This window comes from Devosia sp. 63-57, assembly GCF_001899045.1.
Taxonomy (GTDB): domain Bacteria; phylum Pseudomonadota; class Alphaproteobacteria; order Rhizobiales; family Devosiaceae; genus Devosia; species Devosia equisanguinis.
On sequence record NZ_MKUY01000003.1, the window covers coordinates 561574 to 676916 of the forward strand.

Annotated in this window: 103 protein-coding genes, 1 tRNA gene and 1 other RNA gene (2 of these 105 only partly in view); 28 read left to right on the top strand and 77 right to left on the bottom strand. The window is 62.8% G+C overall.

The window, feature by feature from the left end; translation table 11 throughout:
• Positions 1–207, top strand: partial view of a flagellar biosynthesis repressor FlbT gene (gene flbT, locus BGO80_RS02910; RefSeq protein ID WP_286718948.1) — the 3' portion only. It extends 219 nt beyond the left edge of the window; 207 of the gene's 426 nt are visible here — the last part of the coding sequence; the start codon falls outside the window, past its left edge; its stop codon occupies positions 205–207.
• Positions 158–529: a flagellar biosynthesis regulator FlaF gene (gene flaF / locus BGO80_RS02915; protein ID WP_126152062.1), complete on the top strand. Its 372-nt coding sequence runs from the start codon at positions 158–160 to the stop codon at positions 527–529. Before flbT ends, flaF begins: the two co-directional genes overlap by 50 nt.
• Before the next feature lie 154 nt (positions 530–683).
• On the opposite strand, the gene BGO80_RS02920 is transcribed toward flaF, so the two are convergent.
• The 3 genes from BGO80_RS02920 to BGO80_RS02930 form a co-directional block, all read right to left on the bottom strand.
• On the bottom strand, positions 684–2894 hold the full coding sequence (locus tag BGO80_RS02920; protein WP_286718949.1) for a hypothetical protein: 2211 nt from the start codon (positions 2892–2894) through the stop codon (positions 684–686).
• Positions 2895–2905: 11 nt separating this feature from the next.
• Positions 2906–4771: a flagellar hook-associated protein FlgK gene (gene flgK / locus BGO80_RS02925; RefSeq protein ID WP_286718951.1), complete on the bottom strand. Its 1866-nt coding sequence runs from the start codon at positions 4769–4771 to the stop codon at positions 2906–2908.
• 141 nt (positions 4772–4912) lie between these two features.
• Positions 4913–7636, bottom strand: a complete 2724-nt coding sequence (locus BGO80_RS02930) for a flagellar hook-basal body complex protein (protein WP_286718952.1) — start codon at positions 7634–7636, stop codon at positions 4913–4915.
• A gap of 238 nt (positions 7637–7874) precedes the next feature.
• Here BGO80_RS02930 and BGO80_RS02935 point away from each other — a divergent pair, with 238 nt between their 5' ends.
• The 4 genes from BGO80_RS02935 (at position 7875) to BGO80_RS02950 (ending at position 12402) form a co-directional block, all read left to right on the top strand.
• Positions 7875–8741, top strand: coding sequence for an ATPase (locus BGO80_RS02935; protein ID WP_286718953.1), 867 nt, complete (start codon positions 7875–7877; stop codon positions 8739–8741).
• 74 nt (positions 8742–8815) lie between these two features.
• The gene (locus BGO80_RS02940; RefSeq protein WP_286718955.1) at positions 8816–9727 is read left to right on the top strand and encodes a homoserine O-succinyltransferase; all 912 of its coding nucleotides are present in this window, start codon (positions 8816–8818) and stop codon (positions 9725–9727) included.
• A gap of 207 nt (positions 9728–9934) precedes the next feature.
• Positions 9935–11386 carry a YcjX family GTP-binding protein gene (locus BGO80_RS02945; protein ID WP_286718956.1) on the top strand — a complete coding sequence of 484 codons (1452 nt, stop codon included), beginning with the start codon at positions 9935–9937 and terminating at the stop codon, positions 11384–11386.
• Positions 11383–12402 (top strand): YcjF family protein, encoded by a 1020-nt coding sequence (locus BGO80_RS02950; protein WP_286718958.1) that lies wholly within the window; start codon positions 11383–11385, stop codon positions 12400–12402. Before BGO80_RS02945 ends, BGO80_RS02950 begins: the two co-directional genes overlap by 4 nt.
• 128 nt (positions 12403–12530) lie before the next feature.
• Here the strand turns inward: BGO80_RS02950 and BGO80_RS02955 are convergent, their stop codons facing one another.
• From BGO80_RS02955 to cysG, 6 genes are all read right to left on the bottom strand, one after another.
• Positions 12531–12851, bottom strand: coding sequence for a 2Fe-2S iron-sulfur cluster-binding protein (locus tag BGO80_RS02955; RefSeq protein ID WP_286718961.1), 321 nt, complete (start codon positions 12849–12851; stop codon positions 12531–12533).
• Positions 12852–13032: 181 nt separating this feature from the next.
• Positions 13033–14058: an NAD(P)/FAD-dependent oxidoreductase gene (locus BGO80_RS02960; RefSeq protein WP_126152053.1), complete on the bottom strand. Its 1026-nt coding sequence runs from the start codon at positions 14056–14058 to the stop codon at positions 13033–13035.
• A gap of 149 nt (positions 14059–14207) precedes the next feature.
• Positions 14208–15482, bottom strand: a complete 1275-nt coding sequence (locus BGO80_RS02965) for a phosphoadenylyl-sulfate reductase (protein WP_286718965.1) — start codon at positions 15480–15482, stop codon at positions 14208–14210.
• Positions 15483–15658: 176 nt separating this feature from the next.
• Positions 15659–17317 carry a nitrite/sulfite reductase gene (locus BGO80_RS02970; protein WP_286718980.1) on the bottom strand — a complete coding sequence of 553 codons (1659 nt, stop codon included), beginning with the start codon at positions 17315–17317 and terminating at the stop codon, positions 15659–15661.
• The gene (locus BGO80_RS02975; protein ID WP_286718981.1) at positions 17304–17627 is read right to left on the bottom strand and encodes a DUF2849 domain-containing protein; all 324 of its coding nucleotides are present in this window, start codon (positions 17625–17627) and stop codon (positions 17304–17306) included. Before BGO80_RS02975 ends, BGO80_RS02970 begins: the two co-directional genes overlap by 14 nt.
• Before the next feature lie 3 nt (positions 17628–17630).
• Entirely contained in the window at positions 17631–18992 is a 1362-nt protein-coding gene (gene cysG / locus BGO80_RS02980) for a siroheme synthase CysG (protein WP_286718982.1), read from the bottom strand.
• Between the two features lie 258 nt (positions 18993–19250).
• On the opposite strand from cysG, the gene BGO80_RS02985 reads away from it, so the two are divergent.
• Positions 19251–19688, top strand: a complete 438-nt coding sequence (locus BGO80_RS02985) for a hypothetical protein (protein WP_126152048.1) — start codon at positions 19251–19253, stop codon at positions 19686–19688.
• Here the strand turns inward: BGO80_RS02985 and BGO80_RS02990 are convergent.
• The 3 genes from BGO80_RS02990 to BGO80_RS03000 are packed head-to-tail and all read right to left on the bottom strand — an operon-like array spanning position 19685 to position 22794.
• On the bottom strand, positions 19685–20005 hold the full coding sequence (locus BGO80_RS02990) for a 2Fe-2S iron-sulfur cluster-binding protein (RefSeq protein ID WP_126152047.1): 321 nt from the start codon (positions 20003–20005) through the stop codon (positions 19685–19687). The genes BGO80_RS02985 and BGO80_RS02990 overlap by 4 nt on opposite strands.
• 9 nt (positions 20006–20014) lie before the next feature.
• The gene (locus BGO80_RS02995) at positions 20015–21196 is read right to left on the bottom strand and encodes a class I SAM-dependent methyltransferase (RefSeq protein ID WP_286718985.1); all 1182 of its coding nucleotides are present in this window, start codon (positions 21194–21196) and stop codon (positions 20015–20017) included.
• Positions 21193–22794 (bottom strand): peptide chain release factor 3, encoded by a 1602-nt coding sequence (locus BGO80_RS03000; RefSeq protein WP_286718987.1) that lies wholly within the window; start codon positions 22792–22794, stop codon positions 21193–21195. Before BGO80_RS03000 ends, BGO80_RS02995 begins: the two co-directional genes overlap by 4 nt.
• Positions 22795–22970: 176 nt before the next feature.
• Here BGO80_RS03000 and BGO80_RS03005 point away from each other — a divergent pair, with 176 nt between their 5' ends.
• Complete coding sequence (locus BGO80_RS03005; RefSeq protein WP_286718989.1) at positions 22971–23906, top strand: ABC transporter substrate-binding protein; 936 nt, start codon at positions 22971–22973, stop codon at positions 23904–23906.
• Between the two features lie 21 nt (positions 23907–23927).
• Here the strand turns inward: BGO80_RS03005 and BGO80_RS03010 are convergent, their stop codons facing one another.
• Positions 23928–24317 carry an Hpt domain-containing protein gene (locus tag BGO80_RS03010; protein WP_286718991.1) on the bottom strand — a complete coding sequence of 130 codons (390 nt, stop codon included), beginning with the start codon at positions 24315–24317 and terminating at the stop codon, positions 23928–23930.
• 362 nt (positions 24318–24679) lie between these two features.
• On the opposite strand from BGO80_RS03010, the gene BGO80_RS03015 reads away from it, so the two are divergent.
• Together BGO80_RS03015 and BGO80_RS03020 are read left to right on the top strand one after the other, a co-directional pair.
• On the top strand, positions 24680–30394 hold the full coding sequence (locus BGO80_RS03015; RefSeq protein ID WP_286718993.1) for an apolipoprotein A-IV repeat region-like domain-containing protein: 5715 nt from the start codon (positions 24680–24682) through the stop codon (positions 30392–30394).
• A 606-nt stretch (positions 30395–31000) separates the two neighbouring features.
• Entirely contained in the window at positions 31001–31261 is a 261-nt protein-coding gene (locus BGO80_RS03020; RefSeq protein ID WP_126151374.1) for a hypothetical protein, read from the top strand.
• Between the two features lie 91 nt (positions 31262–31352).
• Here the strand turns inward: BGO80_RS03020 and BGO80_RS03025 are convergent, their stop codons facing one another.
• The 4 genes from BGO80_RS03025 to acs form a co-directional block, all read right to left on the bottom strand.
• The gene (locus BGO80_RS03025; protein ID WP_286718996.1) at positions 31353–32552 is read right to left on the bottom strand and encodes an MFS transporter; all 1200 of its coding nucleotides are present in this window, start codon (positions 32550–32552) and stop codon (positions 31353–31355) included.
• Positions 32553–32646: 94 nt separating this feature from the next.
• Positions 32647–33447 carry a UDP-2,3-diacylglucosamine diphosphatase gene (locus BGO80_RS03030; protein WP_286718998.1) on the bottom strand — a complete coding sequence of 267 codons (801 nt, stop codon included), beginning with the start codon at positions 33445–33447 and terminating at the stop codon, positions 32647–32649.
• 114 nt (positions 33448–33561) lie between these two features.
• Entirely contained in the window at positions 33562–34701 is a 1140-nt protein-coding gene (locus BGO80_RS03035; protein WP_286719000.1) for a glycoside hydrolase family 3 N-terminal domain-containing protein, read from the bottom strand.
• Positions 34702–34862: 161 nt separating this feature from the next.
• Complete coding sequence (acs, locus tag BGO80_RS03040; protein WP_126151370.1) at positions 34863–36815, bottom strand: acetate--CoA ligase; 1953 nt, start codon at positions 36813–36815, stop codon at positions 34863–34865.
• 155 nt (positions 36816–36970) lie between these two features.
• On the opposite strand from acs, the gene BGO80_RS03045 reads away from it, so the two are divergent.
• Positions 36971–37573 carry a GNAT family N-acetyltransferase gene (locus tag BGO80_RS03045; protein WP_286719002.1) on the top strand — a complete coding sequence of 201 codons (603 nt, stop codon included), beginning with the start codon at positions 36971–36973 and terminating at the stop codon, positions 37571–37573.
• A gap of 166 nt (positions 37574–37739) precedes the next feature.
• Here BGO80_RS03045 and BGO80_RS03050 read toward each other — a convergent pair whose 3' ends face one another.
• From BGO80_RS03050 to BGO80_RS03075, 6 genes are all read right to left on the bottom strand, one after another.
• Positions 37740–39071 (bottom strand): lipopolysaccharide biosynthesis protein, encoded by a 1332-nt coding sequence (locus tag BGO80_RS03050; protein ID WP_286719004.1) that lies wholly within the window; start codon positions 39069–39071, stop codon positions 37740–37742.
• On the bottom strand, positions 39068–40237 hold the full coding sequence (locus BGO80_RS03055) for a lipid II:glycine glycyltransferase FemX (RefSeq protein WP_286719005.1): 1170 nt from the start codon (positions 40235–40237) through the stop codon (positions 39068–39070). Before BGO80_RS03055 ends, BGO80_RS03050 begins: the two co-directional genes overlap by 4 nt.
• 111 nt (positions 40238–40348) lie before the next feature.
• On the bottom strand, positions 40349–41044 hold the full coding sequence (locus BGO80_RS03060) for a YjbE family putative metal transport protein (RefSeq protein WP_286719006.1): 696 nt from the start codon (positions 41042–41044) through the stop codon (positions 40349–40351).
• A gap of 179 nt (positions 41045–41223) precedes the next feature.
• Positions 41224–42378 (bottom strand): dioxygenase family protein, encoded by a 1155-nt coding sequence (locus tag BGO80_RS03065; RefSeq protein WP_286719007.1) that lies wholly within the window; start codon positions 42376–42378, stop codon positions 41224–41226.
• Positions 42379–42427: 49 nt separating this feature from the next.
• Positions 42428–42503: transfer RNA gene (locus BGO80_RS03070), tRNA-Lys, on the bottom strand.
• Between the two features lie 157 nt (positions 42504–42660).
• Positions 42661–42861 (bottom strand): hypothetical protein, encoded by a 201-nt coding sequence (locus tag BGO80_RS03075; protein ID WP_126151365.1) that lies wholly within the window; start codon positions 42859–42861, stop codon positions 42661–42663.
• A 280-nt stretch (positions 42862–43141) separates the two neighbouring features.
• Between BGO80_RS03075 and BGO80_RS03080 the strand changes: the two genes are divergently transcribed.
• Positions 43142–44254 carry a pyridoxal phosphate-dependent aminotransferase gene (locus tag BGO80_RS03080; RefSeq protein WP_286719010.1) on the top strand — a complete coding sequence of 371 codons (1113 nt, stop codon included), beginning with the start codon at positions 43142–43144 and terminating at the stop codon, positions 44252–44254.
• Here BGO80_RS03080 and BGO80_RS03085 read toward each other — a convergent pair.
• From BGO80_RS03085 to BGO80_RS03130, 10 genes are all read right to left on the bottom strand, one after another.
• Positions 44239–45186: an endonuclease/exonuclease/phosphatase family protein gene (locus BGO80_RS03085; protein WP_286719012.1), complete on the bottom strand. Its 948-nt coding sequence runs from the start codon at positions 45184–45186 to the stop codon at positions 44239–44241. The genes BGO80_RS03080 and BGO80_RS03085 overlap by 16 nt on opposite strands.
• A 31-nt stretch (positions 45187–45217) precedes the next feature.
• Positions 45218–45667: a GNAT family N-acetyltransferase gene (locus BGO80_RS03090; RefSeq protein ID WP_286719015.1), complete on the bottom strand. Its 450-nt coding sequence runs from the start codon at positions 45665–45667 to the stop codon at positions 45218–45220.
• 54 nt (positions 45668–45721) lie between these two features.
• On the bottom strand, positions 45722–47284 hold the full coding sequence (locus tag BGO80_RS03095) for a 2-isopropylmalate synthase (protein WP_126151361.1): 1563 nt from the start codon (positions 47282–47284) through the stop codon (positions 45722–45724).
• 115 nt (positions 47285–47399) lie between these two features.
• Positions 47400–47522, bottom strand: a complete 123-nt coding sequence (locus tag BGO80_RS03100; RefSeq protein ID WP_286719017.1) for a hypothetical protein — start codon at positions 47520–47522, stop codon at positions 47400–47402.
• Positions 47523–47625: 103 nt separating this feature from the next.
• Complete coding sequence (locus BGO80_RS03105; RefSeq protein ID WP_126151360.1) at positions 47626–48048, bottom strand: hypothetical protein; 423 nt, start codon at positions 48046–48048, stop codon at positions 47626–47628.
• Between the two features lie 8 nt (positions 48049–48056).
• The gene (locus tag BGO80_RS03110) at positions 48057–48941 is read right to left on the bottom strand and encodes a PhzF family phenazine biosynthesis protein (RefSeq protein WP_286719019.1); all 885 of its coding nucleotides are present in this window, start codon (positions 48939–48941) and stop codon (positions 48057–48059) included.
• Positions 48938–49435, bottom strand: a complete 498-nt coding sequence (locus BGO80_RS03115) for a heme-degrading domain-containing protein (protein WP_286719021.1) — start codon at positions 49433–49435, stop codon at positions 48938–48940. Before BGO80_RS03115 ends, BGO80_RS03110 begins: the two co-directional genes overlap by 4 nt.
• The gene (locus BGO80_RS03120; protein ID WP_286719023.1) at positions 49435–49902 is read right to left on the bottom strand and encodes a GFA family protein; all 468 of its coding nucleotides are present in this window, start codon (positions 49900–49902) and stop codon (positions 49435–49437) included. Before BGO80_RS03120 ends, BGO80_RS03115 begins: the two co-directional genes overlap by 1 nt.
• A 116-nt stretch (positions 49903–50018) precedes the next feature.
• On the bottom strand, positions 50019–51041 hold the full coding sequence (ilvC, locus tag BGO80_RS03125; RefSeq protein WP_126151356.1) for a ketol-acid reductoisomerase: 1023 nt from the start codon (positions 51039–51041) through the stop codon (positions 50019–50021).
• 27 nt (positions 51042–51068) lie between these two features.
• Positions 51069–51716, bottom strand: coding sequence for a TetR/AcrR family transcriptional regulator (locus tag BGO80_RS03130; RefSeq protein WP_286719026.1), 648 nt, complete (start codon positions 51714–51716; stop codon positions 51069–51071).
• Between the two features lie 210 nt (positions 51717–51926).
• On the opposite strand from BGO80_RS03130, the gene BGO80_RS03135 reads away from it, so the two are divergent.
• From BGO80_RS03135 to pepT, 3 genes are all read left to right on the top strand, one after another.
• A complete protein-coding gene (locus BGO80_RS03135; protein WP_286719027.1) occupies positions 51927–52853 on the top strand; it encodes a diacylglycerol/lipid kinase family protein in 927 nt (308 codons plus the stop codon).
• The gene (locus BGO80_RS03140; protein WP_286719029.1) at positions 52850–53674 is read left to right on the top strand and encodes a metallophosphoesterase family protein; all 825 of its coding nucleotides are present in this window, start codon (positions 52850–52852) and stop codon (positions 53672–53674) included. The genes BGO80_RS03135 and BGO80_RS03140 overlap by 4 nt, the downstream gene beginning before the upstream one ends.
• A gap of 127 nt (positions 53675–53801) precedes the next feature.
• Positions 53802–55034, top strand: a complete 1233-nt coding sequence (gene pepT, locus BGO80_RS03145; RefSeq protein WP_286719031.1) for a peptidase T — start codon at positions 53802–53804, stop codon at positions 55032–55034.
• 5 nt (positions 55035–55039) lie between these two features.
• On the opposite strand, the gene BGO80_RS03150 is transcribed toward pepT, so the two are convergent.
• Positions 55040–56011 carry an HD-GYP domain-containing protein gene (locus tag BGO80_RS03150; protein ID WP_286719032.1) on the bottom strand — a complete coding sequence of 324 codons (972 nt, stop codon included), beginning with the start codon at positions 56009–56011 and terminating at the stop codon, positions 55040–55042.
• 246 nt (positions 56012–56257) lie between these two features.
• Here BGO80_RS03150 and BGO80_RS03155 point away from each other — a divergent pair, with 246 nt between their 5' ends.
• A complete protein-coding gene (locus BGO80_RS03155; RefSeq protein ID WP_286719033.1) occupies positions 56258–56461 on the top strand; it encodes a hypothetical protein in 204 nt (67 codons plus the stop codon).
• On the opposite strand, the gene BGO80_RS03160 is transcribed toward BGO80_RS03155, so the two are convergent.
• Positions 56458–57342, bottom strand: coding sequence for an alpha/beta hydrolase family protein (locus BGO80_RS03160; RefSeq protein ID WP_286719035.1), 885 nt, complete (start codon positions 57340–57342; stop codon positions 56458–56460). The two genes, BGO80_RS03155 and BGO80_RS03160, sit on opposite strands and share 4 nt — an antisense overlap.
• 144 nt (positions 57343–57486) lie before the next feature.
• Here BGO80_RS03160 and BGO80_RS03165 point away from each other — a divergent pair, with 144 nt between their 5' ends.
• Positions 57487–58611 carry an NADH:flavin oxidoreductase/NADH oxidase gene (locus BGO80_RS03165; RefSeq protein ID WP_286719037.1) on the top strand — a complete coding sequence of 375 codons (1125 nt, stop codon included), beginning with the start codon at positions 57487–57489 and terminating at the stop codon, positions 58609–58611.
• 49 nt (positions 58612–58660) lie between these two features.
• On the opposite strand, the gene BGO80_RS03170 is transcribed toward BGO80_RS03165, so the two are convergent.
• From BGO80_RS03170 to BGO80_RS03180, 3 genes are all read right to left on the bottom strand, one after another.
• On the bottom strand, positions 58661–60583 hold the full coding sequence (locus BGO80_RS03170; RefSeq protein ID WP_286719039.1) for a potassium transporter Kup: 1923 nt from the start codon (positions 60581–60583) through the stop codon (positions 58661–58663).
• 158 nt (positions 60584–60741) lie between these two features.
• Positions 60742–61332 carry an NADPH-dependent FMN reductase gene (locus BGO80_RS03175; RefSeq protein ID WP_126151347.1) on the bottom strand — a complete coding sequence of 197 codons (591 nt, stop codon included), beginning with the start codon at positions 61330–61332 and terminating at the stop codon, positions 60742–60744.
• A 178-nt stretch (positions 61333–61510) separates the two neighbouring features.
• The gene (locus BGO80_RS03180) at positions 61511–61960 is read right to left on the bottom strand and encodes a hypothetical protein (RefSeq protein WP_206437858.1); all 450 of its coding nucleotides are present in this window, start codon (positions 61958–61960) and stop codon (positions 61511–61513) included.
• A gap of 71 nt (positions 61961–62031) precedes the next feature.
• Between BGO80_RS03180 and BGO80_RS03185 the strand changes: the two genes are divergently transcribed.
• Entirely contained in the window at positions 62032–62388 is a 357-nt protein-coding gene (locus BGO80_RS03185; protein ID WP_286719042.1) for a MerR family transcriptional regulator, read from the top strand.
• Here the strand turns inward: BGO80_RS03185 and BGO80_RS03190 are convergent.
• From BGO80_RS03190 to BGO80_RS03200, 3 genes are all read right to left on the bottom strand, one after another.
• A complete protein-coding gene (locus tag BGO80_RS03190; RefSeq protein WP_286719044.1) occupies positions 62385–63125 on the bottom strand; it encodes a pyridoxine 5'-phosphate synthase in 741 nt (246 codons plus the stop codon). The genes BGO80_RS03185 and BGO80_RS03190 overlap by 4 nt on opposite strands.
• Before the next feature lie 92 nt (positions 63126–63217).
• Positions 63218–63772: an acetolactate synthase small subunit gene (gene ilvN / locus BGO80_RS03195; RefSeq protein ID WP_286719046.1), complete on the bottom strand. Its 555-nt coding sequence runs from the start codon at positions 63770–63772 to the stop codon at positions 63218–63220.
• A 23-nt stretch (positions 63773–63795) separates the two neighbouring features.
• The gene (locus tag BGO80_RS03200) at positions 63796–65565 is read right to left on the bottom strand and encodes an acetolactate synthase 3 large subunit (protein WP_286719048.1); all 1770 of its coding nucleotides are present in this window, start codon (positions 65563–65565) and stop codon (positions 63796–63798) included.
• 412 nt (positions 65566–65977) lie between these two features.
• On the opposite strand from BGO80_RS03200, the gene BGO80_RS03205 reads away from it, so the two are divergent.
• The gene (locus BGO80_RS03205) at positions 65978–67477 is read left to right on the top strand and encodes an inorganic phosphate transporter (protein WP_286719049.1); all 1500 of its coding nucleotides are present in this window, start codon (positions 65978–65980) and stop codon (positions 67475–67477) included.
• On the opposite strand, the gene BGO80_RS03210 is transcribed toward BGO80_RS03205, so the two are convergent.
• The 4 genes from BGO80_RS03210 to BGO80_RS03225 form a co-directional block, all read right to left on the bottom strand.
• On the bottom strand, positions 67474–67935 hold the full coding sequence (locus BGO80_RS03210) for an NUDIX hydrolase (RefSeq protein WP_126151341.1): 462 nt from the start codon (positions 67933–67935) through the stop codon (positions 67474–67476). The two genes, BGO80_RS03205 and BGO80_RS03210, sit on opposite strands and share 4 nt — an antisense overlap.
• A 113-nt stretch (positions 67936–68048) precedes the next feature.
• Positions 68049–68264, bottom strand: coding sequence for a cold-shock protein (locus BGO80_RS03215; protein WP_126151340.1), 216 nt, complete (start codon positions 68262–68264; stop codon positions 68049–68051).
• 294 nt (positions 68265–68558) lie between these two features.
• Positions 68559–68834, bottom strand: a complete 276-nt coding sequence (locus BGO80_RS03220) for a YMGG-like glycine zipper-containing protein (RefSeq protein WP_126151339.1) — start codon at positions 68832–68834, stop codon at positions 68559–68561.
• A 70-nt stretch (positions 68835–68904) separates the two neighbouring features.
• Positions 68905–69285 (bottom strand): DUF423 domain-containing protein, encoded by a 381-nt coding sequence (locus BGO80_RS03225; protein WP_126151338.1) that lies wholly within the window; start codon positions 69283–69285, stop codon positions 68905–68907.
• A 68-nt stretch (positions 69286–69353) separates the two neighbouring features.
• On the opposite strand from BGO80_RS03225, the gene BGO80_RS03230 reads away from it, so the two are divergent.
• Entirely contained in the window at positions 69354–70778 is a 1425-nt protein-coding gene (locus BGO80_RS03230; RefSeq protein ID WP_286719054.1) for an MATE family efflux transporter, read from the top strand.
• Here the strand turns inward: BGO80_RS03230 and miaA are convergent.
• Positions 70775–71656, bottom strand: a complete 882-nt coding sequence (gene miaA, locus BGO80_RS03235; RefSeq protein ID WP_286719056.1) for a tRNA (adenosine(37)-N6)-dimethylallyltransferase MiaA — start codon at positions 71654–71656, stop codon at positions 70775–70777. The genes BGO80_RS03230 and miaA overlap by 4 nt on opposite strands.
• A 27-nt stretch (positions 71657–71683) precedes the next feature.
• Between miaA and serB the strand changes: the two genes are divergently transcribed.
• Positions 71684–72556: a phosphoserine phosphatase SerB gene (serB, locus tag BGO80_RS03240; RefSeq protein ID WP_286719058.1), complete on the top strand. Its 873-nt coding sequence runs from the start codon at positions 71684–71686 to the stop codon at positions 72554–72556.
• A gap of 77 nt (positions 72557–72633) precedes the next feature.
• Here serB and hflC read toward each other — a convergent pair whose 3' ends face one another.
• The 8 genes from hflC to BGO80_RS03280 form a co-directional block, all read right to left on the bottom strand.
• Positions 72634–73746, bottom strand: a complete 1113-nt coding sequence (gene hflC / locus BGO80_RS03245) for a protease modulator HflC (RefSeq protein WP_126151334.1) — start codon at positions 73744–73746, stop codon at positions 72634–72636.
• A 2-nt stretch (positions 73747–73748) separates the two neighbouring features.
• The gene (gene hflK, locus BGO80_RS03250; RefSeq protein WP_286719060.1) at positions 73749–74849 is read right to left on the bottom strand and encodes an FtsH protease activity modulator HflK; all 1101 of its coding nucleotides are present in this window, start codon (positions 74847–74849) and stop codon (positions 73749–73751) included.
• Between the two features lie 63 nt (positions 74850–74912).
• On the bottom strand, positions 74913–75437 hold the full coding sequence (locus tag BGO80_RS03255; protein WP_286719062.1) for a dihydrofolate reductase: 525 nt from the start codon (positions 75435–75437) through the stop codon (positions 74913–74915).
• On the bottom strand, positions 75434–75913 hold the full coding sequence (locus tag BGO80_RS03260) for a GNAT family N-acetyltransferase (protein WP_286719065.1): 480 nt from the start codon (positions 75911–75913) through the stop codon (positions 75434–75436). The genes BGO80_RS03255 and BGO80_RS03260 overlap by 4 nt, the downstream gene beginning before the upstream one ends.
• A gap of 35 nt (positions 75914–75948) precedes the next feature.
• Positions 75949–77004: a DUF4424 domain-containing protein gene (locus tag BGO80_RS03265; RefSeq protein ID WP_126151330.1), complete on the bottom strand. Its 1056-nt coding sequence runs from the start codon at positions 77002–77004 to the stop codon at positions 75949–75951.
• A 78-nt stretch (positions 77005–77082) separates the two neighbouring features.
• Positions 77083–77412, bottom strand: a complete 330-nt coding sequence (locus tag BGO80_RS03270; protein WP_126151329.1) for a nucleoside triphosphate pyrophosphohydrolase family protein — start codon at positions 77410–77412, stop codon at positions 77083–77085.
• Positions 77409–78203 (bottom strand): thymidylate synthase, encoded by a 795-nt coding sequence (locus BGO80_RS03275; RefSeq protein WP_126151376.1) that lies wholly within the window; start codon positions 78201–78203, stop codon positions 77409–77411. The genes BGO80_RS03270 and BGO80_RS03275 overlap by 4 nt, the downstream gene beginning before the upstream one ends.
• A gap of 11 nt (positions 78204–78214) precedes the next feature.
• Positions 78215–78799 (bottom strand): DUF1003 domain-containing protein, encoded by a 585-nt coding sequence (locus BGO80_RS03280; protein WP_286719068.1) that lies wholly within the window; start codon positions 78797–78799, stop codon positions 78215–78217.
• Positions 78800–78953: 154 nt separating this feature from the next.
• Here BGO80_RS03280 and BGO80_RS03285 point away from each other — a divergent pair, with 154 nt between their 5' ends.
• Positions 78954–79193 carry a YdeI/OmpD-associated family protein gene (locus BGO80_RS03285; protein ID WP_126151327.1) on the top strand — a complete coding sequence of 80 codons (240 nt, stop codon included), beginning with the start codon at positions 78954–78956 and terminating at the stop codon, positions 79191–79193.
• 2 nt (positions 79194–79195) lie between these two features.
• Here the strand turns inward: BGO80_RS03285 and BGO80_RS03290 are convergent, their stop codons facing one another.
• Together BGO80_RS03290 and BGO80_RS03295 are read right to left on the bottom strand one after the other, a co-directional pair.
• Entirely contained in the window at positions 79196–79747 is a 552-nt protein-coding gene (locus BGO80_RS03290) for a YkgJ family cysteine cluster protein (RefSeq protein WP_286719071.1), read from the bottom strand.
• Between the two features lie 48 nt (positions 79748–79795).
• On the bottom strand, positions 79796–80254 hold the full coding sequence (locus BGO80_RS03295; RefSeq protein ID WP_286719073.1) for a thermonuclease family protein: 459 nt from the start codon (positions 80252–80254) through the stop codon (positions 79796–79798).
• A gap of 148 nt (positions 80255–80402) precedes the next feature.
• Between BGO80_RS03295 and ssrA the strand changes: the two genes are divergently transcribed.
• From ssrA to BGO80_RS03310, 3 genes are all read left to right on the top strand, one after another.
• Positions 80403–80759: a transfer-messenger RNA gene (gene ssrA / locus BGO80_RS03300) on the top strand.
• Between the two features lie 125 nt (positions 80760–80884).
• Complete coding sequence (locus BGO80_RS03305) at positions 80885–81373, top strand: SspB family protein (RefSeq protein ID WP_286719075.1); 489 nt, start codon at positions 80885–80887, stop codon at positions 81371–81373.
• 17 nt (positions 81374–81390) lie between these two features.
• Positions 81391–81609 (top strand): ribbon-helix-helix domain-containing protein, encoded by a 219-nt coding sequence (locus tag BGO80_RS03310; protein ID WP_126151324.1) that lies wholly within the window; start codon positions 81391–81393, stop codon positions 81607–81609.
• On the opposite strand, the gene BGO80_RS03315 is transcribed toward BGO80_RS03310, so the two are convergent.
• Positions 81606–85235, bottom strand: a complete 3630-nt coding sequence (locus BGO80_RS03315; RefSeq protein WP_286719077.1) for an AsmA family protein — start codon at positions 85233–85235, stop codon at positions 81606–81608. The two genes, BGO80_RS03310 and BGO80_RS03315, sit on opposite strands and share 4 nt — an antisense overlap.
• A 141-nt stretch (positions 85236–85376) precedes the next feature.
• Positions 85377–87536, bottom strand: coding sequence for an esterase-like activity of phytase family protein (locus BGO80_RS03320; RefSeq protein WP_286719079.1), 2160 nt, complete (start codon positions 87534–87536; stop codon positions 85377–85379).
• A 201-nt stretch (positions 87537–87737) separates the two neighbouring features.
• On the opposite strand from BGO80_RS03320, the gene BGO80_RS03325 reads away from it, so the two are divergent.
• Both BGO80_RS03325 and BGO80_RS03330 read left to right on the top strand, forming a co-directional pair.
• Positions 87738–90071, top strand: a complete 2334-nt coding sequence (locus BGO80_RS03325) for an ATP-dependent helicase (protein ID WP_286719081.1) — start codon at positions 87738–87740, stop codon at positions 90069–90071.
• Positions 90072–90203: 132 nt separating this feature from the next.
• Complete coding sequence (locus BGO80_RS03330; RefSeq protein ID WP_286719083.1) at positions 90204–91073, top strand: 50S ribosomal protein L11 methyltransferase; 870 nt, start codon at positions 90204–90206, stop codon at positions 91071–91073.
• A 171-nt stretch (positions 91074–91244) separates the two neighbouring features.
• Here the strand turns inward: BGO80_RS03330 and BGO80_RS03335 are convergent, their stop codons facing one another.
• Together BGO80_RS03335 and BGO80_RS03340 are read right to left on the bottom strand one after the other, a co-directional pair.
• A complete protein-coding gene (locus tag BGO80_RS03335; protein ID WP_268907407.1) occupies positions 91245–91376 on the bottom strand; it encodes a hypothetical protein in 132 nt (43 codons plus the stop codon).
• Between the two features lie 118 nt (positions 91377–91494).
• Positions 91495–91629, bottom strand: coding sequence for a hypothetical protein (locus BGO80_RS03340; RefSeq protein WP_286719085.1), 135 nt, complete (start codon positions 91627–91629; stop codon positions 91495–91497).
• A gap of 110 nt (positions 91630–91739) precedes the next feature.
• Between BGO80_RS03340 and BGO80_RS03345 the strand changes: the two genes are divergently transcribed.
• Positions 91740–93557 carry an aminopeptidase P family protein gene (locus tag BGO80_RS03345; protein WP_286719087.1) on the top strand — a complete coding sequence of 606 codons (1818 nt, stop codon included), beginning with the start codon at positions 91740–91742 and terminating at the stop codon, positions 93555–93557.
• Positions 93558–94158: 601 nt separating this feature from the next.
• On the opposite strand, the gene BGO80_RS03350 is transcribed toward BGO80_RS03345, so the two are convergent.
• The 17 genes from BGO80_RS03350 to BGO80_RS03430 form a co-directional block, all read right to left on the bottom strand.
• On the bottom strand, positions 94159–94623 hold the full coding sequence (locus BGO80_RS03350; protein ID WP_126149460.1) for a DUF3828 domain-containing protein: 465 nt from the start codon (positions 94621–94623) through the stop codon (positions 94159–94161).
• Positions 94624–94639: 16 nt separating this feature from the next.
• Positions 94640–95137: a DUF3828 domain-containing protein gene (locus BGO80_RS03355; protein ID WP_286719091.1), complete on the bottom strand. Its 498-nt coding sequence runs from the start codon at positions 95135–95137 to the stop codon at positions 94640–94642.
• Positions 95137–96396 (bottom strand): hypothetical protein, encoded by a 1260-nt coding sequence (locus tag BGO80_RS03360; protein WP_286719093.1) that lies wholly within the window; start codon positions 96394–96396, stop codon positions 95137–95139. Before BGO80_RS03360 ends, BGO80_RS03355 begins: the two co-directional genes overlap by 1 nt.
• Positions 96397–96412: 16 nt before the next feature.
• The gene (gene ligA, locus BGO80_RS03365; RefSeq protein ID WP_286719095.1) at positions 96413–98623 is read right to left on the bottom strand and encodes an NAD-dependent DNA ligase LigA; all 2211 of its coding nucleotides are present in this window, start codon (positions 98621–98623) and stop codon (positions 96413–96415) included.
• A gap of 159 nt (positions 98624–98782) precedes the next feature.
• Positions 98783–100453, bottom strand: coding sequence for a DNA repair protein RecN (gene recN / locus BGO80_RS03370; RefSeq protein ID WP_286719096.1), 1671 nt, complete (start codon positions 100451–100453; stop codon positions 98783–98785).
• A gap of 740 nt (positions 100454–101193) precedes the next feature.
• On the bottom strand, positions 101194–102039 hold the full coding sequence (locus BGO80_RS03375; RefSeq protein ID WP_126150952.1) for an outer membrane protein assembly factor BamD: 846 nt from the start codon (positions 102037–102039) through the stop codon (positions 101194–101196).
• A 92-nt stretch (positions 102040–102131) separates the two neighbouring features.
• A complete protein-coding gene (gene lpxC, locus BGO80_RS03380; protein ID WP_126150951.1) occupies positions 102132–103088 on the bottom strand; it encodes a UDP-3-O-acyl-N-acetylglucosamine deacetylase in 957 nt (318 codons plus the stop codon).
• Positions 103089–103196: 108 nt separating this feature from the next.
• The gene (gene ftsZ / locus BGO80_RS03385) at positions 103197–104861 is read right to left on the bottom strand and encodes a cell division protein FtsZ (protein ID WP_126150950.1); all 1665 of its coding nucleotides are present in this window, start codon (positions 104859–104861) and stop codon (positions 103197–103199) included.
• A gap of 201 nt (positions 104862–105062) precedes the next feature.
• Positions 105063–106376 carry a cell division protein FtsA gene (gene ftsA, locus BGO80_RS03390; RefSeq protein WP_126150949.1) on the bottom strand — a complete coding sequence of 438 codons (1314 nt, stop codon included), beginning with the start codon at positions 106374–106376 and terminating at the stop codon, positions 105063–105065.
• Positions 106373–107209, bottom strand: a complete 837-nt coding sequence (locus BGO80_RS03395; RefSeq protein ID WP_126150948.1) for a cell division protein FtsQ/DivIB — start codon at positions 107207–107209, stop codon at positions 106373–106375. Before BGO80_RS03395 ends, ftsA begins: the two co-directional genes overlap by 4 nt.
• Positions 107210–107238: 29 nt before the next feature.
• Positions 107239–108159, bottom strand: a complete 921-nt coding sequence (locus tag BGO80_RS03400; RefSeq protein WP_126150947.1) for a D-alanine--D-alanine ligase — start codon at positions 108157–108159, stop codon at positions 107239–107241.
• Complete coding sequence (gene murC, locus BGO80_RS03405) at positions 108156–109577, bottom strand: UDP-N-acetylmuramate--L-alanine ligase (RefSeq protein WP_286719100.1); 1422 nt, start codon at positions 109575–109577, stop codon at positions 108156–108158. Before murC ends, BGO80_RS03400 begins: the two co-directional genes overlap by 4 nt.
• Complete coding sequence (gene murG, locus BGO80_RS03410; protein ID WP_286719101.1) at positions 109574–110692, bottom strand: undecaprenyldiphospho-muramoylpentapeptide beta-N-acetylglucosaminyltransferase; 1119 nt, start codon at positions 110690–110692, stop codon at positions 109574–109576. The genes murC and murG overlap by 4 nt, the downstream gene beginning before the upstream one ends.
• On the bottom strand, positions 110689–111852 hold the full coding sequence (locus BGO80_RS03415) for an FtsW/RodA/SpoVE family cell cycle protein (RefSeq protein WP_126150980.1): 1164 nt from the start codon (positions 111850–111852) through the stop codon (positions 110689–110691). The genes murG and BGO80_RS03415 overlap by 4 nt, the downstream gene beginning before the upstream one ends.
• Positions 111853–112063: 211 nt before the next feature.
• Complete coding sequence (locus BGO80_RS03420) at positions 112064–112852, bottom strand: DUF4394 domain-containing protein (RefSeq protein WP_126150944.1); 789 nt, start codon at positions 112850–112852, stop codon at positions 112064–112066.
• A gap of 200 nt (positions 112853–113052) precedes the next feature.
• The gene (gene mraY / locus BGO80_RS03425) at positions 113053–114138 is read right to left on the bottom strand and encodes a phospho-N-acetylmuramoyl-pentapeptide-transferase (protein ID WP_126150943.1); all 1086 of its coding nucleotides are present in this window, start codon (positions 114136–114138) and stop codon (positions 113053–113055) included.
• A 27-nt stretch (positions 114139–114165) separates the two neighbouring features.
• Positions 114166–115343 carry the 3' portion of a UDP-N-acetylmuramoyl-tripeptide--D-alanyl-D-alanine ligase gene (locus BGO80_RS03430; protein WP_286719104.1) on the bottom strand. Its footprint extends 220 nt past the window's final position, so 1178 of the gene's 1398 nt are visible here — the last part of the coding sequence; its start codon lies off the right edge, out of view; its stop codon occupies positions 114166–114168.

Consider the following 115343-nt stretch of genomic DNA (forward strand, 5'->3'; position numbering starts at 1 on the left):
GACGAATATTTCAGGCTTATCAATGAGATAATTACGGCCGCGCCGTCCATGATCTCGTTGGTAAACGCAATCAATAACGAGATATTAACCGGTTCACTTTATAAAGCATTGAAGGCAGCCCGCAAACTTATCCAGTACGAACAGGACCTTCTTGCAAATGTACCACCAGGGAGCGCAGGCCTATCAACAAACGGCCCGCAAGACTGAATCCCCGCGTGATCGCGAAGCCAATCTGCTGTCGCGGGCCGCTGCCAACTTCCAGCTGATCGTCGACGCCTGGGAGACCAAGCAGGATAGCCTCAACGAGGCGCTGCTGTTCAACCGCCGCATCTGGAACATCTTCCTCACCTCGGTGACCCGCGAAGACAATCCGCTCCCCGCTCCGGTCCGCCAGAACATCGCCAATCTCGGCCTGTTCGTGATGAATGAGACCCGCGAGCTGCACATGGAGCCGGCCAAGGCCAAACTGACAACGCTGATCAACATCAATCGCCAGCTGGCTGCAGGACTGCGCGGCACCGGCGACTGAGCCGGGCTTTCAAGACCAGAAATTGCCAAACCCCCGGGGATCGCTCTCCGGGGGTTTTGCTTGTGGGGGGCAATTGGCGGCCGGGCGCAAAGAGAAGCGGGCGGAGCATGCCCTGCCCCGCCCGTTTCGTCGTCCCATGCGGCTCTTCAGGAGCCTATTTGAGGTAGTTGACCAGGCTGAGGCCGGCGACTGTGGCGGTGGTCTGGAAACTGGCCTCCAGCCGCGTCTTGATGGCGAGCAACTGCATCACCGTCTCTTCCATGCGCACCTGCTCGACCTCGCCCAGCAGGGTTTCGAGCTGGCCCGTGAACTGCACATTGCGCGCCTGCGCCGTGCCCACAGTGGCGCGTACCACGCCGAGCTGCAGGGTGATCTGCTCGACCGAACTGTCATTGGTCGCCGTGTCGGTGGAGAAATTGGTGATCTGCCGCTCGACCATGGCGCTGAACCGGCCCTGCGAGGTGGTATCGCTGAGGTCGTATTCCTGGATGCTCATCGCCGCCAGGGTCATGACCATCTGGCGCAGGCCGTTCTCATTGGCGCGGACGCCATAGCCGACCTTGGTGGAGTCATCGACCTGCGCGGTGGCGGAGAGGCGGGGATTGTCGCCAGCGGTGCCGATCTCGCCATTGTACCACTTGATGGTAGGGCGGGAGTCGAAACCGGTGGTGGGGGCCCAGCCCTTGGCATTTTCGATGCCGTTGGACAGGTCGATGCGGCGCGGTACGCCATCGGCGCTGAAGAAATCATCGGCGGCCGCATAGGTCGATGCGGCGACCAGGGTGGTCTTGCTGACATCGTCGAGCTTGAGCTTGAGCGCGGCCTCGAAAGATGCGGCCGTTTCTTCGGCATTGGCGCCGATGCGGAACTGGCCGGTCTGCGGCTCGCGATCAACCGCCTGCAGCGACATGGGCGTGGTCGTGCCATCGGGCAGGGTCAGGTTGACGGTGATGGATTCGCCGGAGCGGGGAATGCCGTTGAAAGTGATCGAGACACTGGCCGAAGGGCCTGACACGGCCGAAACGGTGACCTTGCTGCTGGTGGTCGAGGCCGAGGACAGGCGATAGCCGAACTCGGTGGCCGGGATCTCTTCCTGCAGGCGGATGGTCGTCGGCGGAGTCCCCAGGGCTTCGGCGTTGAGGCGTCCGGTCTTTACTGGCGCCTCGAGCTTGCCCATGGCCGTCTCGATGGCCGATTGCAGATTGCCCAGCGCCTGCTTGCGGTTGGCGCCGATCTCATACTGGACGGGATCGGCAGCCGGATCGGCCGGGCCGGTGACGGCTTCGAACACCAGGTCGCGCGTGACGCCATCTGGCCCCTTGACGCCGATGGTCAGCCGTTCGCCGGCTGCCGGCAGCGCCTGCATCTTGATGCCGACCTTTTCCATGCCGTCCTGATGGCCGATGATCTTCACGTCGCTATTGGAGGTGACGAACTTGGTGAAGTTCTCGAGCGTGCCAAGCTTCTGCCCCATCAGGTTCTGCAGATTGCCGGCGGTCTCCTCGAGATTGCCGCCAATGCTGTATTGCGGCGGGGTGGCATTGGGGTCGGAAGGACCGTTGACGGCAACGGCGGTGAACGCCTGGGTGGAGCCATCGCGGCGCGTCAGAGTCATGCTGATCTGGTCGCCAACGCTAGGCTGCACGCTCACCTGCACGGTCGGCGCCAGCGGCTCGGAGGTCGGGCCAAAGGTCTGCATGGAATTGGTATTGCCCGAGATCGAGGTGATCTTGTAGCCGAAGCGCTCGAACTCGGACGAATTGACCACGAGGTCATTGCCCCAATAGCCGTAGATCTCACTGCGTGGCAGGCCGAGCGAACCCAGCGTGTCGGTGCTGTCCGGCCCCTGGTCCGCCAGCTTGCGTTCACCGGCAACGGTGAGGAAGCCGTCGGATTTGCCGTCACCATTCATGATGCGGTCATAAGTTGCCACGGGGGCAGCGTCGGTCTTGTTGCCGCCCATGAGGTAGCGACCAGCAACATTGAGGTTCAGCGTTTCGAGCAGCAGCGACAGGCGATTGATAGAGTTCTGCTGCAGGCTGACCATGGTCAGGTTGTTTTCGCCAAAGCTGGTGGGCGAGGCCGCCGTGCGGGCCTCGGACTTCAACCCATTGATGGCGGTGAAGGCCTGGTCGAGGAAATTCAGCCGCAGGTTCACCGTATTGATATTGGCATTGAAGGATTCGAGCTTGGAGACGCGCGTGCGGGTGGCCAGCGACACCGCGCGGTCATTGCCCATTTCGGCCAGGGTCTGCGCCTTTTGCCCGCTACCGAGCTGCGTCTGCAGCTTGCCCAGCGAATCCTGCATCTTGGAGATGACGCTGTAGCCTGCCTGCACCGGGTACATGGACTTATTGACGAGCATGATCGGCGTCCTCAGCTAAAGGTTTGCATCAGCGTGTTGAGCAGTTCCTGCACGACAGAGGCGACGCGGGCATTGGCGGCATAGGCATTCTGCAGTTCCATCAAGCGAGCGACTTCCTCGTTGATGTCGACACCGTACTTTTCGTCCATGCGCGAGGTGATGGCGTCAAGCGTCTGGCTATTGGCCTCGGCGGTGGAGAGAGCCGTCGAGATGGTGCTGCCCTGATATTCCATGGTCTGGAACACCATGTCGGACAGCGTACCCGAAAGGCGGAAGCCGCCCGAGGTCACGGCCACGGCCGAATTGGAGCCAAAGCGCAGCGTATTGAACTGCTCGACCAGATAGTCGACGCGCTTGCTGTCGCCCGCGCTGGTGCCGGCGGCATAGTTGACCAGCAGCTTGTTGTCGGTGATCACGTCTGGATTGACGGTGATCCGCGAGGCAAAGCCAAGGCGTTGCCCTTTGCCGGACAGGCTGTTGGTGAATGGGGTACCGTCCGAGTCCACGAAGAGATTGAAGCCGAGGTCGCCGGCCTGATCCTGGCTGGGGGTCCAGCGGGACGTGGCCGATAGCGGCAGCGCATTGCTGTTGGCGCGGATATCGAGCGTAGTGCCCGCATTGACGTTGAAGGTCGGGCCCAGATTGAGCGAGGAATTGAGCACGGTGGCGACGTAGTTCATGTCGATCGTGCCGATCGGCCCGCCATTGGCGAAATTGATGCCGACGACCTGGGTACCGAGGCTATCCGGGGTGGTGAGCGGCAGCTTGGACGGATCGTCGACGCGCACAATGCGGGCATTGTGCTCGATGCCGTTGGCGTCGCGATAGCGCATGACGACATCATTGCCGTCCTGCAGCTTGGCCAGATCGACCGAATAGCCCTGGGGCGAGCCGGTGGCCTCGGCGGCAGGGGTCTGCACGGTCGAGAACACCTGCGCCAGGGCGCCGGCGATATCGTCGAGCTGCTTCTGCGCGTCCTGCAGCACGGTGTCGCGCATATTGATCAGGGCGCCGAGTGTCCCCGAGCGGATGGCGCCGTCCTTGACCAGATCGACGCGGGTGCCGTTGGGGGTCTCGATAACCAGCTTGCCGACATTGCTCTGCGCGTCGTCGACATTGAACTGGGAAGCCGCATTGAGCGAGCCAGCCTGTTCGAACACCAGCTTGGACGGCTTGACGTCGAGCATGGAGGCGCCCGAAAGCGTCGAAACGCGGACGGTGCCATCGGTATTGTAGTCGACCCGCAGATCCATCATCTCGGAAAGCCCCGAGACGATACGGTCGCGCTGATCGAGCAGGCTGTTGCGAGTGTTCTGATCGACGCCGTAATCGGCCAGGATCATATTGACGTCGCGCAGCGAGCCCAGCATCGAATTGACCTGGTCGACGGCAGTCGCCATGCGGGTCTCGGTTTCCCGACGCATGCTCTGCACTTCCAGAGACAGGCGATTGAGCGTGTTGGCCATGTTGGTGGCCTGCGCCACCACTTCGGCACGGGTCGCATAGTTGTCCGGGCTGGTGGCCAGGGAGTCGAGAGACCCCGAAAGCTTGCCGAGGACGGAGTCGAGCGAACCGGCACTGCCAGGCTTGCCCAGGGCAGTCTGCAGGCGATCCATGAACGATCCCCGCGTGGCGGAGAAGGCGGTCTCGGGAACCTGCTTGGTGTAGTAGTTCTGCAAAATGGAGTCGAAGGAGCGTTCGACCTTGCCGGCGCGGACATAGGAATTGTCGCCGCGCCCGACTTCGATGACGTTGATGGTCTGCTTGTGATAGCCCGGCGTCCCCGCATTGGAAATATTGCGAGAGATGACCTCAAGTGCCGACTGGCTGACCTTGAGACCGGACAGGGCATTGCCGATGGCAACCGTCAGACCCATTGCAAGACCCTCTTGGCGTTAGACAGAAGCGGGACGAAAAAGGAAACGCTGCACCAATCCCCGCCCAGGCAAGGCGAAATCCGGCCAGACAGCCCGTAAGGCCGATTGAAACTGATGCAGCGTCCCAAAATCATCGTGGCCTCAACGGATCATGTTGAGGGCTTCCTTCAGCATGTCGTCGGCGGCGCTGACGATGCGCGTATTCGCCGAATAGGCCTGCTGAGTGACGATCAGTTTGGTGAATTCCTCCGAGATGTCAGTGTTGGATGCTTCGGTTGACGAGCCCACAATGCCCTCCCCGCTCTGGCCGATAATGGCTTCGCCGGATTCTGAGGTTGCGGTATAGGCACCGCCATCGCCGCGCTTGAGCGCATTGGCGTTGGAGAAGCTGGCGGTGATGATCTGGGCGACTTCGCGGGTTTCGCCGTTGGAGTAGGAGGCGACGACGCGACCGCCATCGGAGATACCGACAGAGATGAACTCACCCGCGCCATAGCCATTCTGTTTCAGCGTCGTGGTGGTCGCCGCGCCGCTATTGTCGGCAAACTGGGTCATGCCCTTCATGCCGTGGTCGATATCGATCGAGCCATACATGGTGCCGTTGACCGACAGATTGTTGATGGTCAGCTTCTCGGTGCCCGAGCTGCTGGCCACTGCCGGATAGGGGGTGATGCCCGCAAGGATACCGCCCTCATAGGCGTAGTCTGCAAGCTTGGTCCAGGCGGTGGTGGCGCCGGCGCGGCTATCCGAGGCGTAGAACAGGCCCCAGCTTTCCTTGCCGGTTTCATTGCTGAGCTTGGCCCAGCGCATCTGCAGGTTGATCGGCTCGCCGGTCTGCGAATAGACGGTGATGCCGCCGCCGGAGATGGATTCAGAGACGAAGCGGTCGCTGTCGCTGGCGAGCACCGTATTCAGCGTGCCGGGCTCGGCATCGTAATTGCCGTTGATATTGAACTTGTTGGCGGCAGTGCCGGTGACGCGAACGTCGGCCGTGTAATTGCCGTTGAAGTTCATCTCGATGGTGCCGCCATTGGCATTGAGCGTCATCAGCGAGGCGGTGGCACCGCCATTGGCGCGCAGATCGGCCTGGATCGCGGCGAGCATGTCGGCCACGGTGCCACCGGCGTTGATCTTGACCTCGCCCGGCGCCATGCCGGTGAGCGAACCGGTGATGTCCATGCGATAGGTGCGGGTGATGCCGCCAATGGTGAAGCTGATGGAGTCGCCCTGCTCGACCATCATGCTGGCAGGCGCCACGGCAGCGGTGACATTGCTGCCGGTGGCCGTGTCGGTCACCGAGTCGAGACCGAGCACAGCGCCGGACATGGTGCCGGCGCGGGCGCTGGAAAAGGCCAGCGTGCTGGTGCTGTTGGGGGCCAGCGACACGGCGATCTGGCCATTCTTCAGGCCAACGGTCAGCTCGCTGTCGCCGCTGAGGTCGCGCAGCTTCTGCTGCATGTCGGCGAGCATGGTGTTGATCGTGCCATTGGCGACGATTTCCTCGCCCGAACCAGTGGTGGCGGCATCGGCGGCCTCAATGGCGGCTGGCACCGGATGGGCAATGGTCATCTGGCCAGTGGCAGCGTTATAGCCCACGGTGGCACCGGGGAAGGATGCCTGGAAGGCGGCCAGAAGCCCCGCGGCATCGGCCGACTGGGCGCCGAAATCGACGGCGACGGGCGGATTGCCGACCGAGATATCGTTCTTCTGGTGCAGGACTTCGAGTTCCTGCGGGGAAATGTTCAGAACAGTGGTCTTGCCGATACCGGCGACGGTACCCGGCGTGGAAGAACCGAAGGTGATAAGCCCATTGCCACCGGCCACGGCAGTGGTCGGAGCGGCGGCGCGGTCGCCGGCATTGTAGGTAACGGTCAGCGTACCGGCGGCGGCGTCATAAGTGGCTGATGCCACATCGGGGTGAGCAGCGACTGCAGCTTCGAGATCAGCCGCCGTCGCGCCTGCCGGCGAAATTGCCTGGCCTCCGAAGGTGAAGCCCGCCGCAGCCAGAGCCGCCAGATTGGCGCTCGGCACATTGAGCACAGTTGTCGCCGCAGTATTGGCGGGATAGCCGGTATTGGAGCTGGCGATGGTCACAGAGGGCGTCGAGGCATTGTCGGTGTTGAACCGAATGCCGTAGGTGGTGCCGTTGATCGTGACGTTGAGACGATCATTGTCCTGCACCAGCGAGCTGGCGAGCGCCGTGCCATTGACCAGCGAGCCAATCGCATAGGCCGGGGTACTGGCAGGCAGGCCGGCGCCGCTGGCCTTGGGATAGTTCGGCGTGCCCAGCACGCTGCCGAAATTCCAGGGCTTGAGCAGCTCGCTGCCCGGCGCCGTGGCCTGGTAGGAGGCGGTCTTGGGCAGGAGCGGCAGGTTGAGCTGATAATTGACCGAGGTGGTGCGCTTGGCCGGCAGGAAGGAATTGTCGATCTGGATCGGCTGGGCCACCGAACCGGTAACGACGCCATTGTTCATGGCAAGGCCGGTGAGGCGATAGCCGGCGCCATTGACCAGATAGCCATTGCGATCGCTGTCGAAGTCGCCACGACGAGTGTAATAGGTACCGCCGCTGCCATCGCCGGGCTCGACCACGAAGAAGCCGGAGCCGTTGAGCGCCATATAGGTCTCGGTCTCGGCGTTCTGGATATCGCCGCGCAGGGTATTGGTGGCCACCGAGTAGGCCGACACCGCACCGGCGACCTGGCTTTTCACCGGCGCGTCAGGGATCAGGTCCAGGAAGCTGGTATCGATGCGCTTGTAGCCAATTGTCTGCGAGTTGGCGATGTTGCCCGAGATATTCTCCATCGCATGCGACTGCGCCTTGAGACCGGACACCGCACTTTGCAGAGCACCAAAAATACCCATCTAAAACTCCAATTCCCCAATCGGCGGGACAAGCGCCTACTCTGCCCATGCAAATGCAAGTGCGATGCCAACAAGCCAATGCGTTGATTTTACGATTGTTTTACCATGATAGAGCCGTGCAGAATTCGCCGGAGCGGCAATTCTGGCAGGGTGGAGTGGCAAATTCTGCCGGGTGTGAAACGCTTGTCGGCGTGCGGCCTTTGCTCTAAACGCGAGGGCCGAAGACCGAAGGCGCGCCATGCTGTTCAACACCCCAGACGAGTTCATCAATGCCCCGCGCCGGGCCATCACCGTTTTCGGCATGGCCGGGGTCGGCAAGACGCGTCTCAGCAACATGCTGCGCGACCAGCACTGGTTCCATTATTCGGCCGATTACCGCATCGGCACGCGCTATATGGGCGAGTTCATCGTCGACAATTTCAAGCGCGAGGCCATGAAGGTGCCGTTCCTGGCGCAGCTTTTGCGCACGGACTCGATCTACATCTCGTCCAACATAACCTTCGACAATCTCGACCCGCTGTCGACCTATCTCGGGACGCCCGGCGATCCCAATCGCGGCGGCCTGCCGCTGGCCGAGTATCAGCGCCGGCAGGAACAGCACAGCGTGGCGGAAATCGCCGCCCTCTGCGACCTGCCCTATTTCATTGATCGTGCCGCAGAGCTCTACGGCTATGACAATTTCATCGCCGATACCGGCGGGTCGCTGATCGAAGTCATCGACCACGACAATCCGGAAGACCCGGTGGTCAAGACGCTGACCGAGAACACCGCCCTGCTCTATATCCGCGGCACCGACAAGGACGCCGCCGAGCTGGTCAAGCGCTTTAAGAAATCGCCCAAACCGATGTATTATCGGCCGCATTTCCTGGTGGAGAAATGGGCCGAGTACAAGCTGATCCAGGGCATTCACGACGACAATGACATCGACCCCGCTGGGTTCGGCACCTGGGGCTTCGAGGCACTGCTGCATGACCGCCTGCCCCGCTACCAGGCGCTGGCCGACAATTTCGGCTATGTGATCGAGGCATCGGACCTGGCGACGGTGCGCGACGGCGACGAATTCATCGACCTGGTGGCAGCGGCGATCAGCAAGCGAATGCGTTAGCGCGTGCCCCCGCTTGAGGGTGAGCACGCGCCGGCTTGAACCGCTTGTCTGTCGCACCCAATTAAGAGGCTGCCATGCCCATTCGCATTCCCGATAATCTGCCTGCCCGCAAGACGCTCGAACAAGAGGGCGTCTATGTCATGGATTCCACGCGCGCCGCGCGCCAGGATATCCGTCCGCTCGAATTCGGCCTTCTCAACCTGATGCCGAACAAGGAGCGCACCGAGACCCAGTTCACACGGCTGATCGGCGCCACGCCGCTTCAGATCAATCTCAGTCTCGTGCGCATCACCGAGCACCAGTCCAAGCACACCTCGGAAGAATATCTCAACAGCTTCTACCAGACCTGGGAAGAGGTGAAGGAGCGCAAGTTCGACGGCTTCATCGTCACCGGCGCGCCCATTGCCAATATCCCGTTCGAAGAGGTGCGGTACTGGAAGGAAATGCTCGAGATCATGGCGTGGACCCGCACTAATGTGCACCACACCATGTTCATCTGCTGGGGCGCACAGGCCGCATTGCACCATTTCCACCAGGCGCGCCGCTATCGCATGGACAAGAAGGCGTTTGGCGTATTCCGGCACCAGATCCTGAAACCCGGTTCACCCTGGCTGCGCGGCATGTCCGACAGCCCCATGATCCCGGTCTCGCGCTATAACGATATCGAGCGGGCCAGCATCGGTGACGACCTTGAGGTGTTGATCGACAATCCTGAACTCGGGCTCTGCATGCTGGAGCGCAAGGATGGGCGGGCGGTCTATTTCCTCAACCATCTGGAATATGACAATCGCTCGCTCGCCGACGAATATGAGCGCGACATCGCCGCCGGACTGGACACGCCGCCACCCGCCAATCTCTACCCCAATGGCGACACATCGGCGGTTCCGGAAAACCGCTGGCGCAGTCATGCGCATCTGCTGTTCCAGAACTGGATCAACGAGATCTACCAGACGACACCCTACAAGCTGGACGAGATCGGACAGTAAGGCGACACCCCCACCCCGCCTCCCCCCTGAAAAAGGGGGAGGAGCCCGTCTGTGGCTTACGAAGGTGGAGACAAGCGCGATCTGTTCCTCCCCCTTTTTCAGGGGGAGGTTAGGCGGGGGCCAGCATTGGCGTACCGCCCCAACACCCCCAGCCCTTCCCAAACCCGTCCCCGCTCCCTACCTTGCAGGGGTAACAGGGGACACGCCTTGCCGCAGCCGCCGACCACGATCACCGACGAACTGGGCATTGCCCTCTCCAATCTTGCCGATAGCGCCAGCGGGGTCCTGACCCCGACCCTGCGGCTGGGCGTGACCGGGTTGTCGCGCGCCGGAAAAACCATTTTCATCACCGCGCTGGTGCATAATCTGCTGACCCAGGGACGCCTGCCCGGCTTCGCGCCGCTGGCCGATGGGCGCTTCATCGGCGCCAAGCTCGCCGAATATCCAGACGCCACCATTCCGCGTTTCGCTTATGAGCAGCATATGGCGGCGCTGACGGCAAATCCGCCGACCTGGCCGGAAAGCACGCGCAGGATTTCGCAGCTGCGCATCGTGCTCAAATACCAGTCGGCCAAATGGTGGGCGGGAATGACCGGCCCCGCGACGCTCAATCTCGATATTGTCGACTATCCCGGCGAATGGCTGCTCGACCTGCCACTGCTCGGGCTGAGCTTTGCCGAATGGAGCGCCGATGCGCTGGCCCGGGCGCGAAAACCCGGCCATGCCGAGGAGGCCGAGGCCTTTCTGCGCGAACTCGACAGCACCGACGTGCTCAAGGACGCCAACGACCCCGATGCCGAGCGGTTGGCTGCGGCGTTCACCAGCTATCTCAGGCGCAGCCGCGAGCATGGGGCGCTCTCCACGCTGCCACCCGGCCGGTTCCTGCTTCCCGGCGATCTCGAAGGCTCGCCGGCGCTCACCTTTGCTCCGCTGCCCAAGCCAGATGGAGCAGCACGGCGAAATAGCCTTTATGCCATGCTGGAGCACCGCTACGAGGCCTATAAGGCGCAGGTGGTGCGGCCATTCTTCCGCGACCATTTCGCCCGGCTGGACCGGCAGGTGGTGCTGGTGGACACTTTGCGGGCGCTGAATACCGGGCCTGCCGCCGTTGCCGATCTGGAAACGGCGCTGACAGCCGTGCTGGCCTGCTTCCGCCAGGGCGAAACCAACCCGCTGCTGCGCCCCTTTACCCGCCAGATCGACCGTATCCTCTTCGCCGCCACCAAGGCCGACCACGTGCACCACACCAGCCACGACCGGCTGGAAGCGATCCTCAACCGGCTGGTTGCCAATGCCGCCGGCCGCGCCCGCTTTGCCGGGGCGCAGACGCGGTCCATCGCCCTGGCCGGCATTCGCGCCACCGCCGAAGGCACCATTCGCGAGAATGGCGAGACGTTGCCGACGCTGATCGGCACCCCGCTCAAGGGCGAGGCGCTGGACGGCACGACCTATGACGGCAAGACCGAAATCGCCTTGTTTCCCGGTGACTTGCCGGAGCGCCCGGATTCATTGTTCGAGAATGGCAATCCGGTGGCGCTCAACTTCCTGCGCTTTGCGCCGCCTGCCCGGCTGGAGCGCAATGCCGCCGGAGAGGTGGTGCTGCCCCATATCAGGCTCGACCGCGCCCTCGACTACCTCATCGGAGACTGGATGGCATGAAGCGCTCCATAGCCCATACCATCAGCAGCGGCACCGATACGCCCGAGCCGACACGTGCGCCCCGCGCCTTCGTGCCCGACCGGGCCGAGATTGTCGAAACCAGGTTTGAGCCGGAGGCTGATCCGGAACTGGTGACGCCACCGCCGCGGCGCATGAGCTGGTGGGGCCGACTGGCCTGGACCACCGGGGGCATTCTGGTCTCGGCCGGGCTGGGCCTCGCCGCCGACCGGCTGATCCGCGACCTCTTCGCCAGCAACCAATATCTGGGCTATGTCGGCCTTGGCGTGCTCGGCGCTTTCCTCGTGGCGGTTCTGGCGCTGGTGCTGCGCGAAATGCTGGCGCTGCGGCGCCTGCGGGTGCTCGATACACTCAAAGCTGAGGCGAAGGAAGCCAGCATCGGCAATGACCGCAAGCTGGCTGGCAAGGTCGCCGAGGAGCTGGAAGCCATCTATGCCCATCGCCCGGAATTGGCGCGACCACGCGCGCAGCTCTCGGACAATCTCGAGCATCTGTTCGACGGCACCGAGGTGATCACCCTGGCCGAGCGCAGCCTGATGGCGCCGCTCGACGCAAGGGCGAAGGCGCTGACGGCAGCCTCGGCGCGGCGCGTGGCGCTGGTCACGGCGGTATCGCCGCGGGCGCTGATCGACGTGGCTTTCGTCATCTATGAAAGCATTCGCCTCGCCGGGGCTATTGCCGCGCTCTACGGTGCCCGCCCCGGCTTTTTCGGCTTTTGGCGGCTGGCTGGCGCCGTACTGGCCCATCTGGCCGTCACCGGCGGTCTGGTGCTGACCGACGGCGTGGTCGAGCAGCTGGTCGGCCAGGGGCTGGCCGCAAAGCTGTCGGCGCGGCTGGGTGAAGGCGTGGTCAATGGGCTGATGACGGTGCGCGTCGGAATCGCGGCGATGCGGGTGGTTCGTCCATTGCCTTTCGAGACTCTGCCCCAGCCTATGGTTCGGGATTTCATTCCCGAGCTGGTGAAGGTGACGCAGGATGCGGGGAAGAGCGCAAGTTAAGCGGGATAACACCCCCACCCAACCTCCCCCTGAAGGAGGGGGAGGAGCCGACAGGGGCTTCCCGGCAGCTCAGCACGCACGATAGGTCCCTCCCCCTTCTTCAGGGGAAGGATAGGTGGGGGTCTGTCTCAATCCTTGGCCGCACTCGGCGCCAGGGTGAGTTTCAGGCCATCGAGGGCGTCGGAGCAGAGAATCTGGCAGGAGAGGCGGGAATTGGTCTTCACGTCGCCGACCGAGTCCAGCATGTCCTCTTCCTCGTCGCTGGGGGCGCCGACGGCATCGAGCCAATCATTGTCCACATAGCAGTGGCAAGTGGCGCAGCTCAGCGCGCCGCCGCATTCGGCCTTGATGTTGAGGCCCCAGTCGCGGATGACCTCCATGACGCGCCAGCCGTCGAGCCCTTCGAGCTCGTGCACGTCGCCAGACTGGTCGGTAACGATGATCTTCATGGGGCGCTCCTCAACAGCGCGATGGGGATAGCGTCAAGTTGCCAGAACAACAAGACTATCATTGATCGTCACCACCCGGCCATCCTCGGACTTGATCCGAGGACCGGGTGGTGCATGCCTCCGCAAGATGGATTGCCCGGTCAAGCCGGGCAATGACGATGGGGGGTTATTGCAGCAGGCTCTAAGCCACACCAAGCTTCTTCTGCAGTTTGGTGCTCGACGTCGTGTACTGGAACACCACGCGCTCGCCGGGCGAGACGATCGCCTTGGCGGCCTGGGCCATCAGTGCGGCTTCGTGGAAGCCGGAAAGGATGAGCTTGAGCTTGCCGGGGTAATAATTGATGTCGCCGATGGCGAAGATGCCGGGCACCGAGGTCTCGAACTTTTCGGTGTCGACCACGATGGTATTGTCGTTGAGCTCGAGGCCCCAATCGGCGACCGGACCGAGCTTCATGGTGAGACCGAAGAAGGGCAGCAGGCGGGTGGCGGGGATCGAGAGGTCACCGGCTTCGGTGGTCAGATGCACATGGTTGATCTGGCCGTTTTCGCCATCGAGCTTGGCGATCTGGCCGAGCTGGAAGTTGACCTTACCTTCTGCCACCAGCTCCTTCATCTTGTTGACCGAGGCCGGGGCGGCCTTGAAGGCGTCGCGGCGATGCACCAGCGTCAGGGTGCGGACGATGGGCTGCAGGTTCAGCGTCCAGTCGAGCGCCGAGTCACCGCCGCCGACGATCACCACGTCCTGGCCGCGGAAATCTTCCATTTTGCGGACGGCGTAGAAAACGGACTTGTTTTCGAACTGCTCGATCTCCGGCACCGGCGGGCGCTTGGGCTGGAACGAGCCACCGCCGGCCGCGATCACCACGACCTTGGTATAGAAGGTCTCGTCGGCATCGGTCTGCAGCTTGAACGAGCCGTCCTCGAGCTTCTCGATGGAATTGACCATGCGCGAGAAATGGAACTCGGGGGAGAAGGGCGCGATCTGCGCCATCAGGTTGTCGGTCAACTGCTGGCCGGTGACCACGGGAAAGCCCGGAATGTCGTAGATCGGCTTTTCCGGATAGAGCTCGGCGCACTGGCCGCCCGGACGGTCGAGAATGTCGATGAAGTGGCATTTGATGTCGAGCAGCCCGAGTTCGAAGGCCGCGAACAGCCCGCAGGGGCCCGCGCCAATGACAACGACATCGGTGGTGATCTCAGTGCTCATCTTTCAAAGTCCATTCGAAACCGGAACCGCCAGCGGCTCCGGAATTGGTCCCATCGGGGCACCCTGCCCCGCGCTGTTTGATGGGAACCGCCGCTGTCACCAGCGGCCCCGGCGGATCGCCTAAAGGCGACGACTACGCTCCACTTATCCTAGGAGACGCGACGAAGGAAGGGGCGCGTGCCCAGCGGAATCTCGGTGACGCCGACCGGCTGGTAGAACACCGAAACCTCAGGCAGGCGGTTTTCGATCAGCGCTTGGCGGGTCGGTTCGTGGGTGACCACCAGCGCATTGATGCCGCAGCGCAGCATATGCGGAATCTGATCCTGCAAAACGTCGCCCAAGGCTCTGATTTCACCGGCATATTTGTATCGCTCGACCAGGAGCCGCGCGGTGGAATAGCCGCGACCATCAGTGAACGAGGGGAAGAGGATCGCGATCGAGGCGAAGCGGGAGAGATCGTCGGCGACGTCCTCGATTTTGTCGCCCGGGGAAACCAGCAGCCCCAGTGGATGCGGATTGGCCAGGAACTCGGCGCGATGGGCGAGGAAAACCGGCAGCGGCACATGCACATAGCGCGCTTCAGCGGGATTGGTGCTCTCTTCCCAGGCCTTGAACGGGTCGGCGATGAAGGCACCGTCTTTCCAGAGCGTGTGGCGGTTGGCAGCTTTCATCGGATTGGCGATCGCTCCACTGAAATCGTAATGGATGCCGCATTCCTTCTTGTTGAGGCCGCGCCACCGTCCGGCGCGCGGGTCCTCGCCCTCGGCAACCACCGAAGTACAGGGCGCGCAGCCAATGGACTTGTAGCCTTTGGCATAGAGCGGATGCTCGGGCAAGTTATGCTTCTGGCGGTATTCCACGACATCGGCATCGGTGAAATAGGCCAGCGGATTGACCTTAATGCGGTCGTCCGAGGTGAGCTCGAAATGCGGGAGAACGCCGCGTTCCTTGGTCTGGTAGCGCTTCCTGCCGGTGACCCAACCACCATATTGCTCGGTAATCGGCTCCAGCGGTTCGGTCTTGCGGATATGGCAGCAGGAATCGGGGTCCGTCTCCCACAGGTCGCCATTAGGATCGAAACGCTTGATATCAGCCGGGTCCGGATGGATGCCGTGGATATTGAGGAGGCCGAACTGCCTTTTCAGCGTCTCGACATAGGCCAGCGTCTCGGGAAAATGCTTGCCGGTTTCAAGGAAATAGACCGGCATGGACGGGTCCACCTGCGCCACCATATGCAGCAGCACGGCGGAGTCAGCACCGAAGGACGAGACGATGGCAAGGTCGCCGGGAATGACGTCGCTGACCGCATAGCGCAGCACGCCGACAGCATCCATCTCATCGAACATGCCGTTGAGCGCAAGAATACCGAGGGCCCGCAGCTTGTCATTGGCGACGGGAACGGGAGCGAGTTTAGGCATGGCCATGGAATGTCTCCTTGCGCACGGCGCCCCTATTCCTCTCCCCCTCGGGGAGAGGTGGCCCGGCAAAGCCGGGTCGGTGAGGGGGTACCATCCACCCTTGTTGGGGCATCCCCCTCATCCGGCGCTGCGCGCCACCTTCTCCCCGAGAGGGAGAAGAAAAGGAGCCTCCGCGATCAAAACTAAGCATCCCCATACAACGCCTCCTTGAACGGCGCCTCGCCCAGTCGGCGATAGGCGGCGAGGAAGGGTTCTTCGGCGCTGGTGCGGTTGGCGATGTAGAAATCGACCAGCTTTTCGATGGCGCCGGGAACGGCGTCGGCCTCGAAGCCCGGGCCGATGATCTTGCCCACGGCAGCCTGCTCGGTCGCGTCGCCGCCCAGGGTGATCTGATAGAGCTCGCCACCCTTCTTCTCGACGCCCAGAATGCCGATATGGCCCACATGGTGGTGCCCGCAGGCGTTGATGCAGCCGGAAATCTTGATCTTGAGATCGCCGATATCCTTCTGGCGCTCGGGAGCGGCGAATTTCTTGGAGATTTCCTGAGCAATCGGAATGGAACGGGCATTGGCCAGGGCACAGAAGTCGAGACCGGGGCAGCAGATCATGTCGGTGATCTGGTTGTTGTTACCCTCGGCGAGGCCGTTGGCGACCAGCAGGTGGTAGACGGCGCGCAGATCAGCGACAGCCACATGCGGCAGGACCAGGTTCTGCTCATGCGTTACGCGCAACTCGTCATAGGAATAGCGCTCGGCAAGATCGGCGACGACATCGATCTGCGTATCCGTCGCGTCGCCCGGCGCACCGCCGACCGGCTTCAGCGAAATGGTAATCGCTGCGTAACCGGTCTGCTTGTGCGGGAAGAGGTTGTTGTCGAGCCAGCGGCCATAGGCCGGGTCGATGATTGACTGATAGGCGATATCGATCTTGTCGCCGGAACGGTCGGCAAAATCGGGCGGCGCGAAATAGGCGGTGATGCGGTCGAGTTCTTCCTGCGGTAGGGTGAGCACACCGCCGCGCACTTCTGCGAACTCGGCTTCCACCTGGCCCTTGATGCTCTCAAGCCCCTCTTCGTGGACGAGAATCTTGATGCGCGCCTTGTACTTGTTGTCGCGGCGGCCATAGCGGTTGTAAACGCGCATAATGGATTCGAGATAAGCCAAGAGGTGCTCGTTGGGCACGAAGCTGTTGATCAGCTTGGCAATCATCGGCGTACGGCCAAGACCACCGCCGACCCAGACTTCCCAGCCAACCTCACCCGCACCATTCACTGCGGCCTGCAAGCCGATGTCGTGGAAACGAATGGCAGCGCGGTCATTGGGCGACCCGGTGATGGCGATCTTGAACTTGCGCGGCAGGTAGGAAAATTCGGGGTGGAGGCTCGACCATTGCCGCAGGATTTCGGCAATGGGGCGCGGATCGATGATCTCGTCAGCGGCAGCGCCCGCAAACTGGTCGGTCGTGACATTGCGGATGCAATTGCCCGAGGTCTGGATGGCGTGCATTTCGACGGAGGCCAACTCCTCGAGGATCACCGGAATGTCCTTGAGCTTTGGCCAGTTGAACTGGATGTTCTGCCGGGTGGTGAAGTGGCCATAGCCGCGATCATAGGTGCGGGCGATATGGGCGAGCTTGCGCATCTGCCGGCTGTTCATCGTGCCATAGGGCACGGCGATGCGCAGCATATAGGCGTGCAATTGCAAATAGAGCCCGTTCATCAGCCGCAGCGGCCGGAACTGGTCCTCAGTCAATTCGCCCGAAAGGCGGCGCTTCACCTGGTCGGCAAACTGCGCCGTGCGACCCGCTACGAAAGCGGCGTCGAATTCGTCATATCGATACATGCCCGTCGTCACCTAAGTGCTGGCGATCATACGCCTGCCCATGAAGAGTTAGGGGAGCGGTGGGGCCCGCCGCCCGGATGCGTTCGCGCAGGCGCTTGGGCACGATTTGCCCGCCCTCCTGACTTACTTCTTCGATTTCAAGACTGATCACCCTGCCGCCGGCCTTGGTGGCGGCCAGTGCAGCGTCGCGCTCGGCCGTCTCGTCCTTGGAGAACAATCGAGCTGCCTGGAGATCCTCGACCCAGGTGCCGGTGCCGTCGAGATAGACGGTGGCGCCCGAGATCAGTTCATTGCCGGTGAGGATTTCCATGGATCAGGCTACCTTGAAAGAAATGGCGGCCGCCGAAGCGGCATGGGCCCAGTCGCCATGGGCGACAGCACGGCCAACGAGAATGACGGCAGGGCCATCGATGAAATCGACGGCACCGGCGGCGAGACCGCCCAACGTGCCTGCATAGGAGGTGCTGCTCGGACGGCCCGCATTGACGACAATGCCGATCGGCAGGTCGGCGGGAGCGCCCTGGGCGAGGAGACGCCCGGCGGTGTCTGCGGCAATGGCCTTGCCCATATAGAGCGCCAGCGTCAGCCCCGACTGGGCCAGAGCGGCCCAATGGGCGAGGTCACTGTCGTCGGCGCCATGGGCGGTGGCCATGACGAAGCCGCTCGACACTTTTCGCAAGGTCACCGGCGTGGCGGTGTCGGCGGCAGCGGCCAGTGCGGCGCTGACACCAGGGACGATCTCATAGGCGAACCCAGCCTTGCGCAGCGCTTCGATCTCCTCGCCGGCGCGCCCGAAGACCATGGGATCGCCGGATTTGAGCCGAGCGACCTTCTTGCCCTCGCCCGCCAGCCGCACGATCAGCGTATTGATCTGCGCCTGGCTGAAGGAGTGATGGCCGCGCGCCTTGCCGACGCAGATCTGCTCGGCATCGCGACGGCCCATTTCGACGACGGCGGCGGGCACCAGCTGGTCATGCACGATAACATCGGCCTGTTGCAGCAGCCGCTGGGCGCGCAATGTCAGCAGGTCTTCGGCACCGGGACCGGCGCCGATCAGCCAGACCACGCCCTGCCCCGCGCCAGTTTCGGCGTGTTGGGCCAGCAGTGCCTCAGCATCCACACCCGGCCTTGTGACGAGGTCCTCATAGAAGCGCCGCCGTGCAGCGCCATCGTGAATCAAGCTCTCAACCTTGTGGCGTAACCCACCGGCGAGAGCGGCAATTTTGCCGATCCCGGGCGCCAGCAGCGCCTCGATCTGCGCCCGCACCAGCCGCGCCAGCACCGGCGCATCGCCCTCGGTTGAGATCGCGACGGTCAGAGGCGCGCGGTCGACAATGGAGGGGGTGTAGAAGTCGCATTCGGCCGGCACGTCGACCACATTGAGCGGAATGCCGAGCCGTCGCGCCTCGAGCTTGGCGATCTCCGCGGCAGGGCTTTCCTCGGCTACGAAGACCAGCGCCGCACCGGCAATGTCCCCTGCCGTAACGGCGCGGTTGTGAACGGTAGCCGGGAAGGAAGAAAAGTCGGCTTCGATATGGCTTGCGTAAATCTCTATCGAACCAGTAGTCTTAGAAACCAACCGGACCTTGTTGAGGGCCTCATCGTCTCCACCGACGATGATGATGCGCTTGCCCTTTACCTTGAAACTCAACGGGAATGTGTTGAGGAGTGCCATCTTCTTCCTGTACGCGAGATGGCGGAAAGTAATCCGAACTGGCGAATGCCAGCAAGGCCTTGAAATTCAATAGCTTTTATATTTCCTGCAAATGCTGCCCAGTAGAATGGGCAATCGGACTGCCGGGCGCTGCCGCCAAAAGAATCCATTTCACCTGCGCCGACGGAAAATTTACCCCCGCCAGTCTGGTTGTTGCGCATGTCGGCAGCGCCCCGGTTCGGGGGGTGCATGAAACGCACTGGCCCCTAGACTGGGCCCATGTCCAGATTGCACGCCGCGCTTTGCGCAACCATCCTCGCCCTCATTTCGCCGATCGCATTCGCCGGAGATTTTCCGCGCGAGGGCAATCCGGCGGTGCCGAATGGCGTGGCGGCACCCTTTATCGGCCAATGGTCCGTCGGCTTTCCCGATGACGAGACTACGATAGCGACCAGCACGCTGGTTGGCTGCGATGACCCGCTGGACATTGCGCTGGACGGTCCGGAAGGGATTGCACTCAGCCGCAAGACCGATATCGAGCCACCGGTGCGCCTGACGCTAAAAGCCTTCGCCGGACGAACCAACTGGCTGCCGGTGACGACGGGGCTGAGCTCCGTCATCGTCTGGCTCGATGCCGACAGCTTTTATCGCTACGAGGTCAGTGCGACGGGCAAGGCCGACTGGGACTGGCCGTTCCTGCACAGGCGCTGCGACTAACCCTGGCGGGTCGGCACGTGTACCACGAGGCCGTCGAGCTCCTGGCGCACCTTGATCTGGCAGGAGAGGCGGCTGTTGTCGCGTACGTCGAAGGCGAAATCGAGCATGTCTTCTTCCATCATCGACGGGCCGCCGACGGTCTCGCGCCAGGCATCGTCGACATAGACGTGGCAGGTGGCGCAGGTGCAGGCACCACCACATTCGGCCACGATCCCGGGCACGGCGTTCATGATCGCCGTCTCCATCACGGTCGAGCCGTTCTCGCCTTCGGTTTCGATGCGCTCACCCTGCGAGGTGACATAGGTAATCTTGGTCATTGGGAGGGCCTAGTCCTGCGGTCCGCTATCCAGCAGACCTTCCAGATAATGCTTTTCGATACCGAACAGTGTCTTCACTGCGGCGATCCGGTCAAGCGCTCCCTGCCGCGACCCTCCGCCGCCCTTTTGCGCGACGATCAGATTGTTCTTGGGTGTGTGGGCGTCGGACACGAACTCGAACACCTTGGTGCGATAGCCATTGGCCTCGAGGATCAGGGCTCGCAAGCCATCGGTCACCATCTCGGCCTGCTTTTCCATGAAGGTGCCGTGGCGCAGCAGGAAGTCGAGCTTCTCATCCGGCGAGCCCGCTTCCATTTGCCGGCGGATCTGCTTGTGGCAGCAGGGGGCGACGGCGATCAGCCGCGCACCGGCCTTGATGCCCTGATAGATGGCGTCGTCGGTGGCAGTATCGCAGGCATGGAGCGCGATCACCGCATCGGCGCCGCTGGCGTCGTAATCGAGGATGGAGCCATTCTCGAAACGAAGGCCGGAAAAGCCCGAGGCGGCAGCATTGGCATTGCCGTCCGCCACCAGCTTGTCCCGCAACTCGACGCCGATGATTTCGGTGCTCTGGCCGAGGCTTGAGAGATAGTCGTAAAGCGCAAAATCGAGATAGCCCTTACCAGCGCCCATATCGAGAATGCGCGGATTCTCTGCGTGAAGGGCCTGAATCAGGGGCGCAAAGATTTCGACCATCTTGTTGATCTGGCGGAACTTATCCTGCGCGTCATTGCGGACGGCGCCGTCCTTGCCGGTCAGGCCCAGCGCATGCAGCCAGGGCTTGTTGGTGGCAGCAAGCGGGCGGTTCTTGGCGCGGTCGTGATCGACCGGAGGCGCGTCTCGGCCGGCCACCTCGGTGCGCTTGAGGCGCAGCTTGTCGCCCTGCCGCTCGAACTGCAGATCGAACACCGCCGTCTCCAGCCGCGCGCTGCGCCAGTTGGTGGCGAGGCCCTCGACGAGAAAAGCCGCCGCCTCATCAAGTGTGAGATTTTTGGTGATATCGCGCGTCTTGTAGCGGAAGACGAAGCTCAGCCGCTCGCCGGCCTTGATCGCGACCTTGCGCGCTTCGACCGATTTGAGCTCAGGCTCAGGGCCGTGGTAGCCACCGCATTTGAGCTTGAGCAGCGTCCCATCAGCGAAAGCCGCCGCCACCGCGTCGACAAATTCAGCGATGCGATCAGTCGGGCTCAATGGCGTTCCTTGGTGGTGAGGAAGCGGATTTTCGGCCAATCCTGCTTGGCACGGTCCGCCCACCACGCATTCTGCGCCAGAAAGACCGGCGCTTCGGTGCGGTCCTCGGCCATGTTCATCTTTTGGGCGGTGATGAAGCGCTTGAGTTCATCGGCGTCGTCGCTCTCGACCCAGCGCGCAACCTCAAAGCCGATGCTCTCGAAGCTGATCGGCACGCCATATTCCTTGGCGACGCGGGCCAACAACACTTCAAGCTGAAGCTGCCCCACCACGCCCACAATCCAGTCAGCGCCCACCATGCGGCGGAAAACCTGGGTAACGCCCTCTTCCGAAAGATCGGTCAGCGCCTTGGCCATCTGCTTGGATTTCATGTGGTCGGTCAGCCGCACACGGCGGATGATTTCCGGCGCGAAATTCGGAATGCCGGTCACATTGATATTAGCGCCTTCGGTCAGCGTATCCCCCACCGAGAGCGTGCCATGATTGGGAATGCCGACAATGTCGCCCGCCACAGCCTCTTCGGCCAGTTCACGATTATTGCCGAAGAAGAACATGGGGTTGGACACAGCCATATCCTTGCCCGAGCGCACATTCTTCAGCCGCATGCCGCGCTCGAACTTGCCCGAGCACAGGCGCACGAAGGCGATGCGGTCGCGGTGATTGGCGTCCATATTCGCCTGCACCTTGAACACGAAGCCGGTCACCTTCTTGTCGGCCGGCTCGATCGGGGCCGGCAGCGCCGGCTGCGGCCGTGGCTCGGGCCCCCAGTCGCCCAGTGTGCGCAGGAGTTCAGCCACCGATACGCCCTTGAGCGCCGAGCCGAACAGCACCGGGCTCAAATGACCCTGGTGAAAAGTGTCGAGATCGAATTTGGGCAGCATGGCCTGGGCCATTTCCAGCGTCTCGAGCGCGGTCATGAACACCGGATTGTCGGCGAGAGCCGGCACGTCGAGCAAATCTTCGAGCTGCTCGAATTCGGCGATTTCCTTGCCCTGCGGACTGACGACCCGGCCTTCCTGCAGATCGATATAGCCGCCGAAATCGACGCCCATACCGATGGGCCAGAGCACCGGGGTGAGATCGAGCGCCAGCTTGTCCTGGATTTCGTCGATCAACTCGAGCGGCGCGATGCCCTCGCGGTCCACCTTGTTGATGAAGGTAATGATCGGAATGTCGCGCAGGCGGCAGACCTCGAACAGCTTCAGCGTCTGCGCCTCGATGCCCTTGGCGGCGTCGATGACCATGATGGCGGCGTCGACGGCGGTCAGCGTGCGATAGGTGTCCTCGGAAAAGTCCGAGTGACCAGGCGTGTCGAGCAGGTTCAGCGTCAGCCCGTCATAATCGAAGGTCATCACCGATGAGGTGATGGAAATGCCGCGCTGCTGCTCCATCTCCATCCAGTCCGAGCGGGTGGAGCGCTGCCCGGCCTTGCCACGCACTGCACCCGCCGACTGGATGGCGCCGGCAGCCGCCAGCAACCGCTCGGTCAACGTGGTCTTGCCGGCGTCCGGATGCGAGATGATCGCAAAGGTACGACGGAGGCGGAACGGTTCGGAAACAGGCCGGGGCGAAACCTCGGCAGCGGCGGAATGGGACATGGAACTGCTGGATGCTGAGACGCCGATGCATGCAGGCACGGCGGAAACCGACATTATGTTGGCCGCTCTATAGGGGAAAGAGCGGGGCGCGGTCAAATTCGGAGACGGGGCCGCTTGACCTGATTGGGCACACACTTAAAGATGAGAATCATAATCATCTATTTCAAGAGTAGCGTATGTCGATCAGATTCGCGTTTGCCGTGCTGGCCTGCAGCTTTGCAATGGTCGCATCCAGCTACAGCCAGGACGGGGCATTTCCCGTCACCGTCGAACATGCGCTGGGAACGATCACGATCGAGGCGGCGCCAGAGCGCGTCATCGCCCTCATCGATCGGGATGCCGATACCCTTCTGGCGCTCGGCGTGCAGCCGGTCGCCATTCGCAGCAATTTCGGCTTCGAAGCTGGCGTCGGGCCATGGTCGGAGAAACTGTTGACCAGCGAGCCTATCGTCTGGACGGGGCGAGAGCTGGATTACGAAGCCATCGCCGCAGCTAGGCCCGATCTGATCGTCTTTACCCATTCGGGTGGCGACGAGGACGAATACGCATTCCTGAGCCAGATCGCGCCAACGGTCTATCTGCCCCATGGAGCGGCGCCATGGTCGGCCACGACCGAACAGACGACGTTGACCATCGCTGCAGCGCTCGGACGGCGCGATGATGGTCTGGCGCTGCTGAACACGCTCGAAAAGCACCTGGCAGAGCAGAAAGCAGCTCACCCGGAATTTTCGGGAAAGACCGCAAACTATCTCGACATCTTCCCCGGCGGCATCTGGAGCTACGGCGAGTACCACATAGTCAACCAGACGATTTACGCCCTCGGCTTCTCACCGATCGCCGCCACGGCGCAGGTACCGGAGGGCGAGGCCAATATAACCATATCCGCCGAACTGCTGCCGGACTACGACGCCGATATCGTGGTGGCTTTCCCCTATGGCCGCAGCTTTGACGCGCTGCTCGCAGAGACACCTACGCTGGATACGCTGACCTCGGTGAAGCAAGGTCGCTTCATTCTTCTCGGTGACCTGGCCTTTTCGGCAGCGTCAGTGGTGTCGATCCCCTATGCCGTCGACCAGTTGGTACCGCAATTCGCGGCCGCATTGGCACCATAAACCTACCGGAAGCGATCGCTGTCAGGCAGGCGTTCCAGCCAGCATGCGGGCGATGAAGTCGTGGACTTCCTCGACAGCGACACCGAGGTCGTCGATGCGTTCAGGGGAAATGGGACGGGTGGCTCGCAATTCGTCTTCCATCGCCTTGGCCAGTTCGGCGACGCCGGTCGCCCCGACCCCGGCCGAGGCGCCCTTGATGGCGTGAAGATTGGTGCTGAGCTCGTCAAAACTGGTCGCGAGCTTGAGGCGACCGAAATAGGTGGCGAGCGTCTTGTCGAACAGACGCAGGATCTCGAGCTCCAGATTTTCGTCACCCAGGCACTGCTTGGCGAGATGGACGAGATCGATGGGACGCTGCGACCGGCGCGGCAGGTCTGCGACGACGGTTTCGACGATTGCTGGCTGGGCCATTCCGGCTACTCCACTCAACTCAACCGGAGGACACATGCCAAAGGGCAATCTCCGCTGTGGATAGCCTAGAAGAGCGGCGTGAACAGGTGATTAAGCCACATCTTCGCCTTTGTTTGTCCCTCAATTCGTTAACGTTTCCCACCCAAAAATTAACCTTTGGGTAAGAAAGCATTCGGTTTGCATAAAATTGAATGTATGAATGGGCTTTGAACCAGCGCGCGGCGGCGACGGTTGGGGATGATGTGGGGCAATTGCATCGAATTGTTCCGGTTTGACCACCGGCCCGGAAAGGGCTGGCGTGTCATCACAACTTCCGAAGTCCGCCGTGTAGCTGCAGTGCCGACGCGAAAGTTGTAAAGAGTATGGCGAAGAATCCGACACCCCAGAACGATCCTGCCGCGCTGGCATTTTCGGCCGTCGAGGACGCACTCAAGGAATCGGTTTTCAACCTCGACTCCAGTACGCCCCCCGAAAAGCCGAAAAAGCCCGCCGACACGGCCCGCTCGGAGCGCCTCAAGGCAGCCGACAAGATTGCCCAGCAGGCTGGCGCCGTCGCCAATGATGACCGCATCGCCACCTCCAAGGTACTTTACGCGCTGCAGAGCAGGTCTTCGTCCGCTCCGACCTGGCTGGCATTGGGCCTCTCCATCATCTGGCTCGCCGCCTCGGGTACCGTCGCCTGGCTGCGCTTTGGCCCACAGATGGGCAATTTCGGCCAGTTCGTCGGCACGATCGAATTCATCACCCTGCTCGCCATTATGGTGCTGCCGGTGCTCGGCTTCTTCGCCGTCGCCACGCTGATCCGCCGCGCCCAGGACCTGCGCAACGCCGCCTCCTCCATCACCCAGGCCGCCATGCGCCTGGCCGAGCCCGAAGTCACCGCCGCCGATAAGGTTGCCTCGGTGGGCCAGGCCGTGCGCCGCGAAGTCAACGCCTTGGGCGATGGCCTCGAACGCGCCCTGTCGCGTGCCGGCGAACTGGAAGTGATGATCCACAACGAGGTCACCGCGCTCGAACGCACCTATTCGGACAATGAATCTCGCATGCGCGCGCTGATCGCCGAACTGGCCAGCCAGCGCGAAAGCGTGCTCACCAATACCGAGCGCGTGCGCGAAGCCATTACCGAGAGCCATACCGGGCTGGTCTTCGACCTCGACATGATCAGCCAGCGCATTGCCGGCACCATCGTGGAGAGCGGCGGCAACCTGACCCAGGCGCTGGAGACTGCGGGCAGCACGCTGACCAATGCCTTCGGTGATCGCGCCGAAAATTTCGTCCAGTTGATGGACAATCGTACCACCGACTTCATCTCGGCGCTCGATGACAGCGCCGGCCGCTTGTCGCTGACCTTCGACGACCAGACCGCGGCCATGTCGCGCAATCTGGAAAACCGCACGCTCGAGCTGTCGTCGTCGCTCGATACGCGCATGAACATCCTGACCCAGGCGCTGGACAGCAATGCCGCCCGCTTCACCGAAACCCTGTCGCTGAAGACCGACACGCTGACCGGCACGCTCGAGGATCGCACCACCTCGCTCGCCGGTCTGCTCGAACAGCAGATTTCGGCGCTCACGGCCCTGCTCGATGGCCGCACCACCTCGCTTTCGGGGCTTCTGGACGAGAACAACGCCGCCCTTACCGGTCTGCTCGAGGGCAAGACCGCATCGCTGTCCGAACTCCTCGACGATCGTTCCGGCAATTTCACCGAAATCCTCGAAACCCGCATTGCCGCGCTGGCCAAGGCTATCGACAGCCGTGCCTCCTCGATCTCGGGGACGCTGGAAGCCGGCACCACCACCTTCAGCACCGCATTCGAAGAACGCACTGCAGCGCTGGCCAATCTGCTCGGCCAGGGCGGCGGCGATCTGATCGAGCGCCTGCGCGAACGCGGCCTGGAAGTGGGCGACGCCCTGCAGGCCATTGGTGCCCAGATCGCTGGCGATATCAGCGGCCGCTCGCGCGAAGCCGAACTGCTGCTGGCAACCATGACCCGGCAGGTCGATGAGTCGATGTCCATCCAGCTCAATGCCCTGGACAGTCGCCTGCAGACCGCCCTGCTGGAAATCAATGGCGCGGTGGAAGACACGTCCGAACGCGCCCGTCTGACCCTCTCCACCGCCGGCCAGGATTCGCTGGGCGTGTTCGATGCCCGCCTGACCGAAATCGCGGGCGTGCTCGACCAGCGCCTGCATGCGCTCGACAATGTCATCGGCGATAAGGGCGAAGAGCTGATCTCCCGCCTCGAAGCCCATGGCGCCAGCTTCGCCACCCGCGCCAATGTGCTGGAAATGGCGCTCGATCAGGAATCGGGCCGCTTCAACGATGTCGTCGCCGAGCGCACCCGCGAACTCAGCGACGTGTTGTCAGCCAAGACCCGCGCCGTCTCCGAAACCCTGGCCACCCGCACCGGCGAGCTCGAGCAGACCCTGGTCGGCCGCTCCGCCGCGCTCGAGGCAACGCTTTCCGAACACTCCAGCACTTTGTCGGAAACCATCCGCGCCCATTCCCAGGAACTGGGCCAGACCCTCACCAGCAGCACCCAGGCGTTCGACCAGGCCATTGCCGGCCGTACCCAGCGCCTTGCCGACACGCTGACCGAACGCACCGACGTTATCTCGTCGGAACTGGACAGCCGTACCGAGGCCCTGAGCATCCGCCTCGACGAGCGCACCCAGCAGCTCAATTCCGAACTCGACGCGCGCACCGAGACGCTCACCAGCCGCCTCGCCGAACGCACCCAGCAGATGGCCTCAACCATCGATGCGCGCTCAGCCATGCTCGGCGGCCAGATCGACGCCAAGAGCGCCGCTCTGACCGAGGCGCTCGACAGCCGTGCCGAGGCCTTTACGGGCCGCGTGGACGAGCGCATCGGCAGCCTATCGCAGGCTCTGGACACCCATGCCGAAAGCCTGACCAGCCAGATCGACATGCGCACCAACGCCATGTCGCTGGAACTGGAATCGCGTGCCGCAGCGCTTACCGGGCAGATCGACGAACGCACCGGCGCAATGGTCTCGCATATCGAGGCCGGCGTGCAGCAGATTTCGGGCGCGCTCGAGGGCGGCACTCAGCAGCTGGCCAGCGCTGTGACCACCCGCACCCAGCTCCTGTCCGAAGCTCTGGGCAACCGCACCCAGGCGCTGTCCGACACGCTGGCCAACCATACCAGCTCCATCGGCGAAACCATCGGCCTGCACACGGCCGAACTGGCAACCACGCTCGACCAGCACAGCGCTGCCGCCCGCGAAAGCATCGATGGCTCGCTGCGTAATGTCACCGAGACCATGTCGCTGCGCCTTGGCGAGATGTCGACCGCCGTGTCGAGCCGGGTCGCCGAGGTCAACAATTCGCTGGGCGAAGGCCTCGACAACGCCATCTCGCGTATTTCCGATGCCGAGCGCGGCGTGACCGCCCGCATCGAAGCTGCCAGCCAGAGCGTGGGCGAAAGCGCCCGCCAGGCTGCCGAGCGGATCGAAACCGGTGTCAGCACCGCCCGCAAGGCGATTGTCGACATGGTCGATCAGCGCCTCGGCACTCTGCCCGAGGCCATCACTGCCCGCGCCGACATCACGGCCGAGCGCCTGGCCTCACTCAACGCCTCGATCAGCACCTCGATCACTCAGTCCATGGCCGATCTCGAGGCCGGTGCCGACCGCATCGAGGAAACCATCGCCACCCGCATCACAGCGGCCACACATGCGATTTCCCAGGACGTCGAGACCACAGCCAACCGCATGGACAGCGCCGTGCGCGGCGCGCTCGACCAGATCCGCCAGGCCGCGACCAATATCGACCAGATCGTGTCGGTAAAGGGCGTGGGTGCGGTGGATGCGATCGAGAGCCGCCTCAGCGAAATCAACCGCTCGGTGGAAGAGCATACCAGCCAGTTCGCCGATCTGGTCTCCAGCCGCTCCGAACAGCTGCAGCAGGCCCTTAGCGGCCATGGCAATCTGCTGCGCGACGCGCTGGCCGACAATGCCCGAGGCGCCGAGGCCATCATGTCGGCATCGACCAGCCGCATCCTCAGCGACGTGACCTCGGCCCTCAACAAGCTCAACGATTCCAACCTGTTGCTGCAGCGTGTGCTCGACGCCTCGACGGCGAACCTCGCCAGCCTCGAAACCAGCGTCGCCCAGCAGACCGCCAACTACTCGAACACCATGCGCGAAGCCATGGGCCAGACCGAGCAAGCGGGCGAAATGGTCACCCAGCATGTGGGTGCCCTGCAGCACACCATCCGGGCCATGGTCGACGAATTCGGTGGTATTCTTGGTCGTCTCGACGCCGAGGCGAACGGCATCGCCGCCGCCTCGCGCTCGCTGGAGAACACCAGCAGCACGGCGCTGGAGACCCTCGAAGAACGCCGTGGCGCCATGGATGCACTGGCACAGAGCTTTGCCACCCGCGCCGACGATATCGATGGCCGCATGCGCATGTTCGCCCAGTCGATCGCCGATACGGTCAACGATACCGAACGCCGCCTGATCTCGGCACGTCGTGCCATGGACGAAGCGCTGCAGGCCACCACCCACAGCGTTACCGACCAGCTCAGCCTCACCACCAGCACCATCACCCAGGCGCTGGAATCCACGACTGGCGAAGTCAACGAGGCCCTCAAGTCGACCAGCGACAGCGTCAATGCCGCGCTCTACTCGACCAATGAACGCTTCACGAGCGCCCTGCACGGCAATGCGGCGCAGGTGGACAATGCCGTCCAGCGCGCCGCCGAGGCTGCCGCTGCCGCCCTCAACCAGACCTCGAGCGCCGTGCGTTCCGCTCTGTCCGACCAGGTCGGCCAGGTCAATGCAGCGCTCGAAGACAATGCCGGTCGCGTCAGCGATGTGCTGGCCTCCACGGCAGGCAGCGTCACCGACGTGCTCACCACCACCACCAGCACCCTGGCCGACACCATTTCGGACTCGACCAATTCGGTGCGCAGCGCCATTGCCTCCAATACCGGGCAGCTGCGTCGCGCCATCGACGAGTCCACCGGCCAGTTCCGCCAGACGCTCGACCAGACGACTGGCGACGTCACCGAGCGGCTCAGCGCCTTCCATCAGGCCGCCGGCTCGGAAGGCCAGCGCGCCAACATGGCCCTGCAGGAAGCCCAGCAGCGCATGGTCGGCGATATGCAGCGCGCGATCGAAGAAGCCACTCAACGCTTCGCTGAAACCGCCCGCGCCATGCGCGACACGGCCCGCGAAGTGGGCAGCGAACTCGAAGCCACCCGCGCCGAACTGGCTCGCGGCGTCAACGAACTGCCGGAAGAAACCCGTGCCAGCGCCGCCGCCATGCGCCGCGTCGTGGCCGAGCAGATCGAGGCCCTGAGCGAGCTCAACGCTATCGTGCGCAACCAGCCGGCCAGCCACGACCTGACCGACCGCCGCGCGCCGCAGCGTGCTGCTCGCCAGCAGGAACCGCGCCAGCCTGAACCCCGCCAGCCGGAGCCTCAGGCCTACCAGCCGCAACCGCAGCGCCAGCAGCCGGTCGAAACCGCCTATCGCCAGGAGCCGGCGCCGAGCCGTCCGGTTCTGGCAGACCCGATCCGCACCACCGCTGCCCCGGTGGCCGAGGCTGCGCTGCAGGCCCAGCCGCAACCACAGCGGACCCAGGTCCCCTCCCCTGCAGCACAGGCTCAGCCGGCCGCCACCGCGCGTCCGGAGGCCGATGCCGGTGAAGGTGGGTGGCTGCGCGACGTGCTGCGCAATGCTTCGGCCCAGCAGGCCGGTGGCCAGGCGCCGCAGAGCCTTTCCGGCCTGACCGAGGAAATCGCCCGCGCCATCGACGACGCGGCCCTGTCCGACGCCTGGAGCCGCTACCAGGCGGGCGAGTCCAACGTGTTCTCGCGCCGCATCTACACGCTGACCGGCCAGGGAACCTATGACGAAGTGCGCAAGCGCATCCAGCGCGATGCCGACTTCGCCCGCACTGCCCAGGCCTATATGAGCGAATTCGAACAGTTGCTGAAGCGCGCCGCCGCCGGCCCGCGCCCCGCCGCCGAAACCCGCGAATACCTGCTCTCCGACCGCGGCAAGGTCTACACCACCCTCGCCCATGCAAGCGGCCGCCTCAGCTAAGAGAGCGATAGACCAACATCAAAAAGGCCCCGGAGCAATCCGGGGCCTTTTTCGTTAGGGCAACGGCCATCCCAAGAGTAGACGATTTGAGCGAGCTCAGAGCGTTTCACGTTCTGGTTGATGCGGCTCCTGCGCTCCCTCTCGCTTGAGGGAGGGCTATCGCATTTGGGCTTGAGCGTGCTGCACACCCCCTCCCAACCTCCCCCGTCAAGGGGGAGGAGCCGCATCGAGTGCCAGGTGAGATATTGCCAAACACGCAGCCCGAACTCCCTCCCCCTTGCGGGGAGGGCTGGGGTGGGGGGCTGGGAGCCCGGTGCCAATTCGCCATATGCGATAACCCTGCCCTTGAGGGAGGGCCGGGGTGGATGTCGTCTGGCGATCCACTGATGGACCCCCTCCCTCAATCCCTCCCCTCAAGGGGGAGGGAGGCGAAAGCGCCCAGAGTCCTCTTCAGTTTGAAATGATCTAGCTGGACCAAACCTCAACAAAACCTCCGCGCAACCTCCACCGTCGACGCTCAAGAGGACACTGCGCATCACCGGGAACCAGAGTCTTGCCCCAGGACAGACCAACCCGACGATGCGCGCCAACTCTAAGGAGCGAAAAATGATGAAACGGATTATCATTGTTGGGATGGCCGCGTTGGTGGGCCTGTCGGGTCTGGCTGCGACGGCGCAGGCCGCCGAATTCAAATCCCAGTTCGACCGGGATCGCGTGATCAGTGCGCTGCACGAAAAGGGCATTGAGGCCGACGCGGTCGAAAGCTGGTCGGGTCTGATCCGCGCCTTTGTGCGTCAGCCCGACGGCTCGGTGAACATGCAGTTCTTCCAGCCCGATTCCCTGCGGCCTGTGATCATGGGCCGTTAAGTGAATACCGTCCCGGCAGATCCGCGGGACGGCCTTTCACTATTTGGGCGGGCAGCAGCAATCACAAAAGGGAGCTGCGTGATGCGCCCGCCTACCCCACCAGTGCCTTTGGCGGCCTCAGCTTCAACGATAGCAGCACGCAGCCGATGGCGAGGAGAGAGGTGACAGTGGAATAGAAGAAGGCGTGCGAGCCGAAGAGCTCGACCAGGAAGCCGAAGCCGATCAGGGCGGCCATGGCGGCGCCCATATTGAGCATATTGGCAAAGCCCTGGGCCTCGGCGGCATTGGCCTCATTGGTCCAGTTGGCGATGAAATGCACCACCCCGAAATAGCCCATGCCGAAGCTGAAGGCGTGCAGCAGCTGGGTGAAGAACAGCACTTCCACCGGCGGATTGAAGGCCATGATGGTGAAGCGCACCAGCCCGGCGATAGCCGCTGCCAGGATCATGTTACGCGCCGTCACCCGCCCCCCGAAGCGCCGCCAGGCGAACATGAGGATAGCCTCGCCCACCGCGGCAATGCCGAGCAGCGGCCCCAGATAATAGCTGGAAATGCCGTTTTCGTGCCAAAGCAGCGCGCCAAAGCTGCCGATAATGGCATTGCTGGAATTGACCAGTGCGAAGGCGAGCAGCGGCAGCACGAACCACAGTTGCAGTGAATCGCGCAAGCGGCTGGCGGGTATCGCCTTTTCCGGCGCCACGCTCGCCAGTGTCACCTTGGGCGCCGGGGCCCGGAAACGCGGCAAGAGATAGGCGAGGCCGGCGCGCACAAACACTGTCGCAACGTAAAGAGTGACGAAGGCAGCCGAGCCCAGCATGTTGAGCAAGAGGCCCAATCCGCCCGCGGCGAACACATAGCCCACCGTGGCCCAGGCGCGGATGGTGCCGAAGTCGCTGCCGTTCCGGCGCGTCATTCGCACGGTCGCGGCGTCGATGACCGGGGCGACGAGGCCATTGGTGGTCGCACACAGCGCCCAGATCAGCAGGATGCCCCAGAATTCCGAGACGAAATAGAGCGGCAGCGGCGCCAGGGCCGAGGCCAGGGAAATATAGATCAGCGCCGTGCGCCAATCGTCGGCCTTATCCGCAATGCGCCCCACAAGGATGTTGAGCAACAAGAGACAAAAGGTCGGCAGCGCATTGATGATGCCGATCTGGTCGGCGGGAATGCCATGTTCGCTGAGCCAGATGCCCAGAAAGACCGAGGCCACACCGCCGGGAATGTAGACGGTGAACTGATAAATGGATGCGCGCAGCTCGGGGCTATCCAAGCGCGAGAGGAGCGATGGCATGGAAAAAGAACTCCGGGCGCACGAAACGCGCCCGGCACGCTAGGTGACTCGGAAGTGCGGCAAAGGCAAGGACAAATCTCCGGCCAATTCCAGCTTACTGCTCGGCGCCTTTGCGCGTCCGAAAGCGGCGCGATTCGCCAGTGACCATTTCGGTCCATTTGATCAGCTCGAAGACACCGTCACGGGTTTCGACAATGGCCGTGCAGCTCTCCACCCAGTCGCCGGTATTGATATATTCAATGCCCAGCCGGTCGTGGATATCGGCGAAATGGATGTGGCCGCAGATCACACCGTCGACACCGGATTCCTTGGCCTCGTGCACCAGCGCTTCCTCAAAGCGGCCGATGACGGAAACGGCATTCTTGACCTTCTGCTTGGCCCAGGCGCTGAGCGACCAATATTGCAGGCCAAGGCGGCGACGCACCCAGTTGATGGCGATATTGACGCGCAAAGCGGCGTTGTAGGCCCAGTCACCGACATGAGCGAGCCACTTGGCATTCATCACCACCACGTCGAACTGGTCGCCGTGGATGACCAGATAGGTACGGCCCGTGGCCGAGGTGTGAATGGTGCGATCGATGATCTCGATCTCGCCGAAATAGGTGCCGAGATATTCGCGCAGGAACTCGTCGTGATTGCCCGGCAGATAGACGATGCGCGTCCCGGCATTGGCCTTGTCGAGCAGCAACTGCACCAGGACATTGTACTCGACCGGCCAGTGCCAGGCCTTGGCCAGCCGCCAGCCGTCGAGAATATCGCCGACCAGATAGATGGTGTCGGCATCGTGGGCGCGCAGGAACTCGATGAGTTGCCCAACGCGGATGGGCTTCATCCCCAGATGCACGTCGGAAATGAAGAGCGCCCGAACCCGCCGGACCCCACGATCTTCCGCCATTCTGCATTCGCCCTCTGCTGACCGGACGGCACCTTAACGCCCCGCGATGGCAGAGAAAACACTCGGGCCAGCGAAAGGCCGGGGAAAATGGCGATGCCTGCGCGACAAAGCGGCTTACTCGATCCGCTGTTTCAGCGCCACGATGCGGTTGTAGCTCTCTTCAATGCGGGCGGCAAAGGCCGGGTCTGCCTCGGCTTCAGCCAGGAGGATGGCGAGGATTTCACCCGAAAGGCCGGGGCGATACTTGGCGGTATTGGAGAAAAGCAGAATGTCCATGCCAGCGCGCACCGCCTTGGTCACGGTTTCCTCGAGCGTAAAATGCTCGCGAATGGCGCCCATTTCCAGATCGTCGCTGATCACGACGCCATCGAAGCCCAGATCGGTGCGCAGCACGCCATCGATCCAGCGCGACGACAATGAGGACGGGGTTTCACCGTCACCATTGGCATAGTCGGCGTGATAGAGGTGGCCGACCATCACCATGTCGGCCAGCTTTTCCGAGATCAGCACGCGATAGGGCTCGAGTTCGTCGGCCTGCCAGGTCTTGGTGATATCGACAAAGCCTTCATGGCTGTCGGCGGTGGACGAACCATGACCGGGGAAATGCTTGAGCGCGGTGATCAGTCCAGCGGCATGGTGGGCTGTGATGAAGGCCTCGTCATAGGCGATCACGGTTTGCGGATCGTCGGAAAAAGCCCGGCCATATTTGGCGATCACAAGATTGTTGGGATTGGTGTTGAGATCGGCGACCGGCCCGAAATTGACGGTGAAGCCAAGGTCGGCGATGCCGGACGCCATCTGGGCATAGATCGCCTCGGCCTCATCAGGTCGATTGTTTCTGGCGATGGTTGCGGCATTGGGGATTTCGCGGAAGCCGACATCCTTGGTCAGACGTTCGACCGCGCCACCTTCCTGATCGAGGGTGATGAAGGGCGGGAGCTCAGGCGATGCGGCGCGGAACGCTTCGTTCATGGCCCGCACGGCGCCAAGACTTTTGACGTTCTTTTTCAGATACATGACGCCGCCCAGCCTGCCCTCGGCGATTTCCTTGGCCATGGCCTCGACGCTTGGATCGGTAGCACTGCTGCCCTCGAAGCCGACGACGATCATCTGGCCGGCCATCTCTTCGAGCGTGGCGGCCATGGCGGGAGAGGAAAGGGCCAGAAGGCCAGTCAGGGCAAGGATGCGCAGCAAGGCAAAAGTTCCGCAATAAATCGTGGCCCGCACCATGACCGGCAAATCAAGGCGAGACAATGATTCCCCCCATATGGGGGATGCGGGCTGCACTACGGCAGCCATAATGATGGTCAGATGGCCGGTCACCGCGGATTTCAACCTTCCGAACGGTCCGCCATCAAACTGAACGGGCGGCAGCTTTTCAGCCACCGCCCGTTTTTTTCATGTGTTCCGCACCATCAGGCGGGACGATTCTGCCGATTGGCGATCAGATCGTCGACTACGGCCGGATCGGCCAGGGTCGAGGTGTCACCCAGGGCGCCAAAATCGTTCTCGGCCACCTTGCGCAGAATGCGGCGCATGATCTTGCCCGAACGCGTCTTGGGCAGGCCCGGTGCCCACTGGATGAAATCCGGCGAGGCGATGGGACCGATTTCCTTGCGCACCCAGTTGCGCAATTCCCCGCGCAAGGCGTCGTCATAGCTTTCCCCGGCCATCAGCGTGACATAGCAATAGATGCCCTGCCCCTTGATGTCGTGCGGGAAGCCGACAACTGCGGCCTCGGAGACCTTGGGATGCGCCACCAGGGCGCTCTCCACTTCGGCGGTGCCGAGACGGTGCCCCGAAACGTTGAGCACGTCGTCGACGCGGCCGGTGATCCAGTAGTAACCGTCCTCGTCGCGGCGGCAGCCGTCACCGGTAAAGTAATTGCCCTTATAGGTCTCGAAATAGGTCGAGACGAACCGGCCATGGTCGCCCCAGATGGTGCGCGCCTGGCTGGGCCAGCTATCCTCGATGACCAGAACGCCCTCGGCCTTGGTCTGCTCCTGCAGCTTGCCTTCCGGCGACAACACCGCTGGCTTGATGCCGAAGAACGGCTTGGTGGCCGAACCGGGCTTGGTCGGAATGGCGCCGGGGAACGGCGCGATCATGTGACCGCCGGTTTCGGTCTGCCACCAGGCATCGACCACTTCGCAGCGGCCCTTGCCGACCTTGTTATAGTACCAGAGCCAGGCTTCCGGGTTGATCGGCTCGCCCACTGTGCCCAGCAGACGGAGCGACGGCATGTCGTGCTTTTCCACGAATTCGGGGCCGGCGCCCATCAGCGAGCGAATGGCGGTCGGCGCGGTGTGGAAGATATTGACCTTGTGGCGTTCGACCACCTGCCAAAAGCGGCTGGCATCGGGCCAGGAGGGAATGCCCTCGAACATCACCGTGGTCGCGCCATTGGCCAGCGGTCCGTAGACGATGTAGCTGTGACCGGTGATCCAGCCCACGTCCGCCGTGCACCAGAACACCTCGCCGCGCTTGTAGTCGAAGCTGAGTTCGTGCGTCAGCGAGGTATAAGTGAGATAGCCCCCCGTCGTGTGCAGCACGCCCTTGGGCTTGCCGGTTGAGCCGGAGGTGTAGAGGATGAACAACGGATCTTCCGCATTCATCGGCTCGGGGTCGTTGAACGGCTCCACACCGGCGGCAGCCTCATGCCACCAGACGTCGCGGCTGCCCTTCATCGGTACATCGGCGCCGGTATTGTGGACAACAAGCACCTTGGAGACGCCGGGGCAGTCTTCCAGCGCCTTGTCGACATTGGCCTTGAGCGGCACGGTCTTGCCACCGCGACGGCCTTCATCCGCGGTGATCACCACGGCGCTGTCGCAATCATTGATGCGGCCGGCCAGCGAGTCGGGGGAGAAGCCGCCGAAAACCACCGAGTGAACCGCGCCGATGCGGGCGCAGGCCAGCATGGCATAGGCCGCCTGCGGGATCATCGGCAGGTAGATGGTGACGCGGTCGCCCTTCTTGACGCCCAGCGACTTCAGCACATTGGCGCAGCGGCAGACTTTCTCGTGCAGGGTCCGGTACGAGATGTACTCGGCCTTGTCATTCGGATTATCCGGCTCCCAGATGATGGCGATATCGTCGCCATGCTCGAGCAGATGCCGATCGATGCAATTGGCGGCCACGTTGAGCACGCCGTCTTCAAACCACTTGATCGAGACGTTCGGGTACTCGAACGTGGTGTTCTTGATCTTGGTGGGGAACGTCACCCAATCCAGACGCTTCGCCTGCTCCGCCCAGAACCCATCCGGATCGGAGATCGAACGCTGATACTGTGCCGCATAGTCTTCGGCTGTCGTGTGGGTGCGTGCGACGGCAGCCGCACTTGGCTGGAACACGAGCTGGTCGCTCATCGTCTTCCTCCCTTGTCTCTCCCGAGAACCGTTCTAATGACCGCCTCGATAGGCGGCAAGTCCCGTAGCGTGCGACTTAATGAGTATTTGCGCCAGACACTTGGACAGGGGCCATTAACCCGCAGAGGCTACACTTGGGTTAATCGGAGGCCTCGATGACCGAAACTGCAGAGATTTCCCCAGCCCCGACCGGCAAGGCACGCATCTATCGTGCCGCCACCTATCGGGACATCCCGCAGTTGCACACGCGGCTGCACGAGGCGATCAACACCTCGCCCTTCTATTCCGATGTGTTCAAGGCCTATGAGTCGGCTCGGCTGACAAAGGACTACCTGGCCGGCCTCATCGATGCCGATCCGTTCCATGCGCTGGTGATCCTGCGCGACGAGGCCATGGCCGGATTCATGATCAGCGGCCCGGAACTGGGCACGCTCTGGCTCTACTGGAGCTATCTGTTCCCAGAGCACCGGCGGTCGACGCTGGGGATTTCGGGTATGCGCGCCTTCATCAACCACTGGGACAACGGGCGCTTCCACAAGATCGCCACCTATACCAAAACGGGCAACGAGGCCGCCGCCGCCATCATGACGCGCCTGGGCTATGCCCATGTCGCGACGCTCGAACAGCACATTTTCGGCGAGGACTACCTGCTCTACGAGCGCAAACTCAACAAGGTCAGCACCGGCTACGACCATGGCACCAGCGGCGGGCTGGCCAACAAGCTCAGGCGCAAGCTGCAGCTGGCCTTGATCCGCTAAATCATTTCAACTTGAGGTGGACTCTTGGCTCTTTCGCCTCCCTCCCCCTTGAGGGGAGGGATTGAGGGAGGGGGTCCATCAGTGGATCGCTAAACGACCCCCTCCCCGGCCCTCCCCTCAAGGGGGAGGGGGCGATGAAGCCGCATCGCCCAGAACGTGAAACGCTCTAGACGCCGCTGGCCGGCACCCGCGCTGCGTGGCGGGTGCGGAACCATTGCAGGATAGACACGTCCACGCCGGCCATCTGCTGGGCGGTGAGCCACAGGCCGAGCGACCACACCGTGATGGCAATCAGCGCCGCCAGCGAAGCGCCCATCAGACCCATGACCGGCACCAGCAGCCAGTTGCCCACCACCACGGTGGCAATACCCAGCGCCACGGCCGGCAGGCTGGCCCAGGGACGGTCATAGATCGACAGAACCATCGAGGCCGGTCCCATCACCGCACGCACGACCAGTGCCAGGCACAGGATGGCCAAAGGCATGGCGCCCGCGGCAAAGCTCGGGCCGAACATCATAAGGGCAAAGGGCGCGCCGATGAGCACGATGGTGAACAGTACCAGCGAGATGACGCTGGCCACCGCATTGGCTTCGCCGATCTTGCGATGGAACGCCGCCCGGTCAGATTTGGCCTCGCTCTCGAACATGTCCGGCAGGGTAACCGCATAGACCGCTCCCACGCCAAAGGAGACAAGCGAGAAGATGCGGGTGCAGACGCCAAAGATCGCCAGCTCTTCCCGCGACAGGCTATGGGCGAGCAGCAACAGGTCGATGTCGAAGAAGAAGTCCGAGGCCAATGAAATCAGCACCCAGGGCGCCGCGAACCGCCACCAGCGGCTGGTGTCGATGGCGCGCATGGGAGCCGTATTCTCCACACGCTGGATGCCGGTGATGACGAAGACGAATTGCACCAGCGAGATCAGCGCATAGCCGATGCCGATGAGCCACAAGAACTGCCCAAAGCCGGCGACGGGGTCGAGCACGGCCATGGCCAGGGCGAAAGACGCCAACACGATCATGGGGCGGAACAGCGTATCGGCAAAGAAGCCGGCGAACGGGCGCTTCAGCCCCACCAGCACGGCGCCGTTGACATAGACCATGGCAGTACCAAAGGCCAAAAGCATGACCGGCACGAAATGCTGGGCCACCACACTCTGCCCCTGCCCCAGCGCGCCCAGCAGCGGCAGCCCCGCGAACAAGACCAGCAGCAGCATGCCCACGACATGCCCATAGCTGCGCACGAGAAAGGCGGTCAGTTGCCGCCGGTCACCCCGCGCGCGGTATTCGGCGGCGAAATAGGTGCCGACCGTGTGAAAGCCCAGCGGCATTACCACCGCGATCAGGTTCACCGAGGCCACGACGATGAGGTATTCGCCCAGGATATCGGCGCCCCAAACCCGGGCAATGAATGCCTGGACGAGGAAGATCAGGCCAGCCCCGAACAGGCGGGCTCCGAAAATCACCGAGGATTGGGAAGCAAGCCGCCGCGCCAGACTCATTTGAGATAGTCTTCGGTCACGTGGGGCGGTTGGTCGGGCCGCGCCTTGTTGGGATTGAAGGCATCAAGCCTGCGACGCAGATGATGCACGAAATCGCGCGCTGCAAATGCGGCAGCGCCGAGCAGATAGGGCAGCGGACGCGAGGCATAATTGGCCACCGGTGGCACCGGGCGGATCACTCCGGCCGTGCCCACCATGCCCTTCTTGAACTGATGCAGCCCCTGGAAGCCGTCGGTGCCACCAAGGTCGTACCAATCGGCGCGCGTATTGTCGCGCAGCCAGCGGATGATGTGCCAATGCAGGAAATAGCCGGCACGCAGCGGCAGGGCATCGTCGGTGGTGGCGCCGTAAAGATAGACGGCGCGGTCGCCGGCCTTGAACACCAGCGCCCCGGCCACCAGCTTGCCCGCGTGGCGTACGAAAAACAATTCGGGCCGCAGCGGCTCTTCCAGCGCCATCAACCCATCGAGCGTCTCATAGGCCGAATGATCCGGGAACTGCTTGCGCTCCGTCATCGCGGCGTAGAGGTGCTTGAAATCCTCAATGGCTTGCGGCTGCGCGTGTTCGAAGCTGAGGCCGGATTTCTCCGCCTTGTTCAGCTGCCGCCGCCAGGCCTGCAAAAGGCTCTTGCGCTGGTCGTCGTCGGACTGACGCAAAGACACCAGATAACGGTTGGGAAACAGCAGCGTGGCGCCGCGATGGAAGCCGCGCTTGCGCAGGGCCACATATTCGTCGTTGATCGGCGCCGTGGATGCGCGCGGCAGGATGGACAGCATCATGCCGCGCCGGTCGCCATATTCAGCAATCAGCGCCTCAATCATGCCGGCATGGATAGCCGCCGCGTTGGGCACGCGCGTATCCGCGAGCATCGGAGCCCATTTGGCCACGGCGATCTTGCCCAGGCCCAGCGGCAAGGGCTGGATGAGGATGAGGACGCCCCCGACGAGCCGTCCCAGATGTTCAAAGAGTATGGGCTCGGGCGCCGTACCCGGCCAACGCCGCGCCGCGAAGGCGTAGAGCTGCTCCTGGCAAACGGCGTCGAAACCGGCAACGACCAGATCCCATTGCGGACCATCGACGCGTCGCATCAGCAGCGGCAGAGCTGCGGCCGCCTGTCCCGGCGGGGCGAGAGTGGGTTGGTGAACCAATCCAGCGATTGCCGACATGGGGTCTAGTTTCCAGCATAGCGAATGCTCGGAACGCTAGACCGCCAAGATGAGCAAATCCCTATCGCCCGGCCGCAAATGCCACAAACCTGCGGCCTTGGTTACCAAAGGCTAATGGGCAGCGGCAGCAGCCACATGCGGCGTATAGAGGAAGGGAATTTCCGGGATGGTGATGAAGCCGCCCAACCCTTCGAGCGTCATGCGAACGGCCACGAACAGGATGATCAGGAGGCCGATCCAGGCGATCCAGCGGAAGCGATGCAAGAGGCGGGCGATAAAGGTGGCGGCAACGCCCATCATCACCACGGACAGCGCCAGGCCGAAGATCAGCGCTTCGAAATGGTGCTGCGCGGCGCCGGCAACAGCCAGCACATTGTCCAGCGACATCGAGACGTCGGCGATGATGATCTGGATAACGGCCTGACGCAGCGTCTTGCGCGGGGCCTTGCCGGCCACCGAGCCATCGGCATTGAGATCGGCATTGGCGAGCGCTTCGGTGGCCTCGTGCTCATCCTCGGCGGGGATGGTCAGCTCGCGATACATCTTCCAGCAGACCCAGAGCAGCAAGACGCCGCCGGCGATGAGCAGGCCACCGCCGAGCGAAAGCAGCTGGGTGGTGATCAGCGCAAAACAGATTCGCAGCACCGTGGCCGCGAGGATGCCGATGAGAATGGCCTTGCGGCGCAGATCGGGCGCCAGGCCCGCCGCGGCGAGACCGATCACCACGGCATTGTCCCCCGCCAGCACCAGATCGATCAGAATGACCTGCAACAGCGAACTGAAGAAACTCGGATCGATGCCGAACATGGTGGGTCCTGGAAAATGCAGCTACGAGGCGGGAGAGCAGCTACGCCTCAAATGCCACGGCGACAAGGGGTCGCGCCCCAAAAGTGAGCAAAATGAGCCGGAATCTGCGCCCACCCCGCCTTCGGCGACAGGGTGGCGACAGATTGGCGGCCCAGGAGGCGCGGCGCCCTGATCAAACCTCAGCTCCCCGGGCGCGGCGGCGGGGCGCCGTTGAGGTCGAATCCTTCCGGAGGCATGCCCGGGCCACCCATTGGCTGCGCGCTGCTGCGGTCCGCATTGAGGTCGATCGGAATGGCGACTTTGCCGAGATAGCCACTATTGGGGGCGCCGGCCAGTTCAGCAGTCTGCTGCACGATCTCATCGGCGGAATTGTCGCCGAAGACATTGTCCGAGGCCAGGGTAATGCGGCCCAGATTGGTCGTGCCATTGGCATAGCGCTCATCGGCGGCATAAACGTTGGCGCAATCGCTTTCCGGCATCGCGATCTGGGCGGTCAATAAGGACGCCTCTCCGCTGATCGCCTTTTCGACGCTCTCGAAGACTTCGAAATGGATATGAGGCCAGCGTCCGTCATAGCAACCGGGGAAAATGGTGGTGAAGCGCACCCGTCCCTCGGCGTCGGCAATACCCACGCCGCGCAGGAAGTTGGCATCGGTAATATCATAGAGCGAATAATTGCCGGTGGCATCGCAGTGCCAGATATAGATGGCGTGGCCCGACAAGGGCGTGCAGCCATCGGCATTGACCAGTGTCAGCTCAAGGTCCAGCCGCACCCCATCGGCGGTCTTGGTGAGCGCACCAAAGGAAGGCCGAAGGTCTTCTCGGATCACGCCCTCTTGCGTCAGGGCGTTTACCACCTGCCCCGCTTTGGCATTGCTGCCATCCGCTGGATAAGGACCGGCCGTTTCCCATGGCAAGGCCACGCATTCGAGGGCCGCGGCCGGACCACCGGCAACGGCGACGGCCCCGACGCCCGCAACGAGGGCAAGAAACCGGCGGCGCCCCAGCATCGTCCTGATGTCATGGGCAAATCCGAGGTCATGAGCATGGTGTAGATGGTCGTGCGGCATCAAGCTGTCCTTGTCGCGGGCTTTCGATGCCAACAGCGATAGGCCATCGAACATGACGGGTGTTTTTCCGCCGCGTGAAACTTCCGCAATCTTCGAGCGCGATGCGCGCCACGAAAAAGCCCCGGAGGCTTTCGCCTTCGGGGCTCTTTTATCGTTTCGCTGTTTTTCAACTGCGTCGCGATACATATACAACGGCGCGTTGCGACTATGGTTCCAACACGTCCGGAAAATTTTTGATATGCGCTTCTGCGCACCGGCAACCACCCCGCTCTGCGTCGGGAGGCCGCGTACTATCTATGCAATTGGAAGGCTTTGGTGGGTGCACAAGGGCTCGAACCTTGGACCCGCTGATTAAGAGTCAGCTGCTCTACCATCTGAGCTATGCACCCGGCTTCTGTGAAGTCCGTCACCAAAGTGGCGCCTATCTAACAAAGGGATTCTGGGCTGTAAAGTACCCAATCTCACTTTGCCGACATATTCTTTCAGCGCCGATTTCGCAGGCGCCAGAATGGCATGGCCTGGCTTGGGTCAGCCAGGCCCATGAAATCAGCGGCGAAGCTGACGAAATGTCTCGAGATCGAGCACATTGGTATCGACCGGCCGCGCCGGGGTCGGACGGAGTTCTTCCATAAGGCTGATGGTGCGCTCGATGATGTGGCGCAATTGCTGTGACCGCTGATCTTCGCCCTGCAGGATTGTTGCCGCCCGCTGCAGGTGATCTCGGGCAAGCACATAAGTGGGAAGCATCGACATCTCCTCGGAAAGTCGCTCTGGGGAATCAAGCGTCGGGTGACGCAGGGCCAACCTGAACCCGCATAGTTCCCGAATTCCTGCTGAGAAAGATTGCATTCGACCTAAATCCCGCGACCGAAATGCGGCAGCCAAAAACACCCGTTGCCCGGCCCTTTGCGCTGCCTTGGACACAGTTGTGGCTGTTGAGAACTTTCTCTGTCGCCCCTCTCTCGGCATATCCATCGGCGTCCGAGACGTTAAGATGATCAGGAATCGACAACAGGACTGCCCGCCCGTGCCCCTTCCGCGCTTTACCGACATCGTCGACGCCCTGCCCGAAACCGTGCCCTTCGTCGGTCCAGAGGCTATAGAGCGCCAGACAGGCATACCGGTCCGGGCCAGAATCGGTGCCAACGAATCCGGATTTGGTCCCAGCCCGCGCGTGCTCGCTGCCATGGCCGATGCCGCCCCGCAGATCTGGCGCTATCCCGACCCGGAGAATCACGTGCTGCGGACCGCATTGGCAGAGCGGCTCGGCATCAGCAGCGACGAGGTGACCATCGGCGAGGGCATCGACGGGCTGATGGGCCTCATCGTGCGCATGTTCATCGCGCCGGGGGACAAGGTCGTCACTTCGCTCGGCGCCTATCCCACGCTCAACTATCACATTGTCGGCCATGGCGGGGTATTGGAGCTGGTGCCCTATCGCGGCGAGCATGAGGACCTCATGGCGCTGGCAGCAGCAGCGGGCCGAGTCGGCGCAAAAATGGTCTATGTCGCCAACCCAGATAACCCCATGGGCTCGTACTGGCCTGTGGCTGAGATCGAGGCCTTCATCGCCGCGGTGCCCGAGGACTGCCTGATTCTGCTGGACGAGGCCTATGGCGAACTGGCGCCGGCGGATGGCCTGCCTGAAATCAACACCCAGAAGGCCAATGTGCTGCGACTGCGCACCTTTTCGAAGGCCTATGGGCTCGCCGGGATACGCTGCGGCTATGCCTTCGGCGACCGGCGGATAATTCGCGCCTTCGACCGTGTGCGCAATCATTTTGGCGTCAATCGTCAGGCCCAGGTCGCGGCACTCGCCGCCTTGGCCGACGACGATTATCTGCGCCAGGTGCAACTGAAGGTAGCGGCTGCGCGAGACCGAATCGGCGAAATCGCCATCGCCTCGGGCCTGACTCCCCTGCCATCTGCCACCAATTTCGTTGCCGTGGACTGCGGGCGTGATGGCGCCTTCGCCATGGCCGTGCTCAAGGCGCTGGCCAATAGGGGCGTGTTCGTGCGCAAGCCCATGGTGGCGCCACATGACCGCTGCATCCGCATCAGTGTCGGGCCGGAAGCGGAAATGCAGATTCTGGCCGAGGCACTGCCGCAGGCCCTTCAGGACGCTCAGGGCGCTGTGTAGAGCCCGATCGTAGCAATCAGCGGCCGATGGTTGGAGCCGTGACTATCGGCCCCGGATGCGATGTCGAGGATACGTGCCTGACCCCGCGTGAACATGTTGTCGATGGGAACGCCGAGCATGCCGGCGCGCACCGGCCATGTGGCGGGCATGGACGGCCCGGGCGATAGCTGCAGGCGATCGACCAGCATGGCCAGCGGCTCCGACCACGCCGCCGCATTGAAATCACCTGCAAGCACCACCGGCCCCTCGAGGCCCATGATGAAGCGGCCAATATTGAAGAGCTCCTCCCAGGAAGCCTCATCGAAATAGGGCTTTGACAGGTGAGCGCCGACAATGGTCACCGGCTGGCCATCAACCTCGACCCGCGCCCAGACCAGCCGTTCACGATTGAACGGCGGCAGGAGCAGCACGCCACCATCGGCAATGGGCAGGCGCGATAACAGGGAGATGTCGCAGCTGGCCGAACGGTCGCAGCCCAGGCGATGGGGGAACGCTGTGCCGAGCTGATCGAGATATTGCTCGATCCCCGGGGTTTCCTCGAACACCACGATATCAGGCGGATAGGCCAGCACCGCCTGCACCAATTGCTCGGCGCTGCGATTGCCGGTGAGCGTGTTGGAACTCATAAGCTGGAACTGCGCCACCGGCTGCCCGGCCATCGGCGTGCGCCAGGCATAGAGCTGCCAGACGACGTAGCCGGCATGGGCGGCTCCGACCAGCAGCACCAGGCCATAGAGAAGACCACGCCAGCGCGCGCCAAAGGCGACCAGCGCCACCAGCGCGACGATACCGGCGGCAAGAATATGAAAGCGCAGGCTTTGCAGCAGCAATTCGCCGGGAAGACCCGGCGACCAGGAGATGATGAGCAACAGCAACGACACGAAACCGGCTATTGCCAGCAGCACACCGCGAAACTCAGCCTTGCTCAGCATGAACCAGTCTCCGGCGCCTCGACCCGGATTTCTAGAGCAGCTTCCGCATTTGCACGCAAGTCGCGGCTATCCCGACCAGCTCGGCCGGGTCCCAGTCGAAGCGGGTCCAGCCGGTTTTCTCATAAAAGCCCACCGCCTCGTCGGCGGCGTTGACGAGGAGCACGTGGACGCCCAGGCGTTCGGCTTCGGATGACACCATGGCCTCTAGTACCCGGCCATGGCCTTTGCGCTGCTCGGCAGCAGTTATGGCCACCAGTCTGATGGCGGCCCGCCCATCTCCGAACACATCCAGACGCGTCGTGCCGAGCGCCCGCCCATCCTGCTTGAGCAGAAAGGGATGGGCGAAGGCGGCCGTATCGTCCGGGTGCTTGTCATCGTAGACGCCGAACCGCCCTTTGGCTTCGAACAGCTCAACGCGGCGGATGTGATGAAAATCCGCCCAGTCGCTGGGATCGGTAACGGCAATTAGCTCGTAGGTCATCCATGCCTCCCTGCCCCGTCCGCGCGGGTCGGGGCACGGGGCATATTTGTGCGCTTAGCCGGCCAGAGCGCCTTGGGCCGCGGCACCGCGCTCGATCATCACGCGATTGAGCGCGTTGAGATAGGCGCGGGCGGAGGCCACCAGCGTGTCTGGCTCGGCGGCATTGCCAGAGGCGATGCGGCCGTTCATTTCGAGCCGGACGTGGGCGGAAGCCTGCGCGTCGGTGCCGCCGGTCACGCCATCGACGGCATAGAGCACCAGATGCGGGTCCTGCCCGGAGGCTTCCTTGATGGCGTTGAAGATGGCGTCGACCGAACCGGTGCCCTCATAGGACACTGCAGTTTCCTCACCATCGATGGTTACCACCAGATTGCACTTGTGCACGCCACCGGTCTTGGAGACCACTTCCATATCCACCAGACGGATGCGATCACCAACCGAGCCGACCTCGTCATCGACCAGGGCGATGATATCGGCGTCATAGACATGCTTCTTGCGGTCGGCCAGATCCTTGAAGCGTACGAACGCTTCCTGGAAGGCATTGTCGCCCAGCTCGTAGCCCAGTTCCTTCAGCTTGTCCTTGAAGGCGGCGCGGCCGGAATGCTTGCCCATGACCAGGGTCGTTTCCTTGATGCCGACGCTGGCCGGGGTCATGATTTCGTAGGTCTCGGCATTCTTCAGCATGCCGTCCTGGTGGATGCCGCTTTCATGCGCGAAGGCATTCTTGCCAACGATCGCCTTGTTGTACTGCACCGGGAAATTCGACGCGGCCGACACGATCTTGCTGGCACGCGACAGATGCGTCGTCTCGACATCGGTGTAGAAGGGCATGGCATCGCCGCGGGTGCGCAGCGCCATCACGACTTCCTCCAGCGCCGCATTGCCGGCGCGTTCGCCCAAGCCATTGATCGTGCATTCGATCTGCCGCGCACCGCCAGCCACACCGGCCAGCGAATTGGCGACGGCCATGCCCAGATCGTCATGACAGTGCACCGAGAAGATCGCCTTGTCGGCGCCCGGCACGCTTTCGATGATGGTCTTGAACATGCGGAAATGCTCTTCGGGCACCGCATAGCCGACTGTATCGGGCAGGTTGATGGTAGTGGCGCCGGCCTTGATGGCCGTCTCGACGCAGCGCTTGAGAAACTCGATGGGCGTGCGGGTGGCGTCCATGGCCGACCATTCGACATCGTCGATCAAATTGCGCGCCTGAGCTACCGTGCGGGCGATGATCTCGATGACCTCGTCCTCGGTCTTCTTCATCTGGTGGGCCAGATGGATCGGCGAGGTGGAGACAAAGGTGTGGATGCGGCCCTGCTGGGCGTGACGCACGGCTTCGCCGGCGCGATCGATATCGGCGCTGATGGCACGAGCCAGGCCAGCGACGCGGGCGCGCTTGACATGCTTGGCGACGGCGACCACGGCCTCGAAGTCACCCACCGAAGCAATCGGGAAACCGGCTTCGATAATATCGACGCCCATTTCGTCCAGCGCGTCTGCAACCTGCAGCTTTTCTTCCAGCGTCATGGTGGCGCCGGGCGACTGCTCGCCATCGCGCAGGGTGGTGTCGAAAATGAAGACGCGTTCTTTATTGGAATTGGACGCAGAAGCAGACATTTCAGGCTCTTTCCTATCGGCCCCGAGGCAATGGCTCGCTGGACCGGACAATTTTTACTGTTCGGTTGTGGCGCAATCCCCTGACGACCCGCTCGTTACATCGAGCTGCCGGTGATCAGGGGCTGATAAGAAGGAGGAGGAGCGCGGGAAGCAGCAACAGGCCAGCAGCAATCGCCAGCTTGGTCATCATGACCTGCTGTTGTGCGATGGCAATGGCTTTGGCGCGACGGCGCTGCATAGGACTACGCTCGAATAGGCTGTCTATTGTTTAGAGAATGCGTCACTCCGCGCGCGGATGCAAGACCAAACCGTCAAAATGCGTTCGCCCGCGCGCGTCGCTATCAGTTGAAGGCTAGCACCGCCGTGAGCAACACCCCTGCCCCGGCAACCAGGGTGATCAGGCCCAGCACTGCGGAACGACCCGCCACACTCATGTCTCCAGCCTGCATTTTCTTGAACGCCAATCCGCTCATGACGATGCAGACCAGCATCACGACGATCAGCCCCATCTTGGCGAAGAACCAGTGATTGGGAACCACCAATCCCCATTTCAGCCACCACATCAGCGGCCCACTGATCAGCAATAGGCCCATGGCCACCTTGCCGAGTTGGATCATCTTGTTGCCAAGAGCAAACAGCTCGCCCCGGCGATCGACCGCTGCCTGCGCCAGCTGCCGTTCAAGCAGCGGCATGGTTACGGCCGTCGCGCCCCCGGCGACAAAGCCGACGATGTGCAACCATAGCAAAATATTGGCGAATTCCATGTTGTCCCCTATTGCCCCAAATCCAGAACGCCCTCGGCCAGAACGACAGCCTGTCCACCAATCGCACCGTGGTTGATCTGCCCATTCTGCTTACGGAATTGCAGGCTGATCTGGCAGGGCCGCCCCATCTCGACGCCTTGGCGCAGCATGCGGTCGAACTGCCCGTCCCCCTGCTCATGCTCGGCCAAAAGTCCGATCAGCGCCGCAGCGGCAGAGCCGGTGCCCGGGTCCTCGCCCAGCCCCATGCCGAACATGCGCGCGGCGAGATCGACGCCAACTTCATCGGGAGTGAGCGTGAACACATAGGCCGAGTGATGGTCATGATGGAACACCGTGTTCCATTCCGACCGATCGAGTTTGATGCGCCGCAGCGCCTCGGCATCGCGCACCGGCACCAGGTGAAAGGTGAGCCCCGCCGAGAAGACGGACGGCTGGAACGTGCCACAACCGATGTCGTCGCGGGAAAGGCCCAGGGCCTTGGCGATTCCGGCGTGATCGGACAGATCGGCTATCCGCTCGGGCAGGCGGGGCAGCGCAAAGCGAGCGTCGCCGGTGCGCCGATCGACCCGCTCGAACAGCGCTGTCACCAGCCCAACCTTTTCCTCGATGCGCAGTGCCGACGCTTTCCCTTGCAGCCCCAGCACGACGGCGGCGCCCACCGTTGGATGACCCGCAAAGGGCAGTTCCTCGTAAGGCGTGAAGATGCGCACCGAGGCGGTGTTGCGCTCGTTCTGCGGCTTGCACAGAAACACCGTCTCGCTGAGGTTGAACTCGCGGGCAATCGCCTGCATTTCGCCGTCCAGCAGACCGTCCGCCTTGGGAACGACGGCAAGGCCATTGCCTTGGAGCGGCGTGCGGGTGAAGACGTCGAGGATGAGGTAAGGAAGTTTCATGCGCTGACCTCCGGCAAGGCGTATTCGGCGCGATCAAAACCGAGATGATCGCAGAGCGCTTCGACGACCACAGCATGGTCCTGCCGGCCAGGCAGGCCGGAAATGGTCACCGCGCCGATGATGCCAGCGCCCGGCACACGAATGGGAAAGCCGCCACCGGCGATGACATAGTCGGCGGGATCGGCGCCCGATTGCGGCGAAAACGGCACTTCGCCACGCTCCAGCACCAGCCGATAGGAGGCACGGTGGAAACGGCGTACCGAATTAATCTTGCGGCGCACCCATTCGGCATTGTCCGCGCTGGTGCCGGCGGTGGCCGAGAAGAATAGCTGGCGGTCCCAGCTACGAATGTCGACAACCAGCGACAGCCCCTCCGCCGATGCTCGGGCGCGGATGGATGAGCCGAGCGCAAAGGCCACATCTTCATCGAATGCGGGCAATACCAGCGCCTGCTCCTGCCGCTTGACGCGGGCGATATCGTCTTGGTTCTGCATCAAAGATCCTGCTGGGAACGGGTCCAGGCATCAAACAGCGGCGTGCGGTCGACAATGCCTTTCGGGAAATTGGCAAGGGCCGCATCGATTTCGACCCAGGCGGCCTTGCTGTCGGTCCAGATATTGCCCACCGGCCGCGCCCAATCCATGTTGTCGAGCGTGCCGGCGCGGCCGACCTTTATGCCGGGCAGCGGCGGGTCGTTCCACATCCAGCCATGGCAATGAGCGCAAAAGTTCATGCCGATGACATTGCCGCTGTCGGCGCGGCGCTCATAGCGCGCGATATCGCCCGAAAGCAGCTCGAAATCCTCATCGCGGACGATCATCGACATCGACCAGGCCGCGCCGGAAAAGCGCTGGCAGTCCTTGCAGTGACAATTGTAGACGCTGAGCGGCGACGCCTTGAGACGGTATCGCGCTGCGCCACATTGGCAGCCGCCTTCGACCGGAAACACTGGCAACGTCATGGTTCACTCCCCCGAGGGAGAAGCTGTAATGCGTTTGCGGCGTGATTTGAAGCGGGACGCGACAGCGTCGCCCTGGCCAAAGAAAAACGGGGGCTTTCGCCCCCGCTCTTGTGCTTTTAGTTCTTGGCTTTGTCGACCAGGGCGCCGGCCTTGATCCACGGCATCATGTCGCGCAGCTTGTTGCCGACATCCTCGATCGGATGCTCGTCGGCCAGGCGACGGGTCGCCTTGAAGCGGGCACCGCCGCCGGACTTGATTTCCTGCATCCACTCGGAGGTGAACTTACCCGACTGAATGTCGTGCAGAACGCGCTTCATCTCGGCCTTGGTTTCCGAGGTGATGATGCGCGGACCGGTGACATATTCGCCCCACTCGGCCGTGTTCGAGATCGAGTAGTTCATGTTGGCGATGCCGCCCTGATAGATCAGGTCGACGATCAGCTTCACTTCGTGCAGGCACTCGAAATAGGCCATTTCCGGAGCGTAGCCGGCTTCCACAAGCGTCTCGAAGCCGGCGCGGATCAGCTCGACCAGGCCACCGCAGAGCACGACCTGCTCGCCGAACAGGTCGGTTTCGCATTCTTCGCGGAAATTGGTTTCGATGATGCCCGAACGGCCGCCGCCAACGCCCGAAGCATAGGCCAGAGCGATGTCATGGGCATTGCCAGATGCGTCGTGATGCACGGCGATCAGGCAGGGCACGCCGCCGCCACGGGCATATTCGCCGCGCACGGTGTGGCCCGGGCCCTTCGGCGCGATCATGATCACGTCGACGGTGGACTTGGGTTCGATCAGGTTGAAGTGGACGTTGAGGCCATGGGCAAAAGCCAGGGCAGCGCCGTCACGGATATTGGGCTCGATGTCCTTCTTGTAGATATCGGCCTGCAGCTCATCGGGGGTCAGCAGCATGATGACATCGGCCCAGGCGGAAGCCTCGGCAACGCTCATGACCTTGAGGCCTTCACCCTCGGCCTTCTTGGCCGACGGCGAACCCGGACGCAGGCCAACGGCGACATTGGTCACGCCGCTGTCGCGCAGGTTCAGCACATGGGCGTGGCCCTGCGAACCGTAGCCGATGATGGCCACCTTCTTGGACTTGATGATGTTGAGATCGGCATCACGATCGTAATAGACGCGCATTGGGAGTCTCCCTCGGAAAGCGGCTTGTTATGTGTTTGCCTTGGCGCCGTAAAGCGCCAAAAACTGGTCCGTAGCGATCTTCACATCGGCTTCGATGTTGGATTCGACATTGGATTGGGTGAGGCCCTTGTCGCCGAGCAGCAGACGGATCTGCACGTCACGGACGACCAGGCCGAAAAAGGTGCGATAAGCTTCCTCGCTGGAGGAAAAGCGCAAAAGGCGTGCGTCCCGAGCCGCTTCCAGGATCGGCTTGAGGCGGCGGCGAACGGCCATGGGGCCGTTTTCGAGCACGATATTGCCCAGGCTGTCCTTTTCCTGAGCGGCATGGGTAATGGCGGTGCGGTTGAGCGTGATCGACACTTCGCCGATCAGCGTGGTCAACAAGTCGCGTGCGAACTGCTCGAGGCTGGCGCGCAGCGCCTTGGTGTTGAGGTGGCTGCGATCGACATAAGGCATGCGCACCTTGGCCGCCTGCCACTGCACCGTCGCCGTCAGCAAGCCATCGCGGTCGCCGAACCACTTGTAGAGTGTTTCCTTGGAGCAGGAGGCGCGGCGCGCGACCGCGGTCATGGTCAACCCATCGCCATTTTCCACGAGCAGATCCAGCGCCGCGGTCAGCACAGCCTGCTGCCGGGGGGTGAATGTCTCTTCGCTGACCTTGATCGCCAGGGCCACGGCGTAAACTCCAATAGTCCACGACAGGCTCAACCCCGTCGTTGAGCAGAGGCGTACCGTACGGTACGGTTCCAGGCAAGCCCCTTTCGCGCATCACCTATGGAATCTGTGGGTGCATCATTTGCGCAGCTCTTCGCGCAAAACCCTTTCTCGCGAGGCAACGCCTTGGCTCCGAACACGTTTGCCCTGCACACGATGGAAGGCGCCGCAATGTCCGACAGACTCTATCATGTCATTCTGAACCCCAACTCCGGGACCGCCAGGGCGATGGGTGTCACCGCAGGCATGCTCGCAGAGCTGTTTGCCAGTCACGGCCTCGAGGCCGTTATCGACGACAATGACAGCCGCCCCCTGATGGATCGCATTCACGAAGCAGCTGCAGGACCTGCCGACGTCGTTGTCGCGGCGGGTGGGGATGGGACCATTACTGCAATTGCCGGGGTTTTGGTCGACAGCGAAAAGGACCTCGCCATCTTGCCGCTCGGCACGTTCAACGCCGTCGCCAAGGATCTGCACCTCCCCCTCGACCTCAGCGGCGCGGTGGCGGCCCTGGCCTCTGGCACGGTGCAGAAAATCGATGTGGCCGAGGTCAATGGCCGCATTTTCATGCAGAAGGTGGTGATCGGTCTATTACCGGGTCTCGCCGCAGGCAGGGAACATATAAGGGGTCGAGAAACCTTCGCGACCAAGATCGGCTTCATGCGCTACTTCTTTCGGCGCCTGGCTCGCCAGCGCCGCATGGCGGTCGCCATCGAGCCGGACAATGGTGAAATGCGGATCGACCGGGTGCAGGCCATGGCCGTTGCATGCAATGCCTATGACGAGGGCATGGGGCGGTTCTTTTCCCGCCAGAGCCTCGACCGGGGTACACTCACCCTTTATGTGCTGCGCCATCTGAACGCCCGCGATTTTTTCCGGCTGGTCACCGGCATGCTGCTGGGACGATGGCACGACGACGAAGCGCTGAGCATGGAGAGCGTCAAGTCGGTGACCATCGACACACGCCGGGACCTGGTCAAGGTCATGTTCGACGGCGAGGTCGAGACGCTGCAAACGCCTTTGCGTTTCTCCATCAAGCCAAAGGCATTGTCGGTCGTGGTGCCGGCTGAAACACTCGAAGCCGTGGAGGCCGCATGAAGATTCTGCATATTTCCGACCTGCATTTCGGCCACCACGATCCCGAACTGGCGGCCGGATTTTCGAACGACATCAACGCGCAGCGTCCGGACCTGATCGTCGCCAGCGGCGACTTTACCCAGATCGGGACCAAGGAGGAATTCGAGCAGGCTCGCGAATTTCTCGACACTTTGTCGGCCCCCGTTTTCGCGGTGCCCGGCAATCACGACGTGCCGGCCGTCAACATTTTGCGGCGCTTCCTCAACCCTTACGGCCTTTATAAGCGCTATATCTCCCCCGATCTGGAGCCTTTCCTCGAAATGGGCGGAGTCGCCCTGGTCGGCATGCGCACATCGCGCCGGGCGCGGCTGGAATGGAACTGGGGCCATGGCTCCATCTCCCGTGGTCAGCTCGATGACCTGGCCGAACGTTTCGCCCAGGCCTCCCCCAATGCGGTGCGGGTGATCGTGGCTCACCATCCCCTGCTGTTCCCGACCGAACCGATGTTGCAGAAAACCAAGCGGGTGAAGCGGGCCGACGACGCGCTCGAAACCTTTGCCGGGCTTGGCGTGCGCCTGGTGCTCTCCGGGCACTTCCACCTGTCCTATGTGCGCAAACACGAATCCAACGAGAAAGCGCGCGAAGGCGAACCTATGGGTCTCAGCAAGTCCGTCCGCGCCCCCATTCTCATCGCCCAGGCCGCTTCCGCCATCTCCACGCGGCTGCGCGGGGAAGGCAATGCTTATAACCTGATCGATATTGGCGATCAGATCACGGTGACCGTACGCGAATGGCGCGATGGCGCCTGGACGACGCGCGATCGGGCAACCGAACCGGTTTAGCCTGGCCCTGAAATCACTGGGCCAATCGGGTGGTATTGCGCCGCAATGCCACCTGCTGCGCTTTCCCGGAAGGCGAAAACGTCCTAAGCCTCTGCCCAACCCAAATGCCTATTCCGGATTGCCTCTCATGACCGATACCGTTCTCGACCGCTTCCTGCGCTATGTCGCCATCGATACGCAGGCTGACCCCAATTCGATGAGCCAGCCTTCGACCGAAAAGCAAAAGAACCTCGGTCGCCTGCTGGTTGAGGAACTGCTTGCAATCGGGATCAGCGACGCACATCTGGACGAGCATGGCTATGTCTATGCCACCGTGCCGGCCAATACCGACAAGCCCGATGTGCCAGTGATCTGCTTCTGCTCGCACATGGACACCGCGCCCGATTTCACCGGCACCGATGTGCGCCCCAAGATCATCAGCAACTATGCCGGCGGGGACATCGCGCTAGGCAATTCCGGCCGCGTTATTCGCGTCGCCGAGCATCCCGAACTCGACAACCAGATCGGCAACGAGGTCGTCACCACCGACGGCACAACGCTGCTGGGTGCCGACGACAAGGCCGGCATCGCCGAAATCGTCACCGCCGCCGAAATCCTGCTCAAGGACCAGTCGATCAAGCATGGCACGATCCGCCTGCTTTTCACCACCGATGAGGAAATCGGCCGGGGCGTCGACAAGGTCGATCTCGAAAAGCTTGGCGCGCGCTTCGCCTATACGCTAGACGGCGAAACCGCCGGCACCATCGAGGACGAGACGTTTTCCGCCGACGCCCTGACGCTCGAGATCACCGGCGTCGCCATGCATCCTGGCTTTGCCAAGGATCGTATGGAAAATGCCATCAAGATTGCCTCGACCATCGTCGCCCGCCTGCCCCGCGATGTGTCACCGGAAGGCACGGAGGGCCGCGATGGCTTCGTACACCCGGTCGATATTTCCGGCTCCATGGACAGCGCCACCATCCAGTTGATCGTGCGCGACTTCACCGAAGCCGGGTTGGTCGAGAAGCACAAGATGGTCGAGGACATCGCCCGGTCGGTGCTCGAAACCTTTCCCGGCTCCTCCTTCACGGCGACTCGCAAGGAGCAATATCGCAACATGAAAGTGGTGCTCGACCAACATCCCGAGATCGTCGACAACGCCGTGGAAGCCATCCGCCGGGCCGGCATGGAGCCACTGCGCGGCTCGATCCGCGGCGGCACCGATGGCTCGCGCCTCTCCTTCATGGGCCTGCCCTGCCCCAATATCTTTGCCGGTGGCCATGCTTTCCACTCTCCGCTGGAATGGATCAGCCGCCAGGATATGGAAAAGGCGGTGAAAACCGTCGTCGAACTGGCAAAAATCTGGGAAGAGCGCGCCTGAGGCGATCAGCCAAGCACCGCGCGGGCAAGAAGGCGCACCAATGCGCCTTCGAGCTTGCCGGCCTCCACCATGCCCTCAAGGATCGCGATGGCGGCCGCCGGCTGCATCTCGGCCTTGTAGGCACGGCGCTCCACCAGCGCGCCATAGATGTCGCAGACCGTGGCAATGCGCACCTGCGCGTCGATCGCTCTTGCAGTCAGCGCGTAGGGGTAGCCACTGCCATCGAGATATTCGTGGTGCCCCACCACTGCGGCCAGCGTGTCCTGCGGCACACCGCCATGCTTGGCCAGGAACTTGAAGCCCTGATAGGGGTGGGTCTTGATGACGGCAAATTCTTCGTCGGTCAGCTTGCCCGGCTTGTCGAGCAACGCCGTCGGGATCACGGCCTTGCCGACATCGTGCAGCAATCCCACGCGGGTCATCATCCGCACATCGGCCTCGCTCATGCCGGCGGCTTGGGCAAAGCGGGTAAGCACCCCGGCGACGATGATGCAGTGCTGCATCGTGCCTTGATGGTGCGATCGCACGGTATCGAGCCATGGTGCCAGCCCGTCATGGCTGATCGCTGTCGCCACCTCGTCACACGCGGCATAGACTTTTACATGATCGGGCGCATCGCCCGCCGTAACTGCCTTGAACAGGCCATCGAGCGAGGCGGCCGCGCTGCGGATCGAGATAGCCGACTCGCTTTGCTGTGCTGGCCGGCTCTGCGCCGAGGCACTGCGCCGCAGCGACTGGCGCTTACGCGCCTGATCGAGGAACTTCGTCAAATCGGGCTTGGCCAGCGGCCGGTTGGCAATGGCGCTGGCGCCGATCGCGCCGGCATGCACTACTTCGGCGCGCTGACCTTTATCGACAACGAAAAGCATCGGCACGCCCGGCCTGAGCCCGGAAAGAGCAGCGCGCACCTTCCTGGCCTCGGGAACCGTTGCCATTGGCAGGTCGACGACCACCGCCACCGCATCGGCCAATTGCATCGGCCTGTCTTGGCCGAATTCAAACCAGTGTATGTCGGTTGCGTCGAGAAGCTGAGCGTACCGCGCCTTGCTGGATGCGGTCCCAACAAAAAACATCTCCTCGGCCGACGACATTTTCGGTGCTTCCACATGCGCAATCGCAATTCCTTCCTATGTAGAAGAAAATCGCGAATAAATTCCCAACTTCGCCAAGGTCATCCGCTAGAATCTACGGATTAGTGCATCATTCGAGACCACACGACGCTCATGCCCAATGATCCCAATTCTCTGATCGGCCTTGCCGTCGTCGCAGTAATCGTTCTGTGGCTGGTCTTCTCGGTCCTGAAGAAGCTCTTCGGCCTGGCGCTGGTCGCAGCCATTGTCGGGGCGGCCGCCTTTTTATGGTTCAATCCCGGCCTCGCAGCCCAGCTCTGGACGCAAGCCCAGATGATGCTGGGCATGCGCGGCTAGGCCAGCCATTTGGCGAAAAAGCCCATCACATGTTCGCGCATGAGCGGCGTTTCCCAGTGACCAATCCCGGGCTCGCTCAAGACCTCGAGGCGTTCCTCATGCTGTCGGTAGGCAGGGCGCAGTTCAGCCAGGGCCTGCTCGACCGCCGGCATGGGGCTAAGCGCATCCTCTTCGCCAACGCAGATGAGTTGCGGTCGCGGTGCGACAAGCGCAGCGATGCTACCGCCATCGGCCTCCTTCAACAGGCCGGGAACGGTGAGATAGATCCCATGTCCGTCATGCGCGCCCAGCGCGATCATGGTGCGGAAATCGGCAAAGCAGCAGAGATGCGCCACTGCCGCGATACGGTCGTCCAGCGCTGCCAGCCAATAGCTCAGGACACAGCCCATGGAGAGCCCAAACGCACCGATGCGGCTGGCATCGACATCTTGGCGCCTAGCGAGGTAGCCGAGCGCCGCCGCATGGTCGGAAAGCATGTGCCCAAACAGGGATTTGCCCTGCCATAGCAGGGCCTTGGCGGCGAAGCTCTCGCTCACCGTGGCGCGCTCGCCGAACACCGGCATATCGATGCACAGCGTCACATAGCCTGCTCGTGCAAAGACCGGACCCAGCGGGTCCAGCAAATATTCCCGGCCGTCCAGCAGCTCTCGGGCCCCCACGGCATAGCCGCCGCCATGGGAGTGACCATAGAGAATGGCCGGCAGCCGCCCTGCTCCATCCAGCGGGCGGGTGAGAATGCCGCGCACTTCGTCGGTACCGATTTTGAGGCGCAGATGCTCGATGACATAGTCACCCGCCAGCTCTTCGCGCCGCGACACCAAAACGGCGTCACGATCCTCGAAAGCCAGGAGGTCGCGAAAACGGCTTGCGGTGATCGACATGCTGGCTCCGTCCGAACTGACAGGGCAACACTAGCAACTGCCATACAAGACGAGCAACAGCGGAAACTCCATCGGCACTTGCCGATGAAGCGTAAATGCCCCATTTAGGAGGCCAACCCGTTCCTGCCTCCCAAGGACAATCCCGTGTCGAAACTGTTCTCCCCGCTGACCTTGCGTGACCTTACCCTGCGCAACCGCACCATGGTGGCACCCATGTGCCAATATTCATCCGTCGATGGCTTCGCCACCGACTGGCATTTCGTGCATCTGGGGCGGTTCGGCATGGGCGGCTTCGGCCTCGTCATGCTCGAAGCCAGCGGCGTGCTGCCCGAGGCACGCATCACCTATGGTGATCTGGGCATCTACAAAGACGAGCACATCGCCCCCCTCGCCCGCATTGTGGACTTCCTCCACAGTCAGGGCGCAGCTGTCGGCATCCAGCTTGCCCATGCCGGACGCAAGGCATCGACCTCTGTGTCCTGGAATGGTCCGGAGCAGCTCGCCACCGAAGAACAGCGGCGCAAGCTGGGTTATGAGCACTGGCAGCCGGTGGGCCCCAGCGCCATTTCTCACGACCCCAACGATCCCGATTTTCAGGTCCCCCTGGCGCTGGATCGCGCCGGCATCGACCGTGTCATCGCGGGCTTCGCCGCTGCGGCCAGGCGCGCGGATCAGGCTGGCTTCGACACGGTGGAAGTTCACGCCGCCCATGGCTATCTGCTCAATCAGTTTCTCTCCCCGCTCGCCAACGCGCGTACCGACAATTATGGCGGCAGCCTTGAAAATCGCATGCGCCTGACGCTGGAGGTCGCTGAGGCCGTTCGCGCCGCCTGGCCCAGCGGCAAGCCGCTGATGGCGCGTCTCTCGGTCAGCGACAATGCCGAGGGCGGCTGGACGGTGGAAGATAGCGTCGTGCTGGCTCGCGAACTCAAGGCGATTGGCGTCGACGCCATTGACTGCTCGAGCGGCGGACTGGCCCAGGGCCGCATCAAGCCCGCTCCGGCCTATCAGGTGCCCTTCTCTGCGGCGGTGCGGAACGGCGCAGGCATCGCTACGGCGGCTGTAGGACTGCTGGATGACGTGCTGGCGGCCGAAGCCATTCTCGAGCGCGGCGAGGCCGATATCATCGCTCTGGCGCGCGGCGCCATGAAGGACCCGAACTGGGCGGTCAACGCCAATCTCGCCCTGGGCGGGAATTACGATCTCTGGCCCATCCAGACTCAGCGCGTCGACAGCCGCGACCGCTTCTTCGGCAAGGCACAAATCTGAGCGTCGACAACCTTCCGACAGACAAAAGGGGCCCAAGGGCCCCTTTTTATTACAGCACCACCTGAGTGCCGATTTCGACCACGCGGCCGGTCGGGATGTGGAAATACTCGGTGGCGTCGCTGGCATTGCGTGCCAGGCGGATAAACAGGCGGTCCTGCCAGAAGCGGAAAAAGCCGCTCTTCTGCCCAAGCTTCAAAGAGCGACGTGACAGGAAGAAGGAGGTCGACATGATGTCGAATTTCCAGCCCAGCTTGCGGGCCAGCACCAGGGCCTTGGGCAGGTTCGGGCTCTCCATAAATCCGAAGGTAACGACGACGCGATAGAACAACTCGTTATAGGCGTCGATGGTGACCTTCTCGTCATCGGGCACGCGCGGCGACGTCGACGTGCGGACGGTCAGGATGACGTTTTTCTCGTGCAGCACCTTGTAGTGCTTGAGCGAGTGCAACAGCGCGGTTGGCGCGCCTTCCACATCCGAAGTCAGGAAGATCGCGGTGCCAGGTACCGTGGTCGGCTTCTTCTTGGCGAGGTTGTTGACCAGAAATTCCAGCGGCACCTCGTCGCGGCGGGTCTTGTCCGACAGGCGGCGACGCCCGGCCATCCAGCTCCACATGATGAGCGCCACTATCAGCGCCACCGCCGCAGGGACCCAGCCGCCCTGAAGCAGCTTGGCGGCATTGGCGGCAAAGAACGAGCCGTCGATGATGGCGAACATGATGCCGAAGCCGATCACCACCGCCGGGTGCCACTTCCAGTTGCGCCACATGACCACAACCAGCAGTGCCAGCGTGACGATCATCACCCCCGACACCGCGATGCCATAGGCGTTGGAAAGTGCGGCGGAACTGCCGAAAGTCGCGACCAGCACCAGCACGCCGACCATCAGCATGGAGTTGATCTGCGGCATATAGATCTGGCCGCTCTGGGTAGCCGAGGTGTGCTGGACCACCATGCGCGGCAGCATGTTGAGCGCGATGGCCTGCTGGGTGAGGCTATACGTGCCGGTGATGACGGCTTGGCTGGCAATGATGGTGGCCATGGTGGCCAGGATCACGAAGGGCAACAGCGCCCATTCCGGCTGCATCTGGAAGAAGGGGCTTTCGACATTCTCGATGCCCACCGACAGCACGAAGGCGCCCTGGCCGAAATAGTTGAGAAGCAGGCAGGGGAACACCAGACCGAACCAAGCCAGCACGATGGGTTTGCGCCCGAAGTGGCCGAGATCGACATAAAGCGCCTCGGCCCCGGTAACGGCGAGGAAGATTGCCCCCATAACCACAAAGGCAATGCCGATATGGGTAAAGAGGAATTGCAGGCCCAGAAGCGGATTCAGCGCCTGCAGCACGCCGGGATAAGCCACGATATGGACAAAACCGGACACGCCAAGAGTCAGGAACCAGACCGCGGTGATCGGTCCGAAAACGATCGCAACCTTGGCGGTACCGAAGCGCTGCACAGCAAAAATGCCGATGATGATCACCAGGGTGATCGGCACCACCCAGCGGCCCATGCCAGGAGCGACGAGATCCATGCCTTCCACAGCCGACAGAACTGAGATCGCCGGGGTCAGCAGCGCATCGCCATAGAACAACGCAGCGCCGAACACGCCCAATGCCGTGATCCACACCGGCGGCTTTTCGAAGGTCTTGCGCGCCAGCGCCATCAGGCTCAGCGTACCGCCCTCGCCATTATTGTCGGCGCGGGTGACGAAAAACACATATTTGAATGCCACCGTCAGAGCCAAAGCCCAGACAATGAGCGACAAGAGGCCCAATATCTCCACCTCGCTGGAGGCGGCACCGGGTCTGACATGGGTGGCCTGTCGGAAGGCATAGATCGGGCTGGTACCGATATCGCCGTAAACGACGCCGATGGCTCCCAAAGTCAGGACCGGCAAACCACTCTTGTGGTGGCCATCCTGTTCGGTCGCGACGACACCGGCCTCAGGGCCGGAGGAATTCGCATGCGTCATGAGCTTTGGGGCTCTCGCTGTTTCGGGCGGGCGCCGCTATACACCCGCCGCCGGTCATACACAACCAATACAAGACCGAATGGTTCAAACGCCAGCAGGGGCCGCCTCTTGCGAAGCGGCCCCTGCCAGGCAAACGAAGACGGAGGTCTTCGAAAAGTTTATTCGGCGGCGCGAGCGGCCTTGGCAGCATTCCCCCACCAGATCAACTGATCCAGCATATCCTTGGCGGACGGGCCGATCGAAGCTTCAAGGTCGTTCAGGGTCTTGGTGCCGCCGAAGCCGGGGTGAACGGAGAAGAAGTCGCCGCCTGCCAGATGAACGGCCGAGCGGGTGGAGACCATCTGCAGCTCGACACCGATGGTGCGCAGGTTTTCCACCGCGCGGGCACCACCCACCGAACCATAGCCAACGGCGCCGAACGCCTTCTTATTCCACTCGACATAAGCCTGGTCGATGGCATTCTTAAGCGCGCCGGTGATGGCACGGTTGTATTCGGCAACGACGAAAATGAAGCCGTCGAATTCGCCGATCTTCTTCTGCCAGCGAACAGCTTCCGGGTTCTGCGAGGGAGCCCAAGCGTTCGAGGCGACTTCGTCGAAGAAAGGCAGATTGAAATCGCGCAGGTCAACGATTTCAGCGTCGATCTCGGGGCGCTCATTGGCCTTCTCGAGAATCCACTGCGCCGGGATTTCACCGAAGCGCGTGGGACGGGTGGACGAGATGATGACGCCGATCTTGAGCTTGGACATTTGGTTGCCCTCCTTGGTAACAAATCGTAACTGAGGCGATATATGTGCCCACCAGAGATTTCCTCAAGTGGGCACTACCATGTCATCCGGCAACATTGGCGTACCATAGGCACACCAATGTAAGTGTTCGGGATCATTGAGATTTCGGCATTTTCGCCGTATCCGCCCCATCGAACTGCTAGCTGTGAGCGCCGACATTTACGGACTGTTCGTCCAGCAACGACAATCTTTTCTCTTCTGAGATCGGCAGCAGCTGCACGATGCCGAAGGCAATCTCGATGATCAGCAGCGGCAGGATCGCCAGGCTCAGCCCATTCAGCAACGCATTGATTTGCCAGGCGGCAAACAGAAAGCGCGCCACGGCATCATAACGGCCAAGAACGGCCAGCCCCAATCGCAGCCGCGCAACGGACCAAACCACCACCACCGACCCCATGAGGTTGCCGAGCAGCATCGACATCGGATCGATTGGCGGCAACTGTCCCGGCAGGCCCAGCGCACCACCAAGCCAGACCAGCACGGTGTGCACCAATGGCAGCGTCCATGGCGTCGCAAAAGGCAAGCTGACAATGAGGTCATAGGCGGCACTGGCGCGCATGATACGAAGATAGGCTTTTGCATCCAGCATAATTGACTCCTTTTCTGCAGGACGCAGAACCGCTAAACCCTCGAGTGCACTCCAGGGTCAAGAGGAAAATCATGCAGATCGGCGAACTGGCGGAACGCTCCGGGCTAAGCCGCGACACGCTGCGCTTCTACGAGAAGCGTGGGCTCATTGCCTCCTTGCGCCGCCCGAATGGCTATCGCCACTATCCGGACGAGACGCTGATGTTGCTGAACTATGTCCGCACCGCGCAGCGGCTGGGCTTTTCACTGGCAGAGATCGAAACCGAGCTACCGGCGGCCGGGGAAAACCTGCCTGGCGCAGCGCGGCTCGCCGACCTCTTGCGCCACAAGATCTCCTCGATCGATAGCCGCATCGCTGAGCTGCAAGGCCTCAGAGACGACCTCGCCACCCGACTCGATCTGGCCTGCCCGCTCGGCGTTGAAAACTAGGCCAGCACGGCAATATAGCGGCGGGTTGCCTCGGCAAAGCCCATCAGCAGGGAGTCGGCGGTGATGCCGTGGCCGATGGAGGCCTCGGCGACGCCCGGCACCGCTGTCTGGAAGGCAGGCAAATTCTCCAGCGTCAGGTCATGACCGGCATTGACGCCAAGCCCGATATCGAGCGCGGCCTGACAGGTCCCGGCCAGCGCGGCCAGCTCAGCTTCGGCGCGCGTGGGGTCTTCGTAGCAGGCGCCATAGGGGCCAGTGAACAATTCGATGCGGTCGGCGCCGGTGGCCTTGGCGGCCGCAACGCCCGCCGGGCCGGCATCCGGATCGCAGAACAGCGAGATGCGCCTGTCCTCGCGCTTGAGGCGTTGCACCACCGAGGTCAGGAAATTACCCTTGCCAAGAAAATCCCAGCCATGGTCCGACGTTGCCTGTGCCGGATCGTCGGGCACAAGCGTCACCTGTTCGGGATTGACCATCTCGATCAGGTCGAGAAAGTCCTCGCTGGGATAACCCTCGATATTGAATTCGGCCTGGGGATAGTCAGCCCGCAACAGCGCCGAAAGCTCGAACACATCGGTGCGCCGGATGTGGCGCTCATCGGGGCGGGGATGAATGGTGATGCCGCTGGCACCCGCATCGAGCACCACCCTGGCAATGCCGGTGACGCTCGGCCACGGCAGATTCCGCCGGTTCCGCAACTGGGCGACGGCATTGAGATTGACGGAAAGCAGGGTCATGGCAGGGCCTCGAAGTCTTCGCGCCCTGCCATACACCAGACTGGGCGATCCGCCCAATCGAACCTTGTGATGAGCCTATCAGCTCTTGTCGATCACATACCTTCGGCGCCGCGCGCTATAGCGGCGAGGCCGGTGCGGACCACTTCGACCAGGCCAAGGGGAGCCATGAGGGCGATGAAGCTGTCGATCTTTTCCGGCTTGCCGGTGACTTCGAAGACAAAGCTCTCGACCGTCGCGTCGACGATATGGGCGCGGAAGGCATCGGCGAGACGCAGGGTCTCGGCACGGTGCTCGCCCGAACCACGGACCTTGATCAGCGCCAGCTCACGCTCGAGATAGGCGCCTTCGGCGGTCAGATCGTGCACGCGGTGCACCGGCACCAGTCGTTCGAGCTGGGTCTTGATCTGGACGAGGACCTTTGGCGTCGCCACCACCACCACAGTGATGCGACTAAGTCGCCGGTCGTGTTCGGTCTCGCTGACGGTCAGGCTCTCGATATTGTAGCCGCGGGCCGAAAACAGGCCGACGACGCGGGCAAGAATGCCGGGCTCGTTGTCGACCAGGACGGAGAGAGTATGGCGCTCGGCCTGCTGGGTTTCCTGGGTCAGGAAATAGGCGGAACCGGTGGGCTGCAGATGTGCGTTCATTTCAATATTCCTCCGCAACCGGCCTAGACCAGCGCGCGTCCCTTCTCGTCGATGATGTCGCCGATATCGGCCGTATCGGGCAGGATGATCTCGTTATGCGGCTTGCCCGAGGGGATCATGGGCAGGCAGTTCTCGTCCTTTTCGACCATTACGTCGAACAGCACCGGACCGTCATAGTCGATCATCTCGGCAATTGCGGCATCGAGCTGGGCCGGCGTATCGCACTTGATGCCCTTGGCCCCATAGGCCTCGGCCAGCTTGACGAAGTCGGGCAGCGATTCCGAATAGGAATGCGCATAGCGCGAACCATGCAGCAGGTCCTGCCACTGGCGAACCATGCCCATGCGCTCATTGTTGAGGATGAATATCTTGATCGGCAGGCGATACTGCACTGCGGTCGAGATTTCCTGCATCGTCATCTGCACCGAGGCTTCGCCGGCAATGTCGATCACCAGCGCATCGGGATGGGCCACCTGCACGCCGACCGCAGCCGGCAGGCCATAACCCATGGTTCCCAGACCACCCGAGGTCATCCAGCGATTGGGCTGGTCGAAATGGAAATGCTGGGCCGCCCACATCTGGTGCTGGCCGACCTCGGTGGTGATGTACACCTCCTTGGCCTGCTTCCTGGTCGCCTCGTAGAGACGCTGGATGGCCCATTGCGGCTTGATGGTGGTGTCGGAATTCTTGAACCCGAGCGAATTGACCGAACGCCACTTTTCGATCTGGCTCCACCACGGCGCCAGCGCTTCCGAGCGCGGCTGATTGGTCTTGGACCGCCAGATGCGGATCATCTCTTCGAGCACGCGATTGCAATCCCCCACGATCGGCACATCGACGCGGATGATCTTGTTGATCGAGGACGGGTCGATATCGACGTGGATCTTGCGGCTATTGGGCGAAAAGGCATCGACGCGACCGGTGATGCGGTCGTCAAAGCGTGCGCCGATATTGATCATGACGTCGCAGTCATGCATCGCCATATTGGCTTCATAGGTCCCGTGCATGCCCAGCATGCCCATCCATTGCGGATTGGAGGCCGGGAAGGCACCGAGGCCCATCAGCGTCGAAGTCACCGGGAAGCCGGTGAGCTCGGCCAGCTCGCGCAGGTTTTCCGAGGCTTCGGGACCGGCATTGATGACGCCGCCACCCGTATAGAAAATCGGGCGCTCGGCCTTGAGCATGAGATCGACCGCCGCTTCAATCGCGGCGGCATCGCCGTCCACCTTGGGACGGTAGGACTTGTGACGCAGCGTGCCGGGTTCGGGCTTGTAATAGTCGCCGACCGCAAACTGCACGTCTTTGGGAATGTCGATGACCACCGGGCCGGGACGACCGGTCGTGGCAATGTGGAAGGCCTCATGCAGGACGCGCGGCAGGTCGGCGACGTTCTTCACGAGATAATTGTGCTTGGTGCAGGAGCGGGTAATGCCGACAGTATCGCACTCCTGGAAACCGTCGGTGCCGATCAGCGTCGTGGGAACCTGGGCGGTGATGCAGACCAGCGGGATGGAATCCATCAAGGCATCGGTAAGGCCGGTGACCGCATTGGTCGCGCCGGGGCCGGAAGTGACCAGAACCACGCCGGGCTTGCCGGTGGAGCGCGCATAGCCTTCGGCCATATGGGTCGCGCCCTGCTCGTGGCGCACCAGGATGTGCTTGACGAAATCCTGCTGGAACATCGCGTCATAGATCGGCAAAGCCGCACCACCGGGATAGCCGAAGATATGCTCGACCCCCTGATCGGTCAGCGCCTGGATCACCATTTCAGCGCCGGTCATTTTCTCGGCCATTGTCAGCCCTTCCTAATTCCTTGCCCCTTCCGGGGTCTTGTCCGTCACCTGCCGCCTCTCCCGCGCGGCGGAAAAAAGGCAATAAAAAAGGCCCCGTTTGGGACCTTGTGTTCGGCGCATCAGCTATCGCGCGGGGATTTACCCCACGTTGCCGATGCGCCTGCAAACTACGAGAATGAGTGCCCGCACTGGACCGCTCCAAAAAATCTGACGGCGCATTGATAGGAGCAAGCAGCAGCGCAAGTCAAGTGTCGATGCGTTCCGGCATCCACCACGCGGCCCCGCACCGTCACTGCTCCTGCCTTGCCGCCTTTAAAATGCGTGGACCGCCGGCCTGATGGTTGCAAAACAGGTGGCCAGAGCGTCAGACAATGCTATGGGGCACTGGCACAGATTATGACGGTTCGATGACATGAGCAAAAGCGCCCTCGACAAGGACTTGCAGCGGGTCACTGGCCTGGAGACGGCAACGCACGACCTTGGCCGCGCCCTGGCCGCGCCGGGCATAGCGCTGGTGTTCCTGCTGGTTGCAGCCGTCTGGGCCAGCTTCTCGGTGGTTCAAGGCCCAACGACCTATGTGGTCGTCATCGGTGCCATCATTGCCGGCTATATGGCGCTGAATGTCGGCGCCAATGACGTGGCCAACAATATGGGCCCTGCAGTCGGTTCTCGCGCCGTGTCCATGGTGGGCGCGCTCTTCATTGCCGCCATTTTCGAAGCCGCAGGCGCCCTGCTCGCCGGTGGCGACGTGGTCAATACCGTCGCACGGGACCTGTTGACCTCGGCCGAATTCGATACCTCGACCTTCGTTATGGTGATGATGGCAGCGCTTCTGGCCTCCGCGCTCTGGGTCAATCTCGCCACCTATATCGGGGCACCGGTGTCCACCACCCACGCAGTAGTCGGCGGCGTGGTCGGCTCGGGTATCGCCGCAGCCGGCTTCGGCGTCGTCAACTGGCCCACGATCGGCGCCATCGCCTCGAGCTGGGTCATTTCGCCGGTCTTGGGCGGCATCGCCGCAGCCGGCATGCTGGCGGTGATCATGTCGACCATCACCAATCGCATCGACAAGATTTCTGCCGCCCGCATCTGGGTGCCGATCTTCGTCGCCGTCATGACCGGCGTTTTCGCTATGTATCTGGCCACCAAGGGGCTGAGCCGCGTCTGGTCCCCCGATGTCTGGACCACGGCAATCCTCGGCGTAGTCTTTGCAGCCCTGGGCTGGATCATTTCCATGCCCTGGGTGCGCAAGCAGTCCATGAACATGGAGAACCGCAAGAAGCATGTGGCGACACTGTTCCGCCTGCCATTGGTGGTCTCGGCCGCCCTGCTCTCCTTCGCCCATGGTGCAAATGACGTCGCCAACGCCATCGGCCCCTTCGCGGCCATCGTGACGGCACTTGAAACCGGCCATGGAGAAGTCGCCAATATCGTCCTGCCCTTCTGGGTGCTTGCCATTGGCGCCATCGGCATCTCGCTGGGCCTGGCCCTATTCGGGCCGCGCCTGATCCGCACCGTCGGCGAGCAGATCACCAAGCTCAATGAAATCCGGGCCTTCTGCGCCGCTCTGTCTGCTGCCATCACCGTGCTGATCGCATCGGCGCTGGGCATGCCGGTTTCATCGACGCATATTGCGGTCGGCGCGGTGTTCGGCGTCGGCTTCCTGCGCGAATACATCTCGCGGCGAGACATGGAAGGCACGGCCGTTCCGGTCAATGCGCGCTTCGTCGATGCCACCCAGCTCAATGCCACACCGGAAGACGCTCTGGCCAATGCGCGCAAGACCGAGGGGCGCCTGTTGGTCCGGCGCCACCACGTCTACAGCATCGCGGCCGCCTGGGTCGTGACCGTGCCTGCTTCGGCCTTGCTCTCTGGCCTTTTGTTCCTGGGGCTCGACCTGATCGTCGGCTAGTTCCCGACAATCTGCTCATGCAGGCGTGCCGCCAGGCGCGCCAGGGACTTGTCAGCGAGGAGCCGGCGCGCTTCTGCCAGCGTCGCCCAATGGCGCAACCGTTGGTCCTGCTCACGCCAGACATCATGCTGCTGGATAACGCGGAGCGGATAGAGATCGACATCGACCAGCGTCGCACTGTCTGTACCCATGCCGGCGCGATAGCTGCCGACTGCGGTGGGCGCGATATCACCGGTTACCCCGGCCTCTTCCATCGCCTCGAGTGCGGCGCTTTCCCACGGCGTCATATTGGGCTCAATGGCTCCCTTTGGGAAAATCCACTTGCCGCTGCGGCGCGAAGTGATCAGCAGGAAGGCCATGCGCCCGTCGACAATGGCATAGGGCATGGCACCGGCCTGGCGCAGGCTGGCGGGAGTCTCGACCCGGGGGCTCCAATTTTTGAGGAAATCGCGCACCATGGCCGGCTCCGTCTAAGGGATTGTCCGGCTCTCTCGCACGACATGGGGCAGGTGTCTACCGCCCAAAAAAAGAAAGGGCCCCGAAGGGCCCATTCCCAAACACGGGCCGGCGATTAGCTCAGCAGGGTCAGGTCGGTGGCCGAAACCTTGCCATCACGGCCGGTCTGCAGCTCGAAGCTCACCTTGTCGCCTTCGAAAAGGCCCTGCAGGCCCGAACGCTGAACGGCGGAGATGTGAACGAATGCGTCCTTCTCACCATTGTCAGGAGAGATGAAGCCGTAGCCCTTGGTGGTGTTGAAGAATTTCACGGTACCGGTAATGGCAGCCATGTCTGGACCTCTTGGTCTGTTATGCCGCTGATGCGGCGGAAGGGTTTATCCAGTCCCCGTGCGAGGAATTTGGACTTACGATTCACGAGATCAGGAGGTAGCCAAGTTTCCGGACAGGCCGGTCGTTCAGATAGCGCAAGACAAGTGGCACGTTGCAATAAACTATAGTTTTCGGCGATTATTTTCAAGGCCAGACTGCAGACAGCAAGACACCCGGCAGGATGACCGGCCGGGTGCCTGGGCGCCTGGGAGGGCGCTAAAGCCACAGGGGGCGCTGTGGCTTTGGGGGACGTTTTAACCGCGCGGGCAGGTGTCAATATAGCGCGTGCCGTTCGGACGCTGATAGACGCAGCGATCATTGCTGCCTTCAACCTTGCCCAGAACATTGCCGGCTGCTGCGCCGACCACACCGCCGATGCCAGCACCGACAGCGGTTCCGACAATATTTCCGCCCGTCGCGCTCGCACCAACAATGGCGCCGCCGATGGCACCGACCGTCGCACCCTGCTGGGTGGTGGTGCAGGCCGCCAGGGAAAGCGCGGTAGCGGCAATGATCAGGATCTTGTGCATGAATACCTCCAACGACATCGTCGCAGCATAAATGCGTCGGCCTGCTAAAGGTTCCGGTCAGATTTAATACTTATTTAGTGAAATCTGTATTCGGCCGCCACAGCACCGCCGCCACGACGAGGCCGAGCCAGGCGAGGATCATCAATCCGCCCCCGAGCGGCGCAGCGCCTGGGAAGGCGCCCTGCCCCAGTTGCTCGCGCAGCGCCAGATCGAGCCCGAACAAAATAGTCCCGAAAGCCAGGGCTATCCCAGACCAAACCATGACCCGGCCGCGCGCCGCAAGACCAAGCGCAACCAGCACCGGGGCATGGGCGAGGAAGATCGTGGCAATGGCGGCGATATTGCGACTGTCACTGCTATGCGACGCACGCGCCGCGGCGGCGACGCCAATGGCGCCCAACAGCCCGGCAATGCCCAGCAGCACGCGCCGTAGCGTTCCCAACTTATCCACTTGCGGCATCCGGCTTCCCCAAATCGCTGCTTTGGCATAGAGCATGGGCGCGAGATTGGGAAACGACAATGAGCGAGATAGTCGCGTCACCGGGCGTGACGCTACCTGAACCCGCGCCTGCCAATGGCTGGTTGCGGGAATTGCGGGCAACCTTTGCGTTGGCCTGGCCACTGGTGATTGCGCAGCTGGCGCAGAATGCGCTGCACACAACCGACGTGATCCTGCTCGGTTGGCTGGGGCCCGACTATCTGGCCGCCGGCACGTTGGCCACATCCTTCTTCATGCCCATTCTACTGTTCGGCGTTAGCATTGTCGGTGCCGTCGCGCCACTGGTGGCGCAGGCGCGGGGCGCACGCGACATCAAGGCGATCCGCCGCATCGTCCGTCAGGGGTTCTGGGTCACCATCATCATGTCGACGCTGCTGCTGCCGCTGGTGCTGCAGGTCCGGCCGATCTACGAGCGCCTCGGACAGGACCCCGCGACCACGGCCATGGCCGAACAATTCCTGCAGATCGTTGCCTGGTCGCTGTTCCCGGCTTTGGGGATCATTGCCCTGCGCTCGCTGCTCTCGGCCTTTGACGCTACCCGCGTGGTGCTGGTGATTACCGTACTCGGCGTGGTGGTGAACGCCGCCGTCGCCTATACCCTGATCTTCGGGCATTTCGGCATGCCGCGCCTGGAATTGCGCGGGGCCGCCATCGCCACGCTGACCACCAACATCATCATGTTCCTGGCCATGCTGACCTATGTGGTGCGGCATCGGCGCTTTGGGCGCTTCCATATCCTGATCCGGTTCTGGCGCGCTGACTGGGGCCATTTCCGCGCCATTTTCCGCATCGGCCTGCCCATCGCGCTGACCGTTGTCGCCGAAGTGGGCATGTTCACCGCCGCAGCCCTGCTCATCGGGCGCCTGGGCACTGACGAACTTGCGGCGCACGCCGTGGCGCTGCAATGCGCGTCCATGGCTTTCATGGTGCCACTGGGGCTGGGAATCGCGGCCACGGTTCGCGTCGGCATCGCCTATGGCCGACGCGATGCGGAGGGCATCAAGCTGGCGGGCTGGACCTCGTTCATGCTGGGAACGGGCTTCATGGTCCTGTCCTGCGTGCTGTTCCTGACCATGGGCCCGGTGCTGGTGACGATTTTCCTCGACCCCAACAATCCGGAAAACGCCAATGCCCTTGCGCTCGCAGCCTCGTTCCTGGCCGTCGCCGGCTTGTTCCAGCTCGCCGATGGCGCGCAGGTGGCGGCTGCACATGCGCTGCGCGGGTTGAGCGACACCAAGATCCCGATGCTCTTCGCCATTCTGGGCTATTGGGGCATCGGCCTGCCGGTCGGCTATCTGCTCAGCGACTTTGCCGGCTGGCGCGGTGTCGGCGTGTGGACCGGGCTCGCCGTTGGCCTCAGCTTCGTAGCCGTGGTGCTGGTGACGCGCTTTGCCATGCGTGAGCGGCTCGGCCTGCTCGACGCACTGAAGCCGACCAGCGCTTAGAGCGGGTCGAGTCGGGGCCAGTCGCTCATGCGGTTGCGGAACCAGGTCCGCTGCCGTTTGGCATATTGGTGGGTGGCGATGATCGAGAGGGCAATTGCCTCTTCGCGCCCCGTCCGCCCGTCGAGCCAGTCTGAAATCTCGGGCACGCCAATGGCCTTGAGGGCAGGCAGGCTTGGATCGAGCTTTTGCGCCCGCAGGTTTTCGACTTCCTCAACCGCCCCTTGGGCAAACATGGTTTCGAAACGACGGGTTATGCGCGCTCGCAGCACCTCGCGATCGGGCGCCAGCACCAGCCGCCCCACCGCCCAGCCATCAAGCAGAGCCGGCATATGCGCCTGTTGAAAATGGGATAGTGGTTGCCCGGTCGCGCGCTTGACCGCCAGCGCCCGGATCACGCGTTGCGGATCGGCCACCTTGAGACGAGCGGCAGTTTGGGGATCTTCCGCGATAAGCCGCTGCATGCGGGCCGTCGCATCCAGCCCCTCTATCTCGGCCTGCACCGCAGCGGTGACGGCATCGGGAATGACAGGCACTTCGGCAAAGCCGCGGGTCAGCGCATCGAAATAGAGACCGGTACCGCCGACAAAAATCAACTCGCGCGCCGGGTCGGCGTCGGCGATCACCTCGGCCACCGCGCTGAGCCACTGGCCGGTTGAAAAGCGCGTGGCGGGCGATACCATCCCATAGAGCCGGTGTTCGACCAGCCGCTCGTCCTCGGCCGAGGGCCGTGCCGTGATGATCCTGAGCCCGGAATAGACCTGCATGGCGTCGGCATTGACGATGATGCCGCCCCCCCGCTGCGCACGCGCCAGCGCCATGGCCGACTTGCCGCTGGCAGTCGGACCCGCTATCAGGACCGCACGCCTTTGGGCCTTCATCCAACACTCCCGAAAGTCACCACCGCCATGCCGGTACTCTTGCTCACTGCCAATCCTGCAGACCCGGAACTGGACCCCGCGCTGGCCGCTGCTGTGGTGCAGCAAACCGGCGGAGAACTCAACTGGCTCAATCACGGCATCGCTTGTGAAATTCTCGAGCCGACCGCGCCAGACGCCCTCGCCACCGCGCGCGACGTGCTGGGGCAGCGCGCCGTGGACGCCAATATCGTGCCGACCCAGGGCCGCCGCAAGAAACTGCTGATCGCCGACATGGATTCCACCATGATCGAGCAGGAATGCATCGATGAACTCGCCGCCGCGCTCGACATCAAGCCGCAGGTTGCCGAGATCACCGAGCGCGCCATGCGCGGCGAGCTGGATTTCGAACAGGCGCTGGATACCCGCGTCTCCCTGCTCAAGGGGCTGGAGCGCAAGGCGATCGAGGAAGTGCGCCGCGAAGCCATCACCTTGGCGCCCGGCGGCCGCGCCTTGGTACAGACCATGAAGGCCTACGGCGCCTATACCTCGCTGGTCTCGGGCGGCTTTACCTTTTTTGCCGACTATTTCGGCAAGCGTATTGGCTTCGATGAGGCCATTGCCAATGTGCTCGAATTCGACGGCGACCGGCTGACCGGCACTGTCACCAAGCCCATTGTCGACAAGAGCACCAAGCGGGAGCGCCTGATTGCTCTGGCCGCCGAGCATGACCTCGACCTATCGCAGACCATCGCGGTGGGCGATGGCGCCAACGATCTCGACATGATCGGCATTGCAGGTTTCGGCGTCGCCCTGCATGCCAAGCCGGCCGTCGCCGAAGCCGCCGGCATCCGCATCGACCATGGCGACCTCACCGCCCTGCTCTATCTGCAAGGCTATGCGGACGAAGACATCGTACGCTGATCAGGAGATCCAGCTTAAATGCAAATGGGCCGGTGGGAAAACCCACCGGCCCATTCTTTTGGGGACTGCGGCCTGGCTTACTGGCCCGCAGCGGGCGCGACCGGCTCCGCCGGCGCGGGCGCCACGGGCTCGATCGGCGCCGGAGCTTCCGTTCCAACGGTCGGAGCCAGTTGGGAACCATCTTCCAGCGTCATGCTGGGGGCGACGGTTTCCTCGATACCGAGACCATCCAGAGCAGGCTCGTCGGACGTGGTCGGCAGGCTCGGCGCAATGTCTTCCTGCGGCAGCGGTGGTGCGAAAGTCGTGCTCGCTGCCGGCAGCTGGCCATCCGAACCGAAGTAGCGGAAGAAGGCACTGTCGGGCGAGAGGACCATGGTGGTGCCGGTGCCAGCGAGAGCCGTGCGGTAGGATTCCATCGAACGGTAGAACTCGAAGAATTCCGCGTCCTGGCCATAGGCGGCAGCAAAGATCCGGTTCCGATCGGCATCGCCCTGACCACGGATAATCTCTGCATCGCGGGTCGCGGCGGCGACGATTTCAACCGACTGACGATCAGCGATAGCCCGCAGGCTTTGTGCCTGCTCCTGACCGCGAGCGCGAAGCAGCGCGGCTTCGGCAAGACGCTCGGCACGCATACGCTCGAAGGTCGTGGCCGAGACGTCGGAGTCGAGGTCAGTGCGCAGGATGCGGACGTCGACAATATCGAGGCCGAGTTCTGCCAGGTCCGTACGGATGAGGTCGCGGGTTTCCTGCATCATCTGCGCGCGTTGATCCGACAGAGCGTCGGTGAATTCGCGCAGACCATAGACCTGACGCAGCGCTGCATCGAGGCTGGCGCCGATACGGGCTTCTGCCACCGACAATTGGCCCGTCGCACGTTCGCGGAACAGGCGAGCATTGGCAATGCGGTAGGTCAGGAAGGCATCGACCTGATAGAAGGCGTTGCCCGACACCTGAACACGCATATTGGCAATATCATAACGCAGCAGACGATCGTCGATGATCTGGACGCTGTCCACCACGTCGGTCGGGATCTTGAAGTAGATGCCCGGCTCGGTGCGCACATCGGTGATCTGGCCGAAACGCATGACGATAGCCTGTTCGCGCTCGTCCACGATGTAGATGGAGGAGAAGAAAACATAGATCGCGGCGACGATGACGGCGCCGATAATGAAGAGGCGGTTCGTCATGCTCAGTTCCCCGTCGAGGTGTTAGCGCGCGAGCGCAGTTCCGGCAGCGGCAGGTAAGGGACGACACCCGAACCATCCGCGCCATTCTCGATGAGAACCTTCTCGGACTTGCCGAGCACTTCTTCCATGGTCTCGAGGAAGAGGCGCTTGCGCGTCACCTCCGGCGCATTCACATATTCTGCGTAGATGGCGTTGAAGCGCTGGGCCTCACCGGTTGCTTCCTGCACCACGCGGTTGGTGTAGGCCGCGGCTTCTTCGCGCAGGGCCGCAGCACGACCGCGCGCATCACCCAGAAGGGTGTTGGCGTAGGAGCGAGCTTCTTCCTGCAGACGGGTTTCGTCCTGACGGGCGCGCTGCACTTCGTTGAAGGCATCGATCACTTCGGACGGCGGCCCGGCATTTTCGATCAGCACCTGGCTGACTGTAACGCCCAGACCGTAGCTTTGCAGCGTGGCCTGCACGATGCGCAACACTTCGGCGGAGATACCGGAGCGGTCGTCCGAGTAGATGTCCTGCGCCGGGCGACGGCCGACGACTTCGCGCATGGCGCTTTCGGCAGCGTAGCGGACCATGGATTCCTGGTCACGCACATTGAAGAGATAGGCAACCGGATCACCGATGGCCCAGAAGACCGAGAACTGCACATTGACGATGTTCTGGTCGCCCGACAGCATCAACCCGTCTGACACATTGGCCGCACGGGCGCCGCTGGCATTGGCCGCACCGATCTGGGTCTGGTTGACGGTCGTGGTGGCACGTTCGACGGTTTCGACCGGCCACAGCATGAAGTGCAGGCCCGGACCCGACAGTTCGGGCTTGGGCTTGCCGAAGCGCAGCTCGACGCCCACTTCCTGCGGGTTGATCGTATAGACGGAATTGACGCCCCAAAAGGCCAGCAGCGCTATGATGCCGCCGACAATGGCCCAGCGTCCGCCCGGGACGCCGCCCTTGAACTGGTCACGTCCACGATTGAGGATGTCTTCGAGATTGGGAGTGTTGCCGCCACCACTCGGCCGGCGTGGACCGCCGCCACCGCCAGGCGCCTGGCCCCAGGGACCGCCCGTATTGCGGCCACCTCCGCCTCCATTATTCTCCCAAGGCATCGCATTCCTTTCGGTGTCTTCGAAAAATCATTGTTGCCATATATAGGCAAGCAGCGCTGCCGATCAATGCGCGGCGGCGCGAACACGCTCATAGATCTTGATCGTGTAGGCAGAGGAGTCCGCAGGACTGGCCGCCACATCGGGTTCGCCCACGATTGTCCAGACATGCCCGTCTATCGGCGGAAAACACACATCACCCTCAGGCGCGGCCGCAATGTGCGAGATATAGAGCCGGTCGGCATGTGCCATGGCCTGCGCGTATATGTCGCCGCCCCCGATCACCATGACCTCGTCCACGCCAGCCGTCGCAGCCAGCTCGCGCCCCAGCGCCAACCCCTCTTCCAGCGAATGCACGACTGATACACCGTCCGGAGCATAGTCCGGCTGACGCGTGACCACGATGTGCGGCCGTCCTGGCAAGGGCCGGGGAAATGTCTCGAACTGCTTGCGCCCCATGACCATCGGTTTGCCCATGGTCTGAGCCTTGAACCAGGCGAAATCGGAGGGGATGCGCCAGGGAATCGACTGATCGGCGCCGATCACCTGATTTTCCGCCACGGCAGCGATGAGGGCGATGCGGACGTTCATGCGGCACCCAATTTCGCCAGCGCGGCGCCGTCGATGCGCACCTTGGTCCATTCATCCTGCATGACGCCACCCTGACTCTTGTAGAAGGTGATGGAGGGCTCGTTCCAGTCGAGCACCCACCACTCGAACCGTCCGAGATTCTCCTGCACACAACGCTGAGCCAGATGCACCAGCAACGCCTTGCCGATGCCCTTGCCGCGCATTGAAGGATCGACATAGAGATCTTCGAGCCAGATGCCGTGCCGGCCCTGGAAGGTCGAATAGGTATAGAACCAGAGCGCGAATCCGACCGGCTTGCCCGCCCATTCGGCAATTTCACAAAACACCTTGGGTTCAACGCCGAACAGGTCGCGCTCGAGATCGTCGGCGCTGGCCACCACCTCGTGGGAGAGCTTTTCGTATTCGGCCAGCGCCTTGATAAAATCGAGGATCAGCCCGGCATCGCCGGGCTGGGCAGCACGTATGGCAAGGCTCATGCCCTTGCGCCTCCGTCATAAGTAATAGCGGGGACCTATTCCCCGTCGAACCAGTCCACCGGGATCAAAAGCAGGATTTCCAGCTCTTGGTCATAGGGCGGGTACCAGTCCGTCTGGGTCATCTGGAAGGTGGTGGGACCGATCTTCTTGACGCCCTCCCCGCAGAACGACACCAGGTTGTCGGGGCTGCCCTTGTCGACGGTCAGGGTGAACTTGCCGATGGGGCCGGACCAGTTGTTGCCCGTCGACCAGATGTAGGAAATCCAGTTTTCGACAAAGGGGTAGGACGTCCAGCCGTCGCGGGTGATTTCCTTCTTGCGCAACGTGCTGACCAGATTGTCGTCCACACAGAATTTGGCGACATATTCGTCATAGCGCTGGCGGGAATACTCGTCGCCCTTTGTCGGCATGAAGGTCGTGGCCACCGTGCCGCCGACGCTCGGCTGGTAGGAGTGAACGACATCGGAGATACCGGGCGCAAAGGTCGCTTCCCAGCTATAAGTCGAGCGCAGCGTCCAAAGCGGCACATATTCCCACTCCATGCCGTTACCGGCATCATATTCGGAGCGGTAGACCATGCCCAAATGGACGAGTTTGAGCGCATCGGCCTCATCGAGCCTCTTCAACGCCTCATAGGTCGCTTCACCGAACGGCTCCAGCGGCACGCCCATGCCGCGCAGCAGATCGGAATAGTCGATATTATGCGCGAAGGCATATTGGTGCAGTTCGGCATCCACCGGCTCGCCATTGAAGGTCGTGGCGAAGCCGAAAAGATTGTTGGGGTCATCGATGGCCGGGCGGCCCTCGCCACCGGCCGTCTGGATCGGCACATCGACCATGAAATCGCCGCTGCCCTCGATATCGGGCATCGGAAAGGCGACCAGGACCGTCTGGTCCTCATCGGTGACGTTGTTGAATTCGTAGGTGACACGAACCTCGCTCGGCGACACGTAAAGGTCTTCCGAGGCCATCTGGATCGCGTCATTGCCTACGAAGACCAGGCCGCCAGCGCCAAGTTGGGCCGTCGTGTCGTTGGCCAGTGCCGGCAGGGCCAGGCAGCTCACCATCAGGGCAAGTGCAAACTTGCGCATAATCCCGTCTCCCTCAGGACTTCGTATTGGATCACGGGACGAGAACAGCCCATCCCTGCATTTCAGGCAATGATCAGGTTAGCCGGTTTTGGTGACCGGGCGAAGATGCTTGAGCCATTTCCGCTCGACCGCAGCTTCAAGATCGATGTCGTGGTGGCGAGCGTAGAGCAGCAGAATAGCCAGCAAGTCGGCTGCCTCATCGTTGCGGGCCGCAATGATGGCGTTCTCATCTAGCCCCTCGCGCTTCTTTCGGCCGCTGAGGCGCAAGTGCTCTGCGGTCAGTTCCCCCAGCTCCTCCTGCAGCTTGAGCATCAGCCAATCGCTATCGGCCGCAATGCCATTTCGGCTGGTCAGCACCGCCGCCACTTCCGACACCTTGTCGGAGAGCTCGCCCAGCGACCGGCTCATACCGAGACTTCGGCCTTGATATGGGGATGCGGATCGTATCCCTCGAAGGCGAAATCCTCGAAGACGAAGTCTTCCAGCGCCTTGCGCTCGGGGTTCATGACCAGGCGCGGCAGTGGGCGCGGTTCGCGGGTGAGTTGCAACTGGGCCTGCTCAAAGTGGTTGGCGTAGAGATGCACGTCGCCGAAGGTGTGGACGAAATCACCGACCTCGAGATCGCAGACCTGCGCCACCATATGGGTCAGCAGCGCATAGGACGCGATGTTGAAGGGTACGCCCAGAAACGTGTCGGCCGAACGCTGATAGAGCTGGCAGCTGAGCCTGCCATTGGCGACATAGAACTGGAACAGGCAGTGGCAGGGTGGCAGCGCCATCTCGTCCACTTCCGCCGGATTCCAGGCCGAAACGATATGCCGACGGCTATCGGGCTTGGTTTTGATGGACTGGATCAGGTTGGCGATCTGGTCGATCTTGCGCCCATCAGGCGCTGGCCAGCTGCGCCACTGGCTGCCATAGACCGGGCCGAGATCTCCATTGTCGTCCGCCCATTCGTCCCAGATCTTGACGCCGCGCTCCTGCAACCAGCGCACATTTGTCTCGCCACGTATGAACCACAGCAGCTCATAAATGATGGACTTGAGATGCAGCTTCTTGGTCGTCAGCAGCGGAAAGCCCTTCGAAAGATCGAAGCGCATCTGGTAGCCGAAGAGCGAGCGCGTGCCGGTACCGGTGCGGTCCGACTTGTCGGTGCCGGTTTCGAGAATATCGGAGAGGAGTTTCAGATAGGGCTGCATGGCGGGCAAGACTAAGCCGATTCGCCTTTGTCTTCGCCTCCCGCCACGTGCTTCTCCACCAGCCGTGTCAGGCGCTCGATCTGGTCCTGCTGCCGCAGAATCAAGTTGCGCAAATCCTCTTCGCGCAACCGATCAACCTTATCATGCAGCGCCATGATCTCGATCTCGGCCTTGAGGTTGACCTCGTAGTCATGCGCGGAGACCTCGCGATCCTTGGCAGCCTGCCGGTTCTGGCTCATCATGATCACGGGCGCCTGAATGGCGGCGAGCATGGACAGCATCAGATTGAGGAAGATGAAGGGATAAGGGTCGAAGGCCGCACCGCGCAGCAGCAGATTGGCCCCGGTCCAGAGCAGCAGGCAGACGCCAAAGCCGATGATAAAGGCCCAGGACCCGCCAAAGGCAGCCACCCCGTCCGCCAGCCTTTGCCCGAAGGTCAGCCCATCGTCGAAAGCCAAGGTCGGATCGCGGGAGAGGGCACGCTTGCTGATGGCCCGCTCGAGAATAACCCGCTCCTGGTTGGTCAAGGCATCGGGCGGCTTGCCCAGAAAATGCGTGGCGGCATGGATCAGCTTGCTTGTCGGGTCGGACGCCATGACTATCTCGGAAATGGATGGAGAGACCTGGTCACGACGCTATCGCAAAACCGGCCCACCCTAAAGCGGTACATGAATACCGCATGGAGCACTGACAGGAGGCGACAGCACATTTCGTGATAGTCACTGGGACCAACCGATAGGAGCAACGATCATGAGCCCGGTTCTGCGCCCGCTGCGGCCACGACAAGACATGCCCGACTTTGTGCGGCAGGCCCTCGAAGAACGCGGTCTCATGGAAAAGTACCAGGCGCGGCCGGCCTACCAGCGCAATGACTACTTGCTGTGGATCAACAAGGTGAAGCGCGAGGAGACCAAGCTCAAACATCTGGAGCAGATGCTGGAGGAGCTGGAAGCCGGTGGCGTCTACATGCGCATGAAGTGGAACGGCTAGGTTCAGGCGAGCGCGCTGCGCAGCACCGTATCGTCCGGCTCCCATGTGTGCGTCTTGTCGATATGTGCCAGCGCCCAGGCGAACATGGTCTGCATGGCCCTGAGATCACGCGCAGCCACAGCGTCTTCCAGCAGTTCGTTCATGCGCATCTTCGCCGGCAAATGGCCGGGCGGACCGACCCGCTCGAACTCCACCCCGACACCCTGCTCCACCCAGGCCCCAATCATGCCGGCAAAATTCTCCGACACGAGAAAGCCCGAAAGGCGCAGGATCAGCAAGGTGATGGTATTCTCTTCGAAATGCTCGGACCGGATGACGACACCGCTTTCGGCCGGATGCCAATCCGGCGTCAGTTCCGGCACGAAGAACCAGCCGCAATAAAAGCCACGGCACACATCCGGGCGCACGTCATAGACCGTGCAGCCTTGTCCTTCTGCGCAGTGCGGGCACAGCGTATTGGCCGGCTTCTGCAGCTTTTCGGTGCGAATAGGCGGGAATTCACAGCAAGCCGTGCATCCCTCGCAGCTTCTACCTTCGATGACGGGCAGCGACACGCGGCGCCTCCTTACAGCTCACCGACCGAGATAAGCCATAACACCGGTTCAACACCAGCTTTCGCGCCGTCCACGCCATTCATGCGCCAACCCCTCGGCCACCAGCACCGCCCCAACCGAGCGGCCGTTGCGTTCGACGATGCGCAGTTTGCGGCCATACTGATCTTCGTCGCGATCAATGCCGACCAGCGAGAAGGTCCCCTCATTCAGCAATTCCCTCAACCGCTCCATTGCCCTGCGACCCAGCGCAGCCTCGGCCGCGCATTGCGGCGCGCCGATTTCCGGCGTGTTGATATCGGCGATCCGAATCTTGATGCCGTCGAGCCAGAACGTATCCCCGTCCACCACACAGGTGTTGCGGGACGCCCCGGAGCACAGGGCGAAATGTCGTGCCGCCTGCTCAACGGTGACCCGCGGCGCCGCTGGTGCCATGAGCCAATCCCCGACACCGGTCCGTTCAAGCATCAAGCCGCCAACGGCGCCCGCCAGGCCAGCCACCAGCACCATCGGAACAAGTCCGGAAAATCCGCGTCGCCTGCGACCACGCAGGGGTTGGTGCCCGGGATTGGAATAAAGGAATCGACGGTCGCGCATCCTGCCCTCCGTGGCGGGGAGGATGAGGACTAGCCCTTAACCACTCCTGAATCGCTTCGAGGAGTTTGCATCCGGCGTTCGGGTCACCTATATAGGGGGTGCCCGTAAGGGCTATGGCGATAAACGGTCATTGTAATAAACCCATCGGACCCGGGGGCGGTACCCGGCGTCTCCACCATCTACCCCTCGCGGGGTAGCCAATGGGGACGAAATAGGATCGACGAGGGCGTAAAGAGTGTGCTTTTGCTCGGTGAGGTACCACCGTTATCGGTCCGAAACTTATAGTTGCTAATGACAACAATAAGGCTCCGGTTGCTCTCGCTGCGTAATGCGGTGCTAGCACTGGGAATTTAAGTCCTCCGCCCCTAGCCGGGCGACAGGCGGGGTTCGCAGGCACCTGGCAACAGAAGCCTGCACTTCCTCTCTTCCCCAAATTTGCCACGCCTTTGTCCTTGAAATCTTTGGGAACGTAGGGCTGATATGGGCCGTTCGGGATTCTAGGGCTGCCCTGTCCCAGCCGATTAGACCAAAAGCGAGGACAAGATGGCCGAAGATCACATGCGTTACGACATTCTCGCCCAGGAAGCCCTGCGCGGCGTCGTGCGCAAGGTGCTGGCCGAAGTCTCGCGCACCGGCCTGCCCGGCGACCATCACTTCTTCATTTCCTTCGCTACCCGCGCTCCGGGCGTCCGCCTCAGCGAAAAGCTGCTGACACAGTACGACAAGGAAATGACCATCGTCATCCAGAACCAGTTCTGGGATCTCAAGGTCACCGAAAGCACGTTCGAGGTCGGCCTTAGCTTCGACGGCCAGCCTGAAATCCTCGTCATTCCCTTCGCTGCCATCAAGGGTTTCTTCGACCCTTCCGTGCAGTTCGGCCTGCAGTTCGACCCGAGCACGGCTGCCCGCGAAGACGAGGACACTGAGGCTCGTGCCGATGCAGCAACTGAGGCCGCCGAAGCAGGAGAAGCAACGGCCGAGCCGTCGGGCGAAAAGGTCGTCAGTCTCGACGCCTTCCGCAAGAAGCCCTGATTTAGGGCCGCAGGGCCATGGAAAAGCGCTCTTTCTCCATTGCCGGCCATCGAACCTCCATGGCGCTCGAGCCCGAATTCTGGGCGGGCTTGGAAGCCATCTGCGCCGCGCGCGAATTAAGCATGGCAGGCCTCGTGCGCCTGATCGACGAAACGCGCACCGTGCCCAATCTGTCCTCGGCCGCACGCCTGACGGTGCTCGCCTGGTATCGGGACGGAACCAGCGACAAAATCTAGAACTGGAACGGTTGGTTGACCGGTGGGCCAACAGGCTGATTGACGCTCACCCCCGGTTGGAAACCGAGGTTGAGCGGGCCCTGCGGCTGATTTGGCTCGACCAGAAGGCTACTGCCTGGAGCCGTTTCTTCTGGAGTTTCAGGCGTTACCACCGGCGCGCGGGCGGCATCTTCCGCTGCCTTGCGGGCCGCTTCCTCAGCCGCCAGGCGGCGTTGCTCGGCAATCAGCCGATTGCGTTCTTCGGCCGCTGCGCGCTGGCGCTCTTCATCGGCAAGCCGCAATTCCTCAAGTCGGTCCACTTCCAGCTCATTCGCCCGCACCTGGATGGCGGCGACCATTTCGGTAAGGTCGATGCTGGCCAAGGGCGCCATCAGCGTTCCCGCAAGCCGGGCCACGATGCGGGCATTGTCGTTTTCGATCAACCCGGTCGGATCGACATAGCCGAGAGGCGTCAGCACGAAGGCGCCATCAATGGCAAGCCGGCTGAGATCGAGATTGACGCTTCCTGCCAGTCGACCACCTTCACCATCCACAATGAGATTGGCCACTCGCACCACGCCACCGGCAATGGCAACGGTCCCGCGCGCGTCCTTGGCGGTGAAATCACCCTGCGACAGCGACATTCCGATCAGTGTCTGCAGCGCCTCGGCATCGGTATTGAGCACATCGGTGAGTGCCGCCGTAGCCGGATAAACGCCAGGCGTAAGGCCCTGCGCCGCAAAATCGGCGATGGCGAAATTGCCCTCACCAGTCATCGCCGCCATGGCATCGGCCAGGCTGGCGCCAGTGCCCTCGAACTGCAGGCCCGCATCGACACGACCTGACAGGCCTGGTGCCGTTGGCAGCAGCGCGCCCATTTCGACGCCGGCAAGGCTCAATCGTCCGGCCAGCGTGCGGTCCGACAGCGCCCCGGCACAGCATTGCCCGATCACCAGCGACAGCGTACCGCCGCCGATCTCGGTCTCGAACCTGTCGAGCCCGATCGCCTGCTGGTCCCAGGAATAGGCGAAGCTGGTGGCACCCGCCAGCGTCTGCGCACCTGAGAACAGCGTATCGGCACGCACAGCAATTTCGCCGCGCGTTGGCCGTAGACCCGGATTGAGCGCCAATGGCCCTTCGGGCCACACCTGCGCCCCGGGCACCATGCCCTCCGCACCGAAAATGCTGGCGGCAAGAGCTGTCACGTCGAGGCTTTCCATATCCAGCGAGCCGGTGAAGCTGGGCACCTGGCCCACAGGCGCCATGCTCAACTGGCCGGTAAAGCTCTGGCGGCCGGATACGCCGGTAATGTCCGAGAGCGTCATGCGCTGACTACCCTCGAAGCTCAGCGTCGCATTGGCATCGACGCCGGGCAGGCTGGCGCCAAGCGCGCCCAAGAGTGTCGCGAGACCTCCGGCTTCAGCGAGCGTCGCATCAAGCGTACCCTCACCGCTCAACACCCCTGCTTCGCCAATATCGATATGGCCGGAATAGCTGAGGATATCGCTCCCCTGCCCCAGCGCCACGCGCCCGTCCAGGCCCGTGGACAGATTGCCCTCGAGGAACAGACTGGCGAGCCCGCTCCCCTCACCCGCGAACAGTTCTACCGGCCCCAGCCCCAGCTGTTCGACCAGATCACCGCCTTCATCCGCCTCCAGCGAGGCGACGAGGCGGAGATCAGCGCGGGCCAGCGCCGGCAGGCCCTCGGTCATCTCGGTGCGCAGGTCGAATTTTGAGCCATCGAGGCTACCATTCAGCGTCAGCACCTGACCGGCGCCGGTTTCACTGTCTTCCAGCGCCACCCGCAGATTGGCCGGCCAGGCGCGCACCAGCCCCGCCCGCCACCCCTGCGGCAACGCCGCCAACTCATAGAGCTTGGCCAGACCCGGCGCGGTGGCGTCAGCCACTGACAGCTGGCCCGACCCGGTCACTTGCGGCGCATCCAGCGTTCCGGCGACACGCACGGCGCCATTGAATCCCACGCCACCCCAATCGCCGGCGCCAAGACGCGAGAGGCGAATAGCGGTCGGCGACCATTGACCCTCGGCCACCACATCGGTCGCCGGCAGCCCCATCAGGTCAAACGTCTGCGCGGTAAGGAGAAAACTGCCCTCGGGAAAGCTCAGGGCGAAGCTGCCATCGGCGGTGATGTCGGGGGCCAGCGCCTGCAAGGCCGCAGTGTGCCTGACGTCGAGATCATCGAGATTGAGCACCGCATCGAGCCGCTTTTCCTCGCCGAAACCCAGCCGCAGCTCGAAGCCATGACTTTGGCCATCAAGCGTCATGACGCCGCTGCTCAGGCCCAGCGCGCCACTGCCAAGGATGACCCGTCCTTCCAGCCCACCGGGCATGTTGAACAGCGGATTGTCCTCCCGTGGCCGGCGCCACAGCTGCGCCAGCGCATCGAGGCGCGCTGCGCTCAGAGCGACAGTGCCCCGGAAACCCGGCGCGCCATCCTCGTTGGAAAGTTTGCCGGCAAAGCGCAGCTCGCCATCCCCCGGCAGCCGGGCGACGGCCTGCGCAATATCCCAGCTCTTGCCGTCGCTGGTGGCATCGAGCCGGAGATCGCGCAGCGAAAAGCCGCGCAGCCCAACCTCGGCCAGATCGATATCGAGTGTGCCTTCCATGGGCGGGATTAGCGGCGCCGGCAGTTCCGCCAGAAGCCGCACCACCTCATAGGGCAGTTGCGCCGGCACTTCGGTGGCCGCCCTCGGTGGCAGCGAGAACACCCCGCCCGAGACGACCGCGTCGAAACTGCGCCGCTCGCCAAGCTGCACGCTGGCCGAACCGGTCAGCCGCATACCGGCCCGGTTCTCGTCGGGATGAAGCGTATAACCAGACAGCACCACGCGATCGGTGGAGGCCGTCACCTTGCTTTCGAGCACCAGCGATCCGCGAATATCGCTCGCCCCAGCGGCCTGCTCCGGCGCCTGCTTATAAGTCAGTGTCCCGTCGAATTTAGGCGCCACGCCGGCGGCGAACATGCCATCGGCGCCGATGGAAAAAGCGCCACCCAGGTCCCGCAGATAGGCCGAAATCTTGGTATTGCCATCACCATCCAGCGTCCCGGAATTGAACCGCACCTCGTAGCGACTGCCGCCGGAATCCATGGCGCCCTGAAACTGGAACGGTCCGGAAAAGCTCGAGAGTCGCAGGTCGCCATCAATGCCCGATGCCGCATAAAGCTCGCCCGAGCGCAGGTCCGACAGCCTGACGCTGCCGCGCTCGATACGGGCATGCGCCAGGGCAACCCCGGCCCCGGCGCCAGACATATCGATGCCGCTGCCGAAGAGCCCGTTTTCGTCGATGGCGAGTTCCACCACCGGCTGGTAGAGCACCAGCGAGGTGACGTGATAATTGTCGCGCAGAAAATCCATCAGCGCAAATTCGGCTTCGACCCCAGCCACGGTCGCAGAAGGCGCCTCGGCGACACCCACCACCACATCGGTAAAACTCAGCCGCGGCTGGGGCAAAAGTGAAAACTCGATATCGCCACGAATCGTCACGTCTTCACCCAGGACCGTGCTGGCGAGTTCCTCCATGCGATCGCGATAGTCGCTCCATTGGATGAAGCGAGGGGCGATGAAGGCACTGGCCAGCACCAGAATGGCGAGAAGGCCGACCGCGATATAAACTCGATTGAGCACTGTGGGCGTGTTGTCCGCTTGAAACCGCCGTGAGTGTAGGCACTTGCCGCTGTCGCGCAAGACGAATGCACGCGATTTGACCATATGAAAACGGCTGGGCCTTTCGGGCCCAGCCGTCTGTCAGTCCATGAGCAGAACGCCTTAGTTCAGCGCGATGGTCCAGAAGAAGGTTTCGCCCGAGGAGTCATCGACGCCGTCATTGTCGGTGATGACATAGCCCGTGCCGTCGGCATCGATGGCAAAGCTCTCGACCTTGTCGAGCACATAGCCATTGTTGGCGGCCAGGTCCGGAATGAAATCGTGCACCAGCTCCTTGCTGACCACCGGCAGTTCCCCGCCGAGCTCGGCCGGAATCATGTCTGCCAGCTTGACGCGATAGAGCGCCTTGAGCTGCGCCCGCTCGCCGATCTGGTTATCGCGCTCGACGATATAGGCGTAGTCGCCATGTACTGTGATCTCGCTGACGCCCACCCAGGCGCCTTCAGCCGGGGTTTCCAGCGGATAGGCCACTGCACCCCAGGTCTTGGACGCAGGCTTGTAGGCGAGGAGCTTCACCTGGCCCTTGGGATCGTCGCCCCATTCGCGCTGCACAGCGACCCAAAGCGTTTCATCGTCTCCCTCGCCGGTGCGGGCAATGCCTTCGGCGCCGAAACGGGTCTGGCCCGCCAGCAGCGCCGCCGGGAACGGCACTTCTGCAACGATCTTGCCATCGGCATCGACATGAAACAGCGCATGCGGGAACAGCTTGTCGGAATTGCCTTCCGAAGCCAGCCAAAATCCACCCTTGCCGTCGAGCGTAATGCCTTCCAGATCGAGCTTCTGGGCGGCATCGCCATTGCGGCTGATCACGGTCTTGTTGGTGATATGCGCCGGCTGAGTTGTCGCATCGATCGTGTAGATGGCGGGCTCGGCATAGAACACACTGTCGCTGACCGCGTAGAGAATGCCTGGCTTTTCGGCATCGGCCACGGCGCCGGAAATGGCGGCCCAGCCGATCGGGCGGCCGTCCGCGTCAAGATCGGAAATCAGCTGCGGATAGCTGGCTTCGCCTTCGGCCAGTTCATAGACCATGACATGGCTGCCGATGCCGCCATCTTCGCGCAGATCGACTTCGTTGGCGGTGGCGAGGAGATTGCGCGACGGAATGGCCACCAGGCCCTCAGGCGAAATACCCGAGGGCAGCGCCTGGACGAATTCGGGCTCGGCGCCGGTATCCTTGTAGACGGCAATCAGCGAGGCCCGCTCTTCGGCGACGAAAATGTACTGGGTGTCGCCGAAGGTCGCGACTTCGATGCCTTCGGGCTCCACGCCCTTCTTGTTGCGATGCTCGGGATAGTGGCCAAGCTGGGCCGCATAGTGGTCGAGGGCATTGCCGCTGTCGAACAGGACTTCGCCAGTGCGGGACAGAATGGAAAAGCCGCGCGAACCGCCCTTCCAGTCGCCTTCATTGGCAATGACGATACGGTCATTGTCGAGCCATTTGACTGAGTCCGGCTCACGCGGCACCTCGGTCTGGCTGCCAGTAAAGCGCAGCGCGCCATCCTTCTTGGTGTCGACATCGGCGACCGAGGTTACCCCGGCGGAGAAATGGCCCGTCACCGCGGCGGTCTTGCCATCGACGATCAGGATATAATTGTTCTCCTGCAGCGTCAGGGCGATCTCGTCATTGTCGTTGAACGCAACGAATTCTGGCTCAGGATCCTCGCCGAACACATCGGCAAGGCCGGTGACGTCCACCGTCTTGAGGCCTTGCGCCGCCACATCGAAAATCACCAGCAAGCCGGCCGGCATTTGCGGCAGGCCACCGTCACCGGCGTCCTCATCGCGCTCGTTTTCGATGGCAATCGCCACCAGCGAGCCGGTCTTGTTGCGGGCCACGGAATCCGGCTGACCGCCAAGATCATATTCGGCATCGATAGCCTGGCTGGCGATATCCACCACCACCAGCTTGCCTGATGGTTCCGTGTAGCTCTCGGAGGTGTTCACCCCGACATAGGCCTTGTCGCCGATGATGGTGACCGAAGTCGGCTCTCCTTGGAGCGCCAAATAGCCAGCAGCTTTGGGGGCGCTGGCTTCGGTGATGTCGATAAAGCCGATGCCGCCGCCGGGGCTGTCGGAATAGATAAGCGTCATGCCGTCTTCGGTTGCGGCGATGATTTCGGACGAGGTCGCTGCCGCATCGGGCGCATTGAGCGCCACCGGAAAGCTGGCGACGCGGTTGAAGACTTCGGCGGCATGCACGCCGGCCGTGGAAACAAGCAGTGCAGCGCTGAGCGCGGCAAGACGAAGACGCAAGGTCATGGAAACATCCCCCAATGGTGTCGGGGACCGCATAGGCCGGCGGCAAAACACTTGCGTGACACTGGCGTGACGGCTCTGTGACAGCGCCCGCTTCTATACAGCGGCCGCCCGGCTCCCTATATTGGCGACCAGAACAAACCAAGATTCGTCAAGGTCTCGTGCGACAGCTCCGCCCGCCGGACCCGAGGAAATTAAGCACGCATGGCCGACCCCGCTCCCCTGCCGCGCCCCGCCGCGGGCCCGATTACCAGTCAGTTGAACCGGCGCGAGCCGGACTATCTCGCCGGTCTCAATGCCGAGCAGCGCGATGCCGTGCTGACGACCGAGGGGCCGCTGCTGGTTCTGGCCGGCGCCGGCACCGGCAAGACCCGCGTTCTCACCACCCGCATCGCCCATATTCTCAACCAGCGCATAGCCTGGGGCAGCCAGATTCTCGCTGTGACCTTTACCAACAAGGCCGCCGCCGAGATGAAGAAGCGCATTCACGAACTGGTGCCGGCGCTCGATGGCCTGCCCTGGATGGGCACCTTCCACTCGATCTCGGCCCGCATCCTGCGCCAGCATGCCGAACTGGTCGATCTCAAGCCGCAATTCACCATTCTCGACACCGACGACCAGATCCGCGTCATCAAGCAACTGCTGGAAGCGGAAAATATCGACGAAAAGCGGTGGCCGGCCCGCCAGTTTGCGGGCATGCTCGACGCCTGGAAGAACCGAGGCCTGTTGCCCAAGGACGTCCCGGCGTCCGACAGCGCCTATTATGCCAATGGCAAGGGCGGCAAGCTCTATTACGATTACCAGGCGCGCCTCAAGGCGCTCAACGCTGCCGATTTCGGCGACCTCTTGCTCGAATGCATTCGGCTGTTTCGCGAAAATCCTGAAGTGCTCGCCGAATATCACCGCAAGTTCAAATACATGCTGGTGGACGAATATCAGGACAGCAACACCGCCCAATATCTCTGGCTGCGCCTGCTCGCCCAGGGCAAGCCGGCCCCGGAAGCCAATATCTGCGTCGTGGGCGACGACGATCAGTCCATATATGGCTGGCGCGGCGCCGAGGTGGACAATATCTTGCGCTTCGAGAGCGATTTCCCCGGTGCGAAGGTAATCAAGCTGGAGCGCAACTATCGCTCCACCGCCAATATCCTGAAGGCCGCTTCGACCCTCATTGCTTATAATGAAGGCCGGTTGGGCAAGACGCTGTTCACCGACATTGCCGAGGGCGGCGAGCCGCTTTCCTTCACCCAAGTCTATGATAGCGAAGAAGAAGCCCGCACTGTCGGCGAGGAAATCGAGCAGTATCAGCGCCAGGGCGAGCCGCTCAATTCCATGGCCATTCTGGTGCGCGCCTCCTTCCAGATGCGCGAATTCGAAGAGCGCTTCATCACCCTGGGGATCAATTACCGCGTCATCGGCGGTCCGCGCTTCTATGAGCGCAAGGAAATCCGCGATGCCCTGGCCTATCTGCGCCTTGTCGCACAGCCGGCCGACGATCTCGCCTTCGAGCGCATCGTCAACGTGCCCAAGCGCGGCCTCGGCGATTCCACCGTCAAGATGCTGATGGAAACGGCGCGCAGCATGAACCTGCCGCTGCTCAACGCCACCCGCCTGCTGGTCGAAACCGAGGAGCTCAAGCCCAAGCAGCGCACCACCCTGCGCGCGCTGGTGGGCCAGTTCGACGACTGGGCGCGGCGCAGCGAAAGCCTGCAGCCCTACGAACTGGTCGAACAGATCCTCGAGGAAAGCGGCTATACCGACATGCTCAGCGCCGACAAGTCGGCGGAAAGCCAGGGGCGCAAGGAAAACCTCAAGGAACTCAGCCGCGCCATGGAGGAATTCGAGACCCTTGGCGGTTTCCTCGAACACATCGCCCTGGTGATGGACCGCGACAATGCCGACGCCACCGATGCGGTCACCATCATGACCCTGCACTCAGCCAAAGGATTGGAATTCAACACCGTTTTTCTGCCCGGCTGGGAGGACGGCACCTTCCCCAGCCAACGTTCCATGGACGAAAGCGGACGCGCCGGGCTCGAGGAAGAACGGCGTCTGGGCTATGTCGGGATCACCCGTGGCCGCAAGCGCGTGCGCATCTCCGCCGCCCAGAACCGCCGCATTCACGGCCTCTGGCAATCGGCCATTCCCTCCCGTTTCGTCGACGAATTGCCGCCCGATGCCGTCGAGGTCACCGACCGCGGCTCGGCCTATGGCGGCTATGGTTATGGTGGCGGCGCGGCCAGTCGGTTCAACAAGGCAGACCCGTTCGAGAGCGTCTATGAGACCCCGGGCTGGCAGCGGGCTCGGGCCAATCAGGCCAATCGCAAGGGCGGCGGGCCGCTCACTATAGAGGGCGAACTCGTGGCCCGGTCAGTCGATCTGGGCAGCCAGACGAGCGGCTTCGCGCGCGGCGAGCGGGTGTTCCACCTCAAATTCGGCTATGGCGAAGTGATCAGCATCGAGGGCAACAAGCTGACCATCGACTTCGAAAAGGCCGGTACCAAGAAGGTGCTGGAGAGCTTCATCAAGAAAGGATGAGGCCGCGCCAGCCCGCTTGCTGACCGCATTATGAACGGAAGATGAACGGGAAAGCGGCCATCGGCTGCTGCCGCCATTGACTCGCCCACCTCAGGTGCAGCAATGAGAGCGCAATTCAGCCAAGGTGTGCCCATGTCAGTTGACCAGCTTTCCGTTTCCCTCAGCAAGGAACAGGCCTATGCGCTGGTCGACGCCGTGGCCGAGCGCGACGAGCTGGCGCTGACCGCTTCGGCGCATGAAAATGAAGAAACCGGCGAGTGGGTGTTCGAAGCCACGTGCGACAGTCCGCCCGATGTCGAGGCGTTCAATGCCCTCGCGCGCGAGGTTCTGGGCGGCGAAGTGAGCTTCACCGTCGAGGCCATCGACCCCGAGATCAACTGGGTCGCAAAATCGCTCGAAGGTCTCGCCCCGGTTATTGCCGGCGGCTTCTACGTCTATGGCAGCCATTCCACTGAAGATGTGCCCGAAGGGCTGACCCCGATGCGGATCGAGGCGGCGCAGGCCTTCGGAACCGGGCATCACGAGACCACCACCGGGTGCCTTGAAGCCATCGAGATGGTTTTGCGCAAGCGTACGCCCAGCCGCATGATCGATGTCGGCACCGGCACCGGCGTCTTGGCGATTGCTTTGGCCAAGCGGGTCGACGCGAAAATCCTCGCGACAGATATCGACCCCATCGCGGTGACCACCACCATAGAAAACGCCCGGGACAATGGCGTCGGTGCACAGATCGATACCATCGAGGCCACCGGCCTCGACCATGCCGAGATCCAGGCGCGCGCACCCTATGACCTCGTCGTCGCCAATATCCTGGCCGGTCCGCTGACCGAGCTCGCGCCGGAAATGGGCGAAATCACCCAGTCGAGCGGCAAGGCCATCCTGTCGGGCATTCTCAATACGCAGGCCGACGGCGTCATCGCCGCCTACCAGGCCGCCGGATTCACGCTGGTCGAGCACCTCAAACGCAAGGACTGGACGACGCTGATCCTGCAGAAGCGCTAAAGGGAAATAGTCTCGCTTACAAAGCGGCGGACACCCCCTCACCGACCCGGCTTTGCCGGGCCACCTCTCCCCGAGTGGGAGAAGGACAAGATTAGGTCCCAAAAAGCAAAATCCCCGAAGCGGGCTTCGGGGATGGGCTTGGATCGTCAGCAACTTACGTGCAGCAGCCTGTTAGGGGCGCTTGGTAACCGCGCCGATCAGCTGGTGCTGCATGCGATAGCTGACCTGGCGAGTGGCTTCCCGGCCGCGGGCATCAATGAGACCCCCAAGTGCCTTGTGGAAGTCGTTCTTGCTCTCAGTCATTTTCTACTCCATGCGGCGGAAGGTCTATTGCCCTCCGACACTCTCCATATAGGCGATTTGCCGAACCGGCGTTAGGGGCATGGCGTCAAGCCAGCCATGACCAGATTGCAGAGCGCGGTTAACGCGCGTTCACCTTGTTATGCACACGCGACTGGTCGCGCTCGAACTGGGCGATATAGCGCTCGGCCTGGCGGGTGCGTCCTTCGACGAGAGCGTTCAGTGCGCGCTGGAAGAAATTGTTCTGCTTGGCCATTTTCATCTCCTGATCTCTATCGAATAAGATAGGCTGCCCCGGCGCTTTCACCAGCGCCAATGCCACAAGCCAGCCATGACCGGAGCGCACTCCGGCGCCAGGATATCGCGATGACGCCCTCCCCTTTCCCGCCCGCCAAGTTCCAGACCTTTACCGAAAAGGCCGACCCCAGCCATGTCGCACCGCGCGTCGCCGCCCTGCGCACCGCCATGGCCAAGGCGGGCGTCGACGCGTTCCTGGTGCCGCGAGCCGACGCACATCGGGGCGAGTCGGTACCGGCAAGCGAGGCGCGCCTGGCCTATATCAGCGGCTTTACCGGCTCGGCGGGGCTGGCGGTCGTCGGTCGCGACCGCGCCGACCTGATCGTCGATAACCGCTATACCCTGCAAGCTCCGGCGCAGACCGATACGTCGATTTTCACCGTGCACGAAGTCAACGGCGCTAATGTCGATATCCGCGCCTTCGTGCCCAAAGGCGCCAGGGTCGCCTATGACCGCTGGCTGCACACGCCGGGCGGGTTGCGCGACCTGGCCGACAAGCTCAAGGGCCACGCCACGCTGGTGCCCGTGGACAATCTGATCGATTCGATCTGGACCGATCGCCCGGCCCCGCCGGTCAGCGCCATCGAATTTCTCGGCCACAACCGCGCCGGCCGCACCGCCAGCGACAAGATCGCCGATATTCAGGGTACGCTGAGTGCCACTGGTGCCGATGCCACGGTGCTCACTTTGCCCGAGTCGATCTGTTGGCTGCTCAATATGCGCGGCCATGACGTGCCCAACACGCCCTTCGTGCTGAGCTTTGCCGTGGTCCCGGCCACCGGCCTGCCGACGCTTTATCTCGCGGCGGCCAAGATCACGCCCGAGCTGCGCCAGGCGCTCTCCGGCGTGGCCGAGATCGACGACGTCGCTAATCTTCCTGCCGCCCTGACTGCACTCGGCAACGGGGCCAAGGCCGTCCAGATCGATCCCGATACTGCACCCTCTGCCATTGCGGAGGCCCTGGCCGAGGCCGGCGCCAGGCTGATCGAACAGCGCGATCCGGTATTGCTGCCCAAGTCACGCAAGAACGAGGCGGAACTGGCGGGCATGCGCGAAGCCCATAAGCTCGATGGCGTGGCGCTGGCAAAATTCCTCGCCTGGTTCGACACCGAGGCCCCTAAGGGCGAGCTCACCGAAATCGCCATCGTCACCGCGCTCGAAGCCTTCCGTCGTGAGGAAGAAACCTGCGTCGATGCCAGTTTCGACACCATTTCAGGCGCTGGTCCCAATGGCGCCATCGTCCACTATCGCGTCACCGAAAAGACCGACCGCCGGCTCAACCCCGGCGAAATCATGCTGGTGGACAGCGGCGCGCAATATCTATCGGGCACGACCGACATTACCCGCACCCTCTCCACCGGCCCGGCAACAGCCGAGCAGAAGGATCGCTATACCCGCGTGCTCAAGGGCATGATCGCCATTTCCCAGGCGCGCTTCCCCAAGGGCACCACCGGAGCGCAGATCGATATCCTGGCGCGCCAGTTCCTCTGGCAGGACGGTATCAGCTATAGCCACGGCACCGGCCATGGTGTGGGCGCCTATCTCGGCGTGCATGAAGGCCCGATCGGCATTGCGCCGCGCTATACCAGCCCACTGGAAGCCGGCAATGTCATTTCCAACGAGCCGGGCTACTACAAGGCCGGCGAATACGGCATCCGCATCGAAAACCTGGTGGTGGTGCGCGAAGCACCGGCCTTTCCGGGCTATCTCGAATTCGAGACCATCACGCTGGCACCCATCGACACGCGGCTGATCGACACGGCGCTGCTAACCGCAGGCGAGCGGGACTGGCTCAACCAGTTCCACGCTCAGGTCTGGGCCGAAATCGGCCCCCGCGTCAGCGGCGACGTGAAGACCTGGCTGCAGCAGGCAACGGCGGCGATCTGATTAGAGCGTTTCACGTGGTTGATGCGGCTTCATCGCCACCTCCCCTTTGAGGGGAGGGCTATCGCATATGGGTTTGAGCACTCTGCACACCCCCACCCAACCTCCCCCTGAAGAAGGGGGAGGAGCCGCATCGCGTCTGAGGAAAAACCTAGCCAAAAGCACGGGCCGGACTCCCTCCCCCTTGCGGGCTTTGACCTGTCCGGAAGGGCAAATCTCTCCAGTGGAGAGATTTGAAGCGAAAAGGCTTGGGTGGGGGACGACAGCCCGTGGCCAATATGTCCGTATGCCATAGCCCTCCCCTTTGAGGGTAAGTGTTCACCTTGATCGGGTCGGGAGGCGCCGAGGCTTCAGCTCCTGCTCTCCCTCCCCCCTCTACAGGGGGAGGTTAGGTGGGGGTGCGGCAGGTTCCGCAAACTCCCCTGAACGAACGGATTCGTGGATGGTTCAGCACCCCCACCCCGGCCCGCCCCCTCAAGAGGGGAGGGAGTTCGGGCGGCGCTTTTGGCAACATCTCACCCAGAACTCGATATGGATCCCGGCCTTCGCCGGCTTGACACCATGGGGGCGGGTTGTCCCGGCTCGGCCCGAAGGCCAAGCGCCGCTACTGCGCCGGCTGCGCCGAGAGGAAGATTTCGCTCAGGCGGTAGGGATATTCGCCATCGGTGCGGTAGACGTCGTCGATCTTCCAACCGCCATCTTCCTTGACCAGATCGTAGTAGATGGTCATCGGCTGATCGAAATTCTTGAAGTCCACCTCGACCACTGCCGTGTCACCAGAAATTTCCGGTGTGCCGATCACCAGATCGGACAGCATATAGTCCTGGCCATCGACATAGGGATCGAAGTCCAGCGCGCCCATTTCGCCTTCCGGCGTGCTGTTGGCATCGGCATCGTAAAGGGCGTTGAGCGCAGCCGAGCGGAACACCGACTCGTCGTCGTAGAAATTGTCGCTGAAATAGGGCTCGTAAAAGGCCTCGAGCAGGGCCTGGGGCGTGTCATAAGCCTGGGCACTGGCAAGACTGCCAAAGGCCAGGAACAATCCGGTCACGAGGGAAACAAGACGCATTGGAGACTCCAGGGGGTTAAGGGGCTGTTGGGGCCGCTGCTGCGGCCTGCGCGGCGCGGGTGAAGCCGGCCGCGTAAAGATCAGTCATGCGATAGGATTTGCCGGCCATGGTCGAGACGACATCATCGATGCGCCAGGTGCCATCTTCACGCACCAGTTCGACGGTGACCGTGCCCGGCACGCGATCATTGTGAAAGGCGACAGCAACGGCGGCGGTCTCACCATCCATGCTGATATCGCCGATTTCATGGGTGACCACCGCGCCGGGATAGGCACCGAGAAAGGGATCAAAATCGAGCGCGCCGGGCAGGCCCTGGAGTTGCAGGCGGTTATTCTCTTCAACCAGCGCATTGAGCGCCGCCGAGCGCAAGGCGTGGTCATTGCCATCGTAGTTGATCTGGGCATAGCCGGCATAGAATTGCTCGACGACAGCAGCGGGATCGCTCCGGTCGCCGGCAAGCGCCAGCGGTACGGCCAGCACCAGCGCCATGGCGAGGGCCAGCAGCCGGCGCATCAATTGAACCACACGATGAAATTGGGCCAGTTGTCGCCGAAGACGCGATTGCCGGCCGCAAAGCTCTGTTCATCGGCCACTGGCCCATCGCGCAGGAAGGGTAAGGCGCCCTGCCCGGTCAGCAGCATGATGAGGTCAGTTTCGGTCGCCGTTTCGAAATAGGCCGGCAGGCTGAACCCCTGGCGGAAGCGCCAATGCGGGATCAGCAGATCACCGGCCAGGATCTGCTCCACGGTGTCGAGCGTTTCCATCCACGCATCGACAACCTCCTGGGTCACGGCCATGCCTGGAACCAGCGAGGTCTGGGTCGGCGAGGGCACCAGCTCGCGATTGTCATCGGTTTCAGCCAGGATCGCTTCCCAATTGCGCCGCGACAGCGCCGTGACGCTGCGCATGCGCTCGAGCACGCCGGCGAGACGGGCACGATCCTCCACTGGGAAGGACGCCGTGTGGATGGCCGCAATCATATCGGCGATGAACCCGTCGCTTTCGGCGTCCATCATCAGCGTGCCGCGCGGCTTGGAAAAATCCTGCATCGGCAGGCCGGCGCGGGGAAACACCCGGTGCAGCGCCGTGTCGAAGAACTGGGAAAAATCATGGGCCAGGAGCAGATCGACCGGCGCGGCCGTGATCTGCGTATAACCGGCGAACCACAGGGCATCGGCGCGATCAAAACCGATCGTGGTATCAACGGGCGCTGTCCGCCCGTCCTTGCTCTTGCCCTGCGGCAACTCGATGGCATCGCCAAGCAGCTGCGCCAGCGTCTCGCCCTCAGAAGCGGTGCCGTCGCCATTGAGGTCGAGCCGCACACGCAGCGGATCGATGAGCAGGACAAAGTCGTCGTCGAATTCCGCCGCCAGCACAAAACCTTGCTGCGCCTGATCGAGCCCGGTGACAAAATCGTCGAGCACCTGGCGCAGCCCATCATAGGTCAGCGGCTCGGGGTCGGGATTGCCCGAGGCTGCGACCTGCGCCTCGCCAATGCCAAGCAGCATGGCCGCCGCCGGCATGTCGGGCGCGGTGGCACCGTGGCGATAGAGGGCCTGGGAAAAGCCCTCGGCGGTGAGGATAAGATCGATGAGGCCGACGCCGAAACAGGCTTCCGCGTCGCCCTCGTCGCAGGCGGTGGCATAGGCGTCGCGCTCGGCGGTGGCCGTCCCAGCATAGAGCAGGTCGGGCAATTTCTCGCCCAGGGGGCTGGCGATCGCTGCGCCGGGGGCCATAACTGCCGCCAGCGCCATTCCCATAACCAGGCGCATCCTCACCCTCCCAAAACTATTTGCCGACGCGTTCGAACCACTCGTCTTCGCTGATCACCTCGACACCCAGCGCCGCGGCCGACTTGAGCTTGGAGCCAGCACCGGGCCCGGCCACCAGAATATCGGTCTTGGCCGACACCGAGCCAGCGACCTTGGCGCCGAGCCGTTCGGCCATAGCCTTGGCTTCAGATCGTGTCATTTTTTCGAGGGAGCCGGTGAACACCACCGTCTTGCCGGCAATCTGGCTGTCGGCCGAAATGGTGACCACATAGGGCTTCGGCTTGACCTGCAGCAGCAGTGCGTCGAGCACCGCGTCATTGCGCTCATTGCCGAAAAAGTCGACCAGCGCCTCGATCACGGTGCCGCCAATGCCGTCGATCGAGGGGAAGGCCACCATCGGGTCCGCGGCGGCGGCGGTTTCCTTGCCGACGCGAATGACCTCCTCGATGGTGCCGAAATTGCGCGCCAGGGCCGCGGCAGTGGTTTCGCCGATATGACGGATGCCCAGCGCGAAGATGAAGCGATCGAGTTCGGGCTCGCGGCGGGCGTCGATGGCGGCAAAGAGCTTGTCGAGGCCTTCATAATTGCGGTCTTCGACGCTGCGGACATTCTTGCGCGTCTTGCCCGAGGCGGCCTCACGCGCCCGCGCCTGCTCCTCGCGCCGCTCGGCCAAAGCCTGCTGCACCGCAGGGCGGCGATCCCGAAGCGTGAAGATGTCGGCAGCGGTGCTGAGCAGGCCCTTGGAAAAGAACAGTTCGATATTTTCCGCGCCGAGCCCCTCGATATCGAGCGCCCCCCGGGAGACGAAATGCTTGAGACTCTCGACCGCCTGGGCGGGGCAGCTGAGTTCGCCGGTGCAGCGACGACGCGAATCGGCCTTGCCGGTCTTTTCGTTGACCTCGCGCACAGCGGGCGAGCCACACACCGGGCAGGTGTCGCGCATTTCATAGGGCTGCGCCTCAGGGGGGCGCTTTTCGATCAGCACATCGACGATTTGCGGAATGACGTCGCCGGCGCGCTGGATGACAACGGTGTCACCGATGCGGATATCCTTGCCGTCGCGGATGGGGTCGCCCTTGCTGTCGAGACCCTTGATATAGTCCTCATTGTGCAGGGTGACATTGACCACAGTGACGCCGCCGACGCTGACCGGATCGAGCCGGGCCACCGGCGCCAAGGTGCCGGTGCGGCCCACCTGGATATCGATGCCGCGCACCACGGTCGTAGCCCGTTCGGCGGGGAATTTATGGGCAATGGCCCAGCGCGGCTCGCCGGTCACAAACCCCCAGCGCCGCTGCAGCTCGAGCTGGTCGACCTTATAGACCACGCCGTCGATATCGTAGCCGAGCGAGGAGCGCTGGGCCTCGATGGTCTTGTAATGGGCGATCAGTTCCTCGGCCGAAGTGGCGCGCACCATCAGCGGGCTGATCTTGAACCCCCATTCGGCAAATTTCTGCACCGCCTCGAACTGGGTCGGTGCCGGATCGGCACTGGTAAAACCCCAGGCATAGGCAAAGAATTTGAGGTTGCGGCTGGCGGTGATCGAAGGATCTTTCTGGCGCAGCGAACCGGCGGCGGTGTTGCGCGGATTGACATAGTCCTGCCCGCCAATGGCGGCCGAGCGCTCCTTGAGCGCCTGGAACTCGGCATAGGTCATATAGACCTCGCCCCTGATCTCGATCACCTCTGGCCAGCCAGAGCCGGCGAGGCGTTCGGGAATATCCTTGATGGTTCTGAGATTGGCGGTGATGTCCTCGCCCACCGTGCCGTCGCCGCGGGTCGCGCCCTGCACGAAGACACCGTTTTCGTAGCGCAGCGAGGCCGAGAGCCCGTCGATCTTCGGTTCGGCCGTGAAGGCCAGGGCCAGCCCCTCGTCGCGCTGGAAGAAGCGATGGCCGCGCTCGATGAAGTCGGTCACGTCCTCATCGGTATAGGCCTTGGCGAGGCTGAGCATCGGCACGCCGTGGCGTACCTTGGCAAAGCCCTCGGCCGGGGCGGCGCCAACCTTGCCGGTGGGCGTGTCGGTCCGCACCAGTTCCGGGAAAGCCTCTTCGATGGCGTCGTTACGGCGCTTGAGCGCGTCATATTCGGCGTCGGTGATCTCGGGCGCATCATTCTGGTGATAGGCAATGTCTGCCGCTGCTATGGCAGCGGCCAACCGCTCTAGCTCGGCACGCGCCTCGTCCTCGGAAAGGTCGGCGACGTCTGTGAGGGTGAGGTCGGACATGGGGCTACTCAACGAGGGATTCTGTCAAAAGGATACCCCCTCCTAGCCTCTCCCTGATAGGGGGGAGGAACAGATCGGGGCAGACTGCGATGCCATTACGGTTCCGTCAGCCTTCTCCCCGTAACAGGGCAGGTTGGGCAGGGATAGAAACGGGAAACCTTATCCCACAGCCCCAAGCAATTTCTTGGCAGCAGCGCGGGCTTCGTCGGTGATCTCGGCACCGGCCAGCATGCGGGCTACCTCCTCCTGGCGCGCCGGCTTGTCGAGCGGGCGGACATGGGTGCGCATGAAGGCGCCCTCATTGACCATCTGCTTTTCGATCAAGAGGTGCCGATTGGCTCGCGCCGCCACCTGTGGCGCATGAGTGACCGTCAGCACCTGCACGGTGCCGGCCAGCCGCGCCAGGCGTCGGCCAATGGCGTCGGCGACGGCACCACCAACGCCGGTGTCGATTTCGTCGAAAATGAGCACCGGCGCCGAGCCGCGATCGGCCAGCACCACTTTGAGCGCCAGGAGGAAGCGGCTCAATTCGCCGCCCGAGGCCACCTTGAGCAGCGGCCCGGGCGCGGTGCCCGGATTGGTCTGCACGTGGAAGGCGATCTGGTCGAAACCGGTGGCGGCCACCCGCTCGCCATCGATCTGGTGATCGACGATGAACCTGGCCGCGCCCAGTTTGAGATCGGGCAATTCGGCTTCCACGGCCTTGCTCAGCGCCTTGGCTGCCTTCTTGCGGCCGTTGCTGAGAATATCGGCCGCCTCGCGATAGCGGGCGCGTGCCGTCGCTTCCTCGGCTTCGAGCGCCCGCAACCGGCTTTCCCCGCTTTGCAGCGTATCGAGATCGCCCTCATATTTGGCCAAGACCTCGACCAGGCCATCACAGCTGGTCTGGTGTTTGCGCGCCGCAGCGCGCAGGGCGAAGAGTCGCTCCTCGACCGCCTCCAATTCCGCCGGATCGAAGGCCATTTCGCGCTTGAGCTCTTCGAGCGCATCAGTGGTGCGATCCAATGTGATCAGGCTGGCATCGAGCGCCTCGACCAGCGGCTGGAACAGGGAGGCGCCGCCATCCACCTTGCGGATCAGCCGGCGCATCAGCCCCGCCAGTGCCGGACCGGGGGCGTTGGCGCCATTGAGGATATCGTCGATCTCGACCACGTCGGAGGAGGCCTTTTCGGCCTGCTGCAATTGCTGGCGGCGCTCGGCCAGTTCGTCCTCTTCGCCCAGCACCGGCTTGAGCTTGCCCAACTCGTCCACCGTGTGGCGGGCATATTCTTCGGCGGCGATGGCCTCGGCCACCAGGGTCCGCTGTTCGGAGACGGACTGCTGGATTTCGGCCAAGGCCGCCCAGCATTCCCGCACCGCATTGGCGTGCTGGGCCAGCTCGCCGAAAGCGTCGAGCGCCGCGCGGTGTGTCGCCACATCGACCAGCGCCCGGTCGTCGTGCTGGCCGTGAATTTCGACGATCTGCCCGCCCACCTTTTGCAGCAGCGAGGCTGATACCGGCTGATCGTTGATGAAGGCGCGGGTCCGGCCATCGGCGAATTGCACGCGGCGCAGGATCACGTCCTCGTCATCGGCAATGGCATTGTCGCGCAGCAGCGCCCGTGCCGGATGATCAGCCGCCAGCTCCAGCACGGCCACCACCTGCCCGCTGTCCTGCCCCTGGCGCACCAGCGAAGCGTCGCCGCGACCGCCCAAGGCCAGCGTCAGCGCATCGAGCAGGATGGATTTTCCAGCTCCGGTCTCGCCGGTGAGCACCGTCATCCCGGCATCGAGCGCCAGATCGAGTTGATCGATAAGAACGATATTACGGACCGACAGCGCGTTGAGCATGTCCGAGCTTTCCGAATTGGACCGACCACCCCGCTATAGCACCGCCCTGCCCGGTTCACGGGCGCGCCATCACCGCTTCCACAGCAAAGACGAGCAGCACGAGGCCGATCCGCATGATAGCAAACCAGAACAAATTGGCAACACGGATTTGCGTGGTGCTCGAATGGACTGGGAATGAGGATTGGGGTGCTGAACCCTCCAGGACTCCGTTCGTTGATGGGCGTTTGCTGAACCTGCAGCACCCCCACCTAACCTCCCCCTGTAGAAGGGGGAGGGAGAGCAAAACCGAAGCCTAAGCGCTTCCCAATGCGCTCAAAGTGAACATTTCCCTGAAGGAGGGGGAGGGCTATCGCATATGGCGAATTGGCACAGGGGTCTCATCCCCCACCCCAACCCTCCCCGCAAGGGCGAGGGGGACGGACTGGTGCTTTTGACTGACTCTTGCCCACAACTGGATGCAGCTCCTCCCCCTTCTTCAGGGGGAGGTTGGGAGGGGGTTGTTTAGCGATCCACTGATGGACCCCCTCCCTCAATCCCTCCCCTCAAGGGGGAGGGAAGCGAAAGCGCCCAAAGTCCACCTCAAGTTGAAATGGCCTAAGTTGAAATGGTCCAGGCGCTGGCACGCTTTTTACCGCCCACCACTGTGCTTGTTGCCCTGTCGCGCCAGGCTGACCATTTGCCTCTCGGCCAAACAAAAAGGGCCCCGATCGGGGCCCTTTTCAAATTCGTGTGCACAAGGCTTAGCTGCGATGGGCTGCCAGCCAGCTGCCCGAATTGAGGTTTGGCGCCAGGCCCTGCTTGCCGAGCAGTTCGAAAGCCCGCTTGTACCAGTCGCTGGACGGGTAGTTGTGACCGAGTACGGCGGCGGCGGACATGGCTTCGTTGGTGAGGCCGAGCAGCAGATAGCCTTCGGTCAGGCGGTAGAGGGCTTCCTCGATATGCGTCGAGGTCTGCCACTTCTCGACCACTTCGCGGAAGCGGTTGATGGCGGCGGTGTACTGACCATTGCCGAGATAGTAGCGGCCGACCGACATTTCCTTGCCGGCAAGCTGGTCATAGGCGACGAGGAGCTTGTCCTTGGCGTCCTTGGCATGCTCGGACTTGGGATAGTTGTTGATCAGCAGCGTATAGGTGTCGATGGCGTCGCGCGACAGCTGCTGGTCACGGGTGATGTCCTTGATCTGCGCGAAATAGGACGTGCCCTTGAGCCAGAGGACATAAGGCACGTCCTTGCCATTGGGATAGAGCGCCAGATAGCGGTCGGCGGCCAGAATGGCCGGCTCAAACTTGCCGGTGCGATAATTCGCATAGACCTGCATCAGCTTGCCCTTCTCGGTCAGCGGATCGCGCGGATGCTGGCGTTCGAGCTGCTCGAGCTTCTTGATGGCGGTCTGGTAGTACTGGCGATCCATATCGTCCAGCGCGCCCTGATACAGCGCAGCGGCCGGAATGATCGGCTCTTCCTTGACCTTGGGCGGGCCAAACAGATTCATGCCCGAACAGGCTGCGAGAAACGAGGCCACGACCGCCATGGCAGCGAGCCGAACGGCCCCGCGGGAAAACTGGCTTACAACGTCAAGCTTCACGAACTGCCCCGTTCCTCAAATACCGCATTGGGCTGCGGCGTAATTAGCAAATGGATCAAAACTGTGGCGTCGCCGAGGGCCGGAAGACCGGATCAGCGCACGGACCGCAGATAGTGATGAACCTCCAAGCCGTCCGGCTGGTCATCGAAGGCCTCGAATTCCAGCGGCAGCTCATCGGCCGTGACTATCTCATAATTGGCTTCGCTGGAAAAGAGACCGGCCAAAACATGGGCATTGAGCGCGTGCCCGCCCTTGTAGGAGCGAAAACGGCCCCAGATCGCCATGCCGCCCAGCGACAGATCACCAATCGCGTCGAGCAGCTTGTGCCGGACGAATTCGTCTTCGAAGCGCAGCCCGCCGGGATTGAGGATACGATCCTCATGCACGGTGATGGAATTGTCGAGGCTGGAGCCCAGGGCATAGCCGGCCTGACGCAGTATCTTGGCGTCGCGGGCGAAACCGAAGGTACGGGCGCGCGACACGTCCTCGAAATAGCGGCGCGGCGTCCAGTCGAAAATCATGCGCTGGCGGCCGATGACCTTGGAGTCGAAGTCGATCTCGAGGTCGAGTGCCCGGCCATTATAGGGCTCGAGCGCGGCGAAGGCGTCATTGTTGCGCACGGTGACGGCGCGCATGACCTTGAGGAATTTCTTCTGCGCCGGCTGAATTTCGAGGCCGACCTCGAGAATCGCGGTGGCGAAGGGATAGGCGCTGCCATCCATGATCGGGCATTCCGGCCCGTCCAGCGTGATCAGCGCATTGTCGACGCCCATGCCGGAGAGGGCGGAGGTGACGTGCTCCACCGTGGCAGCGCTGACGCTGTCGCCCAGGTCGAGCGTGGTGCACAGCGTGGTGCGGCTGACGCGGGAGAAGTGGACCGGAACGGGCTGGGTAAAGCTGTTTTCGCCGATCTCGCGGCGAATGAGGTAGCCGCTGTCGGGAGCGGCCGGACCAATGACGAGGGTAACCGGCTGGGCGCTGTGCACACCGTAACCGGCGAACTTGATCTCACCGGCGAGCGTGCGCTGGCGTGTCGAAAGCTTGTTCATACTGTAGGGATACTCCGCCGAACATTCACGCTCGCCAAACACCTAGCTAAAAAAAACTCGGCGCGAAAGCCGCGCCGAGCCATGTTTCAGGGTTTCCTTTACAGGGAATTAACCGTGCTTGCGCAGGAAGGCCGGGATCTCCAGGTGATCCTTCTGCTGCGGCTGGGCCGGCTGGCGACCTTGGTTATCGAGGGTGCCACGAGCGCCTTCGCTAGCGGGCGGAACCCGCGAAGCCCTTGCACCACCGGCCTCAATTGCGCTGCGGGCAGCGGCGTCGTCGGCGGTCGAAGTGCGGGGCTCCTGACGGGTTTCAGCGGCCTGCTGACCCAGGTTCAGGCCGACATTGGACGCCAGGCGCTTGAACAGGGCACGGGCATTTCGCGGTTCAGCCTCATGACGTTCCTGCGCGTCCTGTGTCCGGCGCGCAACAGCCGGAAGCTCCTCGGTGCGCGGCATGCGGCGCTGACCTTCGGGGCGGGCTGCGTGCGAGGGCACATAGACGCTCGGAATCGGCTGTTCTTCGACCATCTGAACCTCTTCGGGCTCGTGATGGATTTCGGCGGCCGGGGTATAGGGCTCGACGAAAACGCCGTCATCTTCGAGCATGGACTGCTGCAGCGGGCGCTGGGCGGCAAAGGCCTCGGCAACGGCGGCTTCCACCTGCTGGCCGATCTCTTCGACCTCGGCAATGACCGGCTCGGGAGCCGGCGGCACGACCGAACGGGTCGGCTCGACGGGCACATGGCGCTTGACCGAAAGCGGGGTGCGCGAGGCATGCGGCTTGGCCGGCTCGAGCGCCTGGACCATGGTGGCGTCGGTACCGGTGGCCACCACGGACACGCGGATCGTGCCGTTGAGGTTCGGATCGTAGGTGGCGCCGAGAATGATATTGGCGTCCACGTCGACTTCCTCGCGGATGCGGCTGGCCGCTTCGTCGACTTCGTAAAGGGTCAGGTCCGGACCGCCGGTGATGGAGATCAGCAGGCCACGAGCGCCGTGCATCGACACATCGTCGAGCAGCGGATTGGCAATGGCAGCCTCGGCGGCGTGGCGGGCGCGATCTTCACCAGAGGCTTCGCCGGTGCCCATCATCGCCTTGCCCATGCCGCGCATGACGGCGCGCACGTCGGCGAAGTCGAGGTTGATCAGGCCTTCCTTGACCATGAGGTCGGTGATGCAGGCCACGCCGGAGAACAGCACCTGGTCGGCCATCGCGAAGGCGTCGGCAAAGGTGGTCTTTTCGTTAGCGACGCGGAACAGGTTCTGGTTCGGAATGACGATCAGCGTATCGACATGGCGATGCAGCTCATCGATCCCGTCCTCGGCCAGACGGCTGCGGCGGTTGCCTTCGAAATTGAACGGCTTGGTCACCACGCCAACCGTCAGGATGCCCTGCTCGCGAGCGGCGCGCGCCACGACGGGTGCTGCGCCGGTGCCCGTGCCACCGCCCATGCCGGCAGTGATGAACACCATGTGCGAACCGCTGAGATGGTCGTTGATCTCGTCCCAGCTTTCCTCGGCTGCAGCGCGACCCACTTCCGGGTGCGAGCCGGCGCCCAGGCCTTCGGTGACACCGACGCCGAGCTGAATGATTCGCTGTGCCTTGCTGAGGGAAAGCGCCTGTGCGTCGGTATTGGCGACGACGAAATCGACACCGTCCAGGCCGGATTCGATCATGTTGTTAACGGCGTTGCCGCCACCACCGCCGACACCGAACACGGTGATGCGGGGCTTGAGTTCCTGAATGTCCGGGATGGTGAGGTTGATGGTCATAAATGGCCCCATAGTGGCGTGGTTGATTAAGATTTACCCTCCAATTCGTTAACCGCGTCCTAACAATTGAAGCCTTCGCGTTAACGAAAAGGCAAAATGCGACATCGGGGCGTTACGCATTCAGGAAGCGTTAACCATGAAAGGCCGCCCGCACCCCAGCATCTGTGGGCGCGGCTCAAGACCAGCGGACCGTCAAAAAAATCAGAAGCTCGTGCGCAGCCAGTTGCCGACGCGGGCGAAATAGCCATCGGTACCGGTGAGCTTACGGGTGCCGCGCGGCTCGGCATATTCCTGGCTGCAGACCTGCGGATAGATGAGCATGCCGGCGACACTGGCAAAGGCGGCGCCCTTGGCGATCTCGGGCAGGCCAGCAATGCCCATGGGCCGGCCATTGCGCACATTGCGCGCCAGAGTGCGGCGGGCGACTTCGGGCAGGCCGGTCATTTCGCTGGCCCCACCAGTGAGCACGAAGCGGCGGCCGCAGACATCCATCATGCCGGTGGCCTGCATGCGGTCGCGCACCGCGGTGAGGATTTCCTCGATGCGCGGTCGCATGATGCGGGTCAGCACCGAACGGGCCACCTGCCCCGGCGCCTCGTCATGGCTGGCCCCGACCGGCTGGATCGGGATCATCTCGCGCTCGTCGGCCTGGCCCGGCAGGACCGAACCATGCAACGTCTTGAGCCGTTCGGCATCGGCAACGCTGACCGAGAGCTGGCGGGCAATGTCGAGGGTCAGGTGATGCCCGCCAATGGCGATGGCATCGGCATAGACCATATGGCCGTCATTGAAGACCGAAACGGTGGTGGTGGCCCCGCCGAAGTCGATGCAGGCAACGCCCAATTGCGCCTCGTCATCGACGAGGGTCGCGAGACCCGAGGCATAGGGAGTGGCGACCAGTGCCTCGATCTGCAGGTGGCAGCGATGCAACACCAGTTCAAGATTGCGCATGGCCAGCGTCTCGGCCGAAATCACCGCGACGTCGACACCGAGCTTTTCGCCCACCATGCCATGGGGATCGCGAATGCCCTTCTGGCCATCCAGGGCGTAACCGATCGGCAATGCATGGATGATCGAGCGTTCCGGGCGCACCGAGCGGGAATTGACCGCCTTGAGCACGCGCACGATATCGGCCTTCTCGACCTCCTGTCCGTCGAGCGACACGGCGGCGGAGAAGGTTTCGGAACCCAGCCGACCGGCAGTGACGTTGACCAGGACGGATTCCAGCGTCAGACCGGCAGCGCGCTCGGCCATGCCGACCACGGTGCGGATCGCCTGCTCGGCCTTTTCGATATCGGTGACGACACCGCTCTTGACGCCGGAAGACGGGCCATAGCCGAAACCGATCACCTCGGCCTGATGGGTGCGTCCGCGCAGTGCCTTGCCCTCGGCGCGGGGCGTGAGGCGGGCGATGACGCAGCAGATCTTGGTCGAGCCGATGTCCAGCACGGCCACCAGGGTGGTCTTGCCCGGCAGAACGGGGCGGAGCCGCGAGGTCATCGCATCGGTCATCATGATTTTTCGGTGTCTTCGGTCTTGTTGGGGCGCACGGCCACGATGGTGTCGATCCGCAGATCGATGATGCTGACATCGCGGTCGAGCAGTTGGAATTCGTTCTGATAAGAGGTGAGCTTGCGCAAGGCCTGCGCCACGCCTTGCTCGGGCAGCTGCACCCGGAGGCCGGTGTCGTAGATCATGTCCCAGCGCCGGTCGGCGATACGGGACAGCGCCACGAGGCCATTGCGCAGATGCGGGAAACCATCGAGCGCCCGGATCATGGCCAGCGCATCGTCAGCGGCGCCGTCGCCGATCACCAGCGGCAGGTCACTGTAAGCGCCACGATCCTCGCCGATCTGCTCGCCTGCCCCGTCGATGACGAAGGTGACGCCATCAACCCGCCAGCGGGCGACCGGGATTTTCTCGGCAATCACCACCGACACGTCGCCAGGATAGGTCTTGCGGACGCTGACCGTATCGACGGCCGGCAATTGCGCGACACGCTGGCGGGCCGCTTCCACGTCGAAGGCCAGGGTCGAGGCATTGGGCTGAATGCCCAGCGCGTCGAAGATCGCCTGCTCGGAGGTCAGTGTCTGCCCGGTGATCGAAATCTCGCCAATGGCCATGCCGGCTTCGGCAAACTCGCCTTGCGCGAGCGTTCCAAGGGTACCGGCAAAGGCACCGATCGGTTCGCGCACCTGATAAAGCGTCAATGCGCCGACAAGAGCGGCGGCGATCCACAGGCCACGGCGGATGGCACGGCCATGCAGCACGCGGATGCGCGTAAAACGCCCCGCCAGCCGCTGCCGCTGCGGCCGGGCAGGAACAGGCAGTGCGCGGGGATCGACCATCCGCGCTCCGGCGAGAAAAGCCTCGCTCTTTACCTGTTGCAACTCGCGTCCTCCACCATCCAGGAGACCAGATCCTCAAAGGAGTGGCCCGCATGCAGCGCCTGCTCGGGCGCCAGCGAGGTGGGGGTCATGCCCGGCTGGGTGTTGATTTCCAGACAGACAAGCTCGCCATCTTCGCCCGCCGCATCATTGTACCGGAAGTCGGTGCGCGTGATGCCGCGACAGCCCAGCGCTTCATGCGCCATCAGGCTCATCTTTTGGACTTTGTCGTAAATTTTCGGTGAAATCTGCGCCGGTAACACGTGATGTGATCCACCGGCAGAATACTTCGCCTCATAATTGTAGAAGGCCAGATCGGTGACGATCTCGGTCACCGGCAGTGCCACCCCGCCCATCACCGCGCAGGTCAGTTCGCGGCCGGGAATATAGCGCTCGACCATCAGCGTCTCGCCGCCATCCCAATCAGCACCCAGAATTTCCTGCGGCGGATGGGACTGGTCGGCCTTGACGATCAAGACGCCGAAGCTCGAGCCATCGGCGATGGGCTTGACCACATAGGGCGGCTTCATGACATGGGCCCGGCCCACTTCGGCGCGGCCGGCGATCACGTGATCGGTGACCGGAATGCCGGCGGCCTTGAGCATGATCTTGGCCTGGTGCTTGTCCAGCGCCAAGGCCGAGGCCAGCACGCCCGAATGGGTATAGGGAATGCGCAGGAATTCCAGCACGCCCTGGATGGTCCCGTCCTCTCCAAAACGGCCATGCAGGGCATTGAAAGCGACATCGGGCTGAAGCGCGCGCAGGCGTTCGGCAATGTCGTAGCCGACATCAACTTCGGTCACCCGATAACCGGCGCGGCGCAGCGCCTCGGCACAGCCCTTGCCCGAACTCAGCGATACCGGGCGCTCATTGGAGAGCCCCCCCATCAGGACGGCGACATGTTTTGTCATGAGGTGGCTCCCGCCCCCATCAGCGCTTCCAATTCGCCCGGCAGCGCAGCGGCCCATTGGGTGATGTTGCCGGCACCGAGGCAGACGACATAATCGCCCTCGTTGACGCGCGAGGCGAGCAGCGGCGCCAGAGCCTCATGGCTATCGAGCACCCGGGCATCGCGATGGCCGCGGGCCCGGATGCGGTTGACCAGTTCCTCATGGGTGACGCCCGGGACGGGCTGTTCGCCCGCCGCATAGATCGGCGCGACGATGACGGTATCGGCATCGTTGAAGCAGGCGGCGAAATCGTCGAACAGGTCGTGGACGCGCGAGAAGCGGTGCGGCTGTACCACGGCGATGACCTCACCGCGCGCCGACTGACGGGCGGCCTTGAGCACGGCGGCGATCTCGACCGGGTGATGGCCGTAATCATCGATGACGGTGACGCCGCCGGCCTCGCCGGTCTTGGTGAAGCGGCGCTTCACCCCGGTGAAGCCCTTGAGACCCTTGCGGATGGCTTCGGCAGGGACATGCAACTGGTCGGCCACGGCGATGGCGGCGGTGGCGTTGAGCGCATTGTGCACGCCCGGCATCGGCAATTGCAGCCCGTCGATGCGCAATTGCGTCTGGCGGATACGGTCGCGGATTTCGACGGCGAAATGCTGGACGCCGTCATGATTTTCGAGATCGACGAGGCGCACATCGGCCTGCGGATTGCGGCCATAGGTGATGACGCGGCGGTCGCGGATATCGCCGACCAGCGACTGCACGATCGGGTGGTCGAGGCACATGACCGCGAAGCCGTAGAAGGGCACGTTCTCGACGAACTGGTGGAAGGCCTTTTTGACCCCATCGAAATCGCCATAGTGGTCGAGATGTTCGGGGTCGATATTGGTCACCACGGCAACGTCGGCGGGCAGCTTGACGAAGGTGCCGTCGCTCTCGTCGGCCTCCACCACCATCCACTCACCGGCACCCAGACGGGCATTGGTGCCATAGGCATTGATGATGCCACCATTGATGACGGTGGGATCGAGATTGCCGGCGTCGAGGAGTGTGGCGACCAGCGTCGTGGTCGTGGTCTTGCCATGGGTGCCGCCAATGGCGATGGCGGTCTTGAAGCGCATGATCTCGGCCAGCATTTCGGCGCGCCGCACGATGGGCAAAGCCTTGGCGCGGGCCGCTACCAGTTCGGGATTGTCCTTGCGGATGGCGGAGGAGACGACCACCACTTCGGCCTGGCCGAGATTGTCGCCGCTCTGGCCGATCTCGACCTTGATCCCCATGTCGCGCAGGCGCTGTACATTGGTATTGGCTGAGGCGTCCGAGCCTTGGACCGTATAGCCCTGGTTGTGCAGGATTTCGGCGATACCGCTCATGCCGATGCCGCCAATGCCGATGAAATGCACCGGACCCATGTTACGCGGCATCTTCATGATAATTGTCTTCCTTCGATCTGGGTATTTCGGCCGGCCAGCAGTTCGGCGAGGTCGGCCAGCTTTTCCACGGCGCGGGGCTGGCCCAAGGCGCGGGCGGCCGATGCAGCCGCGGCCAGGCGCGGCGGGTCGCTCAGCAGTTCGGTCAGGCGAGTGGCAAGCGATTGCGGTGAAAGCGTGGCCTGCTCTTCCATCCAGCCGCCGCCGCCCTCCTGCAGGAACAGGGCATTATACTTCTGGTCGGAATCCAGCGCGCCCGGCAGCGGGATCAGGATGGCCGGACGGCCGATCACTGCAAGCTCGGTAATGGTGGAGGCCCCTGCCCGGCAGATCACCAGATGGGCATCGGCGATGCGATCGGGCAGATCGCCGATGAAACTGGCCAGCGACACGCTGGTGCGCGACTGGCGGTAGCTCTCGGCCACCCGGTCGATATCCTCGGGCCGGGCCTGCTGCACGATCTGGAGGCGATTGCGCAAAGCGTCGGGTAGCAGAGCGATGGCGGCCGGCACCAGGTCCGACAGCACCCGCGCGCCCTGGCTGCCGCCGGTGACGACGAGACGGATGGTGCCGCGATCATCGAGCAGCGGATAGGGACGGCCGGCCAGCGGCCGCACCCGGTCGCGCACGGGATTGCCGGTGACGATCTTTTCGAGCGAGGCCGCATCGGCAAAGCGCGTCTTGGCAAAGCTCAGCGCCAGCACATCGGCAAAACGGGTGAGCGCCCGATTGGCCCGCCCCATCACCGCATTCTGCTCGTGCAGGATACCCGGAATACCGAGCAGGCTGGCAGCGATAAACGGCGGAAAAGTGGGATAGCCACCAAAGCCGATAACCGCGTCCGGCCGCGTCTTGCGCAGCTTGCCCAAGGCGGTGGCGACACCACGCAGGATGGTGAAGCCGGCGCCGACGAATTTTATCGGATTGCTGAGCGAGGGCGTGGCGGCGGGAATGATGTGGATCTGGCGGGCCGGAAAATCGGCGCCATAGCTGTCGACGCGATGATCGGTCATCAGCTCGACGGCATGGCCGCGGCGGATCAGTTCCTGGGCAAGGGCCATGGCCGGGAAGAGATGTCCACCCGTGCCGCCGGCCATGAGAACGAAGGTCTTCATTCGGCGGGCGCGACCACGGCGCTGCGATAGGAGGGAAGTCCGGTGGCCATGCGTTCCTCTGGCTTGGTTCGGGTAAAGGCCAGCATCAGGCCCATGGCAAAGGCGACCGCAATCATCGACGTGCCGCCATAGGACACGAATGGCAGCGTCATGCCCTTGGGCGGGATGAGGTTGAGATTCACCGCAAGATTGATGCCGGACTGCATGGCGAACTGGATGGCAATTGTCGATGCGGCAAGACGCGCGAACAGGCTGGTCTGGCGTTGGGCCGCGATCATGGCGCGGATCACGATGAAGGCGATGACGCCGACGAGACCCATGCAGAACAGAATGCCGAATTCGCCGGCGGCGGCGGAGAACACATAGTCGGCATGGGCGTCGGGGATGAGCTTCTTGGCGATCGACTCGCCCGGCCCCCGGCCGAACCAGCCGCCCTCGAGCAGCGACTGCAGGGCGCGGTCGATCTGGTAGGTATTGCCGCCGCCATCAGGGTTGATGAAGGTATCGATGCGGCGGGCGAAGTGCGGGAAGAACAGATAGGCGCCGAAGAGCAGGCCACCGGCCGCACCGGCAAGGCCGAAAATGATCCACCAGGAAATGCCGGACAGGAACAGCAGCACCGCCCAGGTGGCGAAGACAAGCGCCGTCTGGCCGATATCGGGCTGCAGCAAGAGGCCCGAGACGATGGCCAGCATGATTATCGTCGCCAGGGTCCGCCCCGGCACGTTGCGATGGATCATGAATTCGGAGAACAACCAGGCGCCGATCACGGCAAAGGCCGGCTTGACGAATTCAGAGGGCTGCACTGACTGGCCGGCAATGGTGATCCAGCGCCGCGCGCCCTTTACTTCGGTGCCGAAGCGCAAGGTTGCCCATAACAGCAGCGTCATGACGATCAGCACGCCGAGCGCTGCAAAGCGCGCCTGGCGATGGCTGAGCAAGGAGGTGGCCAGCATGACGGGAATGGCGAGAAGTACGAAAAGCCCGTGGCGAAGCACGAAATACCATTCGTTGAGCCCGATGCGCTCGGCCACCGGCGGGCTGGCGCCGAAGCTGAGCACCATGCCGCAAGCCAGAAGCAGCACCAGGGCGCCGAGCAATTCGCGATCAATCGACCACCACCACTCGGCCAGCGGGGTTTTTTCGGCGCGGGAGAACATCATCGGCGCAACACTGGTACTCGATACAAACTGCATCGAATTGTAACTGTCGATGGTTACCGATTTGGTAAGGGATTTCGCGTTTTGCGAGTCAGCGCCACTGACGAAAACGCCCCGGGCAAGAGCCCGAGGCGTTCACCGCAAGCCATCGCTCCCGGGAGGCAGGGGAGCGATGCAAAGGGAGGCCGGAAAGCCCCTCCCCGATCCAGCACTACTGCAGGATGGCGATATCGCTGATCATACCGTCAACGCCCTCGATAGCCCCCCAGGCCTTGGCCGCGCCACTGTCGAGATCCACCGTATGCAGCACATTATCGACCACGAGATAAGCGGTATTGGTCAGGTCTTCGGTCGCCGAGATATCGAAGGCATAGCTGCTGCCACCCTCGACCCCGAGCTTGCCGATGGCCTTGAGCGTACCGTCATTGGGCGCGACCTGCTGCACCAGCGCCACGATGGTCGCATCGATGTCGAACATCTTGGTGGCTTCGGGCTTGCCGATGGAATTGGTATAGGCAGCCGCCACGATGGCGGGCGTCTCGCCTTCATGCATGTCACCAGCCTCGTAGGCCAGCGAACCATCGACGGTCACCGAGCCGTCGTCGACATTGACGCGGTGATTGGTGCCATCCGTGCCCATCAGGCGCAGGCGGTCGGCCATGGGATTGAAGTCGACAATTGCGCCTTCAAAACTCGGGAGCTTTTCCGACAGGGTGGACTTGACGGTGGCGGCACCGGTGGCGGTGTCGATGGTGACCACATCGCCGGAAAGCGTGACGCCATAGAGCATCTTGTCGGCGGGGCGAACGTCGATGCCGGCCAGACCGTCGACGCCGGTCACGTCCATGGTGCCGGAGACGGCGCGGGTTTCGGTATCAAACATCACCAGGGTCTTGCCATCGACAAGGCCGATGGCGGAGGCGGCATGGGCGGCGGTGGCAAGCGAAGCCGTGCCGGCAAGCAGGGCGGCGACAAGGGTAAAACGGGCGGTAGCAGTCATGGGTAGTCTCCTCGTTGTTGCGCCGCTCAGGGAAGATGGCGGCTTGGGGATGGCTCGGACGACTGTGCTATCGTCAATAGAGCTACGAAGAGACGCGCCCAAAGTTTCGCCTGGTATCGAACATGGTGGACACGAGACCGTGACCACAGAAAGGGCGACCCTGGGGCCGCCCTTTTACAGATTGGGTCTGAAAGTGCCGCCTAACGCAGCTTGAGGCTTGAGAGGCCGATCAGCGCCAGGACGAAGGAAATGATCCAGAACCGGATCACCACCTGGCTTTCGGTCCAGCCCAGATGCTCGAAATGGTGGTGGATCGGCGCCATGCGGAAGACACGTTTGCCGGTGAGGCGGAACGAGGCGACCTGCACGATTACCGAGACGGCTTCGAGCACGAAGAGACCGCCGATAATGGCCAGCACCAGCTCGTGCTTGGTGGCCACGGCGATGGTTCCGAGCGCACCGCCCAGGGCGAGCGAGCCGGTATCGCCCATGAAAATCTGTGCCGGCGGGGCGTTGAACCACAGGAAGCCGAGCCCGGCGCCGATCAGCGCACCGCAGACCACCGTCAGTTCGGCGGTACCGGGGACGGCATTGAGCAGCAGGTAATCGGCATAGTTCTGGCTGCCGACGAGATAGGCGATGAGACCGAAGCAGGCGGCAGCAACCATCACCGGCACGATGGCGAGCCCATCGAGCCCATCGGTGAGATTGACCGAATTGCCTGCCGCGACGACAACGAAGCCGCCGAACAGGATGTAGAAATAGCCCAGATTGAGCGCCAGATCCTTGACAAAGGGGAACAGCAGCGAGGTGCCATAGGCGCCAGCCGCCAGCTGGGAAATGGCGAAAGCCGCGATGCCGCCGATCAAGGCTTCGAGCAAGAGGCGCTGCTTGGAGCCGAAGCCCTTGTGGCTCATGCGCTTGACCTTGAGATAGTCATCGTAAAAGCCGATGGCGCCGAAGCCGATGGTGACGAACAGCACCACCCAGACATAGCCATTGCTGAGATTGGACCAGAGCAGCGTCGAGATCACCGCGCCGGAGAGGATCATCAGCCCGCCCATGGTGGGCGTGCCCTTCTTGGTCAGCAGGTGCCCCTGAGGACCATCCTCGCGGATCGGCTGGCCCCTGCCCTGCTTGAGGCGCAACAGCGCGATCATGCCGGGGCCGAAAAGAAACACGAAGAACAGTGCAGTAATCACCGCTCCGGCCGTGCGGAAGGTGATGTAGCGGAACACGTTGAAGGCGGCGAATTGCTCACCCAACTGGCCGAGAAAATAGAGCATTGCTGTCCGCTATCCTGGTTGGGTGACTTAGCTTTGCCCGAACCGCGTCGTGATTGCACTGACGAGGCGGGAAAGCCCGACACCATTTGACCCTTTGACCATAAGAGCGTCGCCATAGGCAAGGTCGTCGACAATCACGTTCACCGCTTCCGCGGCGCTCGGGAAATGTCCGGCCATTACAGCATCTGGCAACGCGGCGGCCAGCGCCGCCATGTGTGGGCCGACGAGATAAATGCGTTCTGCGCCGCTGTCACGAACGGCGTCTGCAAGGCCGGCATGCAATTGGTCGGCTTGTGGCCCGAGCTCGAGCATGTCGCCCAGCACCAACACCTTGCGCCCGCCTGCCGGCTCGATCTGGCCGAACACCGACAGCGCCGCCACGACGGCCACCGGATTGGCATTATAGCTTTCGTTGACGACCAGCAGCGGCTTATCGTCCGGCCCCAGTCGCAGGCGTTCGCCACGGCCCGGCTGGGCTGCAAGGCCGGCAAGCGCCCGCAGCGCCACCTCCGGCGCGATGCCGGCCAGATGCGCAACCGCCAGCGCCGCCGTGGCATTGGAGAGCATATGCCGCCCAGGCACGGCCAGGCCGAGCTTATAGCTTTGCTCGCCATGCAGAATGGTGGCGCTGGACGCGGATGCATCGGTCTGCGGATCGAGAATCTGCCAATCGACGCCACGGGCGAAGCCGAAGGTGACGACATTGGCAACGCCTGCCGCCGCGGCCGCATCGAGCAATAGCTGCAATTGTCCATGATCGGCATTGATGACGGCAGTGCCGCCCGGCTCCAGTCCGTCGAAAATCTCGGCCTTGGCGCGGGCAATGGCCTCGATGCTGCCAAGCCCTTCCAGATGCACCGGCGCGATCGAGGTGATGACAGCAACATGCGGCCGGACCATGCGGCTCAGCGGCCGGATTTCCTCGGGCGCATTCATGCCCATTTCGAACACGCCGAACTGCGCATTTTCCGGCATGCGCGCCAGCATCAGCGGCACGCCCCAGTGATTGTTGAAGCTCTTGATCGAGGCGTGGGTCTGGCCGGCCGCTTCGAACACTGTGCGCAGGGCTTCCTTGGTGGTGGTCTTGCCGACGCTTCCCGTCACCCCGACGATGAAGGCCCGGCTGCGGGCCCGCGCGGCGCGCCCCAGATCGCGCAAGCCATCCAGCGCATCGGCAACATGAATGCGGCCCGGGCCGGCGCTGC

Excerpts from the sequence above, each read along its gene's own strand:
- hflK (WP_286719060.1), bottom strand. The coding sequence starts at position 74,849 with ATGCCTTGGGAGAATAATGGAGGCGGAGGTGGCCGCAATACGGGCGGT.
- pepT (WP_286719031.1), top strand. The coding sequence starts at position 53,802 with ATGACCGATACCGTTCTCGACCGCTTCCTGCGCTATGTCGCCATCGAT.
- ftsA (WP_126150949.1), bottom strand. The coding sequence starts at position 106,376 with ATGATGACCGATGCGATGACCTCGCGGCTCCGCCCCGTTCTGCCGGGC.
- BGO80_RS03155 (WP_286719033.1), top strand. The coding sequence starts at position 56,258 with ATGCCCAATGATCCCAATTCTCTGATCGGCCTTGCCGTCGTCGCAGTA.
- BGO80_RS03360 (WP_286719093.1), bottom strand. The coding sequence starts at position 96,396 with ATGCGCCTGGTTATGGGAATGGCGCTGGCGGCAGTTATGGCCCCCGGC.
- BGO80_RS03115 (WP_286719021.1), bottom strand. The coding sequence starts at position 49,435 with ATGCAGAACCAAGACGATATCGCCCGCGTCAAGCGGCAGGAGCAGGCG.
- BGO80_RS03215 (WP_126151340.1), bottom strand. The coding sequence starts at position 68,264 with ATGGCTGCCATTACCGGTACCGTGAAATTCTTCAACACCACCAAGGGC.
- BGO80_RS03400 (WP_126150947.1), bottom strand. The coding sequence starts at position 108,159 with ATGACAAAACATGTCGCCGTCCTGATGGGGGGGCTCTCCAATGAGCGC.
- BGO80_RS03075 (WP_126151365.1), bottom strand. The coding sequence starts at position 42,861 with ATGCTTCCCACTTATGTGCTTGCCCGAGATCACCTGCAGCGGGCGGCA.
- BGO80_RS03200 (WP_286719048.1), bottom strand. The coding sequence starts at position 65,565 with ATGGCCGAGAAAATGACCGGCGCTGAAATGGTGATCCAGGCGCTGACC.
- BGO80_RS03345 (WP_286719087.1), top strand. The coding sequence starts at position 91,740 with ATGACGCCCTCCCCTTTCCCGCCCGCCAAGTTCCAGACCTTTACCGAA.
- BGO80_RS03170 (WP_286719039.1), bottom strand. The coding sequence starts at position 60,583 with ATGACGCATGCGAATTCCTCCGGCCCTGAGGCCGGTGTCGTCGCGACC.
- BGO80_RS03010 (WP_286718991.1), bottom strand. The coding sequence starts at position 24,317 with ATGGCCCAGCCAGCAATCGTCGAAACCGTCGTCGCAGACCTGCCGCGC.
- BGO80_RS03355 (WP_286719091.1), bottom strand. The coding sequence starts at position 95,137 with ATGCGCCGGCTGCTGGCCCTCGCCATGGCGCTGGTGCTGGCCGTACCG.
- BGO80_RS02965 (WP_286718965.1), bottom strand. The coding sequence starts at position 15,482 with ATGGCCATGCCTAAACTCGCTCCCGTTCCCGTCGCCAATGACAAGCTG.
- BGO80_RS03095 (WP_126151361.1), bottom strand. The coding sequence starts at position 47,284 with ATGTCTGCTTCTGCGTCCAATTCCAATAAAGAACGCGTCTTCATTTTC.
- ligA (WP_286719095.1), bottom strand. The coding sequence starts at position 98,623 with ATGTCCGACCTCACCCTCACAGACGTCGCCGACCTTTCCGAGGACGAG.
- BGO80_RS03025 (WP_286718996.1), bottom strand. The coding sequence starts at position 32,552 with ATGCCATCGCTCCTCTCGCGCTTGGATAGCCCCGAGCTGCGCGCATCC.
- BGO80_RS02955 (WP_286718961.1), bottom strand. The coding sequence starts at position 12,851 with ATGAAGATCATCGTTACCGACCAGTCTGGCGACGTGCACGAGCTCGAA.
- cysG (WP_286718982.1), bottom strand. The coding sequence starts at position 18,992 with ATGGCACTCCTCAACACATTCCCGTTGAGTTTCAAGGTAAAGGGCAAG.
- BGO80_RS03140 (WP_286719029.1), top strand. The coding sequence starts at position 52,850 with ATGAAGATTCTGCATATTTCCGACCTGCATTTCGGCCACCACGATCCC.
- BGO80_RS02990 (WP_126152047.1), bottom strand. The coding sequence starts at position 20,005 with ATGACCAAGATTACCTATGTCACCTCGCAGGGTGAGCGCATCGAAACC.
- BGO80_RS03085 (WP_286719012.1), bottom strand. The coding sequence starts at position 45,186 with ATGCTGAGCAAGGCTGAGTTTCGCGGTGTGCTGCTGGCAATAGCCGGT.
- BGO80_RS02940 (WP_286718955.1), top strand. The coding sequence starts at position 8,816 with ATGCCCATTCGCATTCCCGATAATCTGCCTGCCCGCAAGACGCTCGAA.
- BGO80_RS02970 (WP_286718980.1), bottom strand. The coding sequence starts at position 17,317 with ATGTATCGATATGACGAATTCGACGCCGCTTTCGTAGCGGGTCGCACG.
- BGO80_RS03295 (WP_286719073.1), bottom strand. The coding sequence starts at position 80,254 with ATGGTGCTGGTGGCTGGCCTGGCGGGCGCCGTTGGCGGCTTGATGCTT.
- BGO80_RS03190 (WP_286719044.1), bottom strand. The coding sequence starts at position 63,125 with ATGACCCTGCTTTCCGTCAATCTCAATGCCGTCGCCCAGTTGCGGAAC.
- BGO80_RS03260 (WP_286719065.1), bottom strand. The coding sequence starts at position 75,913 with ATGAGCCTTGCCATACGTGCTGCCCAGCCCGGCGATGCCGGGCTGATC.
- BGO80_RS03210 (WP_126151341.1), bottom strand. The coding sequence starts at position 67,935 with ATGGTGCGCGATTTCCTCAAAAATTGGAGCCCCCGGGTCGAGACTCCC.
- flaF (WP_126152062.1), top strand. The coding sequence starts at position 158 with ATGTACCACCAGGGAGCGCAGGCCTATCAACAAACGGCCCGCAAGACT.
- hflC (WP_126151334.1), bottom strand. The coding sequence starts at position 73,746 with ATGACGAACCGCCTCTTCATTATCGGCGCCGTCATCGTCGCCGCGATC.
- serB (WP_286719058.1), top strand. The coding sequence starts at position 71,684 with ATGCCGGTACTCTTGCTCACTGCCAATCCTGCAGACCCGGAACTGGAC.
- BGO80_RS03175 (WP_126151347.1), bottom strand. The coding sequence starts at position 61,332 with ATGTCCAAGCTCAAGATCGGCGTCATCATCTCGTCCACCCGTCCCACG.
- BGO80_RS03310 (WP_126151324.1), top strand. The coding sequence starts at position 81,391 with ATGGAAAAGCGCTCTTTCTCCATTGCCGGCCATCGAACCTCCATGGCG.
- BGO80_RS03135 (WP_286719027.1), top strand. The coding sequence starts at position 51,927 with ATGTCCGACAGACTCTATCATGTCATTCTGAACCCCAACTCCGGGACC.
- BGO80_RS03395 (WP_126150948.1), bottom strand. The coding sequence starts at position 107,209 with ATGGTCGATCCCCGCGCACTGCCTGTTCCTGCCCGGCCGCAGCGGCAG.
- BGO80_RS02975 (WP_286718981.1), bottom strand. The coding sequence starts at position 17,627 with ATGGAAATCCTCACCGGCAATGAACTGATCTCGGGCGCCACCGTCTAT.
- murG (WP_286719101.1), bottom strand. The coding sequence starts at position 110,692 with ATGAAGACCTTCGTTCTCATGGCCGGCGGCACGGGTGGACATCTCTTC.
- BGO80_RS03185 (WP_286719042.1), top strand. The coding sequence starts at position 62,032 with ATGCAGATCGGCGAACTGGCGGAACGCTCCGGGCTAAGCCGCGACACG.
- BGO80_RS03320 (WP_286719079.1), bottom strand. The coding sequence starts at position 87,536 with ATGACCTTGCGTCTTCGTCTTGCCGCGCTCAGCGCTGCACTGCTTGTT.
- BGO80_RS02930 (WP_286718952.1), bottom strand. The coding sequence starts at position 7,636 with ATGGGTATTTTTGGTGCTCTGCAAAGTGCGGTGTCCGGTCTCAAGGCG.
- BGO80_RS03105 (WP_126151360.1), bottom strand. The coding sequence starts at position 48,048 with ATGGAATTCGCCAATATTTTGCTATGGTTGCACATCGTCGGCTTTGTC.
- BGO80_RS03220 (WP_126151339.1), bottom strand. The coding sequence starts at position 68,834 with ATGCACAAGATCCTGATCATTGCCGCTACCGCGCTTTCCCTGGCGGCC.
- BGO80_RS03285 (WP_126151327.1), top strand. The coding sequence starts at position 78,954 with ATGAGCCCGGTTCTGCGCCCGCTGCGGCCACGACAAGACATGCCCGAC.
- BGO80_RS03330 (WP_286719083.1), top strand. The coding sequence starts at position 90,204 with ATGTCAGTTGACCAGCTTTCCGTTTCCCTCAGCAAGGAACAGGCCTAT.
- BGO80_RS03270 (WP_126151329.1), bottom strand. The coding sequence starts at position 77,412 with ATGAGCCGGTCGCTGGGCGAGCTCTCCGACAAGGTGTCGGAAGTGGCG.
- ftsZ (WP_126150950.1), bottom strand. The coding sequence starts at position 104,861 with ATGACCATCAACCTCACCATCCCGGACATTCAGGAACTCAAGCCCCGC.
- BGO80_RS03005 (WP_286718989.1), top strand. The coding sequence starts at position 22,971 with ATGTCGATCAGATTCGCGTTTGCCGTGCTGGCCTGCAGCTTTGCAATG.
- BGO80_RS02960 (WP_126152053.1), bottom strand. The coding sequence starts at position 14,058 with ATGAGCACTGAGATCACCACCGATGTCGTTGTCATTGGCGCGGGCCCC.
- BGO80_RS02950 (WP_286718958.1), top strand. The coding sequence starts at position 11,383 with ATGAAGCGCTCCATAGCCCATACCATCAGCAGCGGCACCGATACGCCC.
- BGO80_RS03150 (WP_286719032.1), bottom strand. The coding sequence starts at position 56,011 with ATGCAATTGGCCGATGCGGTGGCGGTGGTCGTCGACCTGCCAATGGCA.
- BGO80_RS02985 (WP_126152048.1), top strand. The coding sequence starts at position 19,251 with ATGTCCAGATTGCACGCCGCGCTTTGCGCAACCATCCTCGCCCTCATT.
- BGO80_RS03415 (WP_126150980.1), bottom strand. The coding sequence starts at position 111,852 with ATGTTCTCCCGCGCCGAAAAAACCCCGCTGGCCGAGTGGTGGTGGTCG.
- BGO80_RS03030 (WP_286718998.1), bottom strand. The coding sequence starts at position 33,447 with ATGGCGGAAGATCGTGGGGTCCGGCGGGTTCGGGCGCTCTTCATTTCC.
- murC (WP_286719100.1), bottom strand. The coding sequence starts at position 109,577 with ATGAAGATGCCGCGTAACATGGGTCCGGTGCATTTCATCGGCATTGGC.
- BGO80_RS03205 (WP_286719049.1), top strand. The coding sequence starts at position 65,978 with ATGAGCAAAAGCGCCCTCGACAAGGACTTGCAGCGGGTCACTGGCCTG.
- BGO80_RS03275 (WP_126151376.1), bottom strand. The coding sequence starts at position 78,203 with ATGCAGCCCTATCTGAAACTCCTCTCCGATATTCTCGAAACCGGCACC.
- BGO80_RS03325 (WP_286719081.1), top strand. The coding sequence starts at position 87,738 with ATGGCCGACCCCGCTCCCCTGCCGCGCCCCGCCGCGGGCCCGATTACC.
- BGO80_RS03280 (WP_286719068.1), bottom strand. The coding sequence starts at position 78,799 with ATGGCGTCCGACCCGACAAGCAAGCTGATCCATGCCGCCACGCATTTT.
- BGO80_RS03255 (WP_286719062.1), bottom strand. The coding sequence starts at position 75,437 with ATGAACGTCCGCATCGCCCTCATCGCTGCCGTGGCGGAAAATCAGGTG.
- BGO80_RS03000 (WP_286718987.1), bottom strand. The coding sequence starts at position 22,794 with ATGTCCCATTCCGCCGCTGCCGAGGTTTCGCCCCGGCCTGTTTCCGAA.
- ilvC (WP_126151356.1), bottom strand. The coding sequence starts at position 51,041 with ATGCGCGTCTATTACGATCGTGATGCCGATCTCAACATCATCAAGTCC.
- BGO80_RS03160 (WP_286719035.1), bottom strand. The coding sequence starts at position 57,342 with ATGTCGATCACCGCAAGCCGTTTTCGCGACCTCCTGGCTTTCGAGGAT.
- BGO80_RS03015 (WP_286718993.1), top strand. The coding sequence starts at position 24,680 with ATGGCGAAGAATCCGACACCCCAGAACGATCCTGCCGCGCTGGCATTT.
- BGO80_RS03350 (WP_126149460.1), bottom strand. The coding sequence starts at position 94,623 with ATGCGTCTTGTTTCCCTCGTGACCGGATTGTTCCTGGCCTTTGGCAGT.
- BGO80_RS03305 (WP_286719075.1), top strand. The coding sequence starts at position 80,885 with ATGGCCGAAGATCACATGCGTTACGACATTCTCGCCCAGGAAGCCCTG.
- miaA (WP_286719056.1), bottom strand. The coding sequence starts at position 71,656 with ATGAAGGCCCAAAGGCGTGCGGTCCTGATAGCGGGTCCGACTGCCAGC.
- BGO80_RS03120 (WP_286719023.1), bottom strand. The coding sequence starts at position 49,902 with ATGACGTTGCCAGTGTTTCCGGTCGAAGGCGGCTGCCAATGTGGCGCA.
- mraY (WP_126150943.1), bottom strand. The coding sequence starts at position 114,138 with ATGCTCTATTTTCTCGGCCAGTTGGGTGAGCAATTCGCCGCCTTCAAC.
- BGO80_RS03050 (WP_286719004.1), bottom strand. The coding sequence starts at position 39,071 with ATGAGTCTGGCGCGGCGGCTTGCTTCCCAATCCTCGGTGATTTTCGGA.
- ilvN (WP_286719046.1), bottom strand. The coding sequence starts at position 63,772 with ATGAACGCACATCTGCAGCCCACCGGTTCCGCCTATTTCCTGACCCAG.
- acs (WP_126151370.1), bottom strand. The coding sequence starts at position 36,815 with ATGAGCGACCAGCTCGTGTTCCAGCCAAGTGCGGCTGCCGTCGCACGC.
- BGO80_RS03340 (WP_286719085.1), bottom strand. The coding sequence starts at position 91,629 with ATGGCCAAGCAGAACAATTTCTTCCAGCGCGCACTGAACGCTCTCGTC.
- BGO80_RS03180 (WP_206437858.1), bottom strand. The coding sequence starts at position 61,960 with ATGCTGGATGCAAAAGCCTATCTTCGTATCATGCGCGCCAGTGCCGCC.
- BGO80_RS03100 (WP_286719017.1), bottom strand. The coding sequence starts at position 47,522 with ATGCAGCGCCGTCGCGCCAAAGCCATTGCCATCGCACAACAGCAGGTC.
- BGO80_RS03045 (WP_286719002.1), top strand. The coding sequence starts at position 36,971 with ATGACCGAAACTGCAGAGATTTCCCCAGCCCCGACCGGCAAGGCACGC.
- BGO80_RS03020 (WP_126151374.1), top strand. The coding sequence starts at position 31,001 with ATGATGAAACGGATTATCATTGTTGGGATGGCCGCGTTGGTGGGCCTG.
- BGO80_RS03110 (WP_286719019.1), bottom strand. The coding sequence starts at position 48,941 with ATGAAACTTCCTTACCTCATCCTCGACGTCTTCACCCGCACGCCGCTC.
- BGO80_RS03090 (WP_286719015.1), bottom strand. The coding sequence starts at position 45,667 with ATGACCTACGAGCTAATTGCCGTTACCGATCCCAGCGACTGGGCGGAT.
- recN (WP_286719096.1), bottom strand. The coding sequence starts at position 100,453 with ATGCTCAACGCGCTGTCGGTCCGTAATATCGTTCTTATCGATCAACTC.
- BGO80_RS03335 (WP_268907407.1), bottom strand. The coding sequence starts at position 91,376 with ATGACTGAGAGCAAGAACGACTTCCACAAGGCACTTGGGGGTCTCATT.
- BGO80_RS02935 (WP_286718953.1), top strand. The coding sequence starts at position 7,875 with ATGCTGTTCAACACCCCAGACGAGTTCATCAATGCCCCGCGCCGGGCC.
- BGO80_RS03060 (WP_286719006.1), bottom strand. The coding sequence starts at position 41,044 with ATGTTCGGCATCGATCCGAGTTTCTTCAGTTCGCTGTTGCAGGTCATT.
- BGO80_RS03420 (WP_126150944.1), bottom strand. The coding sequence starts at position 112,852 with ATGACTGCTACCGCCCGTTTTACCCTTGTCGCCGCCCTGCTTGCCGGC.
- flgK (WP_286718951.1), bottom strand. The coding sequence starts at position 4,771 with ATGGGTCTGACGGTTGCCATCGGCAATGCCCTGTCCGGTCTCAAGGTC.
- BGO80_RS03265 (WP_126151330.1), bottom strand. The coding sequence starts at position 77,004 with ATGCGCAAGTTTGCACTTGCCCTGATGGTGAGCTGCCTGGCCCTGCCG.
- BGO80_RS03055 (WP_286719005.1), bottom strand. The coding sequence starts at position 40,237 with ATGTCGGCAATCGCTGGATTGGTTCACCAACCCACTCTCGCCCCGCCG.
- BGO80_RS03230 (WP_286719054.1), top strand. The coding sequence starts at position 69,354 with ATGAGCGAGATAGTCGCGTCACCGGGCGTGACGCTACCTGAACCCGCG.
- lpxC (WP_126150951.1), bottom strand. The coding sequence starts at position 103,088 with ATGAACAAGCTTTCGACACGCCAGCGCACGCTCGCCGGTGAGATCAAG.
- BGO80_RS02920 (WP_286718949.1), bottom strand. The coding sequence starts at position 2,894 with ATGCTCGTCAATAAGTCCATGTACCCGGTGCAGGCAGGCTACAGCGTC.